Below are 113,898 nucleotides of genomic sequence, written 5' to 3'. Positions count from 1 at the left end.
TAGGCGAACTGATCTTCGGCGAACACCTCGGTGTATTCGAGCGATGGCACGCGATGCCAGAAATAGCCGATGCCGATCTGAATCCGCCCGTTGAGCAGCAACTCTTCCAGCTCGCCCGGCGAGCGCACCAGAATCGAGAAACGCACCGACTGATCGCGCGCGCGAAAGCGGCCGATCGCCTCGCTGATGCGCGCGCTGGCCGATACCGGCGTGTGCCCGATCATGCCGATGTCGAGCGTGCCGACCAGCTTGCGGCCCACGTTGCGCGCCTGCATGCCGAAGGTGTCCACCGCTGACAGCAGTCCGCGGGCGGCCTCGATGAACTGCTCGCCGCGCGCGGTCAGGCTGAAGCCGCCGCGGCCGCGCTCGCATAGCCGGTAGCCCAGCCGCGTTTCGAGCGTGGCGAGCTGGGTGCTGATGGTCGACTGGCCGACGTTGAGCGTCGCCTGGGCGGGCGAGACGCCGCCCGCGTCGACGATGGCGAGAAACACGCGGATCAGCCGCAGATCGAGGTCAGTGAGCTGGGAGAACATGCGTCAGCATACATCGATCACGATCGATGTGAAGTTCGGCGAGGCGCTATTTCAAGTTCCGGAAAATTGCTCAAGAATCGGGATTCATCCCGGCAAGAGGCGGTTTTTACGTTGTCCTCGGGCCGGTCCGCACGTTTCTCGTGCCGCCCTTTTTTCATTGCCGAGCCACGATGAATACCTCCTCCTTCATTTCCCCCGACGCCGGCGAACGGCCGCAGCCGCTGTCCGGCAACGCAATGCCACGCTGCGGCGGCATCGCGACGATGATGCGGCTGCCGAACGTCGGCTCGGCCGCCGGGTTTGACGCGTGCTTCGTCGGCGTGCCGTTCGATCTCGGCACGTCGAACCGCACCGGCGCGCGCTTCGGGCCGCGCCAGATCCGCAGCGAATCGGTGCTGCTGCGGCCGTACAACATGGCGACCCGCGCGGCGCCGTTCGATTCGCTGCGTGTGGCCGATCTCGGCGACGTCGCGATCAATCCGTACAACCTGCACGACTCGATCGCGCGCATCGAAACCGCGTATGACGAAATTCTCCAGCACGATTGCACGCCGATCACGCTCGGCGGCGATCACACCATCGCGTTGCCGATCCTGCGTGCGATTCATCGCAAGCACGGCAAGGTCGGCCTGATTCACGTCGACGCGCATGCCGATGTCAACGACACCATGATGGGCGAGAAGATCGCGCACGGCACGCCGTTTCGCCGTGCGGTCGAAGAGGGCCTGCTCGATTGCGAGCGGGTAGTGCAGATCGGTCTGCGCGGCACGGGCTACGCGGCGGAAGACTTCGACTGGTGCCGCGATCAGGGCTTCGAGGTCGTGCAGGCCGAGGCGTGCTGGAACCAGTCGCTCGCGCCGCTGATGGCGCGCGTGCGCGAGCGGATGGGCGACGGCCCGGTGTACATCACGTTCGACATTGACGGGATCGATCCGGCCTTCGCGCCGGGGACGGGCACGCCGGAGATCGCGGGGCTGACGGTGCCGCAGGCGCTGGAGATCATTCGCGGCGCGCGCGGGTTGAACATCGTCGGCTGCGATCTGGTCGAGGTGGCGCCGCCGTACGATCCGTTCGGCACGACCGCGCTGCTCGGCGCGAATCTCGCGTTCGAATTGCTGTGCGTGCTGCCGGGCGTCGAGTATCGGGCGGCCGCGCGGTAAAGTGATCCGCGTCGCATGGCGCGTGATCTTTGAAGCGCCACGCGCAAAAGAAAAAGCCTGCAAACGCAGGCTTTTTCTTCTTCAACCGACTAGCGCAGACAACGCATCGCGAAGCGTCAAGCGTAAGCAGTCTTGCGCGCCGACACGAACACGAAGTAGCACACCGCGCCGATCACCAGCGACGGCAACGTCGCGCCGAGATTCGGCAGCCATTGATTGATCACCTGATACGCGGCGATGCCGATCGCCCACGCGATGAACGCGCTCAGATGCCAGCCGCCCGAGAAGCCATAGCGGCCACGCACGTCGGCCAGTGCGGCGGCTTCGATGCGGCGCTTGCGCACGATGAAGTGATCCATCAGCACCACGCCGAACAACGGCGCGAACACCGAGCCGATCAGCAGCAGGAAGTTCTGATACTTCGCCATCGGCACGAGCAGCGCGATCAGCGTACACAGTGCGCCGAATGCCGCCGACAACAACGGCACGCTGCCGCGCGTCCAGAACGTGCCGGTCGAGACGGCGGCCGAGTGGATGTCGGCGAACGCGTTGTCGATTTCGTCGATCAGGATCAGCAGCAGCGCGAAGCCGCCGCCGGCTTGGGCTAGCGCGCCGGTCAGCAGCGCGTCGCCGCCGCCGGCCGCGAGGCCATACACCGCGCCGAGCGCATAGAACCAGATGTTCGCGATCCCATAGCCGAGCAGCGTGCCGCGGAACGTCTCGCCGGGACGCCGGCCGAAGCGGGTGTAGTCGGCGATCAGCGGCAGCCACGACAGCGGCATCGCCACCACCAGGTCGATCGCGCCGCCGAACGGCATCTCGCCCGTGCCCGGACGTTGCATCAGTTCCGCGAGGTTGTGCCGTGCGAGCAGATTCCACGTGAGCCACACCGCGCCCGCGAGCAGCAGCCAGATGCCCCAGGTGCGCAGAAAACGCCGTACGAACGACAGCGGGCCGCTGATCGCCAGCAGCGTCGCGAGCAGGCCGAACACCACGGTCCAGATCAGAGGCATCGAGAAGCCGAACGCCTGTTTGGCGAGGGCGTCGGCGGAGTCGCGCATCACGATCACCTCGAACGAACCCCAGCCGACCAGTTGCACCGCGTTCAACACCGCCGGCACCGACGCGCCGCGCACGCCGAGCGTCGTACGCAGCGACGACATCGCCGCGAGCCCCGTGTCCGTGCCGATCACGCCGGCCAGCGCCAGCAGCACCACGCCGATCACACTGCCGATCACGATCGCCAGCAGCGCGTGCGGCAGCGAGAGCCCCGGCACCAGTAGCGCGCCGGCCTGCGCGACCAGCAGACCGATGCCGAGCGAGAACCAGAGCGCGAACGCGTCGCCGGTGCGGAACGCGCGGCGCGCGTCGGGCACCGGCGTGAGCGGCGCGTAGGTGGAACCGGCGTCGCCGGCGAGTGGATCTTGTGCCATCTGGTCTTGTCCCTGTTGGTGTTGCTTGCCAGGCCGCTTGACGGTCTGTGTGCTAGGTTGCTGGCGCAGCCGCGCTGGCCGTTGTTATCGGCCTTTGCCTGCGCGGCTGCGTCGTTGATTGCCAAGTTTTTTCCGGGGCGACGCCGCCCGGGTCATTCAACCGTGAGGCGCGGCCATCGTCCGAACGCCGTCACTGTCATAATGCAGGACGTTGCCCGCACCTTCGCGGGCCGTCTTTGCGCTCATCCGGCAGCACGCCGCCTTCATACGGGCCAAACGGACCGAACGGACCATATGGACCATACGGGACCGCGTCCGGAAAGCCGAGATTATCCCCAAAACGTCATGTTTGAAGAAACCCGTGCCAATGTTCCGCTCGCCGAACGCCTGCGGCCCCGCAATATCGACGAAGTGATCGGCCAGACCCATCTGCTCGGCCCGAACAAGCCGCTGCGAGTCGCATTCGAATCCGGCGAAGCTCATTCGATGATCCTCTGGGGCCCGCCCGGCGTCGGCAAAACCACGCTCGCGCGGCTCATGGCCGATGCGTTTCACGCCGAGTTCATCGCGTTGTCGGCGGTGCTCTCGGGCGTGAAGGATATCCGCGAAGCCGTCGAGACCGCGCAGATTCATCGCGCGAACGGCCATCAGACGCTGGTGTTCGTCGACGAAGTGCATCGCTTCAACAAGAGCCAGCAGGACGCGTTCTTGCCGCACGTCGAGTCGGGGCTGTTCGTGTTCGTCGGCGCGACGACCGAGAATCCGTCGTTCGAGGTGAACAGCGCGCTGCTCTCGCGTGCCGCCGTCTACGTGCTGAAAAGCCTCACCGACGACGAGCAGCGCGAACTGCTCGAACGCGCGCAGCAGGAACTGGGCGGCCTCACGTTCACCGACGAAGCGCGCGACGCGCTGATCGGTTCCGCCGACGGCGACGGCCGCAAGCTGCTGAACAACCTCGAAATCGTCGCGCGCGCGGCCGCGCAGCAAAAGACCACGGAGATCGACGGCGCGTTGCTCGGCAGCGCGCTCGCGGAAAATCTGCGCCGCTTCGACAAAGGCGGCGACGCATTCTACGACCAGATCAGCGCGCTGCATAAATCGGTGCGCGGCAGCAGCCCGGACGGCGCGCTGTACTGGTTCTGCCGGATGCTCGACGGCGGCGCGGACCCGCGTTATCTGGCGCGCCGCATCGTGCGCATGGCGTGGGAGGACATCGGCCTCGCCGATCCGCGCGCCGCGCGCATCGCGCTCGACGCCGCCGAAACTTACGAGCGCCTCGGCACGCCCGAAGGCGAACTGGCGTTGGCGCAGGCCATCATTTACCTGGCAGTCGCGCCGAAGTCGAACGCCGGGTACAACGCGTATAACGAAGCGCGCCGCTTCGTCAGCAAGGATCAGTCGCGCGGCGTGCCGGTGCATCTGCGCAACGCGCCGACCAAGCTGATGAAAGAACTCGGCTACGGCCACGAGTACCGCTACGCGCACGACGAGCCCGATGCCTACGCGGCCGGCGAGACCTATCTGCCGGACAACATGCGCGATCCGCACTGGTACGAGCCGACGCCGCGCGGTCTCGAGGGCAAGATCGGCGACAAGATGGCGCGTCTGGCCGAGCTGGATGCGCAATGGCGCAGCGAGAACAAGCGCAAGAAGGGCTGAGCTTTTCCGGCGCTTGCGTCGTGTCGAGTCGCACTTGCGTTGCTTTGCTTTCGACGCCGGGCCGGCGATCCGCCGCGCGTCGACCATGTAACGCACCGGCCGCGCGCGCCGGTGCGCTAAAATCCTCCCTTCATACAACGAACACCCGTCCCATCCCATGCTCGACATTCAGCTGCTGCGCAAAGACCTCGACGGCGTCGCCAGGCGCCTCGCCGACCGCGGCTATACCTTCGACGCGGCGGCGTTCACCGCGCTCGAAGCGGAACGCCGCGACACCCAGACCCGTACCGAAGAAATGCAGGCGCGCCGCAACAGCCTGTCGAAGCAGATCGGCGCGATGAAAGGGCGGGGCGAGGACACCTCGGCGGTGATGGCCGAAGTCGGCGGCATCGGCGACGAGATGAAGGCGTCGGCGGCCAGGCTCGACGATATCCAGAAGCGTCTGTCCGACCTGCTGCAAGGCGTGCCGAACCTCGCGCATGAAAGCGTGCCGGTCGGCGACGACGAAGCCGGCAATGTCGAAGTGCGCCGCTGGGGCACGCCGCGCCAGTTCGACTTCGAGGTGAAGGATCACGTCGATGTCGGCACGCCGCTCGGACTCGACTTCGAAACCGGCGCGAAGCTGTCGGGCGCGCGTTTCACGCTGCTGCGCGGACAGATCGCGCGGCTGCATCGCGCGCTCGCGCAGTTCATGATCGACACGCATACGCAGCAGCACGGCTATACCGAGGTGTACACGCCGTACATCGTGAATCCTGAGATTCTGTACGGCACCGGCCAGTTGCCGAAATTCGCCGACGACATGTTCCGCGTCGAGAAGGGCGGTGACGAGAACACGGTCACGCAGTACCTGATCTCCACGTCGGAGATTTCGCTGACCAACACGGTGCGCGACAGCATCGTCGAAGCCGACGCGCTGCCGATCAAGCTGACCGCGCATTCGCCGTGCTTCCGCTCGGAAGCGGGCTCGTATGGGCGCGACACGCGTGGCCTGATCCGCCAGCATCAGTTCGACAAGGTCGAGATGGTGCAGATCGTCGCGCCGGAAGCGTCGTATGACGCGCTGGAGCAGATGGTCGGCCACGCCGAGGCGATTTTGCAGAAGCTGGAGCTGCCGTATCGCGTGATCACGTTGTGCACGGGCGATATGGGCTTCTCGGCTGCGAAGACCTATGACCTGGAAGTGTGGGTGCCGGCGCAGAACACCTATCGCGAGATTTCGAGCTGCTCGAACACGGAGTCGTTCCAGGCGCGCCGGATGCAGGCCCGTTATCGCAATGCGCAAGGCAAGCCGGAGCTGGTGCACACGCTGAACGGTTCGGGTCTGGCGGTGGGTCGCACGCTCGTGGCTGTGCTGGAGAACTTCCAGAACGCCGACGGTTCGGTGACGGTGCCGGCGGCGCTGCGGCCTTACCTCGGCGGCGTGGAGCGGCTGGAAGTGAAGGCGGGCTGAACGCTCGCCGGCTGCCAGGTCCCTCTGAAAATTTTTTGATGAGGGGCTTGGAAATCCGATTTAGCTGTTCTATAATCTTTCTCTCCCAAGCAACGACCCGCTTGGTTCTGACAGAGCAGCTTCATTGCTGCGAGTTGGAAAACACGGAAAGGTGGCAGAGTGGTCGAATGCGCTGGACTCGAAATCCAGTGTACCTTTAGGGGTACCGTGAGTTCGAATCTCACCCTTTCCGCCAAATTTAAAACCCCCGCAAAGCGAAAGTTTTGCGGGGGTTTTGCTTTTGCGGCGGCGAATCATCGCGTGGTTTTCGGCAAGGTCGCTGCGGTCGGTATAGCAGTTCGATTCACCGATGCGATTCGACTGTCATCACCCGGTGGCATGCAACGATGCGCGAGAAATTGCCAGCAGCATCGATATCGTCGACTCGATCAGGCATGCATGCATGTAAGCGTCATCCACGCCAATCCACCTCTGCATCCATTCCCGCCCCCGCTGCGTAAATCCCCTCAAGGACGCGCAACCCCGCCGCATCAGACCTCGCTAACCAGGTAAGAGCGCGCGCGTCCCTCGATCAGGACACGCGCCATGACCCCTCCCGCACCGACGACCTCATCGCTGCCCTGCGGCTCTCGGATCGCGGTCGTCGGCGCGGGCATCTCGGGTTTGGCGAGCGCGTATCTGCTGGCGCGTCAATGCCGCGTCACGCTGTTCGAATCGGCCGACTATGCGGGCCGGCCACACCCACACCGTCGACGTCACGTTCGACGGCCACACGCATCCGGTCGACACCGGCTTCCTCGTGTTCAACGACCGCACGTATCCGAACCTGATCGCGCTGTTCAGCGAACTCGGCATCCAGTCGCATCCGAGCGAAATGAGCTTCTCGGTCTCGCTCGACAATGGCTGTCTGGAATGGGCCGGCACCACAGTCTGAACACGGTCTTCGCGCAGCGTCGCAATCTGTTTTCGCCGACCTTCATCGGTATGCTGCGCGACATCAGGCGGTTCAATCGGGGCGCCGAGCAGAACCTCGAAATCGCGACGCGCACGCGCGCGTCGATGGGCGAACTGCTGACGGCCGGCGACTACGGCGGCGCGTTCCAGCGGCACTATCTGCTGCCGATGGCCGCCGCAATCTGGTCGAGCGCCACCGCCGACATCCTCGCATTCCAGGCCACCACCTTCCTGCGCTTCTGTCTGAATCACGCGTTGCTGCAGGTGAACCGCCGGCCGCAGTGGCGCACCGTGAGCGGCGGCGGACGGGAGTACGTGGCGCGCATCATGAGCACGCTCGATGACGTTCGCATCGGCATTCCCGTGCGAGGCGTGCGGCGCTCGGCCGATGGCATCGACGTCTATACCGGCGACGGCGTCGAGCGCTTCGACGCGCTGGTGCTCGCCACCCACGGGCCGACCACCTTGCGCCTGGTCGAAGACGCCGATCAGGACGAGCGCAGCGTGTTGGGCGCGGTGCGTTATCAGCCGAATCTCGCCGTGCTGCATACCGATACGACGCTGCTGCCGCGTCGTCAGCGTGTGTGGTCGGCGTGGAACTATCTCGGCACGCGCGGCCGCGACGGTTCGCATCCGGTCTGCGTCAGCTATCTGGTCAATCAGTTGCAGCCGCTGCCATTCAACACGCCGCTCGTCGTCACGTTCAATCCCGTGACATCGCCTGCGCCCGGCACTGAGTCGCGCCGCTTTCACTACGACCATCCGCAGTTCGATCTCGCCGCGATCGATGCACAGCATCGCTTGCCGTCATTGCAAGGCAAGCGCCGCACATGGTTCGCGGGCGCGTGGACGGGCTACGGCTTTCACGAGGACGGTCTGAAACCGACACTGCGTGTCGCTGCGGATTTCAACGCATTGCCGGATTGGGCCGGGCTATGAAGTCCATCACTCGCGCGAAGCCTGTGAGCAGCGTTGCAACGAGCATCACAGCAAACGTCACGGCAAACGTCACAGCGGACCTCGCCCCCTCGGCCTGGCTGCTGACAAGCCACGTGATGCACGAGCTTCTGCGGCCGAAGCCGCATCGCTTCACGTACCCAGTGTTCTATGTGCGATGCGATCTGGACCGGCTGGCGTCGCTGGATCGCGGCTGGTTCGGCATCGACCGTTGGCGGCCGCTCAGCCTGCATCGACGCGACCACGGTCCGCGCGACGGCAGCGATCTGGCCGCATGGATGCGCGCGCAACTCTCGGCGGCAGGCATCGAGGAAGCGGGCGGCCGCATCTGGCTACCGGCTTTTCCGCGCGTGTTCGGCTACGCGTTTAACCCGGTCAGCTTCTGGTTCTGTCACGACCGCGACGGCCAGTTGCGCGCGCTGCTCGCCGAAGTGCGCAACACCTTCGGCGAGCGCCACCGCTATCTGCTCAGCGCGCCACGCAACGTGCCGATCACCGCCGACACACAGCTCATGTGTCGGAAAGTGCTGCATGTATCGCCGTTTTGCCGCGTGGAAGGCGGCTATACGTTCCGCGTCAGGGAAGGCCTGGGCAGAGCGGCCGTGTCGATCGATGACCATGACGCCGACGGTCTGTTGATCCGCACAGCGTTGGGCGGCCGCCTTGAGCCGCTGACACGCGCGAGCGCATGCGCCGCGCTGATGCGTCAGCCGCTCCTGACAGCCGGTGTCATCGTGCGAATTCACTGGCAGGCGCTGCGCCTCGCTTTGAAGAATGCGCCGTTCTACGGCAAGCATCCCGCGCCGGCACGCACCGCCGACGCTTGCATCGACCAACCCGCAGCCGGGCAAACGTCTGCCGCCGCGCAGTCCGTCTGTTTCTGTCCTTGCTCGAACGGATTCAGGCCGGGCATCTGGTCCTCGTCACGCCCGACGGCCAGCAGCGCGTGTTCGGCGATCCGCACGCGGCGCCGGGTGCGCGTCTGGAGTTGCATGACTGGCGCGCGTGCGGCGCGATCCTGCGCAAAGGCGATATCGGTTTCGCGGACGCGTGGCGCGCGTTCTGGGTCGACACGCCCGATCTCGTCGCGCTGTTGCACGTCGCGATCCGCAATGAGCGCGGGTTGCAACGCACGGTGTCCGGCGGCTGGCTCGCGCGGCTCTGGTACGGCTTGCGTCACCGGTTGCGAGCCAACACGCGCTCGGGCAGCCGGCGCAATATTCACGCGCACTACGACATCGGCAATGCGTTCTACGCGCGCTGGCTGGACCCTGGCTTCACCTATTCGGGCGCGGTGTTCGACGGCGACTTCCAGCGATCGCTCGAAGATGCACAGCATGCGAAGTATCGACGCATCCTCGATACCCTCGGTTTGCGCGCGGGCATGCGCGTGCTGGAGATAGGCTGCGGATGGGGCGGCTTCGCGATGCACGCTGCGCGCCAGGGCATCCATGTGCATGGCGTGACGATCTCGCCGGCGCAGCTCGAATACGCTCGGGCGCGCGTGCGCTTTGGTGCAGACCATCACGGATCGACGACTCGCACTTCGCCGCTTATCGCGCGACGAGCGACTTCATTCGCGAGTGCATTTTTCCGGGCGGCATGCTGCCGAGTCCGCAGCGTTTTGCCGCTGCCGCGCAGGGCGGCAAGCTGGTGGCGCACAGGTCGCTTGTGTTCGGCCGCGACTACGCGGAGACCTTGCGTCGTTGGCGGTCCGCTTTCGAAATGCAGATCGAGCCGATCCGTGCGCAGGGCTTCGACGAGATTTTCGTGCGCACGTGGCGGCTGTATCTGGCGTACTGCGAAGCGGGCTTCGACGAAGGACGCACGGACGTGATGCAGTTCGTTCTGGCGAAGGCCGACTGAGATGCCAACCGAGAAGCGCGTCCTCGCGGCGCCGACGGATCAGCAGCCAGCGTTCGCGCACGCCTTTACGCAAATCGCGGACTTGAACGAGCTTCCGTTGTTATGAGAAAGGCCGCGTGTTCCGGGAAGAACAAGCGCGAGCGCAACGCCTTCACGAAGCCAACGAAGCAAATCCGTGAGCGGCGGCGAACCGGCTTGCAAGCCATCAAAAGTGGTTTCCTCGTGCGCCGGCAACACGCCCCGACATGCAGCGCGTCGCACTTTCCAACCCCGGCCCAGCGTCTAATAAAATCACGCTGCGACTCCGTTCAGCCCGTTTTGCCCGGGTCCCGTGGCGATCCTCTGTACAATTGGTCGGGTGATCGCCGGTGTGAGCGTGATTTGCCGGGCCGCTCGCGGCGGCTCGGCATGCGCTGAACATCGAACCCCATCCGACCCACATCGACTGAATTCATGGCCATTACCTACAAGTCCCCCGACGACATCGCCAAGCTGCGCATTTCCGGCCGCCTCGCGGCCGACGTGCTGGCAATGATCGGCGAGCACGTCAAGGCCGGCGTTTCCACCGAAGAGCTCGACGCGCTGTGCAACGACTACATCGTCAACACGCAAAAGTCGATTCCGGCCAATGTCGGCTACCTGGGGTTTCCCAAGACGGTCTGCACGTCGGTCAACCAGGTGGTGTGCCACGGCATTCCGAATCGCAACGAAGTCCTGAAGGACGGCGACATCATCAACATCGACGTCGCGATCATCAAGGACGGCTACTTCGGCGACACCAGCCGTATGTATTGCGTGGGCCAGCCGAGCACGGTGGCGCGCCAGCTGGTCGACACGACCTACGAGGCGATGCTCGCCGGCATCCGCGAAGTGAAGCCGGGCGCGACGCTCGGCGACGTCGGCTACGCGATCCAGAAAGTGGCGCAGCGCGATGGCTTCTCGATCGTGCGCGACTACTGCGGGCACGGCATCGGCAAGGTCTATCACGAAGACCCGCAGGTGCTGCATTACGGCCAACCGGGGCAGGGCGTGCGTCTGAAGCCGGGCATGGTCTTCACGATCGAGCCCATGATCAATGCGGGCCGCGCGGGCACCACGGTGCAGCGCGACGGCTGGACCGTGGTCACCAAGGACCGCTCGCTGTCGGCGCAATGGGAGCACATGATCGCCGTGACCGACGACGGCTATGAACTGCTGACGCCGTGGCCGGACGGCACCGGCGGCTACGAAGCACCGTGAGCACATCGAGCGGGCCGAGCGCGCGCCTTGCGATACTCGCGGCGCGGCGCAGACATGCCGCCCGGTTGTGCGCGTCGCATAGCCACACTTCGTGCAGCGGTGCAATCGTGTCAATAATGATTTGACTCGCGCGCCGGTTCGGTTAAAGCTACGTCTTAGGGTTTCAAGGGGTTTTCGTCTGCATGAGTCCGTCATTGACCGTTCGCCGTATCGCCGCTGACCAGGGCGCCGTTTTTCGCGAACTCCGTACTGCGTCGTTGCGGGAGGCGCCCTATGCCTTCGGCGCGACGCTCGAGGACGCGTTGTCGGCGGATGTCGCCAGTTTCGACGCCACCGCCGCGGATCGCGCGGTGTCGGTTTCCACCAGCACCTTCATCCTGTACACCGAAGGCCATCCGGCCGGCCTGATCGAAGCGCACTTCGACGACACCGCGGCGCGCCGCGCGTTCGTCTGCGAGTTGTGGGTGGCGCCGGCCGTGCGTCATCTGCGTGGCGGCGAACTGCTGGTCGACACGGCCGGGAGCTGGCTAGCCGCTGAAGGCGCCACGGAAATCTTCGCGTGGGTCGCCGACGCCAACCGCAATGCGATGCGCTTTTACGAGGCGCTCGGTTTCAATCAGACCGGCGAGCATCGCCGCGTCGCACGTGCGCCCGAGCAGATCGAAAGTCTGCTGGTGCGCCACGTGCCGGGCACGTCCCAGGTGTCCCAGCAGTGATCTCGCGAGCGGCGCAACAGCGTGCCGCTCGATTCCCCTGCGCGTCTGTTCCGCGATCTTGCTCGAGCGATCGAGCGCGGTCATCGGCGGCTGCGTGGTCTGAATGGCGCGGGCCTGGCCGCGCCGCAATCGAGGTGGCTCACTGTTCCGGCAAAAAAGCTCGCCGCGCGCGTGGACGCCTGTAAAATACGCAAAATTTTTTGCCGAACGCTATGTCGCCCAAGAAATCACCCTTTTTCGAACTGCGCAGCGGCGCTGTCGATACGCTGCTGTTCGTGGTCAAGACAACCGACCTCGACGCCATGCGTGCCGAGCTGACGCGGCGCTTCGAGGCGACCCCTGAATTCTTCGCTAACGACGTCGTCGCAATCGACGTGCGCCGCCTCGCCGCAAACGAGCGCGTGCCGCTTGGCGACATCGCGCAACTGCTCGACAGCGTGCGCATGCGGCCCGTCGGCGTGGTGGCCAACGCGCAGCAGACGTGGGCGGCTGAATCGGCATTGCCGCTGCTCGAAGCGCGCGATCGTCGCGGCGCTGCATCGAAGGCGGCCGATGAGGACAGCGCCAATGCGGACGCGCAAGCCGTCAACGGCCCGAGCGCGGACACGGCAGCCGCCGCACCACCTGCAGCCGCCGTCACGCCGGCCGCGGCCGCCGCAGTCGAGCCCACTCCCGCCGCTGAGCCCGTGCGCCTCGCCACCTCGTCGCAAACGATGGTGGTCGACAAGCCGCTGCGCTCCGGCCAGCGCATCTACGCGAAGGGCGATCTGGTCGTGCTCGGTCTCGTGAGCTACGGCGCGGAAGTGATCGCGGAAGGCAACATCCATATTTACGCGCCGTTGCGCGGCCGGGCATTGGCCGGCGTGCAGGGCAATCACGACGCGCGTATTTTCTGCACGTGTCTCGAACCGGAACTGATCTCGATCGCGGGCATCTATCGAACGACCGAGAACCCGCTGCCGTCCGACGTGCTCGGCAAGCCGGTGCAGATCTGGCTCGAAGAAGAAAAGCTGATGATCGAACCGCTGCGGCTCACCTGAGCGCCAGGAAACGGGCGCTGCGCTGAACGAATCTCGCGCGCGGCGTTTCACGGCAAATATGGCCGCACATAATTGATGAATTTGACGAACACAAGGTAAGGGTAATGGCAAAAATCATTGTGGTGACTTCGGGCAAGGGTGGCGTGGGTAAGACGACCACGAGCGCGAGTTTTGCATCGGCCCTCGCACTGCGTGGCAGCAAGACCGCCGTGATCGACTTCGACGTCGGCCTGCGTAACCTCGACCTCATCATGGGCTGCGAGCGCCGGGTGGTGTACGACCTGATCAACGTGATCCAGGGCGAAGCCAATCTGAACCAGGCGCTGATCAAGGACAAGAAGTGCGAGAACCTCTTTATCCTCCCGGCGTCGCAGACGCGCGATAAGGACGCGCTGACGATGGAAGGCGTCGAGAAGGTCATCAACGATCTGATCGCAATGGACTTCGAATACATCGTCTGCGATTCGCCGGCCGGCATCGAGTCGGGCGCGCTGCTCGCGATGCACTTCGCCGACGAAGCGCTGATCGTGACCAACCCGGAAGTGTCGTCGGTGCGCGACTCGGATCGCATTCTCGGCATCCTGTCGTCGAAGACCAAGCGCGCGATCGAAAGCAGGGAGCCGATCAAGGAACACCTGCTGATTACCCGCTACAACCCGAAGCGCGTCAGCGAAGGCGAAATGCTGTCGCTCACCGACATCCAGGAAATTCTGCGCATCGATCTGATCGGCGTGATTCCGGAATCGGAAGCGGTGCTGCACGCGTCGAACCAGGGTCTGCCCGCCGTGCATCTGGACGGCACCGACGTGGCCGAAGCCTATAAGGATGTCGTGTCGCGTTTCCTCGGCGAGCAGAAGTCGCTTCGCTTTACCGATTACCAGAAGCCCGGGCTGCTGCAGCGCCTCTTCGGCACCAAGTAAGGGGAGCGCACGTAATGTCGATTCTTTCGTTTTTGCTGGGCGAGAAGAAGAAGTCCGCGTCGGTAGCGAAGGAACGCCTGCAGTTGATCATCGCGCACGAGCGCGCCGGCGGCCACGCGCCCGCCGATTATCTGCCTGCGTTGCAACGCGAACTGGTAGCCGTGATTTCGAAGTACGTGAAAATTTCCGATGACGATATTCGCGTGAGTCTCGAGCGTCAGGACGATCTCGAAGTGCTCGAGGTCAAGATCGAAATACCGCAGGCTTGATCGTTCAGGATCTGATCGGTTCTGCGGTTGGTTTCAGTTGATGTCGATATTCATGTTGATGTTGATGCTGATGTGCAGTGCGCCGCGCGGCGTTGCGTTCGGATAATGCGACGCCGTGGGGTGCGCGAGCGCCGAGGCGATCGTCTTTGCCGCGTGGTCTCGGGCGTGGTGTCTTCGTCGTTTCATTCCCCGTTGTTTTCTCTGCACCGACTCGCGGCCTCGTTTCACCGCGTTGCTTTCGTGTGCGCTCTCACGCGGCTTCGCGCGCGTCCCGGCCTCAAGTCGAAATAATCCGTTGCACTTCAGCCTGCGCCGTAACACGCCCGCAGTCAGCCGCTAGCAGCCCTCGCGCATTAAACGGATAACGCCGGTTTCGGTGTTCAACCAGAGAGGGCATCATGAACAAGAACTTTCGCTTGCTGCTTGCCAACACCGTATTGATCGCAGCCGGCGTCGCCGCTGCGGCATCCGCGTCGGCCGCCGAAGTGGTCGTGATCGCACCGTCCGCGCCGCCGCCCGTGCGTTACGAAGCGGTGCCCGCGCCGCGCGTCGGCTATGTGTGGGACCACGGTCACTGGCGTTGGGATCACGGCCGCTACGTGTGGGCCGCGGGGCACTGGCAGGCCGAACGAATCGGCTATCACTGGGTTCCGGGTCACTGGGTCTCGCATGGGCCGAACTATCACTGGGTCCAGGGCCACTGGGCGTAACGCAACCGACGGCAGCGGCGCGTGACACGATGCGCTCGACGCCGCGCGTCGCCGTTGCCATCGCCGCTACCGGTCTCCAGCACAAGCTTCACGCGTGCGCCCGTTCGCGCGGCGTAGCGCCTGCCGATGTATTCCAGGAAACACGCCGATGAAAAAGAATCTGCTTCTGCTCGCCGCGCTCGCGGTCATGCTGGCCGGCTGCGTCGTCGTACCGGTGCGGCCGATGTATGTGCACGTGCCGCGCGTGGTCGTCTACTGACGCGGCGCTGCGGCGTCGTCATCAGCACGCGTTTCGCCGTCGACGCGTGGCGCCGCCGTTTCCGATGCCTCGACGTCGGACACCTCAGGCGCCTCGACTTCAGGCACTTCAGGCACCGGCGCGGGCGCCGGTTTCGGCAGCGGCGCCATATAGCGCTGCGCCAGCGACTCGTACAGCGGCGGCGCGAAGAAACGCGACACGCGGCTCGAGATCAACGCGGTGGCCATCAGCGAAATCACCAGCGCATGGCCGTCGATCATCTCCATCACGATCACGAACGACGTGATCGGCGACTGCGTGACAGCGGCCAGATAGCCGACCATCGCAAGCGCGATCAGCATCGGCAATTGCATCGAATCGAACACCATGTGCAGCAGATTGCCGAAGCCCGCGCCGATCGACAGCGACGGCGCGAAGATGCCGCCCGGAATGCCGGGCAGGTATGAGCCGACCATCGCGATCATCTTCAGGAACGGATAGAACATCGACAACTGCTCATGGCCGTCGAGCAGTCCGCGTGCTTCCGCATAGCCGCTGCCGAACGTCGTGCCGCCCGAAATCAGCCCGACCACCGCGATCGTGAAACCGCACAACGCGGCGAACACGACCGGCCGCTCGCCATGCAGTTGACGCAGCGGCGCAGGAATCCAGCGCGCGGTATTCAGCAGCAGCCAGGCGAACACGCCGCCCGCTATGCCGGTGACGACTGCCGTGAGCAGCACCGCGAGCGCGAGCAGGTCGGGAAAGTGCACGCCGATCTGGATCGTGCCGAAGTAGGTGTAGTTACCGTTCAGCCCGAGCGCGATCACGCCCGCGATGATGATCGCGGTGATCAGCACGCCGCTCGCGCGCGCCTCGAAACTGCGCGTCAGTTCTTCGATCGCGAACACGATTCCGGCGAGCGGCGTATTGAACGCGGCGGACAAGCCGGCGGCCGCGCCGGCCAGCACGAGCTGCCGTTCGATCAGTGCGTTCGAGCGTGGGTAGAGCCTGCGCAGATTGAACATCAGCGCCGCGCCGACCTGCACGGTCGGTCCTTCGCGGCCGATGGTGAAGCCGCCCAGTATCCCCAGAAACGACACCGCGATCTTGCCGAACAGAATCCGGAACGACAACAACCGCGCACCGTATTCGCCTGGTTTCGAATGGAGCGTGGCGATCACCTGCGGAATGCCGCTGCCCTCGGCGCCGCGAAAGAAGGTGCGCGTGAGCCACACGGCGAGCGCTGCGACCGCGGGCGTGACGAACAACGGCGCCCATACGAACCGGTGCTGCAGGGTGCGGAACTCGGCGTAGCCCCAGTCGATCAAGCGCGCATACAGCACCGCGCCCAGGCCGACCGCGATCGCGCCGAGCCAGAAGATGCCGTACTGCCGCCAAAGGCGTCTCGCGCGACGCGTGATTGCGGAAGAACCTAGGGAGAACGGCCGGGACATAGGCGTGTGTGCTGGCGCAAAGGGTGAAGTATAAAGCGCGCAGCACCGGCTAACCGGTGTGAAAGCTTTGTGAAATGTCGCATAATCGCAGGAGATCAGCGGCGGCATGTAATGCGCCGTATTGAGATTGCGCTGCCCGTGCCGGCACGGAATATTACAATTGTCGGCTAAAATTGCGTGTTCTTCGAACAACTCACAGGTCATTGATGAAGCGAGTCCTTATCGTCAAGGTCACTTCGCTCGGCGACATCGTGCAGGCGCTGCCGGTCGTCGCCGATATCAAGCGCGCGTTTCCGGGCGTGCAGGTGGATTGGGCGGCCGACGAAGCATTCGCCGAACTGGTGCATTGGAGCGAAAGCGTCGACCGCGTGCTGTGCGCGCCGCTGCGGCGCTTCAAGAAGGCACGCCGCTGGGGCGATCTGAAGGCGATCTGGGCGTCCATCGCCGATTTGCGGGCGTATCGCTACGACTTCATTATCGACATTCACGGCGTCTACAAGAGCGCGATCATCGCGTTCCTCGCGCGCTCGTCACGGCGCATCGGCTACCAGTCCCAGGATTTGGGGGAGCGGGGCGCCGCATTCGCGTACACCGGGCGGTTCGGCCCGCGTCCGCAAGGCAATGCGTGGCATGGCATGCGGATCAGCGCAGGCGAGGCGCTCGGCTACGAGGTCGAAGGGCCGCCCATTTACAACCTGCGTCTGCCCGAGCCGGTGCGCGAGCCGTTCGAGTCCGGGAGCGCGCCGGTCGCGGCATTCTTTCACGCCACCTCCAAAGACGACAAGAAGTGGCCGCTCACTCATTGGGTGGCGGTGGGTCGCGAGCTGGCCGAGCGGGGCTTTCGCGTGGTCTTGCCGTGGGGTTCCGCCGGCGAGCGCGCCGAAGCGGAGCAGATCGCCGCGCAGGTGCCGAACTCGACCGTGCTGCCGAAGATGAGCGTGACCGAGATCGCACAGATGATCGACGCATGCTCGCTGGTGGTCGGCACCGATACCGGCTTCGTCCATCTTGCCCACGCGTTGCAGAAGCGCACCGTGATGATCTTCATGGCGACGTCGCCGTCGCATTGCGGCGTCGAATCGCCGTACCGCTCGATCTCGGTCGGCGACGGCCAGTCGGTGCCGCCGATCAGCGCCACGCTTGCGGCGATCAACTACGTGCTCAGCGAGCCGCTGGAGTCGGCCGCGCGGCAACGCTCGACCGTCGGCTGAGCGTTGCTCTTCGCGCTGTCGCGCAATCGTTTGCTCAAAAAGAAAAGAGGCGTGACGCGTAGATCGCCCGGTCAAATGAGCGCTGCCACGTAACGCCTCCGAAAGCGCCCGTGTCGGGGAACAGCGGGCGGAGAGGAAATCGTTTGTTGCGAAGAACGGTGCTCGGCGAAGCGACCTGCCGCGGATGCCCGCTCCGTGTCAAAGCCAACGGCCATATATGGTCGCCGGATTCAACGATTCTTCATCCCACAGGCGAGACGCGCAAATGCGTGATCGCGCCGTTCGGGCCGCGCCGATAACCCCACTAAGCACCAGCGCGAGGTTCGCTGCGCGCATTACACGCCTGTTAAATCTGTCGCTTTTCGTTGAGCGCGCCGTTACATTCACGCGCCGTCTTCACACGAATCACGGCCTCGGCGCCGCTCGAATCCGCTACTCACGCGCAGCGCCCGAGCCGTGTACACCGCGCCAGCAAGGCATGCGCCGCATGGGCGCGTTGAAAGCAGTATAGGCGGTGTTTTCCGCCGATGTGAACGCATCGCCCAAAGCCTTTCGATTCGGTGGTTTTCATCCACCGTCGATGTAACACCTTGGTGATCTTCCCTTACAAATGGCAACGTTCGTGCGAGGGCTTGTCGTGTTCAATCGGGTCATTCGGGGTTTGGCTCGAATGAATCTGACTCGATGGAGAACAATATGAAACGCTTGATTCTGACTCTCGCCGCCGGCACGCTCCTCGCAACCGCACTCGGCGGCTGCATCGTCGCTCCGGCGCCTGGCTACTACGGCGGCGGCTACTATCATCACGGCGGCTATTACTACCGCTAAGACCCGCTGAAGCCGTTCAAGCCACCAGCATCTCGAACGCGACTACCGCGGCAATGGCAGCCGCGTTCGCAGCCAGCGCTTCCAGCACGATGCCCTTCCAGCTCGCCGGACGAAAGCGCAATGCCAGCAGCAAGGCGCCCAGCAGCGCCAGCGCGATGATCATCACGATGTCCGCGTTATGAAGATGAACGTTCATCCGAACCTCCCTGCTTGCCTTAGGGTTATTGGAATCGAGTATAGGCAAGTCAAAAAGGCGCGCAATACCAGGGGATTAACGTAGGCATGCTGGATAGGCAGCGAGCAAGGAGGCGTCCCGCCGATGCCGCCACGGCGCGCAATGGATGCGCCGGGGGCATCGGGTCGGGCGCAGGGGGCGACGATCAGCGCTGACGATCAGCGTCGACGATCACCGCCGCAAGTCACCGCATTCAATGCGTTGCCGCGCCGCCGCATCATCGCGCCGCCGCGGCTCGCATCGTCACATCAAGCGCGCGTCACGCGTTTCGCGCATGCACAGCACGCCGATCAGGCTCACCGCCGCGGCCACCGATACATACGCGCCCACCCACGGCAGCCCGCCGTGCGCGGCGAGCACCTGCGCGATATACGGCGCGACCGATGCGCCGAGGATCCCGCCGAGGTTATATGACACGCCCGCGCCGGTGTAACGCACGTTGGTCGGAAACAGCTCCGGCAACAGCGCGCCCATCGGCGCGAAGGTCACACCCATCAGGAACAGCTGGATCACGAGGAACAGCAGCACCCGCGGCGTTTCTCCGCTGCCGAGCAGTGGCGCCATCGTGAAGCCCGACAGGATCGCCGCGATGATGCCGACGATCAGCACCGGCTTGCGTCCGAAGCGGTCGCTCGCGCGTGCCGACAGCGGCGTGGCGAGCGCCATGAACACCACCGCGACGCACAGCAGGCCGAGGAACGTCTGCCGTGGAATGTGCAGCACGGACACGCCATACGACAGCGAGAACGTGGTCGCGTTGTAGAACAGCGTGTAGCAGACCACCATCGCGAGCGCGCCGAGCAGGGTGGGCAGCCAGTGTTGCGACAGCAGCGTGGCGATCGGCACCTTGACGCGTTCCTTACGCTCGATGGCGGCCTGGAACGCCGGCGTCTCGGCGATTTTCAGACGCACGTACAAGCCGAGCACGACCAGCACCGCGCTGACGATGAACGGCACGCGCCAGCCCCAGCTGCGGAATTGCTCGTCGCTCAACGACACGGCCAGCGCGAAGAACAATCCGTTGGACGCGAGAAAGCCGATCGACGGCCCGAGCTGCGGGAACATGCCGAACCAGCCACGCTTGCCGGCCGGCGCGTTTTCGGTGGCGAGCAGTGCCGCGCCGCCCCATTCGCCACCAAGGCCGATACCCTGGCCGAAGCGCAACACGCACAACAGGATCGGCGCGAGGCTGCCGATCGAGTCGTAGCCCGGCACGAAGCCGATCAGCGTGGTCGACAGGCCCATCACCAGCAGCGAAGCGACCAGCGTCGATTTACGGCCGATCCGATCGCCGAAGTGGCCGAACAGGAACGAGCCGATCGGCCGTGCGACGAACGCGATGCCGAACGTGACGAACGCCGACAAGGCCTGAGCCGTGGCCGAGCTATGCGGGAAAAACACCGGTCCGATGACGAGCGCCGCGGCGGTCGCGTAGACGTAGAAATCGTAGAACTCGATCGCGGTGCCGATGAAGCTCGCGAAGATGATCCGCGCGCTGCTGTTTTGCCCGCTCGTATTGGGCTGAGCCGAGGAAATCGGCGATGTGGACATGCAGGGTCTCCGTGTGTCGTAAGGCCGCCGGGCGCCGTGCGTTGAGGTCGGTCGCGCACGCCGTGGCGGCATCTTTGTTTACATTCCCACGCTCGATGCCGCTGGCGGGCTGATGTGCAGCCACGCGAGGCGCGGCGGTGCAACAGCTTGCAATGGCAGCCGGCGCGGCTCGCGCGCGAACGCGGCCATGCCGGCGGATTGTCGAACGCGGGTTGCCGGGCGAATCGCCAAGCGGGTTGGGTGACGCGTGCGGATAACAAGGTGGCGGGTCTGGCCCGCCGCGCTGGCCGTCGGGCGTGAGCCGTCAGGCGTGAGGCATCGCGCATCAAGCGGGCGGCGCTCGCGGATGGCGCGGCGGCGCTGAAATCGGCGTCGCGCCGCGCCGACGGGTATGCGGGCAGCGTGAGCCATGCCGGAAAGCTCCGGCGCGGGCAATCGAAAAATTATAGCGAGCGCGGCTATTGGGCAGCAATGGCGGCGTAACGATGGTGGCGGGCGGTGAGGCCGTTACGAGGCCTCAGTGACGCACGCGGTGCAGTCACCGGTAAGCGACGAGGCGTCTTTAGTCGATCGCTTGCGCTTGCGGCGACGCTAGTTCGCGCAACTGGAATTTGCCGTCGTCGTTGAACAGCCAGTCTTCGAACAGTTCGAGCTGGCCACGGCCATTGAGCAGCTTGCCGGGCGGCAACGGCAGCGGCGCTGCACGGCGCAGCGAGGCGAGTGCGGTGCTCTCGGCCTCGTCGTCGCCATTGGTGCGATAGACCGACGACTGCACCACGTGCCCATTACGATCCACCGTGAACGACACCACCACCAGCGAGCGCAGCATTGCCTGCGGTGTGCCGCGCAACACATAGGAAGGATTGCGTTCGACGATGCGCCTCGCGACCGCGTCGCGATACTGGTCGAGCGTCGCGCTGTTGACGGCGGCCGGCGGCGTGCTCACGACGGGCTCATGCGGCGGCAGCGTGATCGTGCAACCGGTCACCATGACGGCTAATGCCGCGGTTAGCAGCGCGCGATGCGTGCACAACGACTCTGCGCTCGCGCGCGCGGAGAAGCGTCCGGACAGGCGGAGAAGGTGGCGGTGAAGGGTGAGCATGGTCGGCGAAAAGCACGGAGGGGGCTTGCTTTGATGGTAGTAAAAAAACGCCAGGATGCAATTGGCGTTCGCCCTCAATGCGCAGCGCGAGCCGCTGTAATAGCCGGAAATATAAGCGGATTGGTCGGCGGCGCAAACACGCCTAAACTTTGATTGCCTCTTTCGAGAGGCATCGGTGGAAGTCTTTGTTTAGCCCGCTCCGTGCGGGCTTTCTTTTTTTGCGCGCTGCGTGCGCACGCTATCCAGGTCCGTCAATGAAAAAGGCGAACCCGCTGACGAGTCCGCCTTCCTTTGGCGTGTGCAATGCAAGCTTTGAGCGACGCTTACCACTTGCCGCGCCGCGTGCTGCTTTTACTGCGTTTGCCGCGCTTGCAACTTTGGTTACTTCAACGCCGCACGCGCCGCCTTCACCGCGGCGAGCACCTGCTCCGGCGCCGTGCCGCCTGGATGGTTGCGGCTCGCGACCGAACCTTCGAGCGTCAGATACGAGAACACGTCTTCGCCGATCAGATGCGCGACGTTCGGCAGCTCGCTGCGCATTTCTTCCAGCGTCAGGTCCGCCAGATCGCAGCCGCGATCCGCGCAGATGCGCACAGCGAGCGCGACCGCTTCATGCGCGTCGCGGAACGGCAGGCCGCGCTTGACCAGGTAGTCGGCCAGATCGGTGGCGGTCGAGAAGCCTTGCAGCGCGGCGTCGCGCATCGCCTGCGGCTTCACCGAAATGCCGGCGACCATCTCAGCGAAGATGCGCAGCGTATCGGCGACGGTGTCGACCGTATCGAACAGCGGTTCCTTGTCTTCCTGATTGTCCTTGTTGTACGCGAGCGGCTGGCCCTTCATCAGCGTCAGCAGCGCGATCAGATGGCCGTTCACACGACCGGTCTTGCCGCGTGCGAGTTCGGGCACGTCCGGGTTCTTCTTCTGCGGCATGATCGACGAACCGGTGCAGAAGCGGTCGGCCAGATCGATGAAGCCGACGCGCGGGCTCATCCACAGCACGAGCTCTTCGGAGAAGCGCGACACGTGCGTCATCACGAGCGCCGCCGCCGCCGTGAATTCGATCGCGAAGTCACGGTCGGACACCGCGTCGAGCGAGTTCGCGCAGATGCCGTCGAAGCCGAGCGTCTTCGCCACCGCGAGACGGTCGATCGGATAGCTGGTGCCGGCGAGCGCCGCAGCGCCCAGCGGCAGGCGATTCACGCGCTTGCGGCAATCGACCATGCGCTCGGCGTCGCGCGAAAACATTTCGACGTAGGCGAGCAGGTGATGGCCGAACGTGACCGGCTGCGCGACTTGCAGATGCGTGAAGCCGGGCATGATGGTCGACGCGTTCTGTTCCGCCATGTCGAGCAGCGCGGTGCGCAGATCCGTCAGCAGGCCGCCGATCCGGTCGATTTCGCCGCGCAGCCACAGACGGATGTCGGTCGCGACCTGGTCGTTGCGCGAGCGGCCGGTGTGCAGGCGCTTGCCGGCGTCGCCGATCAGCGCGGTCAGGCGCGCTTCGATGTTCAGATGGACGTCTTCCAGATCGAGTTGCCACTCGAACTCGCCTCGCTCGATTTCACCCTTGATCTGCGCCATGCCGCGTTCGATCGCGGCGAGGTCGTCGGCGGCGATGATCTTCTGCGCGGCCAGCATCGAGGCGTGCGCGAGCGACCCTTCGATATCGACGAGCGCCAGACGCTTGTCGAAGAAAACCGACGACGTGTAGCGTTTGACGAGCTCCGACATCGGCTCCGAGAAGCGAGCCGACCAGGCTTCGCCTTTTTTGTGCAGTTGGGACGTCATGGTGTTGGGCAGTTAAGCGGCAGTTGAGCGAGCGGTGAGGAGGCTGACGGCGCGTAATGCACGTCAAGTACCGTGCAAAGCTGCCGCCGAAGCGCAGAAAGACAGAGATTTTAACACCGGCGGCGTGCGTTCAAGACGGCGCGGGCGAGGCCCGCTATTCACGCACCAGCACGACCAGCTTCAGATCTTCGCGATGCGCGGGCTTGAAGGTGATCTGGTCGTAGACGATGTGGCCGTCGCGCGGATGATTGAACTCGCGCCGGCCGCCCTCGCGGCCGCCGACGTCCTGCGACGCCCAGAAGCGCGCGAACGCATCGCTCGCGGCCGTCAGCGAATCGATCAGCGCGCGGGTGGGCGCGTCGCTCAGATGGCGGATCGAGTCGGCGCGGAATTCGGCGGCGAGGCGCCGCGCCCGCGTTTCCCAGTCGACGATCAGCGCGCGCGCAGCCGGTTCGGTGAACGTGTAGCGCAGCAGATTGCGATCGTGCGCGCCGTCCAGCCAGCCGACGAACAGATCGGCCGCGCGCTCGTTCCACGCGAGCGCATTCCACTGCCGATCGAGCACGTAGGCCGGCGCGCTCACCAGCTGCACCGTTTCCAGCAGCGTGGCGGGCGCGTCGGCGGCGGCCGGATCCGGCTCGGCCGGGTCGCGCTGCGCGGCCAGCTCGAACAGATAGGCCCGCTCGGCGCGCGACAGTTGCAGCGCGACCGCGATCCGCGCCAGTGCGTCGGCAGACGCGGAGACCGGCCGGCCCTGCTCGATCCACGTGTACCAGGTCGGGCTCACGCCGCACAGCTGCGCGACTTCCTCGCGCCGCAAGCCGGGCGTGCGGCGGCGCGGCCCGGGCGGCAGGCCGACCGCTTGTGGCGAGAGCCGTTCGCGGTGAGCGCGGATGAAGTCGCCGAGTGCGCGGGCGGGGGTGGCGTCGAGCGGCGGCGGGTGGTCGGCGGAAGACGTCGTGGTCATTCTGATCGGGTCGCGGGTGGGGTGGTAATAGACATACCAGAATAATTGCTTAACTTGTACTGGTACACGACGGGCCCTATTGTAGCGGCAGTAGCGGCTGGAACAGCACGACGCGCTCCAGCGCTACCCACCAATCAATAACCGGAGCCACCCCATGAAGCATCACGATCAGGTCGCCGACGCCTTCGGCTCGACCGCTGCCGCGTATTTGACGAGTCAGACCCATGCAACCGGCGCCGATCTGCGGATGCTGGCCGAGGCGATCGCGGCGACGCCGGACGCGACGGTGCTCGACATGGGGTGCGGCGCGGGCCACGCCAGTTTCGCGGTCGCGCCGCATGCGCAAGAGGTGGTCGCCTATGACATCGCGCCGCAGATGCTGGCGACGGTCGACGGCGCGTCGCGCGAGCGCGGCCTCGCCAACATCCGCACGCAGCAGGGTGCGGCCGAAACGCTGCCGTTCGCCGACGATTCGTTCGACTGGGTGATCAGCCGGATGAGCGCGCACCACTGGCACGACGTGCCGCTCGCGCTCGCCGAAGTGCGGCGCGTGCTGAAGCCGGGCGGCAAGGTGCTGTTCGTCGATATCGCGGGCATCGATCATCCGTTGCTCGACACGCACATTCAGGCGGTCGAGTTGTTGCGCGACGGCTCGCATATCCGCGACTACCGCGCCGACGAGTGGATCGCGTTGTTCGCCGCGGCGGGTTTCAAAGCGTCGATTCGCGAACGTTGGCGCATCGACATCGAGTTCAGTGCGTGGGTGGCGCGCATGCGCACGCCGGAACCGCGCGTGGTCGCGATCCGCTCGCTGTGGGACCATGCGCCGGATGAAGTGCGGCAATACTTCGACGTGCAGGAAGACGGCTCGTTCAAGCTCGACGCGCTGATGATCGACGCGCATTGAGCAAGCCGCAAACAGAACGGCGGGATGCCGAAACCGACATCCCGCCGCAGTGAACCGCGTTGACTTTGACTCTGACTCTGACTCTGACTTTGACTTCGCGCGGCGCGGCGCGCGACCGGGCTGAGTTCACGCCGTAGCGCGCGAACTCAGCCCATCACTCAACCCGTATTGCGCAGCCCCGCCGCAATCCCGTTGATGCTCAAATGAATCCCGCGCCGCACACGCGCGTTGCTGTCGCCCGCGCGGTGACGCTTGAGCAGTTCCACCTGCAGGTGATTCAACGGATCGAGATACGGGAAGCGGTTCTTGATCGAGCGCGCGAGCAGCGGATTCTCCGCGAGCCGTTCGGTCTTGCCGGTGATCTCCGACAACACCTTCGACGTGCGCTCCCACTCCGCGACGATCCGCTCGAACACGTGCTTGCGCAGCTTCTTGTCCGACACCAGCGCCGCGTAGCGCGACGCGACCGCGAGATCGGTTTTCGCCAGCACCATGTCCATGTTCGACAGCAGGTTCGAGAAGAACGGCCAGGTCTTGTGCATTTTCTTCAGCAGCGCGAGACGGCGCGCGCGTTCGGCGTCGCTCGGCGCGCTGTCGAGATGCGCGGCCACCGCGGCGCCGAAGCCGTACCAGCCGGTCAGCAGCAACCGGCATTGGCCCCACGAGAAGCCCCATGGAATCGCGCGCAAATCTTCGATCTTGCGTTGCTTCGGGTCCTGCAGCTTGCGCGAGGCCGGCCGGCTGCCGATGTTCAGTTCGGCGATCTCCGAGATCGGCGTCGACTCGAAGAAATATTCCTTGAAGCCCGGCGTTTCGTAGACCAGCGCGCGATACGAGGCCATCGCCGCGTCCGACAACTGCTGCATCGTCTCTTCGAACACCGGCAGTTGATCGGGCGCATTGCCGTGCGGCAACAGCGACGCTTCGAGCGTCGCGGCCACCACCGTCTCCAGATTGCGCCGGCCGATGTCGGGATTGCCGAACTTGCTGGCGATTACTTCGCCTTGTTCGGTCAGGCGGATCTGGCCGTCGACGGTGCCCGGCGGCTGCGACAGAATCGCCTGATAGGTCGGGCCGCCGCCACGGCCGACGGTGCCGCCGCGTCCGTGGAACAGGCGCAGCGTCACGCCGCGCTCGTTGAACAGCGACACCAACGCGAGTTCGGCGCGATACAGCTCCCAGTTCGACGTGAGGAAACCGCCGTCCTTGTTGCTGTCCGAGTAGCCGAGCATCACTTCCTGCTCGTTGCCCTGGTGTTCGATCAGCGTGTCGACGCCCGGCAGCGCGATCAGATCGCGCATGATGTGCGGCGCGTTGCGCAAGTCGGGGATCGTCTCGAACAGCGGGATCACCATCAGGCCCGCGTAGGCCGGATCGTTCACATCGCCCAGACGCCCCCGCAGCAGGCCGGTTTCCTTTTGCAGCAGCATCACTTCGACCAGATCGCTGACGGTCTCCGTGTGCGAAATGATGTAGTTGCGCACCGCGCGCGCGCCGAACTTCTCGCGCGTGACGCGCGCCTCTTCGAGCACACCGAGTTCGCTCTTCACGAGCTCGGAGTACTCGGCATACGGCAGGCGCAACATGCGCGGCTGCGACAGTTCCGCGAGCAGCACGGCGAGCTTGTCCGCTTCGGGAAGTGCCGCGTAGTCTTCCTCGACGCCCGCGCGCTTGAGCAGTTCGGCGATCACCGCTTCGTGGATGTCGGAGCTTTGGCGCAGGTCGATGCTCGCCAGATGGAAGCCGAACACTTCGGCGGCCCGCGCGAGCGGCGACAGACGCGGTGCGGCGAGCGGCGCGCCGTGATGCTCGGCGAGCGAATCGATCAGCACGTGCAGATCGCGCACGAACTCGGAGGCGTCGCCGTAGGGCTTGGCGCGCACCGGCGCCGCGCCGCGACCCGCGCTGCGCACCGGCACGCTGCCTTCCCCCAGACGCACGCGCGCGCTCGCGGCGAGCCGCGTGTACATGCCGATCAGCGCGCGCCGGTACGGCTCGTCGGTGCGATGCGGCGACTGGTCGGGCGACGCGGCCGCGAGTTCCTTGAGCGCGTCGCTCGCGCCGGCCAGCAGGTTCGACACCGACAATTCCGCGCCGAGCTTGTGCACCTGCTCCATGTAATGCTCGAAGATCACTGCGGCCTGGCGCGTGATCGCGTTTTCGAGCGTCTCGGCGGTGACGTTCGGATTGCCGTCGCGGTCGCCGCCGATCCAGCTGCCCATCTGGAAGAACGGCGGCAGGCGCGCTTCGAGGCCGTGCTCCTTGAGCGCCTCTTCGATGTCGGCATAGAGCGCCGGGATTTCCTCGAGGAAGGTAGTGCGGTAGTACGACAGCGCGTTTTCGATTTCATCGGCGACGCTCAGGCGCGAGTCGCGCAGCATCCGCGTTTGCCACAGCGAGGTGACGCGCGCGCGCAGCATCGCTTCGTTGTGCGCGCGTTCGCGGTTGGTCAATTGCTGGTCGCGTTCGGCGAGCAGCCGCGCGACGTCATGCTGCGCGTCGAGAATGCTCTTGCGCTGCACTTCGGTCGGGTGCGCGGTCAGCACCGGCACGATCAGCGCGTCGTTGAAGAACTGCTGCAACACCGGCGTGGCAGCCGCGCCGGCTTCGACGAGCCGCTCCAGCGCATGGGCGATGGTGCCCGGTTGCGAAGTCGAGCCGGCCAGCGCGTGAATCCGGTGACGGCGATTGCGGTGACGGTCTTCGGCAATGTTCGCGAGGTGCGAGAAGTAGCTGAACGCGCGCACCACGCTGACCGTTTGCTCCGGGCTCAGCGAGCGCAGCTTCTTGTCGAGTGTCTGCGCGGCGGCGCTGTCGTCCTCGCGGCGAAAGCGCACGGCGGTCTGCCGGATCGTTTCGACGACGTCGAACACCGCGTCGCCTTCCTGCTCGCGCAGCACGTCGCCGAGCAGGCGGCCGAGGTAGCGGATGTCCTGGAACAGCGGATGGTCCTTGTTCTCTCGTGTGCGGCCGCTGTTTTTCGGCGAAGGGATGGGTGTGTCCGCCGACACGGCCTGTAGTTCCGGCACTGTGGCGGCCTGCGCAGCGGCGACGCTCGATGCAACCACCTTGATTTTCGTGGACCCGGCCTTGGCCGGCTTGTCCGCCTTTGCTGCCTTTACCGCTTTTTCCGTCTTGACGGGCGTGGAGGTCTTCGCGGCCTTGGAGGCTTTGGCAGCCAACGCGGTTTTGCCGGCGCGTTTGCCGGCTGTCGACGCGGCCTGGGCTGCGATGCCGGTATTGGCATCGGTAGTAGCGTCGGTAGCGGCGGAAGCCGAGGGCGCAGCGGCATGGGCCGCGCGAGCGTTGGGCGATGCAGTGTTGCGGCGGGCAGGGCGCGCCGATCCGGAAGACGTCACGATGGGTTTCCTCAGGGAAGCCAGGGTCTGTTAAGTGATGAACTGCTACTGCGGAACTGCACTATGAACTGCAACGTGAACTGCACGAAACGGTCTGGACCGATGGCGATACGCCGGAGAGGGGGCCGCATACACGCACGCAACGCACGCAGCGCACCGAGTGTGCGCGCACCATGCACGCAAGCAGGCGACGTACGGTGCGCCGCATTGCATCATCCCGCAAGCCGGCGCGCGGTGCGCGAACGACCGTGCATGAACAGGCCGGGATGGGGCAGGCGCGCGCCGCGCGAAGCCCGTCTCCTCCATCGATACCGCGCCGGCACGGCGCTCCGCTGTGCCTTGGGACACAAGGGCGCGTGCTAACATTGATTGTTATTACATCCCGTCATTCGATCAGCAAGCTAATGAACACCGAGACGTATTCCACGCCACCCCACACGCTTGTGATTGCGTCGCGAGAAAGCCGCCTGGCGATGTGGCAAGCGGAGCATGTGCAATGTGCGCTGCACAAATTATATCCATCTTGTGACGTAAAAATCCTTGGAATGACGACCCGCGGCGATCAAATTCTCGATCGCACGTTGTCGAAGGTCGGCGGCAAGGGCCTCTTCGTCAAAGAACTGGAAGCCGCGCTGGCCGATGGCCGCGCCGACCTCGCCGTGCACTCGCTGAAAGACGTGCCGATGGAATTGCCCGCGGGCTTTGTGCTTTCCACGGTGATGGAGCGCGAAGATCCGCGCGACGCGCTGGTGTCCAACCAGTACGACTCGCTCGCCGCACTGCCGGCCGGCGCGGTGGTGGGCACCTCCAGCCTGCGCCGCGAAGCAATGTTGCGCATGCGTTATCCGCATCTCGAAGTGCGGCCGTTGCGCGGCAACCTGGACACGCGTCTGTCGAAACTCGATCGCGGCGACTACGCGGCCATCATCCTTGCCGCCGCCGGGCTGAAGCGCCTGGGTCTGGGCGAGCGCATCCGCGCGCTGCTCGATCCGGAAGACAGCTTGCCCGCCGCCGGCCAGGGCGCGCTCGGCATCGAGATTCGCGCCGATCGCGCCGACCTCGCCGCATGGCTTGCGCCGCTGCATCACGAACACACGGCCGCCGCGGTCGAAGCGGAGCGCATGGTGTCGCGCGCGCTCGGCGGCAGTTGCGAAGTGCCGCTCGCCGCCTATGCAAGCTGGCATGACGGCGCGCTGCATCTGCGTGGCATCGTCGCCACGCCCGACGGTCAGCGCGTGCTGAGCGCGCAGGCGTCGGCGCCCGCGCCCACCGTCGAACGCGCGCTTGCGCTCGGCCAGGAAGTGGCGAGCGCGCTCGAACAGCAAGGCGCGCTGGAGATCGTGCGCGCGCTCAGCACCGCCAGTGGTCCCGCCGCCGGGTCGGACGCAGGCGGTGCAGCGGACAGCGCGGCGACCGGCGAGTGATGGCGGCCGACATCCCAGGCAACGCAGCTTTCTCCGCCGGCAAGGCGGCGTTCACGGTTGTGATTACACGACCGGCCGGTCAGTCGAGCGAACTGATCCGGCAACTCGACGCCGCCGGCGTCGCCACGCTCGACTTCCCGCTGATCGACATCGCGCCCGTCGCGGACGAAGCACCGTTGCGCGCGGCGCTCGCTGCGCTCGAACGCTACGCGCTGGTCGTATTCGTTTCGCCGAATGCCATCGATCAAGCGTTCGCGCGCCGCGACGGCATCTGGCCGCATGCGTTGCCGATCGGCGTGGTCGGGCCGGGCAGCGTGCAGGCGCTCGCGCGCCACGGCGTCGCCGCGCCGGCGCATCGCGTGATCAGCCCGGCGTCCGGCGCCGATGACGAAGCGGCGAGCTTCGACTCCGAAGGCCTGTTCGCGGCCATCGACGCGTCGCTCGGCGAGGCGAATCTCGAAGGCAAGCGCGTGCTGATCGTGCGCGGCGACGGCGGGCGCGAATGGCTCGCCGACCGTCTGCGCGAAGCCGGCGCCGAAGTCGAAACGGTCGCCGCGTATCGGCGCATCGTGCCGGAGCCGTCCATCGGCGGCTGGGCGCGCGTGCACGCGTTGCTCGCCGGCGCGCCGCATGCGTGGCTGCTGACCAGTTCCGAAGGCGTGCGCAATCTGCACGAACTCGCGCAGGAGCATCTGACCGCCGACGAGATCGCGCAACTCAAGCACGCGCAGCTCGTCGCGCCGCACCCCCGAATCGCGCAGACCGCTCGGGCATTGGGTTTTGATAGGATTACGGTGTCCGGCGCGGGCGACGAACGCATTGTCCGCGCGCTGCTTGCCGCCGTTCCGCCCGTAGTTCAACCGGTACCGTCCAACCCGGCTTCTTCACCGGCTAAATCACGCATGACAGAAACGAACGCATCCACGAACGCTTCCCCCCAGCCGGCCGCGACCACCGCGTTGCCGCCGAATCCCCCCTTCACGCCGTACGAAGCGCAAAAGCGCCACAGCGCGAGCGGACCGCTGCTGTGGTTTGTCGTCGTGATCATTGCTTGTGCGGCGGGCGTGGGCGGCTTTGCGCTCAATCGCAAGGTGGAGCGCAGCGAGCAGCAACTCGCGCAACGTCAGCAGGCCAACGACACCCAGACCAACGAACTGCGCATCAAGACCGAGCAGGCGCTGGCCACGGTGCATCAGTCGGATGCGCAGGTCGCGCAACTGGAAGGCAAGCTCGCCGATGCGCAAGCCGCGCAGCAGGCGCTGCAACAGCAATACACGGATCTCGCACGCAATCGTGACGACTGGACGCTCGCCGAAGTGGGGCAGATGCTGTCGGCGGCGAGCCAGCAGTTGCAGCTCACCGGCAACACGCAGCTCGCGCTGTTCGCGCTGCAAAGCGCGGACACGCGCCTCGCCGCGTCGGATAGCCCGCAGGCGGTCGCGGTGCGCAAGGCCATCGCGCTGGACATCGACAAGCTGAAGGCCGCGCCTTCCACCGACCTCACCGGCATGGCGATCAAGCTCGACAACGCGATCGATCACGTCGACAGCCTGCCGCTCTCCGGCGAAGCGCCGATCCCGCATGCCACGCCGCAAGCGGCTACGTGGGCCGACACCGCGAAGGTGGCCGCGGCCACCGGCAAGCCGCGCTGGGAAGTGTGGCTGCACGAGGTGACCGCCGGCGTCGGCGAGCAGTTGACGAGCCTCGTGCAGGTGCGCCGGATCGATAACGCCGACGCGATGCTGGTCACGCCGGATCAAGGCTACTTCGTGCGTCAGAACCTGAAGCTGCGCCTCCTGTCCGCGCGCCTTGCGCTGCTCTCGCGCAATCAGACCACGCTGAAGTCCGACCTGACGGCAGCGCAGTCCGCGCTCGCGCGCTATTTCGACGACTCGTCGAAGCAGACGCAGACCGTGATCGATCTGGTCAAGCAGGTGGACGCGGGTTCGGCCGCGGTCGCGCTGCCGAATCTGGACACCAGCCTGCAAGCCGTCAATCAATACCGGAGCCGAGGTTAATCATGGCGATCCGGGGACTTCTATGGCTTGCGTTGCTGTTCGCCATCGCGGTGATGCTGGCGGTGGTCGGGCGCTTCGACACGGGGCAGGTGCTGCTGATCTATCCGCCGTACCGCGTCGACGTGTCGCTGAATCTGTTCGTGGTCGCGATGGTGGTGTTGTTCATCGTGCTCTATGCGCTGTTGCGCATCATCCGCAATATCTGGCGCATGCCGCAGCGCGTGGCCGCTTACCGGGCGCGCGCGCGGGTCGCGAAGGCGCACGCCGCGCTGCGTGACGCGATCGGCAATCTATACGCGGGGCGTTTCTCGCGCGCGGAAAAAGCCGCCAAGGATGCGCTCTCGAACGGCGATAACAAGGGCGCGGCCGGCTTGATCGCCGCCACCGCCGCGCATCGCATGCATGAATATGCGCGGCGCGACGAATGGCTCGCGCAGATCGACCAAAACGACTGGCAGGACGCGCGTCTGATGGCGACCGCCGACATGCGCGCCGACGGCCGCGACGCCGACGGCGCATTGACCGCGCTGACCGAAATGCAATCGCAGGGCGCGCGGCGCATTCACGCGCAGCAGATCATGTTGCGCGCGCAGCAGCAATTGAAGAACTGGGGCGAAGTGCTCAAGCTCGTCAAGACGCTGGAAAAGCGCGAGGCGATTCATCCGGCGGTGGCGGTGCGTCTGCGTCAGTTGGCGGCGGAGAATCTGTTGCGCGACCGACGGCATAACGCCGATGCTTTGCTGGAACTGTGGGGTTCGCTGTCGACGACCGAGCGGCATTCGCCGCGTCTTGCGGATCTTGCCGCCGAATTGCTGGTCGCGCTGAATCGGCCGCAGGATGCGCGCAAGATCGTTGAGGAAGCGCTCGCGCAGAACTGGGATGCGCGGTTGTTGCGTCGTTATCCGGATACCACGGCGGGGGATGCGTTGCCGCTGATTCAGAAGGCCGAGGCATGGCAGAAGGATCGGCCGGAAGATGCGGATTTGCTGTTTGCGTTGGGCCGGTTGTGCCTGCATCAGCAGTTGTGGGGCAAGGCGCAGTCGTTCCTTGAACGTGCGCTGAAGCTGGCGGATAACGAGACGCTGAGGATTCGCTCGCATCGTGCGTTGGCGCGGCTGCATGAGCAGCTTGGCGATAGCGATAAGGCTAGCCAGCATTATCGGGAGAGTGCGTTGGCGATGAATATTGTTTGAGGTTTTGGTGGAGCGTGCGTGATTTCTGGCGCACTGCTTTAAGCCTCTGAAATCGCTATTCGATGGCCGCAGCCGGTGCTGCGGCCATTTCTATTTGTGCTGCCTGCTGTCTGATTTGATCGCCTGGTGTGGTGCAGTGACCGGTTGCTGTGCAGCGATCGGGATCAACGTCATCGCGCATTTCGCGGATGGTTTTTTGCGGGGCGAAGCGTTTGCTTCGTCGATGCGGGCTTTTGCTCTTTGCGATGCTTCAGCCAGCAACTTCGTCGCATGCTGCGCCGTGATGCGGCTGCGCGGGATGCTCTTCGCGTCGAGTGCAATCACCTGGAACAGCTCACGGTCGCATTCGAGTTCCTGCTGATACTGCTCGGCCGTGTCCACGAGCAATTCGAGAAGCGTCTGACGACGTTTTCTTTCGTGGCTCGTAATCGCAGGAATTCTAACTATCGATGACGCAAGGGTGATCAAGGTGTCCAGTTGACCTACCTGCCGGTCGCATAAATCGAACGCGGAAAGGGCAAGCTTTTCATACTGGAGTGCGTCGACTGGCCCTCGCTCAATGCCGACGCGCTTGCGTCGCTGCAGATGGATCTGCCGCTTGCGGTCACCGACAAGGCGGCGGCTGGAGTGCCAAGCGAAACGGGTACTCCAAAACGCTAATGAACAGGGCATCGCGACCGCCCTTGTTCAACTTTTACGGCACGGCACGACCGTCGGAATTTTAACTTTCTGCGTCACCCCACCAAAATGCTGCGGGGTGACGGTGCTTATTGGAAGCGTGTGTTGTGAAGCGAAGCGCGCCTAACGGCGCTAGTTTTTCGGCAAGCGCTCCGCAGTTGAGTGCTAATGCGAAGTTCGACGTCACCACAGTCGTCGCAGCATTTAACACGACCGCGACCTAACGCGAAGTCCCCTGTGGCAGAGCACCGCAAGGACTTCGCCTCACCCCCTCACTTATTAACCATCTTCGCGGGCACGCTGATCGCGAGCAAACTGCCCAGCACCATGAACGCGGCCAGCATGTACATGCCGGAATCGTTCGCCGCGGTTGCCTGCTTGAGCCAGCCCACCGCGTACGGGCTGAGAAAGCCCGCCAGATTGCCGATCGAATTGATCATCGCGATCCCGGCAGCCGCGCCCGTGCCGGCGAGAATCGCCGTAGGCAAACTCCAGAACAGCGGCAGGGTAGTGAGGATGCCCATCGTCGCGAGCGTAAGCGACGCCATCGCCAGCACCGTGTTGTGCGCCCACACGACCGAGAGCACGAGCCCTACCGCCCCCGCAAACGCCGGCAACGCAATATGCCACCGCCGCTCGCGCTGCCGGTCAGCACTACGCGCGACCAGCACCATCGCCACCACCGCCGCCGCAAACGGAATCGCGGACAATAGCCCGATCATGAACGCATCGGTCACGCCGGTCGCTTTGATGATCGTCGGCAGCCAGAAGCTCACCCCATACAAGCCCATCACGAACGAAAAGTACGTGAAGCTGAACATCAACACACGCCCATTCGTGAGCACCTGACGAATCGGCATGTCATGCTTGGTCGCTTCTTCCGCCGACACATGACGCTCGAGCAATTGCTGCTCTTCCTTCGTCAGCCATTTGGCCTTCGAGATGCGATCATCCAGCATCGCGAACACCATGACCCCGACGATCACCGACGGAACCCCTTCGAGCAGAAACAGCCACTGCCAGCCATGCCAGCCGTTCACCCCGTTGAAGCTTTTCAGGATATAACCCGACACCGGCCCGCCGATCACCCCCGACAGCGCGATCGCCGTCATGAACCAGGTGGTCATGCGCCCGCGCCGGTGCGCCGGATACCAGTAAGTGAGATAAAGGATGATGCCGGGGAAGAACCCCGCTTCGGCGAGGCCGAGCAGAAAGCGCATCACGTAGAACATGGTCGGCGTGGTGACGAACATGGTGAGCATCGAGATGATGCCCCACGACACCATGATCCGCGCGATCCAAACGCGCGCGCCCACCTTATGCAGGATCACGTTGCTCGGAATTTCGAAGATGAAATAGCCGACGAAGAAAATCCCCGCGCCGAAGCCGTAAACCGCATCGCTCAGGCCGAGGTCGCTGCTCATCTGCAACTTCGCGAAGCCGACGTTCACGCGGTCCAGATACGCGACCACGTAGCAGAGCATCAGGAGCGGCGCGAGCCGCCAGGTGACCTTGCGGTAGGTCGCCTCTTCGAAGGTGGAAGGCGGCGCACCCGCGCCGGGATGGTGGAGCGGATCTGCGGGACTAGCCATGGTGTCTCCTCTTTTCTTGTGGAATTGACGTAGCGCTGTCGAGCGATTCTAGCCGTGCCGGGTGGTTTGCATGACGAATGAATACCGGGGGAAAACACTGACTGTGGCGCGGGCCGCGCATTGACGGCCCGCGCATGCCGGTGCGCCGTTACACGCAGCGCCCGCCATCCACTTCCAGGCACACCCCGGTGATGAACTCCGCTTCATCGGAAGCCAGATAAAGCGCGGCGTTGGCGATGTCCTGCGGCGTCGAGAAGCGTCCGAGCGGAATGCCGGCAAGAAAACGCTGGCGGTTTTGCGGCGTATCCTCGACGCCCATGAACTCGGAGAGCAGCGCCGTTTCGCCGATCACCGGATTAACGCAGTTCACACGAATCCGGTCCGGGCCGAGTTCGACAGCAAGCGACTTGCTCGCGATAATCACCGCACCCTTGCTGCCGTTGTACCAAACGAGCCCCGGCCTCGGCCGCACACCCGCCGTCGACGCGATATTGACGAACGAGCCGCCGCCTTGCTCGCGGAAATATGGCACGAACTCCTGCACGCTCCAGTAGATGCTTTTGACGTTGACCGCGTAGACGCGGTCGAACTCGGCTTCGGTCACTTCGAGCACCGGCTTGTTGCGATGCGTGGTGCCCGCATTGTTGACGACGATCTGCACGCTGCCGAAGTCTTCGAGCGCCGCCTCGCGCAGTCGGCGCCAGTCCTCGCGCTGCGCGACGTTGCCGGGCACCGCGATGGCCTTGCCGCCGGCCAGCGCGATTTCGCTCGCGACGCGCTCGGCGGCCGCGCCGTTCAGATCGTTGACCACCACGTTTGCGCCTTCGCGCGCGTAAGTCTTCGCGATGCCTTCACCGAAACCCGAGCCTCCGCCCGTGACGATGGCCGTTTTACCTGTCAACCGCATGATGTCTCCGTTGCTTGTTGTGGAATGTATTGCGTGGCTGCATTGAACCTGGATGCCCGCTAGCCGTGCCGGATCGCGATGGTCTTCAGCACGGTGAAGCCGTACAGCGCCTCAAATCCCTTTTCGCGACCATGACCCGAATGCTTGACGCCGCCGAACGGCAATTCGACGCCGCCGCCCGCGCCATAGTTGTTGATGAACACCTGGCCGGAGCGCAGCCGCCGCGCGAGCCGCATCTGCCGCGCGCCGTCGCGTGTCCAGATGCCGGCCACGAGGCCGTACTGCGTGCCGTTGGCGAGCGCTAGCGCTTCGTCCTCGTCGAGGAAGGACATTGCGGCGAGCACCGGGCCGAACACTTCGTCGCGCGCGAGGCGGTGGCTCGCGGGCACGTCGCGCAGGAGGGTAGGTGCCTGATAGAAGCCGCTTTCCGGTGCCTCGGGAATCACTTCTCCGTGCGCCGCCATCGCGATGCCGTCGTGCTGAGCGTCGGAGAGGAAGTCCCACACGCGTTGCTGCTGCTTCGCGTTGATGAGCGGCCCGCAGTCGAGGTCGGCATGGGCAGGGCCGACGCGCAGCGCGTTGAACGCGCCGCTCAGCCGATCGAGCAGGGGTTCGTAAATGGCGTGGTCGATCAGCACGCGGCTGCCCGCCGAACAGGTTTGCCCGGCGTTCTGCACGATCGCCGAGACCAGCACCGGCAGCGCCGCGTCGAGGTCGGCGTCAGCGAAGACGATTTGCGGCGACTTGCCGCCTAGCTCCAGCGTGACCGGCACGTGGTTTTCGGCGGCCATCTGCGTGACCAGCTTGCCGGTTTCCGGTGACCCGGTGAACGAAATGTGGTCGATGCCGGGATGTCGTGCGAGCGCCGCGCCGGCTTCGTGTCCGTAGCCGGTGACGATGTTCAGCGCGCCGGCCGGCAAGCCCGCCTCGGCGGCCAGTTCGGCAACCCGCAGCACTGACAGACATGCATCCTCGGCGGGTTTGACGACACACGCGTTGCCGGTGGCGAGCGCCGCGCCCACGCTGCGGCCGAAGATCTGCATTGGATAGTTCCACGGCACGATGTGGCCGGTCACGCCGTGCGGCTCGCGAATCGTCAGCACCGTGTAGGCGCTTTGATAAGGCAGCGTCTCGCCGTGCAGCTTGTCGGCCGCGCCGGCATAGAACTCGAAATAGCGGGCAAGGGCGGCGGCATCGCCGCGCGCCTGCTTGAGCGGCTTGCCGGTGTCGCGCGCTTCGAGCTGCGCCAGTTCTTCCTGGCGGGCGGCGACCAGCATCGACAGCCGGTACAGCACGCGGCCGCGTTCGGCCGCGCTCGCCGCGCCCCATGTGCCTTCGAACGCGCGGCGCGCGGCGTGCACGGCGGCGTCGATATCGGCCTCGGTGCCGCGCGCCAGGCGGGTGAACGGCTGGCCGTCCGACGGATCGAGCACGGCGATCGTGTCGCCGCCGGATGCCGCGGACCACTCGCCGCCGATGAAGTGTCGTGCTTCTTCCATGCATGCTCCTTGATGTTGCGCGCCGCCGGTCTGACGACGCGGTGTTCACAAACGAGAGGCATAATCGAGAGACGTCCGACGATTATCGCGCCGATAGCGGCGCGGGTGCCATCGGCCGATTGGCTATAATGGCGCATTCCGCACTGTCCGGCCGCCAAGCCGCCCGAGCTTGCGCGCCGTACGCCGTGTCCAGACTTCCATCCTGATCAGAGAGCGCTCATGAGCTTCAATCACGTCCCCGCAGGCAAAGACCTTCCGCAAGATTTCAACGTCATCATCGAAATCCCGGCGCAAAGCGAACCGGTAAAGTACGAAGCCGACAAGGACCTGGGCCTGCTCGTCGTCGACCGTTTCATCGGTACCGGCATGCGCTATCCGGCCAACTACGGCTTCATCCCGCAAACCCTGTCGGGCGACGGCGACCCGGTCGACGTGCTGGTGATCACGCCGTTCCCGCTGCTGGCAGGCTCGGTGGTGCGCGCCCGCGCGCTCGGCATGCTGCAGATGACCGACGAATCGGGCGTGGATGCGAAGCTGATCGCCGTCGCGCACGACAAGATCTGCCCGATGACCGCCGACCTCAAGTCGATCGACGACGTCCCGGCTTACCTGAAAGACCAGATCAAGCACTTCTTCGAGCAATACAAGGCGCTGGAGAAGGGCAAGTGGGTGAAGGTCGACGGCTGGGCGGGCATCGAAGCCGCGCACAAGGAAATCAGCGAAGGCGTCGCGAACTACAAGAAGTAAGCGGGCGTCACGCCGCTGCTTGAAAAGCCGGCTGCCTCAACAGAACCGCGCGAGCCCGCAAGGGCCGCGCGGTTTTTTCATGGGGGTTGCAAGGCGTTCGCGTACTGTTGTGCTTGAGAGCCAGGCCGCGAGCCTGCGCAGTTCTGCGGCTATTCGCGCCGTGCATGACATGGATGAAGCGAAGGCATTTTTATATTTAGGTGTAAACCCTTATTATTTGCTGCCTGATGCTCGCAGCCGCCACGCGAGCCGAATCGAAGCGCGGACCTCGCGCCCCATGCGCGTTCAATGCGCGCGTTTCCAGGAGCACACCGTCCGGATGATGAATCGCAAGTCGCCCCCGTCGTCATCGCGCAGGTCGAGCCGCCTCTACGCGGTCGTCACCGCGATCTATCGCAAGCGGCCGGTCTGGATGGTGTCGTTCGCGGCGAGCGAGGCCAGCCTCTCGGAAGGCTTGCGGGCGGCGTGCGCATCCACGGCGATGCTGGCGGTGGGCAACCTGCTGCACGACCCGATATTCGCGTGGGCCGCGATCGGCGCCTTCTGGACCTGTCTCGCCGACGCCGCCGGTTCCAACCGGGCGCGCTTCGCGTCGATGATGGGCTTCACGTTGCTGTCGACGCTCTGCGGCGGCCTGACCTCGTTCGCATCCGGCGCCGGCACCGGCTTCGCGGCGCTGGCGCTGCTCGCGTTCACGACGCTCGGCGCGTTTGGCCGCGTCTGGGGCGCAGCCACCTCGCAAGTGACGATTCTCGCGGCCACCGCCTGCGTGGTGATGGTCGACCGGCCGATGCACGATGCGCGCGCCGGCTTCGCGTTTCTCGGCGTCTACCTGGTCGGCTGCCTGTTTGCGACCGCGCTGAGTCTGAGCGTGTGGCGCATTCATCCGTTCGGTGCGAGCCGCGCGACGTTGCGCGGCGTGTACTTGCGGCTCGCCGACATCGCGCTGGATAGCGCCCGTCTGCTCGAACATCGCGCTGGCTCGCGCGAGTGGGCCACGCATGCCGCGAAATTTCGCGCCGATGCGCGCGCCGCGCTGGAGCGCTCGCGCCAGGCGCTGGCCAGCGTGCCCGCGTCGCGAGCCGGCGGCAGGCAGACTTACGACACGCTGCTCGGCTTGCTGACCGACGGCGAGGCGTTGTTCGCGTATCTGATCGCCGTGTCCGGCGCGAGCGCAAAAGCCCCCGACGACGCATGGCGCGCGAAGCGCGCGGCCCGCTTGCTGGGCGCGATCGGCGAGGTGCTGCGCGGCATCGGCGCCGCGGCGGGCGACGCGCGGTGGGAGCGTCTCGCGGATTTGCAGTTGCGCTTGCAGCGTCTCGCGCGGCGGCTCGAAAGCGCGTTGATGGAACCCGTGAAGCTGAAGTCCGACTTCGAACTGGTCGATTTTGCGCCTCTCTCTACACAGCCCGAACGGTGGACCGACAGCGCGGCCCGTCTGGCGGCGCGCACCTGGGCGACGTTCAAGGCCAACCTGTCGAGCCAGTCGGTCGGCTTGCGCCACGCGGCGCGGGTCGGTGTGACGACCACGGCGGGCTTTCTGGTGATTCGCGCGCTGGGGTTGCCGTTCGGCTACTGGGCGACCATGGCGACGCTGCTGATCCTGCAGCCGTCGATTGCCGCGACGTGGCCGCGCAGCATCGAGCGCGCGGCGGGCAGCATTGTCGGCGGGGTGCTGGCGGTGGCGATCGGCTACGCGATTCATTCGCCGCTCGGCATTTCGCTCGCGGTCTTTCCGCTGGTGCTGGCGACGATGGCGCTGCGGCCCGTCAGCTACAGCCTCTTCGTGCTGTTCCTGACGCCGACCTTCGTGCTGGTCGCCGACTTCGCGACGCCGGGCGCCAACGAATTCGCGTTCGCGCTCACGCGGCTCGGCAACAACGTGCTCGGCTGCGTGCTGGCGCTGCTCGCCACGTTCTATCTATGGCCGACGCGCGAAAAGGTCGACCACCGCGCTTATCTGAGCGACGCGGTGCGCGCGAACATCGCGTATCTGAGCGCGGCGTTGGAGTCGCCCCGTCGCAGCGAAAAGGACATGGAGCGCTTGCGCCGCGCCGCGGGTCTCGGCAGCAATAACGCCGAGGAGGCCTTCGGCCGGATGCGCCTCGAAAAACTGGAGGACTCGATGGCCGACACTGTGACGCTCACGGTGCAGAGCCTGTTGCGCAGAATGGCAGGGACCGCGACACAGTTGCGCCTGAGTACGAACCGGCGCGAGAGGCACGACGAACTCGGCGCATGGGTCGAACTGGTGAGCGCCGATATCGACGCGGCGTTGGACCGGAAGTCGCGGCCGATCCGGCACGAGCTTCCGGCACGCGAGGGGCTCACGTCACTGGAGGCCGACGCGGTGGGCGAGTTGGCGCGGATGCATCGCTTGCTGAGCGAGAGGATGCGGGAGGCGAGGGGGTAGGGCGTACGTGGCGGTGAGTCCGTCACGAAGCCCCGGTCTCGTCGTGCGGCTCATCAACCGCAGGCGGCTCATCGACCGGCAACACCGACTCCAGCTCGCGCAACCCCGCCGCAAGCGCCCGTTTATCAACCGCTGGCAAGCGCTTGACCCAATACTCCGCACGCGACGCGCTCGACCGGTCCGCCAGCTCGAACGACGCCAGCACCCGCACCGGTTTGCGCGAACGCGTATAACGCGCGCCCGCACCGCTCACGTGTTTGTCGAAACGCGCCTGCACGTCGACGGCGATGCCGGTATAGACGCTGCCGTCCGAGCATTCGAGCAGATAGAGAAACCACGCCATGAACGCGCTTCAGCCTTTGAATGGATTGTGTTCGCGCAGCTCGTCCACGTATGCGTGGATGCTGTTCTTTTCGTTGTCGAGAAAATGGCCGACCGCGTCGGCGAAGGCCGGATGCGCGAGCCAATGCGCGGAACGCGTCACCGTGGGCAAAAAGCCGCGCGCCATCTTGTGCTCGCCTTGCGCGCCGCCTTCGAACGCGCCGAGCTTCTCCTCGATGCAGAATTCGAGCGGCTGGTAATACGCGGTTTCGAAATGCAGACATGGCACGTGTTCCAACGCGCCCCAGTAGCGGCCGTACAACGTGCCGCCGGTGTTCGCATCGCGCTGATACACCACCAGCGAACTCGCGATCGGCTTGCCTTCGTATTCGGCGATCACAAGCAGCAGATTCTCCGGCATCGACGCACCGATCATCCGAAAGAAATCGAGGTTCAGATACGGACTCGAAAAGTGCTCGCGATAGGTCTGCCGATAACACTTTGTGAAGAAACGCCAGTCGGCGTCCTGGATATCCTCGCCGCGAATTCTGCGCATCGTCACGCCGGCTTCGCGGACCTTGCGGCGCTCGGCGCGAATGTTCTTGCGCTTCTTCTGTTCGAGCGTGGAGAGGAAATCGTCGAAGTCGCGATAGCCGTCGTTCAGCCAGTGAAACTGCACGCCTTCACGCTGCATCATGCCCATGTCGGTGAGCGCGTCCGCTTCCGTTTCGGTCGGGAATAGCACGTGCAGCGAGGACACGTCGGCCTGCTCGGCGAACGCCATCAGCGTGGCCGCCAGATGCCGCAACGCATGCGTGTCCGCCGACAGCAGCCGGTTGCCCTGCACCGGCGTGAAGGGCACCGCGCACAACAGCTTCGGGTAATACGGCAAGCCGTTGCGCTTGTACGCATCGGCCCATGCCCAGTCGAACACGTACTCGCCGTACGAGTGCCCCTTCAGATACACCGGCGCGGCCGCCGCGAGCTTGCCCGTGCGCGGGTCGGCGAGCGTGACGAATTGCGGCGCCCAGCCGGTATCGGCGACCGCGCAGCGGGTCGCATGCAGTGCGCTCAGAAACTCGTGCCGTAGAAACGGCGTGGGTTGCGCCTGCTGCGCGAGTAGGGCATTCCATTCGGCGGCGTCCACCTCGGAGGGCGATGCCAGAATGCCCGTGCGATAATCAAAGCGTTCCTGGTTCAATCTGTGTGACTGTTTCCAATGAGCGGCGCGTCGCCGTGAGCGCCGCGTCGTTTGTTTATCCGATTTGTCCGTTCCGTCCAGCCAACCAGCCGCGGTACTCGCGAGCCACTCCGGCTTGCCTGTCGATCCTGCCATGAAGACCCGAATCGCTCTTGCTCAAATCAATGTCACTGTCGGCGACTTCGCCGGCAACGTCGCGAAAATCGTCGCTGCCGCGCGCGCGGCGCACAGCGATGGTGCGAAGCTGCTCATCGCACCCGAACTCGCGTTATCCGGCTATCCGCCCGAAGACCTGCTGCTGCGTCCCGCGTTCTATGCGGCGAGCGCGGCAGCGCTGGCCGACCTTGCCGCGCAACTCAAACCGTTCACCGGCTTGCATGTGATCGTCGGCCATCCGCTGCGCGACGTGGCGAACGGCCATGGTAATGCAAACGCGCCAATCGAGCGCGGCGTGCCGCCGGTCGATACGTTCAACGCGGCGTCGCTGCTCGTCGACGGCGCAGTGGCCGGCACCTATCGCAAGCAGGATCTGCCCAATACCGAAGTGTTCGACGAGAAGCGCTACTTCGCGTCCGACCCGCAGCCGTTCGTGTTCGAACTCGACGGCGTGAAGTACGGCGTGGTGATCTGCGAGGACGCGTGGCATGCGTCGGCTGCGCAGATGGCGAAGGCGGCAGGCGCGCAAGTGCTGCTGATCCCGAACGGCTCGCCGTATCACCTGAACAAGGAAGCGGTGCGCTTCGACATTCTGCGCGCGCGGATTCGCGAAACCGGTCTGCCGATGGTCTACGTGAACATGGTCGGCGCGCAGGACGAACTGGTGTTCGACGGCGGCTCGTTCGTGCTCGACGCGCAAGGCCAACTGATCGCGAAGATGGCGCAGTTCGAGGAAGCCACCGCGATCGTCGAATTCGACAACGGCAAGCCGCTGCCTGCCGCGATCGCGCCGGAGCTGTCGCTCGAAGCGCAGGTGTACGCGGCGCTCGTGATGGGCGTGCGCGACTACATCAACAAGAACGGTTTTCCAGGCGCGCTGATCGGCCTGTCGGGCGGCGTGGACTCGGCGCTCGTGCTCGCTGTCGCGTGCGACGCGCTCGGCGCGGACCGGGTGCGTGCCGTGATGATGCCGTCGCGCTACACCGCCGACATTTCGACCACCGATGCCGCCGAGATGGCGCGCCGCGTCGGCGTGCGCTACGACGAAATCGCGATCGCGCCGATGTTCGACGCGTTCCGGGGCTCGCTCGCGCAGGAGTTCGCAGGCCGCGCCGAAGACGCGACCGAAGAGAACATCCAGGCGCGCATTCGCGGCACGTTGCTGATGGCGCTATCGAACAAATTCGGCTCGATCGTGTTGACCACCGGCAACAAGAGCGAGATGGCGGTCGGCTATTGCACGCTGTATGGCGATATGGCCGGCGGCTTCGCGGTCATCAAGGACATCGCGAAGACGCTCGTGTATCGGCTGTGCCGCTACCGCAATCAGGCCGCCACGTTCAGCAAGCAGGACGTGATTCCCGAGCGCATTCTGACGCGCGCGCCGTCGGCGGAATTGCGCGAGAACCAGACCGACCAGGACAGCTTGCCGGAATACGAAGTGCTCGACGCGATCATGCGCATGTACATGGAAGAGGATCGTTCGCTCGCCGAAATCATTGCCGCGGGCTATGCGGTCGACGACGTCAAGCGCGTCACGCGCCTCATCAAGATCAACGAGTACAAACGCCGCCAGGCGCCGATCGGCATTCGCGTCACGCATCGCGCGTTCGGCCGCGACTGGCGCTATCCGATCACGTCGCGCTACACCGAGCCGGTGGAGTGAGACGCGGCGCAGTGCCGCCGCCCTCATTCGAAGCAGGCTCGAAGCCCGCGCCGGGATGCCGCAATGCATCCGGCGCGGCGTAGAATAAAAATCATCCATTTTCCTTTCACTCTTCCCATCACGAGACGAGGTTCGCCATGAAGCGCATCACCGCAGTCATCAAACCGTTCAAACTCGACGAAGTGCGCGAGGCGCTCGCTGAAGTCGGCCTGACGGGGCTGACCGTTACTGAGGTCAAGGGCTTCGGCCGGCAGAAAGGCCATACCGAGCTCTATCGTGGTGCAGAGTATGTGGTCGATTTTCTACCGAAGGTGAAGATCGAAGTGGTGATCGCGGACAACCAGTGTGATCAGGTGATCGACGCGATCATCGGCGCGGCGCGCACCGGCAAGATTGGCGACGGCAAGATTTTCGTCGCGGACGTGGAGCGTGTGATCCGTATTCGTACCGGCGAAGAAAACGAAGCAGCGGTGTAACGCGCGCCACTTCGCAACATCGGGCGCCGACGGTTGGCGCCGGTATCGTCCAATCCACCTGATCCGATCCTGAGCCACGTACGCACCGGCACAGTGCGCCGGGGTCACGGCAAAAACGCGCGCTCAAATAAAAAATGGTGCAATACCCTTGCGGGTATTGCACCGATACGCGCCTCTCGCAGCAGCGTGAAAAAGATTCTCTTGAAGAAACCTGTAACTACGCCCCGAAGGAAGTCCCCTTGGGGGACGCCCCGAAGGAAGCCCCTTCGGGGGGCACTCGCTTAGAACGAGTGCTGAATACCTGCGTACACGCCGGTTTGTGCCTTGCCTTGCAGCGGATTGTCCGTGCTTGTAGCGAAGCCCGGGTTGTTCGCATTCAGACCGAAGTTAGCCGTACGGCTGTTCGACACCCCTGCAACCTGGATGTCCAGCAGCGTGCGCTTGGACAGATTGTACGAACCGCCGACCGTATAGATCGTCGCATTGCCTGCGCCATTGTTGCCATTCACGTGGTAGACCGCTGCGATCAGCGCTGCAGCCGGCGTTGCTTGCCACGTCACGCCACCCCATTCGTGATCGAGCGTGGTCGGCTGGCCCGGCAGAACGTTTGTCGCACCTGCCGAACGGATAGCCTGGTAAGCGCCCTGGATCTTGAACTGGCCGAGGAACACGTTAAACATCGCCGAGTATTCACGCGATGCCGCGAACACGCCGCCAGACGCGTTGGCCGCGTTGATCACGTCGACATGCGGACCATACAGGCCGCCGTTAGCCGGGTTGCGGATTTCGTCGTACATGCCGCGGATCTGGAACAGCGAGTTCGTGTACGTGATCTGTGCGCCAGCTTCGCGACCTTGCGCGGTCGTGCCGTTGCCGTTCCAGCTCGTTGCGTTCGACAGCGCGTATTGACCGTAGAAGTCAAAGCCCGCGATCTTCGGCGACTGGTACGCGAAGTTGTTGCTCGACTGCGGCCAGTTGCGGCCACGGACCAGGGATGCCGACGACCAGTTCGACTGACCGAACGGATCGAAGTCCCACACGCCGTTCGAGATGAAGAGCATACGGCCCATCGTGAACGTACCGTACTGGTCGTTCGCGAGGCCAACCGTTGCCCAGCGATTGAAGAGACCGCCGCCGCCAGGACCCGCGCCCGTCATCGTGTTGAACGAGCCTTCCAACTGGAACAGGACCTTGTTGCCGCCACCGATGTCTTCAACGCCCTTCATGCCCCACAGGCTGGTACCCCAGTCGCCGCTTTCTGCCTTCCAGCGGCTCGCGTTACCAGTCGCCGCGCCGTTGGCGCCGACACCAGTCGGGACGCCCGACATGTATTCGATGCCCGCATCGAGGCGACCGTACAACGTGACGCTGCTTTGAGCGTGTGCAACAACACCGGCCGACATCAGCGCAGCGGCGAGCAAAGCTTTCTTCATTTTCTCCTCCATACCCTGTCAAAAAGTGAAACCCAGTACTGCGAATGGTGTTCGGACACGAGCCGTGCCGAACAGAAATCGGTACCAGGGAGATTAGCGGGTGGATTGGGCCTCCTGCCGTGACGCCGTAACCTACGGGCTATCGGCTCGTCATGCCGATCCCTCGCCGACCGGTTCTCCTCTGTGCTTTGAAGTGAAACTACTTTTAATCAACTTTGTTTTGCTACTTTGGTTACTAATTTATCAAAAATAACATTCACTGGGAGAAGAAATTAGTGCCTGCATAACGGGGTGTCTCCAAATTGCAATAAGAATGTGTGCAATGACCCGTTGCAACCCCCCGGGAAAACGCGCAAACCCTTATCCGACAAGGGAATCAAGGTTCGAAGCGTGCTCTCTTAAGGATTGCCACTATTGACGCTTTGGAAGTGGCGGAGTAGGGCGGTTGTAGAAGGCGGGAGCCCCGCCTGGAGCGGCTTTCGCGGACTCGAGGGCCGCAAAGCGCGAGCGACAAAACAAAAAAGGCGCTCGTAAGCGCCTTGTAATGTTATTTCGAATGCAGCCCAAATATTAGGTTTTGGGCGATTTTTATTATTTGAGACTTCCCGAAAGAAACTGTTTGAGACGTTCGCTTTTCGTGTTCCTGAATACCTCGTCGGGATGGCCTTCTTCTTCGACGCGTCCCTGATGCAGGAACATCACGTGATTCGAGACGTTGCGCGCGAACGCCATCTCGTGCGTGACGACGATCATGGTGCGGCCTTCCTCGGCGAGCGTCTGCATCACCTTGAGCACTTCGCCGACCAGCTCGGGATCGAGCGCGGAGGTGGGCTCGTCGAACAGCATCACGTCGGGATGCATCGCCAGCGCGCGCGCAATGGCCACACGCTGCTGCTGGCCGCCCGACAGATGCGACGGGTATTGCTTTTCCAGGCGCGGCGCGAGGCCGACCTTCTCCAGATACTCACGCGCGCGCTCTTCGGCTTCCTTGCGCTTCAGACCCAGCACGTTGACCGGCGCCTCGATGATGTTCTCGAGCACGGTCATGTGCGACCACAGATTGAAATGCTGGAACACCATCGACAGTCTGGTGCGCACGCGCTGCAACTGTTTCGGGTCCGACACGCCCAGCGCGCCGTTCTTGCCGGTCTGCGTGCGCACTTCCTCGCCGTCGACGAAGATGCGTCCGGCATTCGGCTGCTCGAGGAAGTTGATGCAGCGGAGCATGGTGCTCTTGCCCGAGCCGGACGAGCCGATCACGCTGATCACGTCGCCGGCGTTGGCTTTCAGCGATACGCCTTTGAGAACTTCGTTGTCGCCGTACTGTTTGTGAAGCTCGTCGACGAAGAGCTTCTGCTTCTTGGTGTTCATCAGGATCCTTGACGAGCTTGCTTGCCAGGGGCGCGATGGCGCCCGGAGTTACTTGCCTTGCGGCCGCAGGTAAGCGAGCCAGCGGCGCTCGGCGCGGCGGAACAGCCACACGAGCGCGAAAGAAATGCACAGATAGAGCAACGCAGCGATACCGAACGCATTGAACGACTGATACGTCGCGGAGTTCACGTCGCGGGCGATCTTGAGGATGTCCGGCACGGTCGCGGTGAAGGCGACCGTGGTGGCGTGCAGCATCAGGATCACTTCGTTGCTGTAGTAGGGCAACGCGCGGCGCAGCGCCGACGGCAGAATCACGCGCCGGTACAGCGTGAACGACGACATCCCGTATGCGCGTGCCGCTTCGATCTCACCGTATGCGGTCGCCTTGATCGCGCCGGCGAAAATCTCGGTGGTGTACGCGCAGGTGTTCAACGTGAATGCGAGCAGCGTGCAATGCATGCCGTCGCGGAAGAACGCATTGGTCAGCTCGTTATTGCGGATGATGTCGAGGCTGTAGAGGCCGGTGTAGCAGAGCAGCAGCTGCACATAGAGCGGCGTGCCGCGGAAGATGTACGTATACAGCCACACCGATCTGGCGAGCCACTTTTTCTTCGACACCCGCGCCACCGCGAGCGGAATCGACAGGCAGAAGCCGAGCCCGATCGACACGACCAGCAGCCACAGCGTGATCACGAGACCGGTGAAGCGGTAGCCGTCGGAGAACAGAAAGTTGCGCCAGTATTCCTGAATGATCGCGATCATAGGTCCGCCTTTCGTACGCCGGTCGAGTAACGCTTTTCGAGGTACATCAGCACGAAGTTGGACACTGTGGTGATGACGAGATAGATCGCCCCTGCGAACAGGGTGAAGAAGAAGAACCGCAACGTGCCCTTGCCGGCATCCTGCGAGGCCTTTACAACATCCGCGAGGCCGATGATCGACACCAGCGCGGTGGCCTTGACCATCACCTGCCAGTTGTTGCCGATGCCAGGCAGCGCGAAGCGCATCATCTGCGGGAACATCACGCGCGAGAACACCTGCCAGCCGGTCATGCCGTAGGCCGCGCCCGCTTCGAGCTGGCCGCGCGGCACCGCCAGAAACGCGCCGCGGAAAGTCTCGGTGAAGTACGCGCCGTAAATGAAGCCGAGCACCGCGACGCCGGCCACGAACGGATCGATGTCGATCTGTTCCCAGCCGAGCACGTCGGTGAGGTCGTTCAGCCAGATCTGGATGCTGTAGAACAGCAGCAGCATCAGCACCAGGTCGGGCACACCGCGCACGAGCGTCGTGTACACCGTACCGACGCCGTAGGAGATGCGGTTCTTCGACAGTTTCGCCGCCGCGCCGAGCAGACCCAGCACGAAAGCGAACACCAGCGACAACACCGCCAGTTTGACGGTTTGCCAGGTGCCGTTGAGAAGCAGCGGGCCGTAGCCTTGAAGGAACATATGGGGTCCTTGACGATGCGTTTGCGACGCACCGCGAAAGACGCGGCCAGCTCTGCACCGCGTTTGCCGCGAGCCGGGGCTCGCTGTGACCTGCGGCGCACAGCGCACCGCTGTGCAAATCAGACTGCATGGACGTTGCCGGCCTTGCAGCGCGCTTTTTGGGACTCTCGTCTCGAAACGGTGGTGAATCTACTGCGTTGAAGCTACTGCCGACTGTATTACGAAGCCCTGGGAAAGCCCATGCGGGCGAGCCCCGAGTCTCGTGGATCTTGCGTGTTGCGTGTTGCCGCCCGCTTGCGCGGCAACCGGGCCGGTGTCCGCCTCAGTGCGCGACCGGTCGTCCGGGATAAATGTCGAAGTCGAAGTACTGCTTCTCGAGCTTCCTGAACGTACCATCCGCGTGGACCTGCGCCAGTGCCTGGTTGAACATCGCCTTCAGGTCGGCGTCGCTTTTACGCAGGCCGATCGCGGTGCCTTCGCCGATCGTCTTCGGGTCTTTCACTTCCGGCCCGGCCCAGCCGAAGCCCTTGCCGCGCGGCGTCTTCAGGAAGCCGGCGTCGGCTTGCACTTCGTCCTGCAACGCGGCGTCGAGGCGGCCCGAAGCGAGGTCGGCGTACACCTGATCCTGGTTCTGGTAGGGCACCACGGTCACGCCCTTGGGCTCCCACCAGGTCTTTGCATAGGCTTCCTGAGTCGAACCCTGCTCGACGCCGACGCGTTTGCCCTTCAGCGATTCGACCGTGGGCAGGAGCGGCGAGCCTGCCTTGGCGATCATGCGGGCGGGAGCGTCGAACAGCTTGTCGGAGTAGTCGATCTGCGCGCGGCGCTGGTCGGTAATGGTCAGCGACGACACAATCGCGTCGAACTTCCTCGCCTTCAACGCCGGAATGATGCCGTCGAGATCCTGTTCGACCCACACGCACTTCACGTTTATCTTCGCGCACAGCGCGCGGGTCAGATCGGCGTCGAAGCCGACGATCTCGCCGCTGGGCGCCTTCGATTCGAACGGCGGGTAGCTGGCGTCCACCCCGATGCGCACGGTTTTCCACTCTTTCGCCAGCGCGCTGGTGGCCATGACTGCAAGGGCCACGCACAGTGCGAACTTCTTCATGTTTCTCCTGGATCAAACTGATCGTCGTGGTTCGACCCGACGACTATCGGCTCGTGGCCGACGGTCGCTATTCTAGGTGGTCAAAATTGTTGCGCCGCGCGCTCTGGTGTGTCGGACCGTCCGACGGCCCGGTTGATGCGTCGAGGAAGCCAGGCGCGAGCCTGAGGTTACGCGCGTTCAAAAAGCGCGGTATTTTACCCGAACACCGGCGAGGCGCCAGTCCGCCGCCTTGGCGACGGCGAACTGGGGGCCGCGGGCGTTGTGCGTGCGCGACGCTGCGGCCTGGTTTTCCCGGCTGCGTTTGAGCGCGCGGTCGCGCGATTGCCGATGCGCGAATTGCGTTTTCGTGGTTTTTTCTTTCGCCTTGCGCGGGCCGCAGGAGGACGGCGCGGCGCGCTCTCAAGTGGCTCGAGCGCCGGCCCGCCGCATCCGCACCCCATTGCGCGCATTTATGGAACGATCCGGTGCGCCCATGCGGATTGTTTCGGGCCCGCGCCGCCCATACATTTCGTGCATCGCTATTTATTCACCGGGAGTACCTTCATGATCGAGATTCGCCGTTCCGAAGAACGCGGCCACGCCAACCATGGCTGGCTCGACTCGTATCACAGCTTCTCGTTTGCCGATTACCGCGATCCGCAACACGTGCATTTCGGCCCGCTGCGAGTCATCAACGAGGACCGCATCGCCGGCGGCGAAGGCTTCGGCACGCACGGTCATCGCGACATGGAGATCGTCACGTACGTGCTCGAAGGCGCGCTGGCTCACCGCGACAGCATGGGCAACGGCTCGACCATCCGCCCCGGCGACGTGCAGCGCATGAGCGCGGGCACCGGCGTGCAGCATAGCGAGTTCAACGCGTCGCAGGACGAACCCGCGCACCTGCTGCAGATCTGGGTGATCCCAAAACGCGCCGGCGACCCGCCGGGCTACGAGGAAAAACGCTTCGACGCCGCCGACAAGCGTGGCCGTTTGCGCGTGGTCGCCTCGCCCGACGGCCGCGACGGCTCGGTGACGATCCACGCCGATGCATCCATCTACGCCGGGTTGATCGACGGTGCACAAGCGGTTACGTTCGCGTTGCCGAAAGGGCGTCTCGCGTATGTGCACGTGGCGCGCGGCGCGCTGAGCGTGAACGGCCAGGCGCTGAAGGCGGGTGATGCCGCCAAGCTCAGCGACATCGATACGGTGACGCTGGACCAGGGTGAGAACGCCGAAGTGCTGTTGTTTGATCTCGGGCAACTCAACGGCTGACTGCCGGATCGCTCGCAGGCGGTCATTTCAATGAAGGATGACGGGGCAACGAGCAGGCCACGCTGATCCGACGCGGCCCGCATGCCGCAACGTCAACTGCGCAGTCAATGCAAAAACGCGAAAACGCCACGGAAAACTCCGTGGCGTTTTCACATCCGCGAGGCGGCCGCACAGGCCCGCCCCGTCATCACAGCGCGCCGCTTACTGATTGGCGGCCGGCGCCGACGCCGCGCCCTTGTGGTGCTCCCAGTGCTCGCGCATCTTCTCGTGACGCGATTCCATCTTCGCGAAGCGCTGCTTCAGCGCCGTGCTGACAGTGGTCTTCTGCTGGTCGTTCAGGCCGTTGTAGAACTTCAGCCATGCGTCGGTGGTTTGCTGGCGCAACTGCGCGTCTTTCTGCTCGACTTGCTGATGCGCAGCGGCCATTGCGTTCAGATCCAGGATCGGCTGTTGCTGCGCGGCCTTGAACTGGTTTTTCATCTGCTCGTGATTCGCGCGCATGGCTTCGTGGCCCTGCTTCATCGTGTCGAGCGCGGCTTGCCACTGCTTTTCCTGATCCGCGTTCAGCTTCAACTGGTCGTGCAGTTGCGTCAGTTGCTTCATGAAGTGGCCGTGCCAGCCGCCGGGACCGCCTTGCGTGGCGGGTTGTGCGGCATAAGCGGCACCCGCGCCGATGGCGAGAGCGGTGGCGGCAACGGCGAGGACGCGCGACATTTTTTTGGTGGACATATAAGGCTCCTTGTAATGGAATAGCCGACGATGCAACCGGTCATGTGGACTGCCTGCATTCGGTAAGACACAGCGTAGAGAAGCCGGCCGGTTGCTGTGTTACGCGTCTTGATGCGGCTATTACCGAGCATTACGCGCGCCTTTCACCGTAACACCCGGTAACCCTTGAGGGGCATCGGTTAACGAAAACCCTTCCTGCTGCGCGTTAAACTTCATTCCATGGCTACTCAAATCCTTGTTGTCGACGACGACGTCGAATTGCGCGATCTTCTGCGCGACTATCTGGCCCGTCAGGGCATCGAAGTCTCGGTGCTGCATGACGCGGGTTCGCTCGAACGCAGGCTCGAACGCGAGCGCCCCGATCTCATCGTGCTCGATCTGATGATGCCGGGCGTCGACGGGCTCACGGCGCTGCGCAAGCTGCGCGCGTCGGGCGACGACATTCCCGTGATCATGCTCACGGCGCGTGCGGACGACGTCGACCGGATCGTCGGGCTGGAGCTCGGCGCGGACGACTACCTCGGCAAGCCGTTCAATCCGCGCGAATTGCTCGCGCGCGTGCAGGCGGTGCTGCGGCGCCGCCGCACGCTGCCGTCGGCGGCGGCGCCGGAGCAGCGCGAGCCGTTCAACTTCGGCCGCTTCACGCTCGATTTCCAGTCGCGTACGCTGCATCTGGAAGACAAGCCGCTCACGCTGTCCGGCAGCGAGTTCGCGTTGCTGAAGATCTTCGTCAATCACCCGATGCGCACGCTCACGCGCGAACGCCTGCTCGAACTGCTGCACGGTCCCGAATACGACGGCACCGACCGCGGCATCGACGTGCAGGTCTGGCGCCTGCGCCGTATTCTCGAAACCGACCCGTCCACGCCGCGCTTCATTCAGACCGTGCGCGGACGCGGTTACGTGTTCGTGCCGGACGGCGAGCAACATGCGCCGGCCCATTGATTCGCTGTTCGGGCGGCTGGCGCTGCTAGTCGTTGCGGTGCTGATGCTGTCGCATTTCGCGTGGTACGCGCTGATGCGGCTCGAACGCAGCCAGTTGCAAACGCGCTATGCGGTCGAGGAAGCCACCTTCCTCGTCGACGCGGTGCGCCAGCACGTCGCCCGTACACCGGATCAGCCGTTGCCGTCGCGCGTCAAGCTGGTCGACCCGGCGAGCCAGGACGTGCCGCCCGAGAGCACCGAGATCCCGCCGCCGCTCGAACGTTTCGTCGAGGACGTGCGCGACCGGATGCCGTCCGGCACGCAGGTACGGATCGGCATGCCGGGCCGTCCACCCACGTTGTGGGTGCGCGCCGCCACCGATCACAGCTGGATCGTCGTGCCGATGCAGCCTTTGCGCATGCCGCGCTCGCTCGACCGCACGGTGCTGTGGCTCGCGATCATCTTCTCGTTCGCGGTGATGGCGGCGCTGTTTGCCGCATGGGCGTTGCAGCAGCCGTTGCGCTCGCTCGCGCAGGCAGTGTCGCGCTTCGGCCGCGGCCTGCCGGTGCCGCCGGTGCCGGAGCGTGGTCCGCGCGAGTTGCGGCAGCTGACCCACGGCTTTAACCAGATGGTCCAGGAAGTGGCGCGCACCGAAAACGACCGCGCCGTGATGCTGGCCGGCGTCGCGCACGATCTGAAAACGCCGCTTGCGCGCTTGCGGCTGCGCGCCGAAATGATGGACGAGCCGAAGATGCGAGACGGCGTGGTGCGCGATGTCGACTCCATGACACATATCGTCGAGCAGTTTCTGGTGTTCGCGCACGACGGCGCCGATCGCAGCGAAGCGGTCGAAGTGGACGGGCAGTGCGAGCGGATCGTGCGCACGTATCGCGCGGTGGCCGCCAGTGCATCCACCGTGCAGACTGAGCTCAATGCGGGGCCGGCGTTCCTGCTGCCCGCGGCCACGCTCGACCGCATTCTGTCGAACCTGCTCGACAACGCGCACGCGTACGGCGCGCCGCCGATTACCGTCGCCACCGCGCGTACCGCGCAAGGCTTCACGCTGTCGGTGAGCGACAATGGCAACGGGATCGCCGCGCAGGATCTGATCAACGCGAGCCGGCCTTTCGTACGGCTCGATCCGGCGCGTGGCGGCAACGGCCATAGCGGGCTCGGGCTCGCGATCGTCGAGCGGCTGGTGCGGCGTGCGGGCGGGGAGTGGGAGATCGGCAACGACGGCGGCCGTGGCTTGCGCGTGTTGATGAGCTTTCCGTTCGAGGTCTTGCCGAAGCTTGCGGCGGCCTCGGAGAGCGCTTGGTAGGCGCTACGCGGTGCGGGCGCGCGCGACGCGTCTGCACCGTAATTGAGGGCCTGGCTTGGAGTCCGGACGCAACGTCCGGATGCGTGGCGGCAACGCGGCGCGCTAGTCCGAGAACAGCGTATTCAGCGCATTCGCCGCTTCGCTATCCACCGTATTCCAGGTCACCGTTTCGGCCTCGAAAATGTAATGCGTCGTGTATTTGCCCAGGCGCGCCAGGATCTCCTCCTGAATCAGTTCCGGCGCGACCGCCAGTTTCAGATACCACGCGGTAGACGACAGGCGCGTCTGGAACGCGCCATATTCAGCCAGCAGATGGTCGAATGCGTCAGCATCCTGATCGCGACACACGATGACCAGATTTCCCTTCATGCGAATCTCCCCGTTAGAGCGGTAGCGGCAACCTTGATATCAGGTTCGATCATACCTGCTTAGTTAAGGGAAGCCCGAGGCGCGCTTGCGTTGAGTGAGGTTGCGCGCGCATCGAACGCGGGCACCGTGGGCGTCGCGGTCGATGCGAGGCGGGAAGCGGCGGGAAGGGACGCGTATGCCGCGCCTTTACCCTTTACCAGGCATTCGCTACCGTGCGCGCGGGCGGCGCGGTATCGTCGGGGGGCAGGGCTTCGGTGCGATCGCGGCCGCCGCTCTTCGCCGCGTAGAGCGCGGTGTCGGCGCGGCTCATGATCCGCTCGGGCAGATCGTCGGGCGACAGCTGGGTGATCCCGATGCTTACGCTGAGGTTCACCGAAGGCGGCAACTTCGGCGAAGGCACCGCTTTCAACCGCAGGCGCAAGCGTTCGACCACTTCGCGGCCGCCGGCCAGATCGGTGGCGGGCAGCAGCAAGCCGAACTCTTCGCCGCCGAGCCGGCCGATCGCGTCGGCGCCGCGCAGTTCGGCGCGGCAGGTGTCGACGAAGTGTTCGAGCGCACGGTCACCCGCGGCGTGGCCGAAGCGGTCGTTGATCTGCTTGAAGTGGTCGAGGTCGGCGATCGCCATGCACAGCGGCTCGTGGTTTGCGCGCGCGCGTTCGATCTCGTGGCGCAGCAGATCGAGGAAGTAGCGTCGCGACAGCGCGCCGGTCAGCGCGTCGTGGCGCGCCTCGGCCGAGAGCAGCGTATTGGCCGCCTGCAGTTGCTCGGCAAGATCGCGCGTCGCGCGATGATGGCGCCGTTCGCGCACATACGACACGGTGATCACCCACGCCAGTGCGACCGTGCCGGCCAGCGTCAGAAACACCAGCAGATGATCGCGCTTGTGATTGCGCAGCAGTTCCGGCCAGGCCGCGAGCGGATCGACCAGATGCGCCGACAGCCCCGAATTCAGGCCGACGCGGTCCTGGTACAGCGACGGCGCCGGCTGCTCGGACATGCCGAACAGCTGGCCGGCGACGGCCGTGGGCACCCACGGCGCCCGCTCGCGCACTTCCGTGTTGACGCGAATCCGCATGTCAGGGAACGTGTCGCGGTGATAGACGGTCATGCGCTCGGCGGCGCTCATCTGCGTGACGCGCGAGTTCGGCAGCGCGTGGCCTTCGAGCCCGCTGTTGTGCGCCATGATGATGACGCCGTTGTCGTCGGCGACGAAGGTGCCCGCGTGCGCGACCCAGTGGCGCAGCCGCGCGATCCCGACTTTCGCGATCACCACGCCGACCAGCAGCCCGTCCGCGTACACCGGCGCGGCGATGAAGATGCCCGGCTCGCCACTCAGACGGCCCACGCCGTAGGCCTCCGAGAACGCGCCGAGCAGCGCGTTGGTCAGATAGGTGCGCGTGCGCATGTCGACGCCGATGAACGAATGTTCCGCGGCGTACGGATTGTTGGCCGAGTCGCTCGACGCCACGCAGACGCCATTCGTATTGACAAGCCAGATCTGGTCGAGCCCGGAGAAGCCTTGTGCGTCGTGCAGGAAGCTGCTCACCGACCTCATTTGCGCGTCTTTCAGCAACGCGGCGCGCAGGGCGGGTTCCGCCGCCTCGCTGTTCGCGGCATAATTCTGCGATTGCACCAGGGCGTGCTGGACCACGTCCATTTCGGCCATGGTTGCGGGGATGGCGCGGGACATCGCAAGGTCGCTGGCGATCACTTCCGCCATGTTGTCGACGATCGACGAGGACATTTGACGCTGGGCGCGCAGCGCCGCGTCCAGCTCTTGCTGTACCATCCGGTCCGCGACCATGCCCGCCACGAACCAGCAAACCAGTACGATCAGCAAGAAGCTGATCGGCAAGGTTGCCTGGCGCAAGGTTGTCCTGTTCATCGACCCTCTGATCCGTCTGGCTGTGACATGCAACTAGCTCATTCGTGGCAGCGCACCGGCGCTGTGCCGACCGTTTCGAAGCGGCTGACGATTTGCCGCCGCTGTTGCCCGGGATAAACCGCTAACAAACATGCACAAACATGCGCGTCGTTTCCTGATTTTAACCGGCATGGGGCCAGACGCCACCGTTATTGCGGGAATGCGAACTGCATGTGCCGCGCCCATCAGGTTCTTAACGGCAAGCTAGCAGGATTCTTGATAGCTATACGGGTTTTTCGGGCGGTTTTTCACGATCCCGGCGGCTGTCGCGATCATCGGCGATGTGGCTCACGCACCACGCTCCGCGGCTCGCGTAGTCTTGCGGCGACGCCGGTCCGGACCGGTTCGTCGCGCCCGCGCCGCTGATTATCGCGATTTGGCGCGAAAGGTTGTGCCTGAAACATAGGATGGTGTAGTGTCGTGCCGTCCAAAACGAGGAAAGCTCGCCAGCCTTCGGGCGGCGCCTGCGGCGACAGGAGTCCGGCGTGATGGTGGTGGTCCTGGACGGCTCGTCCGCGGACACCTCCGTTGCCGGTCCACGTGTCTCCAACGCTAACGATTTACCGCGCACATGCGTTTTTGCCATGCCTGATTTCCGCTTTCCGGACCGATTTTCCGACTGCCGCGCCGAAGCCGCGGCCTCCTTCGAGCAAACCCCCATCCGCGTCGAAGGGGAGGGTATCTAATGGATTTCAGTTTCGACCTGAAGCGCACCGCCAATGCGTCCGCATGGCGGGTGCTGCCCAACCGCTGGGACTTCGTGGCCTTCCCGCTGATCATCTGCATCATCGCGATGGCGGCGATCGGCTTTCACGAGACGCTCGCGCCGATGTCGACGCTCAAGACTCAGGCGATCTCGCTCGACCCGGCGAATCTGCCTGAATACGCGATGCGCACCACGTTGCGCATGCTCGCGGCGATGGTCGCCTCGCTGATCTTTACGCTGGTTTACGGCACGCTGGCGGCCAAGAGCCGGCGCGCCGGGCTCGTGCTGGTGCCGATCCTGGACATTCTGCAGTCGGTGCCGGTGCTCGGCTACATTTCGTTTACTGTCACGTTCTTCCTCGCGCTGTTTCCGGGCCGCGTGCTCGGCGCCGAGCTGGCGGCGATCTTCGCGATCTTCACGAGCCAGGCGTGGAACATGACGTTCAGCTTCTATCAGTCGCTGCGCACGGTGCCGCGCGATCTCGACGAAGTGTCGCGCGGTTTCCATCTGACTTCGTGGCAGCGTTTCTGGAAGCTCGAAGTGCCGTTCTCGATGCCGGGCCTCATCTGGAACATGATGATGTCGATGTCGGGCGGCTGGTTCTTCGTGGTCGCCTCCGAAGCGATCACGGTCGGCAACAACACGATCACGCTGCCGGGCATCGGCGCGTTTCTGGCGCAGGCGATCTCGGAGAAGAACCTGCACGCGATCGGCTGGGTGATCCTCGCGATGACGGTCGTGATCCTCGCGTACGACCAGTTCCTGTTCCGCCCGCTCGTCGCCTGGGCCGACAAGTTCCGCATGGAAACCACCAGTTCGGGCGACGCGCCCGAATCCTGGCTGCTCGATCTGATTCGCCGCACGCGTCTGATTCACCGTCTGCTGGTGCCGATCGGCTGGATGTTCGCAAAGGCGGCGCGGGTGCGCTTCCAGTTGCCGGCTTTCAGCGCGCCGCGCTTCCAGATTCCGCAGCGCGAGAAGAGCTCGAAGCTCGGCGACACGCTGTGGGCCGCGCTGGTGCTGGTCGCCACGGTCTACGTGGTGTACCGCGTGTTTCTGTATGTGCGCACCGGCGTGACGCTCGACGAGGTCGGCCACGTGCTGGTTCTCGGGCTCATCACGCTGCTGCGCGTAGTGGTGCTGATCGCGATCGCGTCGGTGATCTGGGTGCCGGTCGGCGTGCTGATCGGCCTGCGGCCGGCGCTGGCGGAAAAGATCCAGCCGCTCGCGCAGTTCCTCGCCGCGTTCCCGGCGAACCTGCTGTTCCCGGTGTTCGTGATCGTGATCGTGCGCTTCCACCTGAACCCGGATATCTGGCTGTCGCCGCTGATCGTGCTCGGCACGCAGTGGTATATCCTGTTCAACGTGATTGCCGGCGCGAGTTCCTATCCGAACGACTACCGCGAGGCGGCCAAGAATTTCCACATCCGCGGTTGGCAATGGTGGCGTCAGGCGATGCTGCCGGGCATCTTCCCGTATTACGTGACCGGCGCGATCACCGCGTCGGGCGGCGCGTGGAATGCGAGTATCGTGGCTGAGTTCGTCCAGTGGGGCGATACCAAGGTGGCGGCGCACGGGCTGGGCGCGTACATCGCGCAGACCACCGCGGCGGGCGACTACCCGAAGATCATCGTGGGCATCGCCGTGATGTCCCTGTTCGTCACCCTGTTCAACCGCCTGCTATGGCGTCCGATGTACGCCTACGCCGAAGCCAAGCTGCGGCTCGATTGAGAAATGAAGGCATAAGCGATGCAAAATCCGAAAGCTGCTATGACCGCCGCGCCGATCCAGACGCCGCCGAAGCCGCCGCGCCTCGGCGAAGAGATCCTGCTCGTCAAGGACGTGTGCCGCGGTTTCAACAAGTCGCAGGGCGAGCTGCTCGTCCTCGACGACGCGAATCTGTCGTTGCGCGAAGGCGAGATCGTCGGGTTGTTGGGCCGCTCGGGCTCGGGCAAGTCGACGCTGTTGCGCATCATCGCCGGTCTGATCGAGCCGACCGACGGCGAAGTCACGTATATGGGCAAGCCGCTCGACGGCCCCGCGAAGGGCGTCGCGATGGTGTTCCAGACCTTCGCGCTGTTCCCGTGGCTGACCGTGCTGCAAAACGTGGAAGCGGGACTCGAAGCGCAAGGTGTCGGCGCGAGCGAACGGCGCACGCGCGCGCTCGCGGCAATCGACCTGATTGGTCTGGACGGTTTCGAAAACGCCTACCCGCGCGAGCTGTCGGGCGGCATGCGTCAGCGTGTCGGCTTTGCGCGCGCACTGGTGGTCGACCCCACGCTGTTGCTGATGGACGAGCCGTTCTCCGCGCTCGACGTGCTGACCGCCGAAACCCTGCGTACTGACCTGCTCGATTTGTGGACGCAAGGCCGCATGCCGATCAAGGCGGTGCTGATCGTCACGCACAACATTGAGGAAGCGGTGTTCATGTGCGACCGGATCCTGGTGCTGTCGTCGAATCCGGGCCGCGTGATCGCGGAGATCAAGGTGCCGTTCAAGCATCCGCGCAACCGGCTGGACCCGGCGTTCCGGCGCCTCGTCGACGAGATCTACGCGAAGATGACCGCGCGTCAGACCGACGAAAAGACCAAGAAGGGGCTGGAGCTGCACAGCTGGTTGCCGCATGTGTCGACCAACCTGATGGCGGGTCTGATCGAGACGCTGGCCGCCGCGCCGTACCACGGCCGCGCGGACATGCCGGAAATCGCCCGCTCGCTGCATCTGGAGGTGGACGATCTGTTCCCGGTGGCCGAAGTGCTGCAGCATCTGGGTTTCGCCGACGTGCGCGAGGGCGATATTTTCCTGACGCCACCGGCGCGCGTGTTCTCCGAGTTCGGTACCCAGGAACGCAAGATGATGTTCGCCGAGCATCTGCTGCGGCACGTGCCGCTCGCTGCGCGGATCAAGAAGGTGCTGAACGAGCGGCCGGGACATCGCGCGCCGCGCGTGCGCTTCGAGCAGGAACTGGAAGATTTTCTGTCGGATAGCGCGGCGGAAGAGACGCTCGACGCGGTCATCAACTGGGGCCGCTATGGCGAGATTTTCTCGTATAACGACCAGACCGAAATCTTCAGCCTGGAAGACGTGGAGTCCTAAAGCGTAGCCGGGTGCGTTGGCTAGCCAGGACAGCCGGTTCAGGCAACAAGCGGCAGGGCAGACCCTGCCGCTTTTTTATTGCAGATTGCCCCAGCGTGCGACTGCCGGTTCGGCGGAAGCCCACTTCCAGCCTTTGTCCTGCTGGCACGCGCTCGCCGTGAACCAGGCCGTCGGTGCGTTCGGGCCGTCGCCGTCCTGCACCGAGAACACGAATTCCTTGCACAGCGTCAGCGTCGAACCGATTGCGCGCGTCACGCGCACCTGACCGTGGCCGTTCTCGATGGGCAGCGTGTGCTTGACCGACCACGGGCGCGTCTCGCCGACCGGCATTGCACCCGCCAACGCGGCGATCAGATCCTGCTGGTCCTTGTGCATGCCGCGCATGTAGCGGCCGACGGCTTCGTCGGTCGCGGCCTGCACGGCAATGCCGACGCCGATCGCGACAGCCGGGTTCGAGGTCACGAGTCCCGATGCTACGCCCGCCGCCGCACCACTCGCGGCGCCGACCGACGAACAGCCGCTCGTCAGCAGGCTCGCGCCGACGCATAGCGCGCCGGCCGCGAAGAGCCGCAGACGGTTGCCGGAAACTCGCGCGACACGTGTGCGAGCCGCCGCGCGCGAGACGCGAAGCGAAAGCGTCTTCATTGCAGTGCGCCCCAGCGTTCGGTGGCGGGTTCGGCCGACGCCCATTTCCAGTCGTTGCCGTCACGGCAGACCGACGCGACGAAGAACGCGCTGCTTGCAGGGACGTTCTTGGTGGCGGTCTGGTCGACGGAGAAAACGATTTCCTTGCAGTCGAGCGCGCCCGTGCTGATCGCGCGGCTGACGGTGACGCGGCCGTGCTCGTCGTCTTCGATCGGGAACGAGTGGGTCACGCTCCACGGCGCGACCGCGCCGACCTCGAGCGGGCCGGCCACTCTGGCGATGCTGTCCTGCGTATTTCTATGAACCACGCGCTCCGAGTACTGCACGCCGGCGCGGGCCGCGGCCACCGCGCCAAGGCCGATGCCGGTGGCGACCGCCGCATTGCTGGTGACTTTCGTCGCGACCGCCGCGCCCGCGATACCGGCGCCGGCCACGGCGCCTTCGGAGTAAAGCGAGCTGCAGCCGCTCAACGCCGACGACACGAGCAGCGCCAATGTGACGAGCGCCGTTGCCCCGTGACGTCCACATCTGGCCGATTGTTTTGTCCTGTCGGCCCACACCCTGTTTTTTTGCATTTCCCTGTCTCTGCTCTTACCGATACCGCTCGTTCACGCGTGCAGCGAGCTTGTGAACAAGCGCTACGTCTTTCCAACACGCTGCCGCATTTTGCAGCATGCGTTTTGTAATTGGCAGCGAAAAAATGCAAGAAATTGCAAAACATGATGCGTGGCAAACTCGTTTCTGTTTGACGGCAAACTGAATTTGCCTGGTAATGCCAGGTAATTCACGAAGCATCTCGCGCGAGCCGATTTCTCCCAGCAGGGCGCTCAATATCGTGATAGTGGAGTGGGGCGATGCGCTCACGCGAAGAACTCGCATGAGCGTAAAGTGAGACTGACCGTCCGGTTTCGAGTGTGTTGCGCCTACTGTTCCGTTTCTTCTTCCGCGCCTTCGTCGCCGTATGTACTCAAGCGGTTGTATAGCGTTTTCAGACTCACGCCGAGCGCCTTGGCCGCGCGCCGCTTGTCGCCGCCGCAATACTTGAGGGTACCCAGAATGATCTGCTTTTGCGCGTCGGCGAGCGGCGTGCCGATCCAGACGCTCATCGCATCACCTTGCGTGACCGCTTTCTTCACCCGCGACGCGAGATGCGGATGCGGCAGCTCGACGGTCTTCTCCGCGAGAATGAACGCGCGATACACCGCGTTCTTCAGCTCGCGCACATTGCCCGGCCACGACCACGTGCGCAGCGTTTCGAGCGACCGCTTGCTGAAGCTCTTGCTCGTGCCTTCCTGCTGGTTGAGCTGCGCGAGAAAGTGTTGCGCGAGCAGTTCGCGATCGTTCTCGCGCTCGCGCAGCGGCGGCGCGCGCAACGGAAAAACCGCAAGCCGGTACATCAGGTCTTCGCGCAAGCCGTTTTCCTTCACGGCCACCGCGGGATCGCGATTGGTCGCGGCGATCACGCGCACGTCGCCGCTAATCAGTTCGTTGCCGCCGACCCGATAGAACGTGCCGGTCTCGAGCGCGCGCAGCAGTTTGACCTGGCGCACCGGCGCCATTTCGGTGATCTCGTCGAGGAACAGCGTGCCGCCGTTTGCATGTTCGAAGTAGCCGACGCGGCCCTGGACCGCGCCGGTGAAGCTGCCTTTTTCGTGGCCGAACAGCTCGGCTTCGATCAGTTCGTCGGGAATCGCGCCGCAGTTCACGGCGACGAACGCGGCATTCTTGCGGCTGCTTTGATCGTGAATCGTGCGGGCGATCAGCTCCTTGCCGGTACCCGATTCTCCGATGATCAGCGCGGTCGCGTCAGTGCTGGCGACGCGCTCGATCTGCTCGTACAGATCCAGCATCACGGGCGACGAGCCGTACAGCAGCCCATACGAATTCAGCCCCGCGATGCCGTCTGCGACGCGCTGCTTCGCCTGAGCCGAAGCGGTGCCGCCGGCGGAGACGGTGGGCGAGTCCAGATCGATTGACGCCATATGCGGGGGTCCTGTGCAAATGAGTGTGTTGTTGCGGCGCGCAGGCCTTGGGAGTGATATTGGCCGGTGCGCCAATATCCCACAGATGTCGATTTAACCACTTCGGCGCTGTTTCCGGCAATCGAAGTGACAGGTGGCGACATGCGCGGTCACACGATCGGTCGAAAGTGCCGCGCGCGGGCGTCGTGTTGAGTGAATGCGGCGAATTTACCGGGCACGTCGTTTGCACTGCAAGGCCGACACGCGTGTGCTTTCGAGCGGTTCGCGTATGCGAGTGGTCTAGACTGGATCGAGAACCGCACCCAACGCTGCACCCGAACACATGCGAACGCCGAACCTGGATGAGGAGCGAATGATGACTGACACCACGCAACAAATTGCACTGGGCGGCCAGAAGATCGTCGAGGACCTGCGAGTGCTGCTGAGGGACTCGGAAGAAATGCTGCGGCTCGCCGCCAACGTGCCGGGCGAAGGCGTGGACGCCTTGCGCAACAAGCTGGGCACGCATGTCGAAAGCCTGCAATCCGCACTCGGCGACGCGCAGCAGAACGCGCAGCGGCGTTACCGTGCGGCCACCGTCAGCACCGAGCGCTACGTGCGGCACAACCCGTGGAGTTCGATCGCGATCGCCGCAGGTGTAGGCTTTCTGCTGGGCGTCCTGACTGCGCGCTGACACGTGGGCGCGCAATCCGGCATCCCATCCGCTTCACGACGATAAGGAGCTCACGATGGCACGACCAATTGGCATCTTCGGTGTCTTGATGGCACTCGGCGGCTTTCTGGCGGTCCGCTACGTGCAGAACAAGCGCGCGGCGCAGCTTCCGACGGCGCGCGAATTGAGCCGCTGGGAAGGCGAGGGCGGCGCCGTGGCAACGCCCGTCACTCCGGCCGGCACGCTCGGCGCGGGGGGCGCCAGCCCGGCCGCGCAGGGCGCCAACGGCTCCGCACATTCGAATGGCGATGGCCGCGCGTGGCCGTTTCCACGTAGCTGAAGCATGGCCGGGGGCGCGCCGCAGATAGATCGCTGTGGCGCGCGCCGTTTGGCCTCGATTGTTAATTTTGTGTCTGGATGACCGTATAATAGGTAAATGCACAACAATGACGTGGCAATTGCCGGTGATTGACCGGCCATTGTTGCATTATTGTATGAAGTGACCGGCGAATCGCGTTTGCGAGCAGTAAGATGCGCGCCCATAACGGGGCGCGCCGCAGCACAGCGCGATGCAGCCCGCTTCGCTTTTCAGGCATGCGCATTCGCATGTTTCCCCACCACGCTTGCAGGCTTTCGAGACGCGATGCCACATGTACTGATTGTCGATGACGATGCCGGTACCCGCGAGGCGCTTTCCGCCATCATCGGGGAAGACGGCCTGACCACCGCCACCGCGGGCGATTTGCGCGAAGCGCGCATTCAACTGGTCCGGCAGACGCCGGACGTCGTCTTCACCGACCTGAAGCTGCCCGATGGCAGCGGGGTCGACCTGTTCGAAGATCTCGACCCCCGCTCCGGCGTGGAAGTGATCGTGATTACCGGCCACGCGACGGTGGAATCGGCGGTCAATGCGCTGAAAATGGGCGCCACCGACTATCTCGTGAAGCCGATCAATATGCAGCGCGTGAAGGCGATCCTGTCGCGCCTGCCGCGCGCCGGCGACCTCAAGGCGGAAATCGGCACGCTGCGCGGCGAGTTGCGCCGCATGGGCCGTTTCGGCCTGATGCTCGGCAATTCGCCTGCCATGCAGGAGGTCTACGACCAGATCGGCCGGGTCGCGCCGACGGCGGCCTCGGTGATGCTGGTCGGCGAGTCGGGCACCGGCAAGGAAGTCGCCGCGCAGACGCTGCACGAACTGAGCTTGCGCCGCAAGCACGCGTTCCTTGCGGTGAACTGCGGCGCCATCTCGCCGAATCTGATCGAATCTGAAATGTTCGGCCACGAGCGCGGCTCGTTTACCGGCGCGGACCGTCAGCACAAGGGCTATTTCGAACGGGCGAACGGCGGCACGCTGTTTCTCGACGAAATCACCGAAATGCCGATCGAGTTGCAGGTGAAACTGCTGCGCGTGCTGGAAACCGGCATGTTCATGCGGGTCGGCACGACCAAGGAAATCGAAACGGACGTGCGCCTGATCGCGGCCACCAACCGCGACCCCGAGCAGGCGGTGCTGGAAGGCAAGCTGCGGCTCGACCTGTACCATCGGTTGAACGTGTTCCCGATCAGCCTGCCGCCGCTGCGCGACCGCGGCAAGGACGTGGAACTGCTCGCGCAGGCGTTCCTCGACGAGCTCAACGAGCGTCACAGCACGAAGAAGCATTTCCCGGGCGCCGTGAAGGAAATGCTGATGTCGTATCCGTGGCCGGGCAATGTGCGCGAGCTGAAGAACTACGTGCAGCGCGCGCATATCATGTCCGGTACGGATTCCGACAGCACCGCGACGGTGCCGTTGCAGATCACGTTGTCAAAGCCCGCCGCCGGCACGGCCATCACCATTCCGTTCGGCACGTCGCTCGCGGAAGCAGACCGTCAATTGATTCTGGCGACGCTCGAGCAATGCGGCGGCGTGAAGACGCGCGCCGCCGAGATTCTCGGCATCAGTCTGAAGACGTTGTACAACCGCCTGGTGGAGTACGGCAACGACGCGCGTGAAGAGAGCGACGCCGCCGACGAATCGCGCGTGCTGGGCGACGCGGGCGCTTGACGCGGGGCGCCGCGCGCCACGCGCCACGCGCCACGCGCCACGCGCCACTAAAGGGGGCGTGGTGTAAAGCGCAACGGCACAGGCCTTGCTGCGATCGAATGGAACGCATACGAGGATAATCGACATGCCGCAATACGCCGCCGCTCCCGATCTTCCGCTTCCGCGGCACGCTCACCGTCCCGAGCCGATCGAGCCGCCTTCGCCTCCGCCGAACCCTGCGGAGCCCGATACCATCCCCGGTCCGGCTCCGGAGCCGATCGAACCGGCCGAGCCGATGGCCCCGCCGATCGGCGATCCGCCGCCCCAGCCCACGCAAACGCCACAAGCGGGCGAGCGAGCGCCGCGGCGAATGCAACTCTGACATGCTCTGTGCGCTGCATCACGGGCCGGTGCAGCGAATTGATGTATTTGTTACAAAGCCGGCGCATCTTTTACCGGCAATTTACCTTCGCGACCCCTAGACTGTATTGATGCCGCTAGTTAGCGGCGGGCTTCCTCTGGAGGCATCGATCATGAGACATCCCGCATTGCGACGTTCCGCGCGCCATTCGAAGCGCGATGCCCGGCCGGGCAGCAGCAAAGCCGAGCCGGCGGCGTCGCCGGACCCGGCTGCGCAGAACCGCGTCGCCCCCGACGCGCCGCCCGACGGCGAGCACAACCAGGGCGGCGTACGTCAGGCAGGGTTGGAATACCAGCGCGATCTGGGTTCGGAACAGGATGCGTGAGTTGGTTCGAACCCCATTCGAGCAATTTGACGGCCCGTAGCGTCTATTCCGGTTTCGTCGTATGAGGCAGTAGAAACTCCTTCGCGATGCGGATTCATCGCGGGTTTTTACTCGCCCGTCACATTTGCATACATTTTTATTTCCAACATCTCAAAAAACGGCACGCGACTTGCGTGCACCGTCGTGGCACATATCCGGATGCAACGAAACAACTGAACTAGGTGGAGACCCAATGAGCAGACTGATCGTGGTATCGAATCGTGTCGCACCAATCCAGGAAGGGCGTCCCGCAGCGGGCGGCCTCGCGATCGGCGTGCTGGACGCGCTGAAGGAAACCGGCGGAGTCTGGTTCGGCTGGAACGGCGAAACGGTGAGCGAGCCGTCCTCGCCGGTCATCGAGAAGCAGGGCAACGTGACTTACGCGACGGTGGGCCTCACCAAGCGCGACTATGACCAGTACTACCGCGGCTTTTCCAACGCGACGCTATGGCCGACATTCCACTATCGCAACGATCTCTCGCGCTACGACCGCCAGGAATACGCGGGCTATCAGCGTGTCAATGCGACGCTCGCGAAGCAGCTGAAGGAACTGCTCAAACCCGACGACATCCTCTGGGTGCATGACTACCACCTGCTGCCGTTTGCGCGCTGCCTGCGCGAACTCGGCGTGAAAAATCCGATCGGCTTTTTCCTGCATATCCCGTTTCCGGTGCCAGAAGTGCTGCGCACGATTCCGCCACACGACGAACTGGTCAAGGCGATGTGCAGCTACGACGTGATCGGTTTTCAGACCGAGGCAGATCGCCAGTCGTTCGTCGACTATGTCGAGCGCGGCCAGCATGGCACGTCGAGCGAAGACGGTATGGTGCACGCGTTCAACCGCTTCCTCAAAGTGGGTGCTTATCCGATCGGCATCTATCCGGACGCGATCGCCAAAGCCGCCGAGCAGTTCACCGACCGCAAGCCGGTGCGCAGCCTGCGTGACGGCATGCGCGGGCGCAAGCTGATCATGAGCGTCGACCGGCTCGACTATTCGAAGGGGCTGGTGGAGCGCTTCCAGGCGTTCGAGCGCTTGCTGCTGAATGCGCCGGGATGGCACGGACGCGTCTCGCTTGTGCAGATCGCACCACCGACGCGAGCGGACGTGCAGACTTATCAACGGATTCGTCAGACGCTGGAGGGCGAGGCGGGCCGCATCAACGGCCGGTTCGCGCAGCTCGACTGGACGCCGATTCAGTACCTGAACCGCAAGTACGAACGTAATCTGCTGATGGCGCTGTTCCGTCAATCGCAGGTGGGCTATGTGACGCCGCTGCGCGACGGCATGAATCTCGTTGCGAAGGAGTACGTCGCGTCGCAGGATCCGGCCGATCCGGGTGTGCTGGTGCTGTCGCAATTCGCCGGCGCCGCCGAGCAATTGCCGGGCGCGCTGGTCGTCAATCCGTTCGATCTGTCGCAGATGGCCGAAGCACTGGAGCGTGCACTGTCGATGTCGCTCGCCGAGCGCCAGGCGCGTCATGCCGACATGATGGCGCCGATGCGCGAGAACAATTTGTCGGTGTGGCGCGATACCTTCCTCGCCGATCTGCGCAATGTGGCGACGGCATCTTCGGTGACGGCCAAAGCGGTAAAGCTCGCTGACGTGACGGCGTCATCGTCGTCCTAGCTGGATCAGCGCCTGTCGCCAGTTGGCGAGAGGCGCGCTTGCTGTCACGTCTGCGCAGGGTCGGGTAAATAATGAAGCAAGAAGGGCGCGGATCGCATGATGCGATCCGCGCCCTTCTTGTCTTTGCGTGGCGGGGTGCCTCAAGCCGCTTGCGGGGTTACTCGCTGCGTGACCCGCAGCGTGCTCACCACCGCCGCGACCGCGGAAAAACCCGCGGCGACATACAGCGCAACGGTCGGACCATTCTGCGGTGCAACGCCGAAGATCAGCGCGACCAGCGCCGCACCGAGCGTCTGCCCGGTCAGGCGCGCGGTGCCGAGCATACCGCTCGCACCGCCGCTGCGCTCGCGCGGCGCGGCTGACAGCATGGTGCGGTTGTTCGGCGACTGGAAGATCCCGAAGCCCACGCCGCACAAGGCCATGCGCCACACGATCTGCATGGGTTCCGGATGCGCGCCGAGCGTGGCGAGCAGCAGCAGGCCGACCGTCAGCGCGGCGAGTCCGACGCCGCCCAGCCACCCCGCCGACACCTTGTCCGACAGCACGCCCGAAACCGGCGCCGCGATGATGATGACCGCGGGCCACGGCGTCATCAGCAGACCGGTTTCGACTTGCGACATGCCCAAGGTTTCCTGTAGCAGAAACGGCAGCGACACGAAGGCCAGCATCTGCGCGCAGAACGAGCAGACCGACGTGCCGACCGACAGCGCGAACACCGGAATCCTCAGCAAATCGATCGGCAAGAGCGGTGCGGGCTGCGTCAACTGCCGGCGCACGAAGAAGTAGCCGATCACCAGCGCGCCGATCGCTTCGAGTGCGATATAGCCGAACCGCTCGCCGTGGCCGAGGCCGTCGACCGCGAAAATCAGCAGGCCGAACACGAACGCGTTCATCACCGCGCTCAGGTAGTCGTAGGGCGACTCGTGGCCGGGGTTCATCGGCAGCGCTTTGAAGCCGCCGATGATCGCCGCGATGCCGATCGGCACATTGATCGCGAACAGCCACGGCCATGACGCGACCGCGAGCACGCCGGAGGCCACCGTGGGCCCGACCGCCGACGACACCGCGACCACCATGGCATTGATCGCGACGCCGCGCCCGAGTTGGGTGGGCGGATAGATCATGCGCACCAGCGCGGTATTCACGCTCATGATGCCCGCCGCGCCGAAGCCCTGAATCACGCGAGCCAGCGCGAGAGTCGGCAGCGACGTGGCCAGCGCGCAGCCGAACGAGGCCACCGTGAACAGAATCAGCCCGCTCAGATAGATGCGCCGGTAGCCGATGCGGTCGCCGAGCGAGGCGAGCGGCAGCAGCGAAATGGTGACCGCGAGCTGATACGCGTTGACCACCCAGATCGAGCCGGCCGCGCTCGCGCGCAGGTTGCGCGCGATCGTCGGCAAGGCCACGTTGGCGATCGCGCTGTCGAGCACTGCGAGCGTGAGCGCGAGTGCGATGACCAGCATCGCCCAGTAGCGCTGCGGAATCGGCAGGCCTTGTTCGGCTTCGTGCGCGGGCGATGCGCCGGCGGCGGCGGGGGGAACTGGTCCGGCTGTTTCGGCCGGCTTGGGGTTGTCGTTGCGCGAGGGTTTGACGTGCATCGCTTGTTTGATTTGTAGTGGGACGGCGCGACGCTCGGATGATGAGATGGCTCACGTGCGCTGCAAGCCGTCGTCGAAAGACTGCGTTGGGCGCCATCGAACTGGGCAAGCGGCGAAGCTGCCGGCGCCGCGACCGCGCGCCGACAGCGCTGCCGATCGTCTATTTGAGTTCGTACAGTCCCGTGTGGGTCGTCGAGTCGATCTCGTTCAGATGCGTCATGAAGCGCGCGACCGCGTTGGTGGTATCCGCATTGATGGGTAGATGCGGCACCTTCAGCGCATGCAGCCGGAAGATGTAGCGGTGCGTGCGGTCGCCGCGCGGCGGCGCGGCGCCGCCGAAGCCGACCGTGCCGTAGTCGTTGCGCACCTGCAGCGCGCCTTGCGGCAGCAGCGAGCCGTCCGCCTTGCCGGCGTTGCGCGGCAGCGAGCGGGCGTCGGCCGGGATGTTCACCACGACCCAGTGCCAGAAGCCGCTGCCGGTCGGCGCGTCGGGGTCGTGCACGGTGAGCGCGAAGCTTTGGGTGTCGGACGGCGGCGCGTCCCACTGCAACGCGGGCGAGATGTTTTCGCCGTCCACGCCGAATGCCTTGTCGTTATATTCGTGAGCTTTCGGCATGAAGCCATTGGTGGGAAAGTCGTCGGACCAGAGACGGAAATCAGCCATGATGTGCCTCCCTTGTTGATTGGTTCTGGGATCGCCGCAGCGCGAGATTTCGCTGCGGACCATGCGGCCTGCGCGGGCATGGCCGCACGCAAAGAGACTCCGGGTTAGCTCGTCGAGTGTATCACCAGCGGCTGTCGGATTCGTTCGAGCCGGGCAATGCTACAAGCGCCTTTCAGCCGCGTTCCTCGAAGCTCGGCGCGTCGCTCTTCAACCACTCGACGAGCCGCTCCAACACGCCGCCGATGTCGCGATCGGCGCCTCGCAATGCGCATTCCCATACCACGGCCACGCGCCATCCGCCGGCGAGCAGCGCGTCGCGAACCTTGTCGTCATTGCTGCGATTGCGGCCGATCTTCTCGCGCCAGAACTCGGGCCGGGTTTGCGGCCATTTGAAGAGATGGCAGTCATGGCCGTGCCAGAAGCAGCCGTGCACCAGCACCACCGCGCGATAGCGCGGCAACACGATGTCGGGGCGGCCCGGCAGATCGCGCGCGTCCAGACGGAAGCGAAAGCCCCGCCGATGCAGCAGGCTGCGGATCAGGATCTCCGGCTTGGTATTGCGGCCGCGGATGCCGGACATCATCCGGCTGCGCGTCGCGCTATCGACGATATCGACCATGTGTCAGTGCTGGAATGCGCGGTGGTCGGGACGCCGGGCGGCTATCGCGCGGCGTCGCTTACGCGTATCACGCGTACAGCGAAAGGGCTTGCTTCGAACCATGGCGGTTGTCCCCGGCGAGCAAAGTCTGCACATGCGGCAGCATGATGCGCGCCACTTCGCGCATCACCGGCATGACGACGCTATTGCCGAATTGCCGGTAGGCCTGCGTATCGCTGACCGGAATCCTGAAGGTGTCGGGAAAGCCCATCAGCCGCGCGCATTCGCGCGGCGTCAGGCGGCGCGGGCGCAGCGCTTCGCCCTGATAGACCAGAATCTCGGAGCCGTCCTTGTGATAGCGCGCCGACAGCGTGCGCGTGACGCTATCCGGATACGCCATGCCAAAGCCGAAGCCGTTGCCCGCCGCGCGGTGTTTCGCCGCGTAGTTTTGCAGATAGGCCCACAGGTTCGGTGTGAGCGTGTACTTCGGCTGCACGCGTTGGGCGGTGTGGTCGAAGAAGCGGTCGTGGTCCCACGGCAGCACCGGTTCGCGGCCGTCCGTGCGATGCAGGATCGAGCCGAGCCGCGGGCCTTGTGCGGGCAGCCGCAGGTCGTCCCATGAGAACGCCGTCTTGCCGCGAAAGCCGACGATGATGATGCGCTCCCGATGCTGCGGCGTGAAATGCTGGCCGTCGACGACGCGGTAATGTACCTCGTAGCCGAGTTCGTCGCGCAAGGTTTGCAGGATCACGTCGAACGTGCGGCCCTTGTCGTGCGACAGCAGGTTCTTCACGTTCTCCAGCAGGAACGCGGCGGGGCGCTTGGCCGCGATGATCCGCGCGACGTCGAAAAAGAGCGTGCCTTGCGTAGTGCATTCGAATCCGTGCGGCCGGCCCAGCGCGTTTTTCTTGCTGACGCCGGCGATCGAAAACGGCTGGCACGGGAAGCCGCCGAGCAGCACGTCGTGACTGGGCACGTCTTCAGCGGGGAAGGCGACGATGTCGCCGATAAGCATGTGCTCGCCCCCGCCGGGATAGTTTTCGCGATACGTCTTGATGGAGAAATCGTTCCACTCGCTCGTGAACACGCAATCACCGCCGTGCGCTTCGAAGCCCATCCGGATTCCGCCGATGCCGGCGAACAGATCGATGAAGCGAAACTGCGCGTCGGCTGCGGCGCCGCTCGTCGCCCGCGCGCCTTGCTGCAGCAAATCGCGCAAGGCCGGCTCCAGCATCGCCGGGCATGGGGTTTCGCCTTTTTCCCAGCGGCGCACCGTCTTGATGTCCTTGCCGACATGCGCGGCGATTTCGCGTTGAGTGAAGCGGGCGCGCGCCTGCCGGAGCAGGTTGAGCGGTGCGGCGAGAGTCACGGGCGTCCTTGCTGGGAATTTTTGCGGACATTATGACCTAAGGTCGTCCCGTTTTTCCTGTTTTCACGGCGTATGGGCGGAAAATTTCCGACCGCGTCGGGGATGTCGGCGGGTAAATCTGTTTGTCACAGGGGAATGTGAGGCTGTCGGCGTGACGCGAATCCCCGCGTTGCGACGTGTGTTTGAGGCCGCGATGTAATTCGCGGCCTTTTTTTGACCGGTGCACTGGCAACCGCACAGCCGGGCGGCCCGGCGCGCAAACGCCCGGCGATGCGCGGCGAGCGTCAGACGCCGCGGCTGGAGCGGGAGGGGTAAGGCGGCGGAAACACGGCGGCGGCGCTCGGCGCCGGCTCGTCCAATGCGGGTTGCGCCGCGGTTTCGAACTGCTGGAGTTGCAGCAGGAGGCTGTCGACGGTGCAGAGCTGCGCGTGGGACAGATGGCCGCTGTCGAGCAACTGGTGCAGACGCTTGCGCCAATAGACGGGCGGCAAAATCGGCCCGGCAAGGTCGCCGCGTAAAGATATGCCCATCACGCGCGCAATATGCGCGATGTCCCGATCGTGCAGCGTGGCTTGGGATGATCCGGAAAGCATAGTGGGTGTGCGGTCCATGGCTCCTCCATGGCAGCGTTTACGGCACCTTTCCGTCGGACTTTAGGCATTTTGTTAATTTTTTTTCGATGGCTTTCGGCGACCAAACGGGCCGCCGACAACCTCGGGCATACCCGTTGCTGAATACGGATACTGGCGTAATGTCGCGCCGGCATTCCAAAAAGTGGAGCCGAACATGAACAAGGACCAGGTGAAAGGTGTGGGTGAACAGGTCAAGGGCAAGATCAACGAGGCCGTTGGCAAGGCTACCAATAACCCGGTGAGAGAAGCGAAGGGTGACCTGCAGCAAGGCGCGGGCAAGGTGCAGAAGGCCTATGGCGATGCCAAGGAAGACGCCAAGGACAATGCCAAGCGCAACATGCCGTAAGGCCGGTTGCGGTTGCTGCTGCCGGCCTGCTTGTTGCCCGGTGGCGGAAGGAGGCGCTTCGGCGCCTCTTTCTGTTTGGTATTGTCGGTTACCTGTTTTCTTTCGGCTTCCTGTAGGCGGTGGCGGATGCATCAGGAGATTGCGGTCGCATGCGGCGCGTAGGCATGGATGCCTGGCGGTTTTCGCCTGGGAGTAACCCGCGATCGGCGTTGTAAGGCATTCCGCGTGTGGGGTGTCGCCTTTAGACTTGGCGCATCCCACATGGAGGTAGCGCCAATGACACCCGAAAAAATACTTTCGATGTTCGAACGGCAGTACCTGGAAGGCAAAACGCCCGCCGACCTCGAGCCCACCTGCGCGAGTTTTGCCACCTGGCTCGCGACCGCGTGGGAATTGCTCGACGGCGAGCAGAAGACGTTGCTGTTGACGGTCGGCGCGGCGTTGTGGCGTGAAGGGTATAACTTGCGCGCGGGCACGGCGACCAAGGATCTGTGGTGAGCGGTTTGGTCGAGTGCGATTTGCGGCCGAGCGAGGCGGGTAATTTCGGCCGTGTTGGCGAGGGGGGTAGCTGGGTTGCCGGGGTTGAGTCGCCGGATCGAGTCGCCGGATTGAGTCGGTCAGTCGCTGAGTCGCCCAATCGCGTCAATGGGTTGCGTTTGTGAGGCACGTTCATCGGCCTCGACTGAGGACGGCGGCGACGCACAACCCGCTCACGTTCGCGCCTCGCGCGTGCTGAGGCGGCCTCGCACGCGCTAACGCGAGTCGGTTTATATTGGGCGGTCCCGCGTTCCGTTTTGCGAGTCCGGTCGTCCCACGACGCCGTTCGCCTCGCGCCCGCTCCGCGTTCCAATTCGCACGACTCACGCACTAAGGTGACACCGTTCCATGACCGATTTATCCGATTTTCCGATCACGAAGAAATGGCCCGCCGAGCATCCAGACCGGATCCAGCTCTATTCGCTGCCGACACCGAACGGCGTGAAAATTTCAATCATGCTCGAAGAGACCGGTCTGCCATATGAACCGCATCTCGTGCGCTTCGACACCGACGATCAGATGACGGCGGAGTTCCGGTCGCTCAATCCGAACAACAAGATCCCGGCGATCCTCGATCCGCACGGCCCGGACGGCAAACCGCTGCCGCTGTTCGAGTCCGGCGCGATTCTGATTTACCTCGCGGACAAGAGCGGCCAGTTCATTCCGCAGGACGCCACTGGCCGCTATGAAGCAATCCAGTGGGTGATGTTCCAGATGGGCGGCATCGGCCCGATGTTCGGCCAGGTGGGCTTCTTCCATAAGTTCGCCGGCAAGGAATATGAAGACAAGCGTCCGCGCGACCGCTACGTCGCCGAAGCGAGGCGGCTGCTCGGTGTGTTGGAGCGGCAGCTCGAAGGGCGTGAGTGGATCCTCGGCGACTCGTATTCGATTGCGGATATCGCCACTTTTCCGTGGGTGCGTAACCTGGCCGGCTTCTATGAAGCGGGTGAACTCGTCGGCATTCAGAACTTTCCGAACGTGAAGCGCGCGCTGGCTGCATTCGTCGCGCGTCCGGCGGTGGAGAGGGGACTGAATATTCCGAAGCGGCCGTCTTGATGATGTCCTGACAGGGTGGCGTGGCCGGTCGCGCCGCTTGCAAGCTGCTTGGCGAGGCTGAGGCGTCCATGCCCGACCTCAGATGACCTCTTGCGAGTCTCGCATTCGCGCCGCGGCTTACCTATGCGAACTTTTTTGGGGTGAGATTTTTGGGTTGCGCCAATCGCGAAAGGTATGGCGCGAGGCTTGGCTGCGGCGATGCGTCAGCGCAAGCTGAGAGATGGTGGGCTGGTCCCCCTGACAGGAATCGAACCTGTATCTAGCGCTTAGGAGGCACTTGTTCTATCCATTGAACTACAGGGAGAGGACCGAACCGGACTATTCGCAGCAACCCGGCAACCGGACGAGGTCAGCGCGGATTGGGCGAGTCGAAATTCGCCAGCGAGCGCAGAGTATATCAAACACGCCCGCGCGCGAGGAGGGCGGCGAGGCCGTTCTACAAAGCAAACGGCCCAGCGGCATTGCCTGCTGGGCCGTGTGGATCGCTGGGGACGCTAGCCGGAAACCGGCTTGGCCCGGAGGCGTCGCAACCGACAACGCGACTACCAGCCACTCCCATGCCAATCAACCCACCTCAAAACTCCACTACCGTGAACTCCGCCTTGCCGACATCGCACAGCGGGCAGCGCCAGTCTTCCGGAATCGCGGCGAAGCGCGTGCCCGGCGCGATGCCTTCTTCGGGCAGGCCTTCTTCCTCGTTGTAGATCCAGCCGCAAATCAGGCAGACCCAGCTCTTGTATTCTGTCACTTCAATTACTTCGCTCACGACGCACTCTTCTATAGTTCAATGCAATGTTCCGCTCAGTCTGCCCCTTTTTTGGGCAGCGCGGCGACCTGCAATATTACCGGAATTTGTCAATCCGACCGTGAACTAGCGATGCGCCGCCGCCGCAACGCGTCTGGGACACTCCGGCACCTACTGGACAGACCACGTCGCATACAGGATGTATGCTGTGATCCGCAGCTAACTGAATAGACAGGCGCGCAACGCAGCCGGCATGAAATGCGACGATCGGTCTCAGTGGACGGCGACAGGCGCGTCCCGCTCGCCGTCACCGGCAGATCCCATGTCTGGCTCCCGTTTCCTGAAAGGAGAACAACGATGTTCAACAATAAGTGGCTGGCTGGTGCCGCATTGGCCGGATTGCTCGCCGTATCGGGCGTGGCGCAGGCGGCGAGCGTGTCCTTCGTGCAGCCGGCGGATGGTGCGAGCGTCAGCAATCCGGTGCACGTCGTGTTCGGCGTAGAGGGTATGAAGATCGCGCCGGCTGGCACGATGACGGAAGGCACGGGCCATCATCATCTGCTGATCGACGGCCAGCCGCTGCCCAAGGGCGAGGTGATTCCCGTCAGCGACAAGTCGCTGCACTTCGGCAAGGGCCAGACCTCGACCGATCTGACCCTGCCGCCGGGCGACCATACGTTGACGCTGCAATTCGGCGACGGCGCGCATCGGTCGTACGGTCCGGAAATGAGCAAGACCATCACGGTGCACGTGAAGTAAGCCGCCTCGCCGCCCTGGATGACCGACCGGGGCGCGCGGCGACAGCCGGCCGTCCGATAGGCCAGCCGGCGTCCCAAGCGGCTCGCAGCGACGCCGCGCCGAGGTTCGCCCCCAGTCTGCCGCCGAGCCCGCCGCCGACGTTCACCACCACCGCGTGCGCGCCGCACATGCCGGCCATTCGGCCTATCTCTTCCGGCATACAGGCACCCGGCCGCGCGCCCGGTACAATGGGCAGTTCCGACTCATCGCTGTCTTCTCCAATTCTCCATGTCGCTCTACACCATTACCGGCGCCCAACTGGCGTTCGGTCACGTCGCGTTGCTCGATCACGCGGATTTCTCTCTCGAAGCGGGCGAACGCGTTGGGCTGATCGGACGCAATGGCGCGGGCAAGTCGTCGCTGCTGAAGATCGTCGCCGACCTCACGAAGCCCGACGACGGCCTCGTCTCGCGTCAGCAGAATCTGAGCACGGTCTACGTGCCGCAGGAGCCCGAGTTCGACACCGACGACACGGTGTTCGAAGCGGTCGCCGCCGGCCTCACGCACGCGCGCGCGTTGCTGGACGAATACGACGCGGTCGCCAACCAGCTCGCCGACGAGCCCGAAGGTGCGCAGCACGACGCGCTGATGGCGCGCATGAACACGCTGCAATCGTCGCTGGACACGTCGGACGCGTGGAACTGGAGCACCCGCGTGGCCACCACGCTGCAGCAGATCGGCCTGAACGGCGAGGCGCGGGTCGGCTCGCTGTCGGGCGGGATGCAAAAACGCGTCGCGCTGGCGCGTGCGCTGGTCGTGCAGCCGGACGTGCTGTTGCTCGACGAGCCGACCAACCACCTCGACTTCGACGGCATCCGCTGGCTCGAAGAACTGCTGGTCTCGCTGCGCGCGGGCCTGCTGTTCATCACCCACGACCGCGCGTTCCTCGACCGCGTCGCGACGCGCATCGTCGAACTGGATCGCGGGCGTCTGCTGTCGTATCCGGGCAATTTCTCCGCGTACCAGACGCGCAAGGCACAGCAACTGGAAATCGAACGCGTCGAAAACGACAAGGCCGACAAGCTGCTCGCGCAGGAAGAAGTGTGGATCCGCAAGGGCGTCGAAGCGCGCCGTACCCGCAGCGTCGGCCGGATCGCACGGCTCGTGCAGATGCGCAACGAGCGCGCCGAGCGCCGCAACGTGCAGGGCAACGTCAAGCTCGACGTCGGCCAAGGCGAGAAGTCCGGCAAGATCGTCGCGGAGCTGACCGACGTGACCAAGCGCTACGGTTCGCGCACGGTGGTCGACAGCTTCACGGCCACGGTGATGCGCGGCGACAAGATCGGCTTCGTCGGTCCCAACGGCGCCGGCAAGACCACGCTGCTCAAGATGATCCTCGGCGAACTCGCGCCGGACGAAGGCACGGTGCGCGTCGGCACCAATTTGCAGGTCGCGTACTTCGACCAGATGCGCGCGCAGCTCGATCTGGAAAAAAGCCTTGCCGACACCATCAGCCCGGGCAGCGAGTGGGTCGAAGTCAACGGCCAGAAGAAGCACGTGATGAGCTACCTCGGCGACTTCCTGTTCGCGCCGGAGCGTGCGCGTTCGCCGGTCAAGTCGCTGTCGGGCGGCGAGCGCAACCGTCTGCTGCTCGCGCGTCTGTTCGCGCGTCCGGCCAACGTGCTGGTGCTCGACGAACCGACCAACGACCTCGACATCCCCACGCTCGAACTGCTCGAAGAACTGCTTACCGAATACGACGGTACGGTGCTGCTGGTCAGTCACGACCGCGCGTTTCTCGACAACGTCGCGACCTCGGTGATCGCGTCGGAGGGCGAGGGCAAGTGGCGCGAGTATGTCGGCGGTTTTACGGACTGGCAGATCCAGCGCGACCGCTCGCAGCAGATGGCCCTGGACGCGCAGAAAGCGGCCGGCAAGGAAGCGGCCAAAGACGCGGCGCCGGCCAAAGACAATTCCGCAGGCCGCAACACGCAGCAGCGCGCGGCAAAGCTGTCGTTCAAGGAGCAGCGCGAACTGGAGGCGCTGCCGAAGGCGATTGCCGAGCTCGAAGCCGAACAGAAAGCCATCGGCGCACAACTCGAAGACGGTTCGGTATTCGCGAAAGACGCGCGCGAAGGCACGCGTCTAACCGAGCGCTACGCCGAGATCGAAGAAGAGCTGCTGATCGCGCTCGAGCGTTGGGACGAGCTGGAAAACCGGCGCAAGTGAAGCGCGGCGCGGGCTCGGCGCGCCGCGACAGCAAGCTGCACCAGGCGGTACAAAAGCTGCGCGAAGTATCGGATAGCACGGCGGCGCGGCAGGCTTCGATTCGTGCCGCGCCTCACGCCGCCAGTCCGTGCATAGCGCCCGCCGCACCTCATCCAGACGGCCAATCCCGCGAATGGTCAATTGCCGCCGTTATCGAAATCAGTAAAATACCCCGCGAACAGGCTTCCCCTGTGTTCGCACCGGCCTGGTCGCGCCAGTGAGCGCCGCCGGGCGCGCCAACGGGAAGCCGCGCGACAAAACAGCCTGCCCGCACTGCGGGCACCCCACCTAACCCCGTTGTTTCGTTTCGCTTTTTTTGAAAACTCAACGCATTGTCCACGGACCTTTCCACAGGACCTGTGGACAACGATGAACCGACGCACCCGAGTCAACCATGTCTACGAAAAAGCCAAACGCCGCGTATAGCGAAGCGTCGATCAAGGTGTTGAAGGGCCTGGAGCCGGTCAAGCAACGGCCCGGGATGTACACCCGCACCGAGAATCCGCTGCACATCATTCAGGAAGTTATCGACAACGCGTCGGACGAAGCCCTCGGCGGCTACGGCCGGCAAATCACGGTCACGCTGCACGCGGACCATTCGGTTTCGGTCGAAGACGACGGCCGCGGCATTCCGTTCGGCCTGCATCCGGAAGAGGGCGTGCCGGTCGTCGAGATCGTGTTCACGCGCCTGCACGCGGGCGGCAAGTTCGACAAGGCCGCCGGCGGCGCATACACGTTCTCGGGCGGCTTGCACGGCGTCGGCGTGTCGGTCACCAACGCGCTGTCCACGCGCCTCGACGTCACCGTCTGGCGCGACGGTAAGATCGCCGAACTGAGCTTCGCCCACGGCAACGTCGCGAAGCAGCTCGAAGTGCGGGCCGCCGCGAAGGGCGACAAGAAATCCGGCACGCGCGTCACCGCGTGGGCCGACCCGAAATACTTCGACTCGCCGAACCTGCCGCTCGGCGAACTGCAACGTCTGCTGCGCTCGAAAGCGGTGTTGCTGCCGGGCGTCGAAGTCACGCTGATCAACGAGAAAACCGGCGAGCAGCAAAGCTGGAAGTACGAGGACGGCCTGCGCGGCTATCTGCTCGAAGGGATGAACGGCAGCGACCTGCTGATTCCGCTCTTCGAGGGGGAGCGTTACGTCGAAAACTCGCGCGCGAGCGAAGAGACGTTTGCCGAAGGCGAGGGCGCCGCCTGGGTGGTCGCGTGGAGCGAGGAAGGCACGCTGATGCGCGAGTCGTACGTGAACCTGATTCCGACGCCCGCGGGCGGCACGCATGAGTCGGGTTTGCGCGACGGTCTGTATCAGGCGGTCAAGAGCTTCGTCGAGTTGCACAACCTGCAGCCGAAGGGCGTGAAGCTGCTCGCGGAAGACGTGTTCGCGCGCGTGTCGTTCGTGCTGTCGGCGAAGGTGCTCGATCCGCAATTCCAAGGGCAGATCAAGGAGCGGTTGAATAGCCGCGACGCGGTCAAGCTGGTGTCGTCGTTCGCGCGGCCGGCGCTCGAGCTGTGGCTCAATCAGCACGTCGAGCACGGCAAGAAACTCGCGGACCTGGTCATCAAGCAGGCGCAGGCGCGCACCCGCGCCGGGCAGAAGGTCGAGAAGCGCAAGAGCTCGGGCGTCGCCGTCCTGCCGGGCAAGCTGACCGATTGCGAGTCGACGGAAATCGGCCGCAACGAACTGTTCCTCGTCGAGGGCGACTCGGCGGGCGGCTCCGCGAAGATGGGCCGCGACAAGGAATACCAGGCGATCCTGCCGCTGCGCGGCAAGGTGCTGAACACGTGGGAAACCGAGCGCGACCGCCTGTTCGCGAATAACGAGGTGCACGACATCTCGGTGGCGATCGGCGTCGATCCGCACAGCCCGGACGACAAGGTCGACCTGTCGAATCTGCGTTACGGCAAGATCTGCATTCTGTCGGACGCGGACGTCGACGGCTCGCACATCCAGGTGTTGCTGCTCACGCTGTTCTTCAAACATTTCCCGCAACTGATCGAGCGCGGCCATGTGTGCGTGGCGCGTCCGCCGCTCTTTCGCGTCGACGCGCCCGCGCGTGGCAAGAAGCCGGCGCAGAAGCTGTACGCGCTCGACGAAGGCGAACTCGAAGCGATTCTCGACAAGCTGAGCAAGGACGGCGTGCGCGACACGCAATGGTCGATCAGCCGCTTCAAGGGCCTCGGCGAAATGAGCGCGGAGCAACTGTGGGACACCACGATGAACCCCGACACGCGGCGCTTGCAGCCGGTCGCGCTGGGCGAGCTCGACTACGACGCCACGGTCGCGCGCATGACGATGCTGATGGGCAAGGGTGAAGCGGCGTCGCGGCGCAGCTGGCTGGAAGAAAAGGGCAACGAGGTGGAAGCGGACATCTGAGCGCGCCATCGCGCTCTGCCTCTGCACACACTTCAAGCCAAACACGGATACGGAATCTAGATGGACGACGATAACACTCTCGACCTTTTCACCGAGCCGCCGCCCCCGGAAGGCGACTTTCTGACGCTCGGCAACTACGCGGAACGCGCGTACCTCGAATACGCGGTCAGCGTGGTCAAGGGCCGCGCGCTGCCCGACGTTTGCGACGGCCAGAAGCCGGTGCAGCGCCGCATCCTGTTCGCGATGAACGAGATGGGTCTCGCCGACAACGCGAAGCCGGTCAAGTCGGCGCGCGTGGTCGGCGACGTGCTGGGCAAGTATCACCCGCACGGCGATCAGTCGGCGTACGACGCGCTGGTGCGTCTCGCGCAGGACTTTTCGATGCGCTATCCGCTGATCGACGGCCAGGGCAACTTCGGCTCGCGCGACGGCGACGGCGCGGCGGCCATGCGGTACACGGAAGCGCGTCTTACGCCGATCGCGAAACTGCTGCTCAGTGAAATCGACCAGGGCACGGTCGATTTCATGGCGAACTACGACGGTTCGTTCCAGGAGCCGAAGGTGCTGCCGGCGCGCTTGCCGTTCGTGCTGCTGAACGGCGCGTCGGGCATCGCGGTCGGGCTGGCGACGGAAATCCCGTCGCACAATCTGCGCGAAGTCGCGGCTGCGGCGGTCGCGCTGATTCGCAATCCGAAGCTGCCGCATGCCGAGTTGATGCAGTACGTTCCGGGGCCGGACTTCCCCGGCGGCGGCCAGATCATTTCGAGCGAGGCGGAAATCTCCGCGGCGTACGAAACCGGCCGCGGCAGTCTGAAAGTGCGCGCGCGCTGGAAGATCGAAGACCTCGCGCGCGGCCAGTGGCAACTGGTGATCACCGAACTGCCGCCGAATACGGCCGCGCAGAAGGTGCTCGAGGAAATCGAAGAGCAGACCAATCCGAAGATCAAGCTCGGCAAGAAGACGCTGACGCCCGAGCAGTTGCAGACCAAGCAGACCATGCTGGGGCTGCTCGACGCGGTGCGCGACGAGTCCGGCAAGGACGCGCCGGTGCGTCTCGTGTTCGAGCCGAAGTCGAGCCGCATCGATCAGACCGAGTTCGTCAATTCGCTGCTCGCGCATACGAGCCTGGAGTCGAACGCGTCGCTGAACATGGTGATGGTCGGCGGCGACGGCCGGCCGCGTCAGAAGGGCTTGAGCGAAATCCTGCACGAGTGGATCGCGTTCCGCTTCGCCACGGTCACGCGCCGCACGCGTCATCGTCTGTCGAAGGTCGACGACCGGATTCACATCCTCGAAGGCCGGATGATCGTCTTTTTGAATATCGACGAAGTCATCCGCATCATTCGCGAGTCGGACGAGCCGAAGGTGGCGTTGATGGCCGCGTTCGGGCTGTCCGATCGCCAGGCCGAGGACATTCTTGAAATTCGTCTGCGTCAGTTGGCGCGGCTCGAAAAGATCAAGATCGAGAAGGAACTGGCCGAGCTGCGCGACGAGAAAGCCAAGCTCGAAGAACTGCTCGGCAGCGAATCGGCGATGAAGCGTCTGCTCATCAAGGAAATCGAGGGCGACGCGAAGCAATACGGCGACGAGCGCCGCACGCTGATCCAGCAGGAAAAGCGCGCGACGTTCGAGGCGCGCGTGGTCGACGAACCGGTCACGGTGGTGGTGTCGCAGAAGGGCTGGGTGCGCGCGTTGAAGGGCCATGGGCTCGATACGGCGGGCTTCACGTTCAAGGCCGGCGACGGCTTGTACGCGGCGTTTCAGTGCCGCACGCCGGACACGCTGGTCGCGTGGGGCAGCAATGGGCGCGTCTATTCGGTGGCGGTGGCCTTGCTGCCGGGCGGGCGTGGCGACGGAGTGCCGGTCACGTCGCTGATCGAACTGGAGTCGGGCAGCCACCTGATGCACTACTACGCGGCCTCGGCGGATCAGGCGTTGCTGCTCGCGTCGAGCAACGGTTTTGGCTTTATCGCGAAGGTCGGCGACATGGTGAGCCGCGTGAAGGCCGGCAAATCGTTCATGACAATCGACGCCGGCGCCGCGCCGCTCGCGCCGATGCCGATGCTGCCCGGCGCCGCGCAGATCGCGTGTCTGTCGTCGGGTGGGCGTTTGCTAGTGTTCGGCCTCGACGAGATGAAGACGCTCTCGGGCGGTGGACGCGGCGTCACGCTGATGGCGCTCGACGACAATGAAACCCTGCTGCAGGCGCTGGCGATCAACCACGCGGGCGTGATGCTGATCGGCACCCGCCGCGGCGGCCGCGTGGACGAAGAGAAGCTGAGCGGCGCCGCGCTCGCGCCGCATGTCGGCAAGCGCGCGCGCAAGGGCCGTGCGCCGGAGAGCAAGATGAAGCTCGACGGCATGCGTCCGGTGCTGGCGGCCTGACAAAATTGATGCTGGTGCGCGGCGAGCGTCTGATAGCATGCAAGGCGCTCGTCATGCGCGGTCGATCAAGAGCGTGGCGTGTAGTAACAGAGCGGGGGGCGGCGGCGTCGCGGCATCGGGCGCGCTGCAATAACAACTAAAAATCGACGGGAAAGTCGCGGGCGTCCGGAACTGCGTGCACAGTGCGCGGTCGAACGCGCTCAACAGCCGCTGCCAACCAATAGCAATCGCCCAGGCGGTGCGGCGTCGTCGGGAGAGGAAAACAACATGATCAAGGCTATCGAACTCGCGCTCTTTCTGCATCTGCTCGCGGTTGCGGTGTGGGTGGGCGGCATGGTGTTCGCGCATTTCTGCTTGCGCCCGGCCATTGCCGATCTTTCGCCCCAATTGCGCCTGCCGTTGTGGGAGTCGGTGTTCGGCCGTTTCTTCAATTGGGTCGCCGCGGCGGTGCTGGTGATTCTTTTGACCGGCGGCTTTCTGCTGATGCAGTTCGGCGGCGGTCACGCCACTTGGCCGTTGCACGCCATGGCTGGCCTCGGCATCGTGATGATGCTGATCTTCGGGCATATACGCTTTGCTGTTTTCCCGCGCATTCGCCGCGCAGTGCAGGCGCAGAAATGGCCCGACGGCGCGCGGGCGGTGGGCACGGTGCGGCGTCTGGTGCTGATCAATATCGTGCTCGGCGTCGTGACGGTCGGCGTCGCGGTGCTGTCGCGCGGGTTCTGAGGCTGGGTTTTTGCGGGGGCGGTGCCATTGCCGCATTGGCTTTGGCTACCGCTGTCTCTGCCATTGCCAATGCCACAATGCCGCTGCTATTCAAGGCAGCGCGTCGTAGGCCAGCCACAGCCCGCACACCACCGCCACCGTTCCATACACGATGTACACCGGCACCTTGAGTTTGCCGAAGCACGTCGCGGAGAACAGCGCGGTCAGCAGATAAACCGGTTGGAACGGCACATGCGCGGCAATGCGCAGCACCGCAACCACGAGGAATGCGGTCGTCATCGCACGCAGAACTCTCATGCCGTGCTCGAAGCGCGGATTCGCCTTCAACTGATGCAGATGCCGCTGCGCCAGCACGACGAGGCAGCCCGACGGCACGAACAGCGCAAGCGTCGCAAGCACCGCGCCGGCCCAGCCGTCCACCAGGTAGCCAAAGAACGGCACCACGTTCAACAGCGGTCCGGGCGAGAGCGGCGACAGAGAAAATGCCAGCGTGAAGTCGTTATCCGATATGCCGATCGCCGGCGTGACGAACAGCGTCTTGAGCACCGGCAACGCCGAGAATCCGCCGCCGAACAAGGTCATGCCGGCACCGGCGAGGCGCGGCCACAATAGCGCCAGTTCATAGCGATGCGGCAACGGCAGCGCGAACAGCAGCAACAACACACCTAGCGCGCTCAGCATCTGCCAGTCGCCGCGCCGCAGCGATACCACGAGGCGGCTGTTGCGCACCGGGCTCACGAACCATCCGGCGCCGAAGGCCGAGCCCAGCATCACGACATAAGCGGCGGCGCTGTGCGCATAAAAGAGCGCCACGCAACCCAGCACCGCTGCGATCCATTCGAGCCTGCCGCGCACCAGCGCGCGCGTCTGCTTGTACCAGGTGATCGCGATCAGCGTGGCCAGCACCACGCTGAAGTGATTGAGCAGCGTTTGCGAAGCGGCGACGTGTACGAGCGGTGAGCGGTAGAAGATCGCGAACAGCGTCATCAGCATGAAGAAGGGCAGCACGCTGGCGATGCCCGAGACCCATGCGCCGGAACGTCCGCGCAGCGCGTGCCCCAGTTGCACGGCGACGTTGCATCCCACCGGGCCGGGCACCATCCACGCCAGCGCGATCAGATCGGAGAACGCGACCCGCGAGAGCCGCCCCTCGCGTTCGACGTAGTGGTGTTCGAGTTGCGCCATCAGCGCGAGGCCGCCCCACGACAACGCCGACAGGCCGAACACGACCCGAAACAGCGTCCATAGCGGTTCCCGTTCCCCTCGTCTGACAGCATCCTGGCTCGTGATCGTCTGCATGGCGTCACGGGGGCCCGGCACGCGGGCGCCCGTCTTCTGGATCATTGGTGTCTGGGATCACACGGCTCGCGACCGGCATCACGCTGAGGCGTAGTACAGCGTGAATGTAGCCGGTTTTCCGGCGCAATGGCGAGCGGGGCCGCGCTAGTCGTTAGTGCTGGAGACGCTACTGGTGCGGTCGGTTTCGTGCGCAGCGCGGCGGCCCGTCATCCCGCATACGCCGAAGCGTTCGAGCAGCGCGGGGATCGCTTCCACCGGCACCGGGCGCGAGAACAGGAAACCCTGCGCCTCGATATGACCCAGCGCGGCGAGCCATGCGATCTGCTCTTCGGTTTCGGTGCCTTCGACCACCACCGTCAGTCCGAGCGAACGCGCCAGATTGACGATTGCGGTGACCATCACGCAGACGCTGCGGTCGCCGGGAATTGCCTGGATGAACGAACGATCCACCTTCAGCGTGTCCACTGAAAAGCGGTTCAGATAGGACAGCGACGAATAGCCGGTGCCGAAGTCGTCGAGCGCGATACGCACGCCGAGGCGCTTCAACGCGAAGATTTTCTCCGACACCAGTTCGGGATATTCCATCATTGCCGTCTCGGTGATTTCGAGTTCGAGGCGGCGCGCGGAGATGCCGGTTTCCTCGATCGCATGCGAGATGGTTTCGTACAGATCGCCGCGCCAGAACTGCACCGCCGAGATGTTCACGGCGAGCGACAACGTGTCGTAGCCCTGTTGTTGCCAGAGCGCCAGTTGGCGGCAGGCGGTGTCGATCACGAAGTCGCCGATCGGCACGATCAGGCCGGTCGATTCGGCAACCGGAATGAATTCGTTTGCCGGAATCAGCCCGTGCTGCGGATGATTCCAGCGCACCAGTGCCTCGAAGCCGGTGATGCAGCGCGCGGTCAGATCGATCTTCGGCTGATAGGCGAGAAACAGTTGTCCTTCGGCGAGCGCCACGCGCAGCTGTTGCTCCCACTTCATCAAATGATCCGCGCGATGCGACAGGTGCGGCGAATAGAACTGGTAGCAGTTCTTGCCCGCGTCCTTCGCGCTGTACATCGCGAGGTCGGCTTTCTTCAACAGGTCGATCTCGCTCTCGTTGGCCACCGAATACAGCGCGATGCCGATGCTCGCATGCAGTACGAACGAACTGCCGCGTACTTCGAAGGGTTTCGCGAAGGCTTCGGCGGCGGCCTCGGCCAGCGTGACCGCGCGCTTCTCGACGTCGTCTCCCTTGATCACGACGACGAACTCGTCGCCGCCGATGCGGCTTAACGCACCGCCGTCGCCGACCGCGGTGGCGAGCCGCGAGGCCGTCATTTGCAGCACGATGTCGCCGGCGTTGTGGCCGAGCGTGTCGTTGACGGTCTTGAAGTTGTCGAGGTCGATGAAGAGGATCGCGAGGTGGCCGAGGTTGCCCGGTTGCGCCACGTCGTGCCGCAGCGATTGCAGCGTCGCGTAGCGATTGCGCAGGCCGGTGAGCAGATCGTATTCGACCAGATGCGTCATCTCGCGCTCGCGTCCGAGCAGTTTGCCGATCAACCCGGTCGCGACCGCGAAGAAGCTCAGCATCGCCAGCGAGATGAAGCCTGCCATCAGCAGATAGACGTTGCGCGTGTGGTTGTAGTCGGCGAATTCTTCGGCTTGCGAAAGACCGACCAGCACGCCGAGCGGATAGCCATCGATGTGCCGGTACGAGACGATGCGCGTGACGTTGTCGATCGAATCGACATAGGTGCCCGATACGTGTTCCGAGTTCGGATACGAGCCGCTCGCCGAGAATGTGCCGTTGGCCTTTTCAGCGCTGCCGGTGCGCCGCGCGAGCACGGTGCCGTTGTCCGAGATCACCGCGATCACGCCTTCGCGGCCGATCGCCGCGTTGTTGTAGAAGTCGGAGGTGAAGTAGCTGGGGTCTTCGGAGACCACCACGACGCCCGCGAACGAGCCGTCCGGATGATTCAGACGCCGCGTCATCTGCAAGGTCCAGTGACGGGACACACGGCCGAGCACCGGCTTGCTGATAAACAGCTGGTCGTCGTTCTCGTGTTCGTGGACCTTGAAGTGTTCGCGGTCGGACAGGTCGATGTGTTTGGGATTGAGCTCGGCCGTGTTGGCGATCAGCTTGCCATGCTCATCGATCAACGAAACCTGCACGAGAGTCTCGCTTTGCACGACGCCTTTTTCGACCGTGCTGGACAGATCGAAATGATCCGGCGTTTTCTCGAACTCGTATTTGACAAAACGGGTGATCTGGTCGACCTGGTGAATTGCCTTGATCGTGTGCTGCTCCAGCGCTGCGGAGAGAATTGCAGCAGAGGCCATTGCTTCACGATAAGTCGCTTCTTTTTCAACCGACAGGCGCGCGAAGATCACGGTCCAAAGCAGGATCAGGACCAGCACGCCAAGTGCGGGAATGACGAGCAGAGCCCGCCGGCGCGTCACGACCGGATCGCGGCGAGGTTTGACCTCGCGCTGGTCGGCGAAGCGGGATGGGTTCATTGGGCGGCCCGTACCTGAGTGCCGGCAGGCTGCAAACACACGAGCTGCGACTGCGCTGATTTCATGGATGGCTGCATGGTGACCAAGGTGCCGGAACTGCTGCGCAAGGAGCAGGCGTGGTGCCATGCCTGGCCTGACCGTCCACAGGTCATCGGGTACGTTTCGATATTACTTAATGCCACTGGATTAAGGAAGGGTCCGGGCATCGGGTATACGCTGGCGCAGCAAAACGCCCGCTGCGATTGGATTTGCAGCCGGCGCGAACTGCCTTGCGGTCGCGACGTGGCACTCGTTTTGAATATTTCATCGGGTTCGGTGTTCAGGTGTGCCAGGTCTCGAAGGTCCGCTGCAATGCCGGTTGCATTAATTGTTAAAACGATGCGGCTTTTTGTGGTTAAGCGCGGCGAGATGCGGCGCGCAGTGTTTGAATCCGCATGCTCGAGATGCGGGCGCGTATGCATTCATTGCGCGCGCCGCGCTTATTGCATCTCAGCGTTGCTCTTTGCGTTTCTTCGCACTCACGGCAGCAAAAACGTACCGTCGATAATCGTCACCGACGAGCCGCCGATCCACGTCTTGCCGCGTGCGTCGTCGTAATGCACCGAGACCTGTCCGGCACGGCCCAGCACGGTGCCCTGACGCGCAGTGTAGCGCTTGCCCGGACGTCGCTGCTGCGCGCTCAGAAGGCCGGCGAGCGCGGCATTGGCACTGCCGGTCACAGGGTCTTCACCGATGCCGAAGCCGCCGCCCGCCATCAGACAGCGCACCTCGAAGGTCGCGGGGCCATCGGCGTCGTGCGGGCCGTATACCGCGAGCCCATGCGTGTCGACTGAATGCACGAGTTCGGCGAGCGCCGCGCTGTCGGGTTCGAGCGCAAGGCAATCGCGCGCCGAATTCAAACGGACCACGAGCCAGGGCGCACCATTGTCGACTGCGCAGGGCGCGGCGCTGAAGTCGACCGCGTCGCTACGCAAAGCCGTAGATAGTGCCGCGTAGCGATCCGCCGCGAGCGGCGTGATCCGCGCGGGCGGTGCGGCGAAGGCCCACGCGCCGTGCGCCTGATCGGCCGTGTTGGTCGTATTGGCCGCTTCGGTCAGCGCCTCGAGTTCGACGAGTCCCACGCCGCATTGCTGGACCAGCTTGCCGGACTGTTTCGGCTGATAACCGCTTTCGAGCAATGCATGCGCTGTGCCGAGCGTCGGATGACCCGCGAACGGCAATTCGCCATGCGTGGTGAAGATGCGTACGCGATAGTCGGCGGCCGGGTCGGTCGGCTTCAGCAGGAAAGTCGTTTCGGACAGATTGGTCCAGTGCGCGATGGCCTGCATCTGTTGCGCATCGAGCGCGTCGGCGTCGAATACGACGGCAAGCGGATTGCCTTTGAGCGGCACCGACGTGAACACGTCGACTTGTTTGAAACGAACAGTGCGGGCAGGCATGGGGCGCGGTCCAGCGAATCAAACGGTTGAACGGGATTCGCGGATTCTATCCGCTGGCGCGGCAACCATCCACCTTTGCACAAATGCAAAACGCGCCGCGAGTGGCTAACACTTCGCGACGCGTTCTGAACGGACTGCCAGGTTAAACCGCCAGCGATGCTGGTTGAATTGCCGGTGCAGATTTTTTTATGCGCTTTGCTGTTGCGAGTCCGTTACTCGACTTCAGCGATCATCTCGATCTCGACGCACGCGCCGAGCGGGATCTGCGCAACGCCGAACGCCGAGCGCGCGTGCCTGCCGCGTTCGCCGAACACGTCGGCGACCAGTTCGGACGCGCCGTTGGTGACCAGATGCTGTTCGGTGAACTCGGGCGTCGAGTTGACGAGGCTCATCAGCTTGACGATGCGGGTCACGCGATTCAGATCGCCCACGTGCGCGTGCAGGGTGGCGAGCAGGTCGATGGCGATCGCGCGCGCCGCGGCCTTGCCTTCGTCGGTGCCGAGGGTGGCGCCGAGCTTGCCCGTCCACACCTTGCCGTCTTTCTTCGCGATGTGACCGGACAGGTAGACCGTGTTGCCGCTTTGCGCGCTCATCACATAGGCGGCTGCGGGCGCGCCGGCGACGGGCAGTTCGATGCCCAGTTCCTTGAGCTTGTCGTACACATTCGTTTGAGCCATGTTGTGTCCTCGATTCAGTAGTGGAATTCGATCACGCGAGCCGCGTGAAGATCGCGCGACGAGCGCTCAGATCTTCGCGCGGATCAGCGCGCCCAGACGCGCGACGCCTTCATCGATCTTCGCCGGCGGCACCGTGACGAACGACAGACGCAGCGTGTTGTGTTGCGCTTTGTCCGCGAAGAACGGACCGCCCGGCACGAACGCGACGTTCTGCGCGACAGCCTCTTCCAGCAGCTTCATGCTGTCGATCTGCGCGGGCAGCTTCACCCAGATGAACATGCCGCCTTCCGGACGGTTCCAGCTTACGCCTTCGGGCATGTAGCGTTCGAGCGAAGCGAGCATTGCCGCGCATTGATTGCGGTACAGCTCGCGAATGGTCGGCACGTGCGTGTCGAGGAAGCCGTCCTTGATCACCTCGTGCACGATGCGCTGCGTAAAGCTCGGCGTGTGCAGGTCGGTGGCCTGCTTCGCCTGCACGAGTTTGAAGATCAGCTCCTCGGGCGCGATGATGAAGCCGACGCGCAGGCCCGGCGCGAGCACCTTCGAAAACGAACCGAGATAGACGATGTGGTCCGGCGCCATCGACAGCATGGTGGGCAGCGGCTCGCCCGCGTAGTCGAGCGCGCCGTATGGGTCGTCTTCGATCACCGGGAACGGCGCGGTCTTCGCGAATTCGGCGAGCGCGCGGCGGCGTTCGATCGGCAGACGGCGGCCGGTCGGATTCTGGAAGTTCGGCTGCGCGTACAGCAGGCGCGCGCCCTTCGTCAGTCCCGGCGTGAGCGCGGCGGGGATCAGGCCCTGGTCGTCGGTCGCGACCTGCACGTAGTGCGGCTCGTACATCGAGAAAGATTGCAGCGCGCCGAGGTAGGTCGGGGTTTCGACCAGCACCGCGCTGTCCGGGCACACCAGCACCTTGCCGAGCAGATCGAGCGCCTGCTGCGAGCCGGTGGTGATCAGCACCTGGCTTGCGCGAATCTGCGCGCCGTTCACCGAATAGCGCTGCGCGATCCATTCACGCAGCGGCAGGTAGCCTTCGGTCGCGCTGTATTGCAGCGCCGCGGCGGGGCTGTCGCGCAGAATCCGGTCGGCTGCTTCGCGCATGCGCTCGGCCGGGAAGGTGGCCGGCGAAGGCAGGCCGCCGGCGAACGAAATGACTTCGGGCCGCTCCGTGACCTTCAGAATCTCGCGGATCGCAGAGCTGGTGAGCTTGCGCGCGCGTTCGGACAATTGCCACGTAGGGGCTTTCAAGTCGCTTTGATCCATGGTCTCCTCGGCTGGTATCTGTGGAACTGGGCAAAATTACAATTATCGCGCGAGTTGGCGACCCGCGCGCGCTGGCTTATTTGAGGGTCCGTAGACCATCAGGTGTTTCAAACTCGGCGACGAGCGCCGGGGCGCCTTCGGTGGCCCGCAAATCGAGCAGATGCACCGCGCCGAGCCAGTGCAATTGCGCACTGATCCGCTCGGCTTGCGGATGCACGGCTTTCAACGCTTTCAGCGCGATGCCCGTGGCCGGCAGCGCGTCCGACGGATGGCGCGGCGAGTCCCACTGGATCAGCGAGGGCAGCACGCCGTCGCCCGCGCCTTCCCAGCTGGGGAAAGCGCCGTCGTCGGGCACCGACAGGCCCCAGGTGAAATCGCCGCGCGTCATCGGCACGATTGGCGCAATACGTTGCGGGTACTGGGCCTGCCACAGCGACAGCCGCTTCGGCCGCTCGACGCGCGCGACCCAATGCGACAGGTACGGGCCGTTTTCGAGCCGCGCGTGCGTCGCCGGGTCATCGAGGGCGAACAGGCGCGGGCGCGGCGTGTCGCCGCCGGCGGCGGCATCCGGCATGGCCGCGGCTTGCGGATCGACGGCGATCACCTCCAGATACACGTCGTCCCACAGGTTCAGCAGGCGGTTGTGGGTGCGCATCAGTGGATGCGCGCCGCCGCCGGCCGGTGCGACGCCAAGCGTATCGGCGACGTACTGCGTGCCCTCGTCAAGGGTGCGCGCGGAAATCACGAGATGATCGAGACGGAGCGGATGGGCTGTCATGGCGGATCGAGGAGAAACGGTTTTCTACGCAGACCGGTACACGCGTTGGGGTGCTGGCGGCGCTGCCGGGGCAGTAAGCATAACCGTTTGCCGGATCGGCGGGCCATGCGGATGGGTTAGGCGCCGATGTCGCCGGAAACGCGTGCGAGCGGCTGGGCCGTTGTCCGGCTGCGCCCGCGCCGCGTCGCCACCCTGTGCTGCTTCTCGAATGTAGCGGCGACGACCGGCACAGTAACGGTACAATCGACTCGATACTGTTCTGTACAGTTGGAGCCCGCCATGTCCGTCCCGCTCGCCCAGATTCCCGCCCCGCACGACACGTCCGCGCTGACGCTCGTCGAACAACTCGTGCAGTGGGCGCGCCGCCGTATCGAGGAACGCGTGTTCCGCCCCGGCATGCGCATGCCGTCGATCCGCAAGCTCGCGCTCGACAAGCGGGTGTCGCGTTTCACGGTGGTCGAAGCGTACGAGCGGCTGGTGGCGCAAGGCTATCTGGAGTCGCGGCGCGGCTCCGGGTTCTATGTGCGCGAGCGGCTGGGCGGCGCGACGGTGATGGAGATTCGCCCGCACGCGGAAGGGGCGCCTGCGCCGACCAAGATCGACGTCGTATGGCTGCTGCGCAACATGCTGTACACCGGCGCGCGCCCCGAGCGCAGCCCGGGCCTGGGCTATCTGCCGGCGCGCTGGCTCGACGGCGACCTGATCACCAACGCGCTGCGCACGCTCGGCCGGCAAAGCGGTGCGCAGATGCTCGGCATCGGCACGCCGCAGGGTTTTCTGCCGCTGCGCCAGCAATTGCAGACGCGGCTCGAGGAACTGGAGATCGGTGCGTCGCCGGATCAGATCGTGATGGTGTCCGGCGTCACGCAGGCAATCGACCTGATCTCGCGCATCTACGTGAAGCCGGGCGACGCGGTGATCGTCGGCGATCCGGCCTGGTTTCAGATGTTCGGGTGTTTCGCGTCGCAAGGCGCGCGGCTGGTCGGCGTGCCGTACACGCCGGACGGCCCCGACCTCGACGCACTCGAATCGCTGGTGCAGACGTGGCGGCCGAAAATGCTGGTAATCAACTCAGTGTTGCAAAACCCGACCGGCACGTCGCTGACGGCGGCCCAGGCGTTCCGCATCCTGCGCCTCGCGGAAGCGTATGACTTCATCGTCGTCGAAGACGATATCTACGGCGACCTGTGCCCGCCGAGCAATCCGGGCACGCGGCTCGCCAGCCTCGATCAGTTAAAGCGCGTGATCTACCTCGGCAGTTTTTCGAAGACGCTTGCGCCGAATCTGCGCGTGGGTTTCATCGCGTGCGCGCCGGACGTGGCGACGGCGGTCAGCAACCAGAAGATGCTGGTCGGCATGACGAGCCCGGAGCTGAACGAGCGCGTGCTGTACAAGATTCTGACGGAAGGCCACTATCGGCGGCACGTCGAGCGGCTGCGCGCGCGCCTCGACGGGGTGCGCGAAAAGTCCGCGCGGATGCTGGAAAAGACCGGCATGAAGCTGTTTCTGACGCCCTCGGCCGGCATGTTTCTGTGGGCCGACACCGGCGTCGACGCCGGTGCGCTGGCGGCCGCGGGTCACGAAGCCGGCTTCCTGCTGACGCCCGGCAGTCTGTTTTCGCCGCAGCAGTCGCCGACCACGTGGATGCGCTTCAATATCGCCAACTGCGGCGATCCTGAACTGGCAGCGTTTCTGTGCCGCTATCTCGACGGCGTCGCGCGGCGCGCCTCTTGAAACCGCGCCGGTTCGCCCCCAGTTACGCGGACGATCCGGCGCTGCATTGGCCGGCGGCCGCTAGCTGGCCGACCGGCAACCCGTCGGTCCCGGCGGCCCGGCGCGGCTGTCCGGCGCGCAAGGGCGCGCCGAACGCCGCCGTTGCCGGAGCGCCAGACCCAGCCTGAACCCCATTCGCAACAGAGAGGAAGTCCGACCATGGCACAAGAAACCATGAGCTTTCAGGCAGAAGTGAAGCAGCTTCTGCAACTGATGATCCATTCGCTGTACAGCAACAAGGAAATCTTTCTGCGCGAGCTGATCTCGAACGCATCCGACGCAGCCGACAAGCTGCGCTTTGAAGCGATCGAAAACAGCGCGCTGTACGAGAACGATCCGAACCTGCGGATTCGCGTGTCGTACGACAAGGCCGCGCGCACCATCACGCTCGACGACAACGGCATCGGCATGAGCCGCGACGAAACGATCGCGCACCTCGGCACGATCGCCCGCTCGGGCACCAAGGAGTTCTTCGGCAAGCTCTCCGGCGACCAGCAGAAAGACGCAGCGCTGATCGGCCAGTTCGGCGTGGGCTTCTATTCGGGTTTCATCGTCGCCGACAAGATCACGGTCGAAACGCGCCGCGCCGGCTTGCCGGCTTCGGAAGGCGTGCGCTGGGTCAGCGCGGGCGAGGGCGATTTCGCGGTGGAGCAGATTGAGCGCGCCGCGCGCGGCACCACCATCACGCTGCATCTGCGTGCGGATGAGGACGACCTGCTGTCGTCGCATCGTCTGAAGTCGATCATCCACAAGTACTCGGACCACGTCGCGCTGCCGATCCTGATGCAGAAGGAAGAGTGGGACGCGGAAAAGAGCGAGATGGTCACGAAGGACGAGGACGAGACCGTCAACCAGGCGAGCGCGCTATGGAGCCGCGCGAAGAACGACATCAGCGAAGAGCAGTACAAGCAGTTCTATCAGCACATCTCGCACGATCATCAGGACCCGCTCACGTGGACCCACAACCGTGTGGAAGGCCGTAGCGAGTACACGCAACTGCTGTACGTGCCGAGCCACGCGCCGTTCGACCTGTGGAACCGCGAGCAGCGCGGCGGCCTGAAGCTGTACGTGAAGCGCGTCTTCATCATGGACGACGCCGAGCAACTGCTGCCGGCGTATCTGCGTTTCGTGAAGGGCGTGGTCGATTCGAGCGATCTGCCGCTGAACGTGTCGCGCGAAATCCTGCAGGAAAGCCGCGACGTGAAGGCGATCCGCGAGGGCGTGACCAAGCGCGCGCTGTCGATGCTCGAAGAGTTGGCCAACTCGGAGAACGACGCCGACAAGGAAAAGTACGCCGGCTTCTGGAAGGAGTTCGGCCAGGTGTTGAAGGAAGGCATCGGCGAAGATTTCGCCAATCGCGAGCGCGTCGCGAAGCTGGTGCGATTTGCGTCCACGCATACGGAAACGCCCGAGCAGACCATGTCGCTGGCCGACTACGTCGCGCGCATGAAGCCCGAGCAAACCAGGATCTACTACGTCACCGCCGACACCTGGCAGGCCGCGACCCACAGCCCGCATCTCGAAGTGTTCCGCAAGAAGGGCGTGGAAGTGCTGCTGCTGACCGATCGCGTCGATGAGTGGATCCTGTCATTCCTCAACGAATTCGACGGCAAGCCGCTCCAAAGCGTGGCGCGCGGCGACCTCGATCTGGGCGCGCTGAACGACGAGGAAAAACAGGCGCAGGAAAAGGTCGGCGAAGAGTTCAAGCCACTCGTCGAGAAGATGAAGGAAGCGCTGAAGGACAAGGCGAAGGACGTGCGTCTGACATTCCGTCTGACCGACTCGCCGTCGTGCCTCGTCGCCGACGATGGCGAAATGAGCGGCTATCTGCAGCGTATGCTGAAGGCTGCCGGCCAGCAGGCGCCGTCGTTCCACCCGATTCTCGAAGTGAATCCGGAGCACGCGCTGGTCAAGGGCTTGCACGCGGACAGCGCGAACTTCGATGACTGGTGCCATCTGTTGTTCGATCAGGCCTTGCTCGCCGAAGGCGGCGCGCTGGAAGATCCGGCGAGCTTCGTGAAGCGGACCAATGCGCTGCTGCTGGCGCGTGCAGGTTGAGCGCGCGGTGAGCATGACGTCGGCATGAGCCGGCAGCGTCGCGCGGACGCTTGTGGTTGAAAAATGCGCTGCTTCGGCAGCGCATTTTTTTTGCCTGTCGCGGCGGCGCCGATCACGCTGCCGGTTCCGCGCCGGTTCCGACGTGTCAGGTCAAGGCGTTCAGCCGCGATTCATCAAGCAGCGGAACCCGGCTCCTGCAAGCGACGTACTTGCGTGAGCACGCAGCCAGCCAGTTCTTTCGTCTCGTAACTGGCCGTATGGTCGCCGAGCAGCCTGGCCGCGAGACTGCCGATGGCCCGGCTGGTCTGCTTCGCCGTGTGGTGCTGCGCCAGCGCCGAGCCTGCCAGTTCTTTTTCCTGATGCGTGGCCTCGGTGCGTTGCAAAACGAGCGTCGCAAGGCGGGCGATACGATCAGAAGTTTCTTTGAGATTTTCAGTGTTCAAGTTGGACTCCGAAGTGTTTTCTGTCGAATAGATCGACTGCCGTGGTTTAAGCTTGCGTCGGTCTGAATTTATTATGGTTAACTAAATAAGTTAGATCAACGACTATAAATTGAGATGAAGCGGTGTGATCTAAAAACGCGAGCCGGCTGACGCCGGCGACGCATGCGGCGGAATGTTGAACCGGTGCGCGTTGATGCGCGCGGGTAGCGCGGCGGTGGATGGCGTGATTCGAAGAGGGCGCGCGTCTGGCGCGCTCGGGCTTGTGCCGTGCAGACGCAAGCCGAAGTCGCCCGAATGCTCCGGAGTGCGCCGATGCTTACTTTTTGCCCATTAGCGTATCAATCGATTCACCGCGCACGATGATCTCCGTGCGCCGGTTCAATGCGCGTCCTTCGGGCGTATCGTTGCTGGCCACCGGGTTGTTGAACGCGTTGCCCTTCGTGCGAATGCGATCCTGCGCTACGCCGCGTGCGACCAGTGCGTAACCCACTGAAGTCGCGCGCGCTTCGGACAATTGCTGGTTGTATTCGAGGGTGCCGACGTTGTCGGTATAACCCTCGACGACGATCGGTTGCTTGCTGCGCTTGAGCAGAATCGCCGAACGGTCGACCACCGCCCCCGAATCGGCGCGCACTTCGGACTTGTTGAAGTCGAACAGCGCAGTTTCCGGCAGCTTGACCGCGACGCCGTCCGCGACTGACGCCACGTCGATGCCGACCGCCTTGTTCAGCGCGACTTCCGCATCGCGATTGAGCGGTGCAGCGCAGCCCGCCACCAGCAACACCGAGAACGCGCACGACATTGCGCGCAGGACTTTTTTCATTTTCTTCTCCCTTGTTGATTGTGCAATTGGACGGCGCGGCCTGCGAATGCGGACGAACCGCCGGCTTGTCTAAAGCACGAAGGTTTTATCGCGCGTCGCTGGGCGGGGGAAATCAGACGTTTCCGAAAACGAGCAAGCTGGTTGCGGCGCATCGGTATCCGTGGCGAGGTGATTGGCATTGGCATTGGCGCTGCTGTTGCCGTTGTCGCTCGACCGCCGCGCAGCGAAGCATGTGCGCGCGGAAAACCCCGCCTGGCCGCGCCGTTATAATCCGACACCATGCCTATCCGTTTCGATGCCGCCGACGCCCACTGGCGCGTCGCGCCCTTGCCCGGCTTTAGCGCCGCCCAGAAAGACTGGTTGACCCGTGGTGGTTCGCTGACTGCGCATCTGCGCGCGCTCGGTGCGGTCGCGGTGCGCGTCACGCGCGAATGCGTCGCGCTGCCGTGGCCCGACGAATGCGCCGCGCTCGGCCTCGCGCCGCGCGCGCCGGTGTGGGTGCGGGAAGTGGTGTTGTCGGTGGACGGTGTGCCGTTTGTCGCGGCGCATAGCGTGACGCCGCGCGCGGCAAGCGTCGGCGTGTGGCAGGCCACGCGGCGCTTGCGCACGCGGCCGCTCGCCGAACTGCTGTATAGCGACAGCAGCGTCGCGCGTTCGTCGCTGGTGAGCCGCAGGGTGGGCGCGCGTCATCCTTTGTACCGGCTGGCTGCGCGTGAAGTCGACGGTGTGCCGCCGCATGCACTGGTCGCGCGCCGCTCGGTGTTCGAGCGTCATGGCGCACCGTTGATGGTGACTGAGTGCATGTTGCCGGCGCTGTGGGCGCATCTGGCGTCTGCGTCGGGGGCGGGCGATGCGAGCGAGGGCGGCGCCGCTGCGCAAGCGCATACACCGCACGCCGCGCCGCCGCGCGTGCGCGAACACGGACGTGCGCTGGAGCACACCGCGTCGCGCGCCCATCCTGCGCCGCGCGCGTCGGGTGAGCGGAGCCGCTGATGCTGCGCGGCTTTCCCCCAGTCGTCGCCGCGGATACGCATACGCTGATTCTGGGTAGCTTTCCCGGCGAGGCATCGCTCGCCGCGACCCAGTATTATGCGCATCCGCGCAACCAGTTCTGGCGCCTGCTCGGCGCGGTGTTCGACGAGCCTGCGCTCCACGAGTTGCCGTACGAAGAGCGCTTGACGCGCGTGCTCGCTCATCGCATCGGCATTTGGGACGTGCTCGACGCCTGCCATCGCCAGGGAAGCCTCGATTCGGCGATTCGCAACGCTCAACCGAACGACTTCGCGTCGTTGCACGCGCATGCGCCGCTACTCCGTAAAGTCTGCTTCAACGGCAAGACGGCGGGCCGCTTCGCGCCGGTGATCGGCGCGGCGGGCTACGCCACCCTCGTATTGCCTTCGTCGAGTCCGGCGAATGCTATGCTCTCGTTCGACCAAAAATTGCGCCTCTGGCGCGACATCCTCACATGACGAAATTGATCAAGCGCGCTTCGGCCGAGGCGCGTGCCTTCCGTAACCGGGACGCTGAAAGCACCGGCGGCAAACAGAAAATCGCGCGGAAGACCACGCGCAACAACAAGCGCGCCGCGCACGACGAAGACCTGCACGACGCGCCGCAAATCGAAGCGCCGCGCAAGCCGCGTTTCGCGCCGGTGACGTTCTCGGAAGAGGGCGGAGTGCGCTTCCTGCACTTCGGCACGGAATGGGTGCAAGGCGCGATGCGTCTGCGCAAGCCGGATCAAATCGAACTCGAATACGCGCAGCAGATGATGGCCTGGCTGCTGTTCATCGAAACCCCGAAGCGCATCGTTCAACTCGGTCTGGGCGCGGCGTCGCTGACCAAGTTCGCGCACCGCTTCCTGAAGCGCGCGAAGGTCGAGGCGGTCGAAGTGAACCCGGCGGTCGTGGTGGCCGCGCGCACGATGTTCGACCTGCCGCACGACGATGCGCGCCTGACCGTGCACGAAACTGATGCATGGGACTTCGTCAACGACAGCGCCAACCACGGCACGATCGGTGCGTTGCAGATCGACGTCTACGACGCGACCGCGCGCGGTCCGGTGCTCGACAGCGTCGGCTTCTATCGCGCGGCGCGCGCGTGTCTGACCGGCGCGGGCATGGTGACGGTGAATCTGTTCGGCGATCATCCGAGCTTCGTGCGCAACATGAAGCGTCTGAACGAAGCATTCGACGGCCGCGTGATCGCGCTGCCGGAAGTGCACGACGGCAACCGCATCGCGATTGCGTTTTCGGGCCCGGCGCTCGACGTGCCGTTCACCGCGCTGCAGGCACGCGCGAAGCTGATCGAAGCGGAACTTGGCTTGCCGGCGCGCAAGTGGATCAAGGGGCTGCAGGAATCGACCGGTCAGAAGGGCGCGTCGTTCTCGATCTGAGCGTCGTTGCGGCTGGGCCGGCATGCATGCCGGTTCGCGGCCGCGGGCGATGCGTCACGGGTCGTCCGGCGTGCGCCGGGCAGCCCGAGTGTCTCGGCCACGCCACGCACACCAACCACGAAAGTGCGGCAGGCCCCCTCAGCGTCTGCTGTTCCAGGCGCCCCGTCGTGGTGCCAACCCGACTCAAACCGCAGCAGCGCATCCGCCGTTGCAACCACGCCCACGAGCATTCAGCGCTGCCAATCATCGGCTTTGCCCGGACCGACGCTCGACTCTAATCAATCCGGTTGCGCATAACGCGCGTCGCCGACGCAGGCAGTGCAAGCCCCGCGCGCGCCGGCCCAGCATGCATCGTTCCCGCCTCTTCCGCCGTCAAAGCGTCGTTTCGCCTCGGGTCGTCCCTGCTTGACCGCGAGTTCGCGGCTCCTATACTCTTTCGGAGCTTTCGGGGTGCCCGTAGCCACCCGCCGCGGGAACCACCTCCCGTCGACCACGGGCCCAACAATTCAAAAATAGGAAAGAGGAGACGTCATGGCTCACGACGCCGACGTGAACAAGGCCAGCAAGCACTGGCTCTGGTTGCTGCTGTTGCCCTGGATCGCGATGATCTGGGTGCCGTCGTACAACAGGATCGAACCGCAGCTGTTCGACTTCCCGTTCTTCTACTGGTACCAGCTTCTGTGGGTGCTGATCAGCGCGGTCATCACGGCGCTCGTGTACTTCAAGACCAAATCGCGCTATACGGGCCGTTCGCAAGGGGGCGCGCAATAATGAACGCCACTGCGACTTTCGTCTTCGTTCTGTTTTTCATCGGCGTCACGATTCTCGGCTTCGTCGCGGCCCATTGGCGGCGCGGCGACCTCGCCCATCTGGAAGAGTGGGGTCTCGGCGGCCGGCGCTTCGGCACCATCGTCACGTGGTTCCTGCTGGGCGGCGACCTGTACACCGCGTACACCTTCATCGCCGTGCCGGCGCTGGTGTTCGGTGCAGGCGCAACCGGTTTCTTCGCGCTGCCGTACACGATCCTGATCTATCCGTTCGCGTTCGTCGTGTTCCCCAAACTGTGGAGCATCGCCAAGCGTCACGGCTACGTGACGTCGGCGGACTTCGTGTCGGCCCGCTATGGCAGCCGCATGCTCGCACTGGCGATCGCCGTGACCGGCATCGTCGCGACCATGCCGTACATCGCGCTGCAACTGGTCGGCATCGAAGTGGTGATCGGCGCGCTCGGCTTCGACACCACGGGCTTCGTCGGCGATCTGCCGCTGATCATCGCGTTCGCGATTCTGGCCGCGTACACCTACACGTCGGGCCTGCGCGCGCCGGCGATGATCGCGGTGGTCAAGGACATCCTGATCTACGTGACGATCTTCGCCGCGATCATCGTGATTCCGCCGCAACTGGGCGGCTTCGGCCATATCTTCGGCGTGGTGCCGCCGGCCAAGCTGCTGCTGAAGTCGCCTGACGTGTCGAGCCTGAACGGCTACAGCGCCTACGCGACGCTCGCGGTCGGCTCGGCGCTCGCGCTGTTCCTGTATCCGCATTCGATCACCGCGGTGCTGTCGTCGAAGTCGGGCAACACGATCCGCCGCAACATGGCGCTGCTGCCGGCCTATTCGCTGGTGCTCGGCCTGCTCGCGCTGCTCGGCTTCATGGCGCTCGCGGCCGGCGTGAAGGACATGCCGGAATTCGTGCCGTACTTCAAGGCATTCGGGCCGAACTTCGCGGTGCCGGCGCTGTTCCTGCACTTTTTCCCGTCGTGGTTCGTCGGCGTGGCGTTCGCGGCGATCGGTATCGGCGCGCTGGTGCCGGCGGCGATCATGTCGATCGCGGCAGCGAACCTGTACACGCGCAACGTGCACAAGGAGTTCGTCAACCGCAACATGACGCACGAGCAGGAGACCAACGTCGCGAAGCTGGTCTCGCTGATCGTCAAGGTTGGCGCGGTCGCGTTCATTCTCGGTCTGCCGCTCACGTATGCGATCCAGTTGCAGTTGCTCGGCGGCATCTGGATCATCCAGACGCTGCCGGCCATCGTGCTGGGTCTGTACACGCGGATGCTCGACTATCGCGGCCTGCTGGCGGGTTGGGCGGTCGGTATCGCCACCGGCACGTGGATGGCGATTTCGCTGAAGCTGGCCAGCTCGATCTTCACGATCCACCTGTTCGGCATCGCGATTCCGGGCTATGCGGCGGTGTGGTCGCTGATCGTGAACCTGGTGGTGGCGGTAGTGGTGAGCGTGCTGGTGCGCGTGTTCGGCATGCAGCGCGCCGAAGACCGCACCCGCCCGGAAGATTATCTGGATGTGGTCGAAGGCTGATCGCCCGGCTTCGCGCCGTCCGGTTTCATCCGGTTCGGCGCGTTGAACGACGCAGCGCCCGCAGACGAAAGTTTGCGGGCGTTTGTCTTTGGCGGGCATTCAGGGCAGGATAGCGGAACCGTCCTTCAACGCTTCCTTCGTGGGTCCTTCATGGGGTCTTCCTGGGGCCTTTATGAGGCCGACAAGCCGCCATGGCTTCTGCCGATTCCCGTACCGTGATTCCACGCCGCTCAGCGCTCAGTCGGATGGTGCGTGCGGTGACCTCGCCTTACTATCGCTATCGCCACGCAAGGGCGTTGCACAGCGTGCGTGTCGGCCTCGCGATGCTGTTCTCGATTCTCGCAACCACCGGTATCGACATTCCGCACGGCATCTGGTCGTCGGTGACGCTGCTGGTGGTGATCGGCGGTTTGCAGCATCACGGCAATATCCGCAAGAAGGCGGCCGAGCGCGCGGCGGGGACGCTGCTCGGGGCGTCGATCGGGCTGTTGCTGATCTTGCAGCAGAACCTGATCGGCTCGCTGCCGCTCACCTATGTGCTGATGGCGATCGTTGCGTCGATCTGCGCGTGGTTCGCGCTTGGCTCGTCCGGCTATGTCGGGCTGCTGACGGCGATCACAATGTGCATCGTCGCGGGTCATGGCGACAACCTGATCGATGTCGGACTCTGGCGCACGCTGAACGTACTGATCGGCATCGTGATCGCGCTGGCGTTTTCGTTCGCGTTGCCGTTGCACGCGACATATTCGTGGCGTTACGGGCTCGCCGCCAATCTGCGCGAATGCGCGTCGGTCTACGCGCGCCTGCTGGATGGCGAGACCATCAGCGAAGAGGAGCAGGTCAGGCGCTTTCTGGAAATCAACAAGCGGCTGGTGCAATTGCGCTCGCTGATGCCGTCGGTGGCGAAGGAAATCGGCGTGCCGCAGGCGAAGCTGGAAGAGATCCAGCGGCTGCATCGCTCGGTGCTCAGCGCGCTCGAGTTGCTCGCGACCGGTCCGCTGATGCAGGCGGATGCCGGAGCCCGCACCGCGTACGCGCGGCAATGCGGCGTGGAAGTGCGTTCAGTGCGGGCGATTCTGCTCGCGATCGCGCGTGCACTGCGCTTCGGGCACGCGACGCGCTTCGGCATCCCGGCGGCGTCGCCGCTCGTGCAGACGTGCGGCGATGCGGCGCCGGGGCTGCCGCCCGATTTGCAAGGGCCATACTGGCTCGGGCAGCGGCTCGCGGAGCAGGTGGAGCGGTTGCGCGCGCTGTTGCTGGAGACCGAGTCGAACTGGAATATCGAGCGGCATGGGAGGGGGTTGCGGAAGGGGTAGGTTGGGGCGCGTGGGGGGCGACGTTTTTGATCGCAGCCCGCGCGCCGCAGCGCTTCGGTCCGCCGTCGCCGACATTCGCCGGTGCGGCGACCGCCGTCCTCGCTATGGCCGGCCGGGCGTTCCCGTTCCGGCTACTTCACGGACACTTTGCCGAAGTGCTGCTTCAAGCCTCCGGCGGCAGCGTCACCATCCACATCAGACCGAAGCGATCCACCACCATCCCGAATCCCTTGCTCCAGAAGGTCGCCTGGAACGGCAGCGTCACCTGGCCGCCGTCGGCAAGCGCGTTGAAGTATTTCTCGGCGGACGCGCTGTCGTCGGCCGTCAGCGACAGGCTGAAGCCGTTCATCGGACTGGCGGTAGGATCGCAATTGCCGTCGGAGGCCATCCAGTCGGTCGAACCCATCCGCACATTGGCATGCATGATTTTCTCTTCGAGACCGGGGCGTGGCCGGTTTTCCGAATCCGGCGGCGCTTCCTTGTAGCGCATCTTGAACGTCACTTCGGCGCCGAGCTTCTCGCAGTAATACTCGAGCGCCTCCTCGCAACGGCCGTTGAAAAACACGTAGGGCTGAACGTACATGATCGTCTCCGGGAATAAAGTCGGCGGCACCGTCATGTCCCCGGCTAACAGCGGTGGGGAAGGTGCACGAAGTCGATTGTAGTCGCCTGTTGCGGCGTCGATTGTGACGTTATTGCGTAGGAGACGACAGCGGTTCGGGCGGCTGCGCATGTGGTCGGAATTGGGCTCCGAAGTGTGGGACGAAGCGTACCCATAAACGCCAAGCGGCCCTGAACCGTGAGGTCCAAGGCCGCTTGCCTGACCGGCCGCGTGAATCAAGCGGCGCCAGAAGCCATGCTTAACGCAGCGCTTCGATCAGCTTTTCCAGCTTGATGGCGTCCGCAGCAAACGCGCGGATGCCTTCGGCGAGCTTTTCGGTCGCCATTGCTTCGTCGTTGACGAGGAAACGGAACGACGCTTCGTCGACCGGCACGCGCTCGATGTTCGCGCCATCGGCCAGCTCCGGCGAGAGCTTGCGCTCGACCTTGTCGGTGCTGTCCTGCAGCTTCTGCAGCAGATCCGGGCTGATGGTCAGGAGGTCGCAGCCGGCCAGTTCCAGAATCTGACCGGGCGTGCGGAAGCTCGCGCCCATCACCTCGGTCTTGTAGCCGAACTTCTTGTAGTACGTATAAATGCGGCGCACCGATTTGACGCCCGGATCGTTGGCGCCGCCGTCTTTCGCTTCGTCCCACGCGCTGCCGGCGTTCTTCTTGTACCAGTCGTAGATGCGGCCGACGAACGGCGAGATCAGTTGCGCGCCCGCTTCGGCGCAGGCCGCGGCCTGCGCGAGCGAGAACAGCAGCGTCATGTTGCAGTGGATGCCTTCCTTCTGCAGCACTTCGGCCGCGCGCACGCCCTCCCAAGTGGAGGCCAGCTTGATCAGCACGCGTTCGCGGCCGATGCCGTGCTCCTTGTACAGCGCGATCAGCTCGCGGCCCTTGGCGATCGACGCTTCGACATTGAACGACAGGCGCGCGTCGACTTCGGTCGATACGCGGCCCGGGATGATTTTGAGGATTTCGGTGCCGAAGGCGATCAGCAACTGGTCGATGATCGCGCCGACCGGCTTGGACGCATGCGCTTTCACGGTCTTTTCGAGCAGCGGCCGGTAGTCGTCTTTCTGCACCGCTTTCAGAATCAGCGACGGATTGGTGGTCGCGTCCCGCGGCTTGTACTGGGCAAGCTGCTGGAAGTCGCCGGTATCGGCGACGACGGTGGTGTATTGCTTGAGTTGATCGAGTGCGGTTGTCATGTTCGGGCCTTCAGGGCGCGTGCGCGCCGTGGTTCAGGAGAAATGAGGTCGCCGCCGGACTGACGGGACGAAATCAGCGCCGGCGGCCGCGGGTCACGCTGCAGCGCCGCCCGCGATGTGGCCGGACAACGCTGCCGGATGCTTCTATTCTATGGCGGATCGCCTGATCCGGTAATGACAGTTGGCCCCGCCGATCCTTTCACGGGGATTTCGGGCGGTGACGACGCGCGGTGCGGATCGCCGCGGGCGGGCCGGCCGGGCCGTCCGCACGAGGCCGGTCGCGTTGCCGCGTCGACCGCCCGCCATCAGCCCATCACGCGCGCCGCGCGTTCAGCACCAGTTGCGTCAGCACGCCCGCCATCAGCCCCCAGAATGCCGAGCCGATGGACAGCAGCGTCAGGCCGGAGGCCGTCACCATGAAGGTCACCAGCGCCGCCTCGCGCTGCTTCACGTCCTGCATCGCGTTGGCGAGGCCGCTCATGATCGAGGCGAACAGCGCCAGCGCCGCGACGGAGACCACCAGCGCCTTCGGCAGGGCCGCGAACAAGGCCGCGATGGTCGCGCCGAAAACGCCCGCCAGCAGATAGAAAATGCCGCCCCAGACCGCAGCGGTGTAGCGCCTGTCGCGGTTTTCGTGCGCTTCGGGGCCGGTGCAGATGGCCGCCGTGATCGCCGCAAGATTGATGCCGTGCGAGCCGAACGGCGCGAGCAGCAGCGACGCGATGCCGGTCGTCGAAATCAGCGGCGCGGACGGCGTGGTGTAACCGTCCGCGCGCAACACGGCGATGCCCGGGACGTTCTGCGACGCCATCGCGACGACGAACAGCGGAATTCCGATGCTCACGCTGGCTGCCACCGAGAACGCCGGCATCGTGAACACCGGCTGCGCGAGCGCGACGCGAAAGTGGCTGAAATCAAGCAGCCCGAGCCCGGCAGCGGCGGCCGTGCCGACGATCAGCGTCGTCACGATCGCGTAGCGCGGCGCGAGCCGTTTGACGATCAGATAGGTGAAGAACATCGTCAGCACGAGCGCGGGCTGGAACTGCGCGGCGCGGAAAATCTCGATGCCGATCTCGAACAGGATGCCCGCCAGCAAGGCCGACGCGATACCGGCCGGGATCTTCTTCATCAGCGTGTCGAACCACCCGGTCAGACCGACCACGGTCAACAGCGCCGCGCAGACGATAAACGCGCCGATCGCCTCCGCATAAGCCACGTGCGGCAGCGACGACACCAGCAGCGCCGCGCCGGGCGTCGACCACGCGATCACGATCGGCGCGCGAAAGCGCAGCGACAGACCGATCGTGCATACGGCCATGCCGATCGACAGCGCCCAGATCCACGACGAAATCTGCGCGCTGCTCAGATGCGCGGCCTGGCCCGCCTGGAACATCAGCACGAGCGAACTGGTGTAGCCCGTCATCATCGCGACGAAGCCGGCGACGATGGTGGACAGCGACGTGTCGGCGATCGGATTGAGGCGCCTGGGTGGCATGGCGGCCGGGGACAACTCGGGCGATGAAGAAGGACTCATGCAGATGCTTTCTTATAGTTGAGGGTAGTGCTCGACAGCGGCGTCACGGCAATCCGGCGACGGTACGACAGTGTCATTTGCTCAGCATGCGCATCGCGGTCTCCAGCCCGGCGAGCGTGAGCGGATACATGCGGTGTCCGAGCACTTCGCGGATCGCGCTGACCGATTGCCGGTACGCCCACAAACCTTCCGGTTCGGGATTGAGCCATGCGTGATGCGGGAAGTGATCCGCGAGACGGCGCAGCCACACCGCGCCGGCTTCGGCGTTGTTGTATTCGACCGAGCCGCCCGGCTGCAGCACTTCGTAGGGGCTCATGGTCGCGTCGCCGACGAAGATCAGCTTGTAGTCGGACGCGAATTTGTGCAGCACGTCCCACGTCGGCATGCGCTCGGCGTGACGGCGGCGATTGTTCTTCCACAGGAAGTCGTATACGCAGTTGTGGAAGTAATAAAACTCGAGATGTTTGAACTCGGCCTTCGCGGCGGAGAACAGCTCTTCGGTGCGTTTGATATGGTCGTCCATCGAGCCGCCCACGTCGAGCAGCATCAGCACTTTCACCTTGTTGTGCCGCTCGGGCACCATCTTCAGGTCGAGCCAGCCAGCGTTCGCGGCGGTGCTGCGGATCGTGTCGGGCAGATCCAGTTCTTCGGCGGCGCCTTCGCGCGCAAAGCGGCGCAGGCGGCGCAGCGCGACCTTGATGTTGCGCGTGCCGATTTCCACCTGGTCGTCGTAGTCGCGATATGCGCGCGCTTCCCAGACCTTCACGGCCGTGCGGTTGCCCGCGGCATCGCCGCCGATGCGCACGCCTTCCGGGTTGTAGCCGCCATTGCCGAACGGCGACGTGCCGCCCGTGCCGATCCATTTGCTACCGCCTTCGTGGCGCCCCTTCTGTTCGTCGAACAGTTCCTTGAGGCGCTCCATCAGCTTGTCGAGGCCGCCCATCGCTTCGATCTGCGCTTTTTCTTCCGGCGACAGGTCGCGCTGCAGCTTCTTCTTCAGCCAGTCGAGCGGGACGTCGAAGGCCAGCTCCGAGGCTACCGCGACGCCGTTGAAATACGCGCCGAACGCCTTGTCGAACTTGTCGAAATACTGTTCGTCCTTGACCAGCGTGATGCGCGCGAGATAGTAGAACTCGTCGAGCGACGGCGCGATCACATTGGCCTTGAGCGCTTCGAGCAGCGTCAGGTATTCCTTCACCGACACCGGCAGTTTGGCGGCGCGCAGCGAGTAGAAGAAGTCGATCAGCATGCTGTGTCCTATCCAGGAGACTTGCTGCAGCGGCGAATGGTCGGTGCGGCGTGCGAGGCCGCGGGGGAGCCGAGCTGTGACTCGGGCTGCGACTCGACCGCCGCTCAGCAGTCGCTCAACGGTTGTTGCGGTTCATGAAGATCAGCCGCTCGAACAGGCTCACGTCCTGCTCGTTCTTCAGCAGCGCGCCGTGCAGCGGCGGAATGATCTGCTTCTGATCCGACGAGCGCAGCGCATCGGGCGGAATGTCTTCGGCGAGCAGCAGCTTGAGCCAGTCGAGCAGCTCCGAGGTGGACGGCTTCTTCTTCAACCCCGCGACGTTGCGCAGTTCGAAGAAGCTCTGCATCGCCGCGGCGAGCAGTTCCTTCTTGATGCCGGGGTAGTGCACCTCGACGATCTGCTGCATCGTGACCGGGTCGGGAAACTTGATGTAGTGGAAAAAGCAGCGGCGCAGGAACGCGTCGGGCAGCTCCTTCTCGTTATTCGACGTGATGATCACGAGCGGGCGTTGTTTGGCGCGCACCAGCTCGTGGGTCTCATACACGTAGAACTCCATGCGGTCGAGTTCGCGCAGCAGGTCGTTCGGGAATTCGATGTCGGCCTTGTCGATCTCGTCGATCAGCAGCACGGTTTGCTGGTCCGACTCGAAGGCCTGCCACAGCACGCCCTTGACGATGTAGTTGCGGATTTCCTTGACGCGCTCGTCGCCGAGCTGCGAATCGCGCAGCCGCGAGACGGCGTCGTATTCGTACAGACCCTGCTGGGCCTTGGTGGTGGACTTGATATGCCACTGCAGGAGCGGCATGTCGAGCGCCGCGGCGACCTCTTCGGCGAGCATGGTCTTGCCCGTGCCCGGTTCGCCCTTGATCAGCAAGGGACGCTTGAGCGTCATCGCGGCGTTGACCGCGAGTTTGAGGTCGTCGGTGGCGACGTACTGCGATGAGCCTTCGAAACGCATGGCGAGGTGCTCGTGTTCGGGAAAAAACCCAGTATAAGTCAGAAGGCCTGTTGGCCTGAAACCGGCTGGCGTATGGTGTGAGCCGCGATGTCGCCCGGGTTGACGCACGGCGAGCGCGTGTGTCGCATTGGGTTGCAGGTGGTGCGCACGAGCGGGTGGTGTGCCCGTCGGGTGTTCGCATGGTGCGCCCGGCGCTTGCTCGCGCCGTGCTTGCCGCGTCGTGTCGGAGCCGGAGTCGGGCTTTGCGGCCCGGGCGCCCGGGCCTCGGCCAGGCCTTGCGCGGCGGCCGTGCAGCAGTAGAGCGGCGCGGGCCGTGGCTTTGCAGTCGGCGGGTTGGCCCCCGGCCCCGCGCTGTGGACGTTCGGCGCGGCGTCGCGGTACAATTAGCCCGATTTTTTTGGCCTGCGTGGCTACCCTATAAGAAGAACGGCGCGGGCCGTTGCCTTTTTGGGCGCCCGTTCCCCTCAAGCCAGGTTACCTGCTATGAATAAATTCGTCGGCAAACATGTCGTGATCGCAGCGCTGTCGGTGCTCGCGGGCTTTGCGGCCAGCGCGCAGGCAGCGGATGTCGTCGGCAACGCCAAGGCGGGCCAGGACAAGGTCGCGATGTGTATTGGCTGCCACGGCATCCCTGAGTACCGCACGGCTTACCCCGAGGTCTATCGCGTGCCGATGCTTGGCGGCCAGAATCAGACGTACCTGGAAAATGCCCTGCGCGGCTACAAGAAGGGCGACCGCCATTTCGATACGATGCATGCCATCGCCGTCTCGCTGTCGGACCAGGACATCGCCGACATCGCTGCCTACTACGCGGCGCAAAATTCCTCTTCGAAAAGCAATCCCGACAAGTGATCGGCGTCGGTCACCCGGCTATCAATATTCGCGGGATAGGAGAATTCATGATTAAGCCCCAACAGACACTCCACACGGTGTTCAAGGCTGCATGCGCGTCGGCGGCAGTGATCGGTCTGGTCGCAGCGAATGTCGCGCACGCCGCCGACGCCGGCAACGGCAAGGTGCTGGCCGACAGCCACAACTGCGCGGCCTGTCACGGCGTGAACCTGAACAAGCCGGTGGTCCCGGAGTATCCGAAGCTCGCCGGTCAGCACGCCGACTACATCTACTGGGCGCTGCGCCAGTACCAGATGGGCGTCGGCAACCCGCACCTCGGCCGCAACAACCCGATCATGCAGGCGCAGGTGCAGAGCCTGTCACAAAGTGATATGAAAGACATCGCGGCTTATGTCGAATCGCTGAGCGGCGACCTGGTGCAGAAGAAGTAAACACGCCGCACCCGGATTGAATTGAATGACACCCTGCCTCGGCGGGGTGTTTTGTTTTGGGCGGGCCGCTTTGGGTTCAGCCGATTAGGGGTAATCCGCTATGGGCGACGCGCTTGCGGGCGGGCCGCGGCCCAACCCTCAATCGCGCGTGGCGCGCCGCTCGATCCGCTGCAAATACGCATCTGTGTCCGGCGGCGTGCCGGTGCGCTGCGCTTCCCAGATGGTTTCGCCGAGGCAGTCCATGATCGCGTGCTGCGCTTCGTGCGTCGAGCCGAGTCGGGCGGCAAGTCGCTCGTGTGCTGCGCGAATGCCGGGCGGCTGGTCGATCGACAACTGTTCGCTGATCGCCAGATGCATCGACAGATGCAGGAACGGATTAGTCTGCCCGCGCTCGGGCGAGTAGTCCTGTGCCTTGGCGGCGTCGGTATCGCTCAGGTCGGCATGATATTCGGGATGCTCGACGATCCAGTCGGCGGCGATCGCCTCTAGCGGCGTGAGAATCTCGCCTTGACGCTGCTTGCGCCAGGTGTCGGTGAAAAAAAGACGGACTTCGTCGCGGCTGGGATTGAACATCGTGGAACCGGTGCGTTGGAAAGGGACGTGCGAGGCAAGCGCGCAGGCCAGCATTTTACGCCGGGGCCGCGCGGCCTGCTGGCGGCCCGCGCGCTCAGAGATCCGGCGGCGGCGTCTTCGGCCGGAATTCGCACAGCGGTTCGATTACGCAATGCCAGCACTCGGGCCGGCGCGCCTTGCAGACATAGCGGCCGTGCAGAATCAGCCAGTGGTGCGCATCCTGCCTGAACTCGGGCGGTGTGAATTTCTCCAGCGCCGCTTCGACCGCGCGAACGTCCTTGCCGGGCGCGAGCCCGGTTCGATTGGCAACCCGAAAGATGTGCGTGTCCACCGCGATGGTCGGATGACCGAACGCCGTGTTCAGGATCACGTTGGCCGTCTTGCGGCCGACCCCCGGCAGGCTTTCGAGCGCTTCACGGTCCTCGGGCACGTCTCCGCCGTACTGGTCGAGCAGAATGCGGCAGGTCGCGATGACGTTCTTCGCCTTGGTCCGGTAAAGGCCGATCGTCTTGATGTAGCCGGCCACACCTTCTTCGCCGAGATCGAACACCTGCTGCGGCGTGTTTGCGACCGGGAACATCTTGCGCATTGCCTTGTTGACCGACACGTCCGTGGCTTGCGCGGACAACAGCACGGCGATCAGCAGTTCGAACGGTGTCGTGTACTCGAGCTCGGTCGTCGGATGCGGATTCAGACTCTGGAGCGTTTCGTAGATGGCGCGGCGTTTGTTCGCGTTCATGCGGAGCGTGCGGTTGCGTGCGGTTGCGCTTAGCGAGGTGTGGACGAACTGTCGTTGTCGTCGCCGGTCAGTCCGAGACGGCGGCGGCGTGCTTCGGCGGCGTCGATCTGCGCCTGCACGTCGGCGCTGACACGCTCGGTGTTCAACGGGCCCTCGCCTTTGGCGGCCAACTCTTCTTTCTTCTTGCGAGCGCGTTCGAGCGCGGCCTGGATAATCGCGCGCTTCTTCGCTTCGGCATCTTCGGTAGCCGGCGCGGCATCCGTTTGCGCCGCTTGGCTCGCCGCAGCGACAGTGCCACCAACCGATCGCCGCGCCGCGGCGCGCGCTTCGGCCGCTTCGCGTTCACGCGCGAGGCGCGCTTCGCGCCGGTCATGGCGCGCGCGCGCGGCGTCGGCCTGGCTCTGGCTCCATGCGTCCCAGCCGGTTGCGTCGCCCGTGACCGGCGGCATCGAAATGCAGTCGACCGGACAGGGCGGCACGCACAAATCGCAGCCGGTGCAGAGTTCGGCGATCACGGTGTGCATCTGTTTCGGTGCGCCAACTATTGCATCGACCGGACACGCTTGCATGCACAACGTGCAGCCGATGCAAATCTGTTCGTCGATAACCGCCAAAGGACGCGGCCGTTCGACGCCGTTGGCGGAATTCAGCGGAATGACCGGTTTGCCGAGCAGCGCGGCGAGCCGTGCGATACCTTCGGCACCACCCGGCGGGCATTGGTTGTAATTGGCTTCGCCGTTCGCGACGGCTTCGGCATAAGGACGGCATGCGGGGTAACCGCATTTGGTGCATTGCGTTTGGGGCAGCAGATCTTCGATGCGATCTGCCAGTATTTTGATGTCTGTCACGGTCACGACGGGGGGCTTGCCTTGCGGCCGCACAGCTTGAACTAAATGCCACATTATCGCCGATTTCCCCAATTGCCATCCGCAATCCATGTGCCATAATCGAAGCGCTTTTTCGAAGGACCGCAGAAAAGGGTGTCCCCCAACCATGGCGCGCCCGTTCAGCGCTGTCGGTGCAAGGCCCGAGGAGAGGCCGGCGGCGCGATCCGGATAACGCGGCTCACGAAGACGATGCCACCATGAATCAGCCGAAAATCAAAAGAGATCCTGAAGGCACGAGGCGCCGCATTCTGCTTGCGGCGGCGGAAGAGTTTGCAAATGGTGGGCTATTCGGCGCACGTGTCGATCAGATTGCCCGCCGCGCGGAAACCAATGAACGCATGCTCTACTACTACTTCGGTAGCAAGGAGCAGCTATTCACTGCGGTACTCGAGCACGCATTCAGCGCGCTCAACGAAGCGGAACGCACGCTCGAACTGAATGGCATCGCGCCGGTCGAGGCCGTTACGCGTCTCGCGCATTTTGTTTGGGATTACTACCGCGATCATCCCGAACTGCTGCGTCTGATCAACAACGAGAACCTGCATGAAGCACGCTACATGCAGAAGTCGACGCGTATCCGCGAAATGATCTCGCCGATCGTCGCCACGCTCGGCGGGATTCTCGAACGCGGACAGCGCGCGGGGCTGTTTCGCACCAACATCGATCCGTTGCGCTTTTACGTGACGCTCTCGGGAATGGGGTACTACATCGTGTCGAACCGTTTCACGCTCGAAGCGACGCTCGGCCGCGATTTCAGCAGCGCCGGCGAACGCAGTGAACTGATTCAGATGAACACCGAACTGCTGCTCGCGTATCTGTTGCGCAAGTAGGCGGGCGGCGTGGGCGCGTTGCAAACTGGCGCCGTTCACCAACACGCATGCAGAGCACGCATCAAAACCAGACCTGATCCGCAAACGACAACGGCCTCCAGAGAGGCCGTTGTGGTCATGCGCGCGCGGTGATCAGATCAGGCTTCAGCCTTTTCCTTCACCACCTTCGGCGCCTTGTTGTGCTCGAGGATGAAGTCGCGCAACTGCGGATAGATGATGGTGCGCCAGCGCCGTCCCGAGAAGATGCCATAGTGGCCGCATTTTTCCGCGGTGAAGTGGCGCTTGTTGTCCTCCGGAATGCCGATGCACAACTCGTGCGCCGCAAAGGTCTGACCGTCGCCGGAGATATCGTCCAGTTCGCCTTCAATCGTGAACAGCGCGGTGTGCGTGATGTCCTGCGGCTTCACCCGCTCGCCGGCGACGTCCCACGTGCCTTCGGCGAGACGGAACTCCTGGAACACCACGCGGATCGTGTCGAGGTAATACTCCGCGTCCATGTCGAGCACCGCGTTGTACTCGTCGTAGAAGCTGCGATGCGCTTCCGCATCTTCTTCGTCGCCGCGCAGCAGGCTCTGGTAGAAGTCCCAGTGCGAGGCCGCATGACGTTCCGGATTCATCGCGACAAAACCGGTGTGCTGCAAAAAGCCCGGGTACACCTTGCGGCC

At 64.4% G+C, this 113,898-nt stretch carries 102 protein-coding genes, 2 tRNA genes and 4 pseudogenes (1 of these 108 only partly in view); 56 read left to right on the top strand and 52 right to left on the bottom strand.

The window, feature by feature from the left end; translation table 11 throughout:
- Positions 1-533: the 5' portion of a LysR family transcriptional regulator gene (locus FVF58_RS19545; protein WP_149671520.1), read on the bottom strand. The gene continues 388 nt to the left of window position 1, outside the view; 533 of the gene's 921 nt are visible here — the first part of the coding sequence; it begins with the start codon at positions 531-533; its stop codon lies beyond the left edge, outside the window.
- 170 nt (positions 534-703) lie between these two features.
- Here FVF58_RS19545 and speB point away from each other — a divergent pair, with 170 nt between their 5' ends.
- On the top strand, positions 704-1,693 hold the full coding sequence (speB, locus tag FVF58_RS19540; protein WP_149671519.1) for an agmatinase: 990 nt from the start codon (positions 704-706) through the stop codon (positions 1,691-1,693).
- Between the two features lie 116 nt (positions 1,694-1,809).
- Here speB and cytX read toward each other — a convergent pair whose 3' ends face one another.
- The gene (gene cytX, locus FVF58_RS19535; RefSeq protein WP_149671518.1) at positions 1,810-3,126 is read right to left on the bottom strand and encodes a putative hydroxymethylpyrimidine transporter CytX; all 1,317 of its coding nucleotides are present in this window, start codon (positions 3,124-3,126) and stop codon (positions 1,810-1,812) included.
- A gap of 345 nt (positions 3,127-3,471) precedes the next feature.
- Here cytX and FVF58_RS19530 point away from each other — a divergent pair, with 345 nt between their 5' ends.
- The 13 genes and pseudogenes from FVF58_RS19530 to minE all read left to right on the top strand — a co-directional run bounded on the left by FVF58_RS19530 (position 3,472) and on the right by minE (position 14,199).
- Positions 3,472-4,785, top strand: coding sequence for a replication-associated recombination protein A (locus tag FVF58_RS19530; RefSeq protein WP_149671517.1), 1,314 nt, complete (start codon positions 3,472-3,474; stop codon positions 4,783-4,785).
- A gap of 157 nt (positions 4,786-4,942) precedes the next feature.
- On the top strand, positions 4,943-6,238 hold the full coding sequence (serS, locus tag FVF58_RS19525; RefSeq protein WP_149671516.1) for a serine--tRNA ligase: 1,296 nt from the start codon (positions 4,943-4,945) through the stop codon (positions 6,236-6,238).
- A 145-nt stretch (positions 6,239-6,383) separates the two neighbouring features.
- A tRNA-Ser gene (locus FVF58_RS19520) sits at positions 6,384-6,473 on the top strand.
- A gap of 350 nt (positions 6,474-6,823) precedes the next feature.
- Positions 6,824-7,150, top strand: a pseudogene (locus tag FVF58_RS54765) (FAD-dependent oxidoreductase); the annotation flags it as partial.
- Positions 7,151-8,131, top strand: a complete 981-nt coding sequence (locus FVF58_RS19515) for an NAD(P)/FAD-dependent oxidoreductase (protein ID WP_425468956.1) — start codon at positions 7,151-7,153, stop codon at positions 8,129-8,131. It abuts the pseudogene before it with no gap.
- Between the two features lie 116 nt (positions 8,132-8,247).
- A pseudogene (locus FVF58_RS19510) lies at positions 8,248-8,988 on the top strand (DUF1365 domain-containing protein); the annotation flags it as partial.
- 107 nt (positions 8,989-9,095) lie between these two features.
- Positions 9,096-9,743: pseudogene (locus FVF58_RS54760) on the top strand (SAM-dependent methyltransferase); the annotation flags it as partial.
- An 8-nt stretch (positions 9,744-9,751) separates the two neighbouring features.
- Complete coding sequence (locus FVF58_RS54755; protein WP_425468954.1) at positions 9,752-10,015, top strand: class I SAM-dependent methyltransferase; 264 nt, start codon at positions 9,752-9,754, stop codon at positions 10,013-10,015.
- Between the two features lie 453 nt (positions 10,016-10,468).
- Entirely contained in the window at positions 10,469-11,254 is a 786-nt protein-coding gene (gene map / locus FVF58_RS19500; protein ID WP_149671515.1) for a type I methionyl aminopeptidase, read from the top strand.
- A gap of 182 nt (positions 11,255-11,436) precedes the next feature.
- Positions 11,437-11,970: a GNAT family N-acetyltransferase gene (locus tag FVF58_RS19495; RefSeq protein WP_149671514.1), complete on the top strand. Its 534-nt coding sequence runs from the start codon at positions 11,437-11,439 to the stop codon at positions 11,968-11,970.
- Between the two features lie 212 nt (positions 11,971-12,182).
- Positions 12,183-13,010: a septum site-determining protein MinC gene (gene minC, locus FVF58_RS19490; protein WP_149671513.1), complete on the top strand. Its 828-nt coding sequence runs from the start codon at positions 12,183-12,185 to the stop codon at positions 13,008-13,010.
- Positions 13,011-13,114: 104 nt separating this feature from the next.
- On the top strand, positions 13,115-13,930 hold the full coding sequence (gene minD / locus FVF58_RS19485; protein WP_149671512.1) for a septum site-determining protein MinD: 816 nt from the start codon (positions 13,115-13,117) through the stop codon (positions 13,928-13,930).
- 14 nt (positions 13,931-13,944) lie between these two features.
- Positions 13,945-14,199 carry a cell division topological specificity factor MinE gene (minE, locus tag FVF58_RS19480; protein WP_008922443.1) on the top strand — a complete coding sequence of 85 codons (255 nt, stop codon included), beginning with the start codon at positions 13,945-13,947 and terminating at the stop codon, positions 14,197-14,199.
- A 33-nt stretch (positions 14,200-14,232) separates the two neighbouring features.
- On the opposite strand, the gene FVF58_RS51490 is transcribed toward minE, so the two are convergent.
- Complete coding sequence (locus FVF58_RS51490; protein WP_188130861.1) at positions 14,233-14,385, bottom strand: hypothetical protein; 153 nt, start codon at positions 14,383-14,385, stop codon at positions 14,233-14,235.
- Positions 14,386-14,597: 212 nt separating this feature from the next.
- On the opposite strand from FVF58_RS51490, the gene FVF58_RS19475 reads away from it, so the two are divergent.
- Complete coding sequence (locus tag FVF58_RS19475; protein ID WP_149671511.1) at positions 14,598-14,909, top strand: YXWGXW repeat-containing protein; 312 nt, start codon at positions 14,598-14,600, stop codon at positions 14,907-14,909.
- A gap of 252 nt (positions 14,910-15,161) precedes the next feature.
- On the opposite strand, the gene FVF58_RS19470 is transcribed toward FVF58_RS19475, so the two are convergent.
- Positions 15,162-16,604: a chloride channel protein gene (locus FVF58_RS19470; protein ID WP_149671510.1), complete on the bottom strand. Its 1,443-nt coding sequence runs from the start codon at positions 16,602-16,604 to the stop codon at positions 15,162-15,164.
- 206 nt (positions 16,605-16,810) lie between these two features.
- Between FVF58_RS19470 and waaC the strand changes: the two genes are divergently transcribed.
- The gene (waaC, locus tag FVF58_RS19465; protein WP_149671509.1) at positions 16,811-17,815 is read left to right on the top strand and encodes a lipopolysaccharide heptosyltransferase I; all 1,005 of its coding nucleotides are present in this window, start codon (positions 16,811-16,813) and stop codon (positions 17,813-17,815) included.
- Between the two features lie 696 nt (positions 17,816-18,511).
- Entirely contained in the window at positions 18,512-18,643 is a 132-nt protein-coding gene (locus FVF58_RS54205; protein ID WP_277873534.1) for a hypothetical protein, read from the top strand.
- Positions 18,644-18,659: 16 nt separating this feature from the next.
- On the opposite strand, the gene FVF58_RS19460 is transcribed toward FVF58_RS54205, so the two are convergent.
- The 5 genes from FVF58_RS19460 to FVF58_RS19440 all read right to left on the bottom strand — a co-directional run bounded on the left by FVF58_RS19460 (position 18,660) and on the right by FVF58_RS19440 (position 24,286).
- Entirely contained in the window at positions 18,660-18,839 is a 180-nt protein-coding gene (locus tag FVF58_RS19460; protein ID WP_149671508.1) for a hypothetical protein, read from the bottom strand.
- Positions 18,840-19,121: 282 nt separating this feature from the next.
- A complete protein-coding gene (locus FVF58_RS19455; RefSeq protein WP_149671507.1) occupies positions 19,122-20,429 on the bottom strand; it encodes an MFS transporter in 1,308 nt (435 codons plus the stop codon).
- A 562-nt stretch (positions 20,430-20,991) separates the two neighbouring features.
- Positions 20,992-21,420, bottom strand: coding sequence for an energy transducer TonB family protein (locus FVF58_RS19450; protein ID WP_246217122.1), 429 nt, complete (start codon positions 21,418-21,420; stop codon positions 20,992-20,994).
- Positions 21,421-21,912: 492 nt separating this feature from the next.
- Positions 21,913-23,319, bottom strand: a complete 1,407-nt coding sequence (gene argH, locus FVF58_RS19445; RefSeq protein ID WP_149671505.1) for an argininosuccinate lyase — start codon at positions 23,317-23,319, stop codon at positions 21,913-21,915.
- Between the two features lie 154 nt (positions 23,320-23,473).
- Entirely contained in the window at positions 23,474-24,286 is an 813-nt protein-coding gene (locus tag FVF58_RS19440) for a helix-turn-helix transcriptional regulator (RefSeq protein ID WP_149671504.1), read from the bottom strand.
- A 154-nt stretch (positions 24,287-24,440) separates the two neighbouring features.
- Here FVF58_RS19440 and FVF58_RS19435 point away from each other — a divergent pair, with 154 nt between their 5' ends.
- The gene (locus FVF58_RS19435) at positions 24,441-25,193 is read left to right on the top strand and encodes a class I SAM-dependent methyltransferase (RefSeq protein ID WP_149671503.1); all 753 of its coding nucleotides are present in this window, start codon (positions 24,441-24,443) and stop codon (positions 25,191-25,193) included.
- 158 nt (positions 25,194-25,351) lie between these two features.
- On the opposite strand, the gene ppc is transcribed toward FVF58_RS19435, so the two are convergent.
- Complete coding sequence (gene ppc / locus FVF58_RS19430) at positions 25,352-28,552, bottom strand: phosphoenolpyruvate carboxylase (protein WP_149671502.1); 3,201 nt, start codon at positions 28,550-28,552, stop codon at positions 25,352-25,354.
- A 404-nt stretch (positions 28,553-28,956) separates the two neighbouring features.
- Between ppc and hemC the strand changes: the two genes are divergently transcribed.
- From hemC to FVF58_RS19415, 3 genes are read left to right on the top strand one after another with little or no spacing between them, the layout of a single operon-like run.
- Positions 28,957-29,976 carry a hydroxymethylbilane synthase gene (hemC, locus tag FVF58_RS19425; protein WP_149671501.1) on the top strand — a complete coding sequence of 340 codons (1,020 nt, stop codon included), beginning with the start codon at positions 28,957-28,959 and terminating at the stop codon, positions 29,974-29,976.
- On the top strand, positions 29,976-31,994 hold the full coding sequence (hemDX, locus tag FVF58_RS19420; RefSeq protein ID WP_149671500.1) for a fused uroporphyrinogen-III synthase HemD/membrane protein HemX: 2,019 nt from the start codon (positions 29,976-29,978) through the stop codon (positions 31,992-31,994). Before hemC ends, hemDX begins: the two co-directional genes overlap by 1 nt.
- A gap of 2 nt (positions 31,995-31,996) precedes the next feature.
- Positions 31,997-33,187, top strand: coding sequence for a heme biosynthesis protein HemY (locus tag FVF58_RS19415; protein ID WP_149671499.1), 1,191 nt, complete (start codon positions 31,997-31,999; stop codon positions 33,185-33,187).
- Positions 33,188-33,277: 90 nt separating this feature from the next.
- Here the strand turns inward: FVF58_RS19415 and FVF58_RS19410 are convergent, their stop codons facing one another.
- The 4 genes from FVF58_RS19410 to FVF58_RS19395 form a co-directional block, all read right to left on the bottom strand.
- Complete coding sequence (locus FVF58_RS19410; RefSeq protein WP_246217118.1) at positions 33,278-33,859, bottom strand: hypothetical protein; 582 nt, start codon at positions 33,857-33,859, stop codon at positions 33,278-33,280.
- Positions 33,860-34,137: 278 nt separating this feature from the next.
- Positions 34,138-35,457: an MFS transporter gene (locus FVF58_RS19405; protein ID WP_149671498.1), complete on the bottom strand. Its 1,320-nt coding sequence runs from the start codon at positions 35,455-35,457 to the stop codon at positions 34,138-34,140.
- A gap of 148 nt (positions 35,458-35,605) precedes the next feature.
- The gene (locus FVF58_RS19400) at positions 35,606-36,364 is read right to left on the bottom strand and encodes an SDR family oxidoreductase (RefSeq protein WP_149671497.1); all 759 of its coding nucleotides are present in this window, start codon (positions 36,362-36,364) and stop codon (positions 35,606-35,608) included.
- A 59-nt stretch (positions 36,365-36,423) separates the two neighbouring features.
- Complete coding sequence (locus tag FVF58_RS19395) at positions 36,424-37,863, bottom strand: aldehyde dehydrogenase family protein (protein WP_149671496.1); 1,440 nt, start codon at positions 37,861-37,863, stop codon at positions 36,424-36,426.
- A gap of 219 nt (positions 37,864-38,082) precedes the next feature.
- Between FVF58_RS19395 and ppa the strand changes: the two genes are divergently transcribed.
- Together ppa and FVF58_RS19385 are read left to right on the top strand one after the other, a co-directional pair.
- Positions 38,083-38,610: an inorganic diphosphatase gene (gene ppa, locus FVF58_RS19390; protein WP_149671495.1), complete on the top strand. Its 528-nt coding sequence runs from the start codon at positions 38,083-38,085 to the stop codon at positions 38,608-38,610.
- A gap of 319 nt (positions 38,611-38,929) precedes the next feature.
- Entirely contained in the window at positions 38,930-41,023 is a 2,094-nt protein-coding gene (locus FVF58_RS19385) for an FUSC family protein (RefSeq protein WP_149671494.1), read from the top strand.
- A gap of 22 nt (positions 41,024-41,045) precedes the next feature.
- On the opposite strand, the gene FVF58_RS19380 is transcribed toward FVF58_RS19385, so the two are convergent.
- Together FVF58_RS19380 and FVF58_RS19375 are read right to left on the bottom strand one after the other, a co-directional pair.
- Positions 41,046-41,366, bottom strand: a complete 321-nt coding sequence (locus FVF58_RS19380; protein ID WP_149671493.1) for a GIY-YIG nuclease family protein — start codon at positions 41,364-41,366, stop codon at positions 41,046-41,048.
- A 9-nt stretch (positions 41,367-41,375) separates the two neighbouring features.
- Entirely contained in the window at positions 41,376-42,545 is a 1,170-nt protein-coding gene (locus FVF58_RS19375) for a GNAT family N-acetyltransferase (RefSeq protein ID WP_149671492.1), read from the bottom strand.
- Positions 42,546-42,678: 133 nt separating this feature from the next.
- Between FVF58_RS19375 and FVF58_RS19370 the strand changes: the two genes are divergently transcribed.
- Positions 42,679-44,367, top strand: coding sequence for an NAD+ synthase (locus tag FVF58_RS19370; protein ID WP_149671491.1), 1,689 nt, complete (start codon positions 42,679-42,681; stop codon positions 44,365-44,367).
- Between the two features lie 137 nt (positions 44,368-44,504).
- Positions 44,505-44,843, top strand: a complete 339-nt coding sequence (gene glnK / locus FVF58_RS19365; RefSeq protein WP_149671490.1) for a P-II family nitrogen regulator — start codon at positions 44,505-44,507, stop codon at positions 44,841-44,843.
- 281 nt (positions 44,844-45,124) lie between these two features.
- Here glnK and FVF58_RS19360 read toward each other — a convergent pair whose 3' ends face one another.
- The 5 genes from FVF58_RS19360 to FVF58_RS19340 form a co-directional block, all read right to left on the bottom strand.
- On the bottom strand, positions 45,125-46,276 hold the full coding sequence (locus tag FVF58_RS19360; protein WP_149671489.1) for a porin: 1,152 nt from the start codon (positions 46,274-46,276) through the stop codon (positions 45,125-45,127).
- Positions 46,277-46,867: 591 nt separating this feature from the next.
- Positions 46,868-47,647 carry an ABC transporter ATP-binding protein gene (locus FVF58_RS19355; protein WP_149671488.1) on the bottom strand — a complete coding sequence of 260 codons (780 nt, stop codon included), beginning with the start codon at positions 47,645-47,647 and terminating at the stop codon, positions 46,868-46,870.
- A gap of 48 nt (positions 47,648-47,695) precedes the next feature.
- Positions 47,696-48,409: an ABC transporter permease gene (locus FVF58_RS19350; protein ID WP_149671487.1), complete on the bottom strand. Its 714-nt coding sequence runs from the start codon at positions 48,407-48,409 to the stop codon at positions 47,696-47,698.
- Positions 48,406-49,095, bottom strand: coding sequence for an ABC transporter permease (locus FVF58_RS19345; protein ID WP_149671486.1), 690 nt, complete (start codon positions 49,093-49,095; stop codon positions 48,406-48,408). The genes FVF58_RS19350 and FVF58_RS19345 overlap by 4 nt, the downstream gene beginning before the upstream one ends.
- A 322-nt stretch (positions 49,096-49,417) precedes the next feature.
- Positions 49,418-50,206: an ABC transporter substrate-binding protein gene (locus FVF58_RS19340; protein WP_149671485.1), complete on the bottom strand. Its 789-nt coding sequence runs from the start codon at positions 50,204-50,206 to the stop codon at positions 49,418-49,420.
- Between the two features lie 543 nt (positions 50,207-50,749).
- Here FVF58_RS19340 and FVF58_RS19335 point away from each other — a divergent pair.
- A complete protein-coding gene (locus FVF58_RS19335; RefSeq protein WP_149671484.1) occupies positions 50,750-51,460 on the top strand; it encodes a pirin family protein in 711 nt (236 codons plus the stop codon).
- Positions 51,461-51,661: 201 nt separating this feature from the next.
- Here the strand turns inward: FVF58_RS19335 and FVF58_RS19330 are convergent, their stop codons facing one another.
- A complete protein-coding gene (locus FVF58_RS19330; RefSeq protein WP_149671483.1) occupies positions 51,662-52,189 on the bottom strand; it encodes a Spy/CpxP family protein refolding chaperone in 528 nt (175 codons plus the stop codon).
- Positions 52,190-52,408: 219 nt separating this feature from the next.
- Between FVF58_RS19330 and FVF58_RS19325 the strand changes: the two genes are divergently transcribed.
- Together FVF58_RS19325 and FVF58_RS19320 are read left to right on the top strand one after the other, a co-directional pair.
- A complete protein-coding gene (locus tag FVF58_RS19325; RefSeq protein ID WP_012432166.1) occupies positions 52,409-53,134 on the top strand; it encodes a response regulator in 726 nt (241 codons plus the stop codon).
- Positions 53,118-54,434, top strand: coding sequence for an ATP-binding protein (locus tag FVF58_RS19320; RefSeq protein WP_149671482.1), 1,317 nt, complete (start codon positions 53,118-53,120; stop codon positions 54,432-54,434). Before FVF58_RS19325 ends, FVF58_RS19320 begins: the two co-directional genes overlap by 17 nt.
- 102 nt (positions 54,435-54,536) lie before the next feature.
- Here the strand turns inward: FVF58_RS19320 and FVF58_RS19315 are convergent, their stop codons facing one another.
- On the bottom strand, positions 54,537-54,803 hold the full coding sequence (locus tag FVF58_RS19315; protein ID WP_149671481.1) for a double-stranded DNA-specific endonuclease: 267 nt from the start codon (positions 54,801-54,803) through the stop codon (positions 54,537-54,539).
- 193 nt (positions 54,804-54,996) lie between these two features.
- Complete coding sequence (locus FVF58_RS19310) at positions 54,997-56,688, bottom strand: sensor domain-containing diguanylate cyclase (protein WP_149671480.1); 1,692 nt, start codon at positions 56,686-56,688, stop codon at positions 54,997-54,999.
- A 524-nt stretch (positions 56,689-57,212) separates the two neighbouring features.
- Here FVF58_RS19310 and FVF58_RS19305 point away from each other — a divergent pair.
- From FVF58_RS19305 to FVF58_RS19295, 3 genes are read left to right on the top strand one after another with little or no spacing between them, the layout of a single operon-like run.
- Positions 57,213-57,413: a hypothetical protein gene (locus FVF58_RS19305; protein WP_149671479.1), complete on the top strand. Its 201-nt coding sequence runs from the start codon at positions 57,213-57,215 to the stop codon at positions 57,411-57,413.
- Positions 57,413-59,164, top strand: a complete 1,752-nt coding sequence (locus FVF58_RS19300) for an ABC transporter permease (protein WP_149671478.1) — start codon at positions 57,413-57,415, stop codon at positions 59,162-59,164. The genes FVF58_RS19305 and FVF58_RS19300 overlap by 1 nt, the downstream gene beginning before the upstream one ends.
- Before the next feature lie 18 nt (positions 59,165-59,182).
- The gene (locus tag FVF58_RS19295; protein ID WP_149671477.1) at positions 59,183-60,529 is read left to right on the top strand and encodes an ABC transporter ATP-binding protein; all 1,347 of its coding nucleotides are present in this window, start codon (positions 59,183-59,185) and stop codon (positions 60,527-60,529) included.
- 75 nt (positions 60,530-60,604) lie between these two features.
- Here the strand turns inward: FVF58_RS19295 and FVF58_RS19290 are convergent, their stop codons facing one another.
- Genes FVF58_RS19290 through FVF58_RS19275 form a run of 4 tightly spaced genes read right to left on the bottom strand, consistent with a single transcriptional unit; the run spans position 60,605 to position 63,156 of the window.
- Positions 60,605-61,174, bottom strand: a complete 570-nt coding sequence (locus FVF58_RS19290) for a hypothetical protein (protein WP_246217117.1) — start codon at positions 61,172-61,174, stop codon at positions 60,605-60,607.
- Positions 61,171-61,749 (bottom strand): hypothetical protein, encoded by a 579-nt coding sequence (locus FVF58_RS19285; RefSeq protein ID WP_149671476.1) that lies wholly within the window; start codon positions 61,747-61,749, stop codon positions 61,171-61,173. Before FVF58_RS19285 ends, FVF58_RS19290 begins: the two co-directional genes overlap by 4 nt.
- 16 nt (positions 61,750-61,765) lie before the next feature.
- Positions 61,766-62,038, bottom strand: coding sequence for a hypothetical protein (locus tag FVF58_RS19280; protein WP_149671475.1), 273 nt, complete (start codon positions 62,036-62,038; stop codon positions 61,766-61,768).
- 59 nt (positions 62,039-62,097) lie between these two features.
- Positions 62,098-63,156, bottom strand: coding sequence for a sigma-54 interaction domain-containing protein (locus FVF58_RS19275; RefSeq protein WP_149671474.1), 1,059 nt, complete (start codon positions 63,154-63,156; stop codon positions 62,098-62,100).
- Positions 63,157-63,511: 355 nt separating this feature from the next.
- Between FVF58_RS19275 and FVF58_RS19270 the strand changes: the two genes are divergently transcribed.
- The 6 genes from FVF58_RS19270 (at position 63,512) to otsA (ending at position 68,243) form a co-directional block, all read left to right on the top strand.
- Complete coding sequence (locus FVF58_RS19270; protein WP_149671473.1) at positions 63,512-63,829, top strand: ElaB/YgaM/YqjD family protein; 318 nt, start codon at positions 63,512-63,514, stop codon at positions 63,827-63,829.
- Between the two features lie 55 nt (positions 63,830-63,884).
- Positions 63,885-64,148, top strand: a complete 264-nt coding sequence (locus FVF58_RS19265; protein ID WP_149671472.1) for a hypothetical protein — start codon at positions 63,885-63,887, stop codon at positions 64,146-64,148.
- A 303-nt stretch (positions 64,149-64,451) separates the two neighbouring features.
- A complete protein-coding gene (locus tag FVF58_RS19260; protein ID WP_149671471.1) occupies positions 64,452-65,852 on the top strand; it encodes a sigma-54-dependent transcriptional regulator in 1,401 nt (466 codons plus the stop codon).
- A gap of 124 nt (positions 65,853-65,976) precedes the next feature.
- Positions 65,977-66,213 (top strand): hypothetical protein, encoded by a 237-nt coding sequence (locus tag FVF58_RS52805; protein ID WP_149671470.1) that lies wholly within the window; start codon positions 65,977-65,979, stop codon positions 66,211-66,213.
- Positions 66,214-66,364: 151 nt separating this feature from the next.
- Positions 66,365-66,577, top strand: coding sequence for a hypothetical protein (locus FVF58_RS19250; RefSeq protein WP_149671469.1), 213 nt, complete (start codon positions 66,365-66,367; stop codon positions 66,575-66,577).
- Positions 66,578-66,809: 232 nt separating this feature from the next.
- Positions 66,810-68,243 carry an alpha,alpha-trehalose-phosphate synthase (UDP-forming) gene (otsA, locus tag FVF58_RS19245; RefSeq protein WP_149671468.1) on the top strand — a complete coding sequence of 478 codons (1,434 nt, stop codon included), beginning with the start codon at positions 66,810-66,812 and terminating at the stop codon, positions 68,241-68,243.
- Between the two features lie 140 nt (positions 68,244-68,383).
- Here otsA and FVF58_RS19240 read toward each other — a convergent pair whose 3' ends face one another.
- From FVF58_RS19240 to FVF58_RS19220, 5 genes are all read right to left on the bottom strand, one after another.
- The gene (locus FVF58_RS19240; protein WP_149671467.1) at positions 68,384-69,841 is read right to left on the bottom strand and encodes an MFS transporter; all 1,458 of its coding nucleotides are present in this window, start codon (positions 69,839-69,841) and stop codon (positions 68,384-68,386) included.
- Positions 69,842-70,001: 160 nt separating this feature from the next.
- Complete coding sequence (locus tag FVF58_RS19235; RefSeq protein WP_149671466.1) at positions 70,002-70,505, bottom strand: YbhB/YbcL family Raf kinase inhibitor-like protein; 504 nt, start codon at positions 70,503-70,505, stop codon at positions 70,002-70,004.
- A 172-nt stretch (positions 70,506-70,677) separates the two neighbouring features.
- Positions 70,678-71,124 (bottom strand): very short patch repair endonuclease, encoded by a 447-nt coding sequence (locus FVF58_RS19230; protein ID WP_149671465.1) that lies wholly within the window; start codon positions 71,122-71,124, stop codon positions 70,678-70,680.
- 67 nt (positions 71,125-71,191) lie between these two features.
- On the bottom strand, positions 71,192-72,472 hold the full coding sequence (gene dcm / locus FVF58_RS19225) for a DNA (cytosine-5-)-methyltransferase (RefSeq protein WP_149671464.1): 1,281 nt from the start codon (positions 72,470-72,472) through the stop codon (positions 71,192-71,194).
- Between the two features lie 284 nt (positions 72,473-72,756).
- Positions 72,757-73,083: a hypothetical protein gene (locus FVF58_RS19220; protein ID WP_149671463.1), complete on the bottom strand. Its 327-nt coding sequence runs from the start codon at positions 73,081-73,083 to the stop codon at positions 72,757-72,759.
- Between the two features lie 175 nt (positions 73,084-73,258).
- On the opposite strand from FVF58_RS19220, the gene FVF58_RS19215 reads away from it, so the two are divergent.
- The 3 genes from FVF58_RS19215 (at position 73,259) to FVF58_RS19205 (ending at position 75,043) form a co-directional block, all read left to right on the top strand.
- On the top strand, positions 73,259-73,450 hold the full coding sequence (locus FVF58_RS19215; protein ID WP_149671462.1) for a CsbD family protein: 192 nt from the start codon (positions 73,259-73,261) through the stop codon (positions 73,448-73,450).
- Between the two features lie 276 nt (positions 73,451-73,726).
- Positions 73,727-73,948 carry a hypothetical protein gene (locus tag FVF58_RS19210; protein ID WP_149671461.1) on the top strand — a complete coding sequence of 74 codons (222 nt, stop codon included), beginning with the start codon at positions 73,727-73,729 and terminating at the stop codon, positions 73,946-73,948.
- A gap of 387 nt (positions 73,949-74,335) precedes the next feature.
- On the top strand, positions 74,336-75,043 hold the full coding sequence (locus tag FVF58_RS19205) for a glutathione S-transferase C-terminal domain-containing protein (protein WP_149671460.1): 708 nt from the start codon (positions 74,336-74,338) through the stop codon (positions 75,041-75,043).
- Positions 75,044-75,272: 229 nt separating this feature from the next.
- Here FVF58_RS19205 and FVF58_RS19200 read toward each other — a convergent pair.
- Positions 75,273-75,347 (bottom strand) — tRNA-Arg (locus tag FVF58_RS19200).
- 270 nt (positions 75,348-75,617) lie between these two features.
- Positions 75,618-75,809, bottom strand: a complete 192-nt coding sequence (locus tag FVF58_RS19195) for a rubredoxin (protein ID WP_149671459.1) — start codon at positions 75,807-75,809, stop codon at positions 75,618-75,620.
- Positions 75,810-76,145: 336 nt separating this feature from the next.
- On the opposite strand from FVF58_RS19195, the gene FVF58_RS19190 reads away from it, so the two are divergent.
- The 5 genes from FVF58_RS19190 to FVF58_RS19170 all read left to right on the top strand — a co-directional run bounded on the left by FVF58_RS19190 (position 76,146) and on the right by FVF58_RS19170 (position 84,285).
- Positions 76,146-76,547: a DUF4399 domain-containing protein gene (locus tag FVF58_RS19190; RefSeq protein WP_149671458.1), complete on the top strand. Its 402-nt coding sequence runs from the start codon at positions 76,146-76,148 to the stop codon at positions 76,545-76,547.
- A gap of 267 nt (positions 76,548-76,814) precedes the next feature.
- Positions 76,815-78,755 (top strand): ATP-binding cassette domain-containing protein, encoded by a 1,941-nt coding sequence (locus FVF58_RS19185; protein ID WP_149671457.1) that lies wholly within the window; start codon positions 76,815-76,817, stop codon positions 78,753-78,755.
- Between the two features lie 433 nt (positions 78,756-79,188).
- The gene (locus tag FVF58_RS19180) at positions 79,189-81,174 is read left to right on the top strand and encodes a DNA topoisomerase IV subunit B (protein ID WP_149671456.1); all 1,986 of its coding nucleotides are present in this window, start codon (positions 79,189-79,191) and stop codon (positions 81,172-81,174) included.
- A gap of 60 nt (positions 81,175-81,234) precedes the next feature.
- On the top strand, positions 81,235-83,559 hold the full coding sequence (gene parC, locus FVF58_RS19175) for a DNA topoisomerase IV subunit A (RefSeq protein WP_149671455.1): 2,325 nt from the start codon (positions 81,235-81,237) through the stop codon (positions 83,557-83,559).
- A 267-nt stretch (positions 83,560-83,826) separates the two neighbouring features.
- Positions 83,827-84,285 carry a CopD family protein gene (locus tag FVF58_RS19170; RefSeq protein ID WP_149671454.1) on the top strand — a complete coding sequence of 153 codons (459 nt, stop codon included), beginning with the start codon at positions 83,827-83,829 and terminating at the stop codon, positions 84,283-84,285.
- Positions 84,286-84,375: 90 nt separating this feature from the next.
- On the opposite strand, the gene FVF58_RS19165 is transcribed toward FVF58_RS19170, so the two are convergent.
- The 6 genes from FVF58_RS19165 to FVF58_RS19140 form a co-directional block, all read right to left on the bottom strand.
- Entirely contained in the window at positions 84,376-85,584 is a 1,209-nt protein-coding gene (locus tag FVF58_RS19165) for a chromate transporter (protein ID WP_149671638.1), read from the bottom strand.
- Between the two features lie 144 nt (positions 85,585-85,728).
- Positions 85,729-88,083, bottom strand: a complete 2,355-nt coding sequence (locus tag FVF58_RS19160; RefSeq protein ID WP_149671453.1) for a bifunctional diguanylate cyclase/phosphodiesterase — start codon at positions 88,081-88,083, stop codon at positions 85,729-85,731.
- 518 nt (positions 88,084-88,601) lie between these two features.
- Positions 88,602-89,522 carry a PhzF family phenazine biosynthesis protein gene (locus tag FVF58_RS19155; protein WP_149671452.1) on the bottom strand — a complete coding sequence of 307 codons (921 nt, stop codon included), beginning with the start codon at positions 89,520-89,522 and terminating at the stop codon, positions 88,602-88,604.
- Positions 89,523-89,734: 212 nt separating this feature from the next.
- Positions 89,735-90,199, bottom strand: a complete 465-nt coding sequence (locus FVF58_RS19150) for a RidA family protein (RefSeq protein WP_149671451.1) — start codon at positions 90,197-90,199, stop codon at positions 89,735-89,737.
- A gap of 66 nt (positions 90,200-90,265) precedes the next feature.
- Complete coding sequence (locus tag FVF58_RS19145) at positions 90,266-91,462, bottom strand: aminotransferase-like domain-containing protein (protein ID WP_149671450.1); 1,197 nt, start codon at positions 91,460-91,462, stop codon at positions 90,266-90,268.
- Between the two features lie 76 nt (positions 91,463-91,538).
- Entirely contained in the window at positions 91,539-92,240 is a 702-nt protein-coding gene (locus tag FVF58_RS19140) for a VOC family protein (RefSeq protein ID WP_149671449.1), read from the bottom strand.
- Between the two features lie 279 nt (positions 92,241-92,519).
- Here FVF58_RS19140 and FVF58_RS19130 point away from each other — a divergent pair, with 279 nt between their 5' ends.
- Positions 92,520-93,974, top strand: a complete 1,455-nt coding sequence (locus tag FVF58_RS19130; protein WP_149671447.1) for an aminotransferase-like domain-containing protein — start codon at positions 92,520-92,522, stop codon at positions 93,972-93,974.
- Between the two features lie 198 nt (positions 93,975-94,172).
- Entirely contained in the window at positions 94,173-96,071 is a 1,899-nt protein-coding gene (gene htpG / locus FVF58_RS19125) for a molecular chaperone HtpG (protein ID WP_149671446.1), read from the top strand.
- A 173-nt stretch (positions 96,072-96,244) separates the two neighbouring features.
- Here the strand turns inward: htpG and FVF58_RS19120 are convergent, their stop codons facing one another.
- Together FVF58_RS19120 and FVF58_RS19115 are read right to left on the bottom strand one after the other, a co-directional pair.
- A complete protein-coding gene (locus tag FVF58_RS19120) occupies positions 96,245-96,514 on the bottom strand; it encodes a hypothetical protein (protein ID WP_149671445.1) in 270 nt (89 codons plus the stop codon).
- A gap of 316 nt (positions 96,515-96,830) precedes the next feature.
- Positions 96,831-97,337 (bottom strand): OmpA family protein, encoded by a 507-nt coding sequence (locus FVF58_RS19115; RefSeq protein ID WP_149671444.1) that lies wholly within the window; start codon positions 97,335-97,337, stop codon positions 96,831-96,833.
- 279 nt (positions 97,338-97,616) lie between these two features.
- Between FVF58_RS19115 and FVF58_RS19110 the strand changes: the two genes are divergently transcribed.
- The 6 genes from FVF58_RS19110 (at position 97,617) to FVF58_RS19085 (ending at position 103,366) form a co-directional block, all read left to right on the top strand.
- Entirely contained in the window at positions 97,617-98,330 is a 714-nt protein-coding gene (locus FVF58_RS19110; protein WP_149671443.1) for a chorismate--pyruvate lyase family protein, read from the top strand.
- A complete protein-coding gene (locus tag FVF58_RS19105) occupies positions 98,330-98,806 on the top strand; it encodes a DNA-deoxyinosine glycosylase (RefSeq protein WP_149671442.1) in 477 nt (158 codons plus the stop codon). Before FVF58_RS19110 ends, FVF58_RS19105 begins: the two co-directional genes overlap by 1 nt.
- Entirely contained in the window at positions 98,803-99,729 is a 927-nt protein-coding gene (locus FVF58_RS19100) for a class I SAM-dependent methyltransferase (RefSeq protein ID WP_149671441.1), read from the top strand. Before FVF58_RS19105 ends, FVF58_RS19100 begins: the two co-directional genes overlap by 4 nt.
- 531 nt (positions 99,730-100,260) lie before the next feature.
- Positions 100,261-100,500, top strand: a complete 240-nt coding sequence (locus FVF58_RS19095; RefSeq protein ID WP_149671440.1) for a DUF3311 domain-containing protein — start codon at positions 100,261-100,263, stop codon at positions 100,498-100,500.
- Positions 100,500-102,050 carry a monocarboxylate uptake permease MctP gene (mctP, locus tag FVF58_RS19090; RefSeq protein ID WP_149671439.1) on the top strand — a complete coding sequence of 517 codons (1,551 nt, stop codon included), beginning with the start codon at positions 100,500-100,502 and terminating at the stop codon, positions 102,048-102,050. The genes FVF58_RS19095 and mctP overlap by 1 nt, the downstream gene beginning before the upstream one ends.
- 191 nt (positions 102,051-102,241) lie before the next feature.
- Entirely contained in the window at positions 102,242-103,366 is a 1,125-nt protein-coding gene (locus tag FVF58_RS19085) for an FUSC family protein (RefSeq protein ID WP_188130860.1), read from the top strand.
- A 163-nt stretch (positions 103,367-103,529) separates the two neighbouring features.
- Here the strand turns inward: FVF58_RS19085 and FVF58_RS19080 are convergent, their stop codons facing one another.
- The 5 genes from FVF58_RS19080 to FVF58_RS19060 form a co-directional block, all read right to left on the bottom strand.
- Complete coding sequence (locus FVF58_RS19080; RefSeq protein ID WP_149671438.1) at positions 103,530-103,949, bottom strand: VOC family protein; 420 nt, start codon at positions 103,947-103,949, stop codon at positions 103,530-103,532.
- A gap of 277 nt (positions 103,950-104,226) precedes the next feature.
- Positions 104,227-105,180 (bottom strand): transaldolase, encoded by a 954-nt coding sequence (gene tal, locus FVF58_RS19075; protein ID WP_149671437.1) that lies wholly within the window; start codon positions 105,178-105,180, stop codon positions 104,227-104,229.
- A gap of 313 nt (positions 105,181-105,493) precedes the next feature.
- Positions 105,494-106,714, bottom strand: a complete 1,221-nt coding sequence (locus FVF58_RS19070; RefSeq protein ID WP_149671436.1) for a benzoate/H(+) symporter BenE family transporter — start codon at positions 106,712-106,714, stop codon at positions 105,494-105,496.
- A 73-nt stretch (positions 106,715-106,787) separates the two neighbouring features.
- A complete protein-coding gene (locus tag FVF58_RS19065) occupies positions 106,788-107,963 on the bottom strand; it encodes a vWA domain-containing protein (RefSeq protein WP_149671435.1) in 1,176 nt (391 codons plus the stop codon).
- A gap of 115 nt (positions 107,964-108,078) precedes the next feature.
- Positions 108,079-108,921, bottom strand: a complete 843-nt coding sequence (locus FVF58_RS19060) for an AAA family ATPase (RefSeq protein ID WP_149671434.1) — start codon at positions 108,919-108,921, stop codon at positions 108,079-108,081.
- Positions 108,922-109,404: 483 nt separating this feature from the next.
- Between FVF58_RS19060 and FVF58_RS19055 the strand changes: the two genes are divergently transcribed.
- Positions 109,405-109,773 carry a c-type cytochrome gene (locus tag FVF58_RS19055; protein ID WP_149671433.1) on the top strand — a complete coding sequence of 123 codons (369 nt, stop codon included), beginning with the start codon at positions 109,405-109,407 and terminating at the stop codon, positions 109,771-109,773.
- A 47-nt stretch (positions 109,774-109,820) separates the two neighbouring features.
- Positions 109,821-110,204 carry a c-type cytochrome gene (locus FVF58_RS19050; protein ID WP_149671432.1) on the top strand — a complete coding sequence of 128 codons (384 nt, stop codon included), beginning with the start codon at positions 109,821-109,823 and terminating at the stop codon, positions 110,202-110,204.
- A gap of 138 nt (positions 110,205-110,342) precedes the next feature.
- On the opposite strand, the gene FVF58_RS19045 is transcribed toward FVF58_RS19050, so the two are convergent.
- From FVF58_RS19045 to rsxB, 3 genes are all read right to left on the bottom strand, one after another.
- Complete coding sequence (locus FVF58_RS19045; RefSeq protein WP_149671431.1) at positions 110,343-110,777, bottom strand: DUF1841 family protein; 435 nt, start codon at positions 110,775-110,777, stop codon at positions 110,343-110,345.
- 94 nt (positions 110,778-110,871) lie between these two features.
- Positions 110,872-111,516: an endonuclease III gene (nth, locus tag FVF58_RS19040; protein ID WP_149671430.1), complete on the bottom strand. Its 645-nt coding sequence runs from the start codon at positions 111,514-111,516 to the stop codon at positions 110,872-110,874.
- Between the two features lie 29 nt (positions 111,517-111,545).
- Complete coding sequence (rsxB, locus tag FVF58_RS19035) at positions 111,546-112,364, bottom strand: electron transport complex subunit RsxB (protein ID WP_188130870.1); 819 nt, start codon at positions 112,362-112,364, stop codon at positions 111,546-111,548.
- 236 nt (positions 112,365-112,600) lie between these two features.
- Between rsxB and FVF58_RS19030 the strand changes: the two genes are divergently transcribed.
- On the top strand, positions 112,601-113,233 hold the full coding sequence (locus FVF58_RS19030; protein ID WP_149671428.1) for a TetR/AcrR family transcriptional regulator: 633 nt from the start codon (positions 112,601-112,603) through the stop codon (positions 113,231-113,233).
- Positions 113,234-113,370: 137 nt separating this feature from the next.
- On the opposite strand, the pseudogene FVF58_RS19025 reads toward FVF58_RS19030, so the two are convergent.
- Positions 113,371-113,898 (bottom strand): annotated as a pseudogene (locus tag FVF58_RS19025) (polyhydroxyalkanoate depolymerase); the annotation flags it as partial.

It is taken from the genome of Paraburkholderia panacisoli (assembly GCF_008369935.1).
Classification (GTDB): domain Bacteria; phylum Pseudomonadota; class Gammaproteobacteria; order Burkholderiales; family Burkholderiaceae; genus Paraburkholderia; species Paraburkholderia panacisoli.
This window is presented reverse-complemented; position numbering and strand designations above follow the sequence as displayed.

Coding starts and splice junctions, on each gene's coding strand:
- speB (WP_149671519.1), top strand. CDS start 704: ATGAATACCTCCTCCTTCATTTCCCCCGACGCCGGCGAACGGCCGCAG.
- cytX (WP_149671518.1), bottom strand. CDS start 3,126: ATGGCACAAGATCCACTCGCCGGCGACGCCGGTTCCACCTACGCGCCG.
- FVF58_RS19530 (WP_149671517.1), top strand. CDS start 3,472: ATGTTTGAAGAAACCCGTGCCAATGTTCCGCTCGCCGAACGCCTGCGG.
- serS (WP_149671516.1), top strand. CDS start 4,943: ATGCTCGACATTCAGCTGCTGCGCAAAGACCTCGACGGCGTCGCCAGG.
- FVF58_RS19515 (WP_425468956.1), top strand. CDS start 7,151: ATGGGCCGGCACCACAGTCTGAACACGGTCTTCGCGCAGCGTCGCAAT.
- FVF58_RS54755 (WP_425468954.1), top strand. CDS start 9,752: ATGCTGCCGAGTCCGCAGCGTTTTGCCGCTGCCGCGCAGGGCGGCAAG.
- map (WP_149671515.1), top strand. CDS start 10,469: ATGGCCATTACCTACAAGTCCCCCGACGACATCGCCAAGCTGCGCATT.
- FVF58_RS19495 (WP_149671514.1), top strand. CDS start 11,437: ATGAGTCCGTCATTGACCGTTCGCCGTATCGCCGCTGACCAGGGCGCC.
- minC (WP_149671513.1), top strand. CDS start 12,183: ATGTCGCCCAAGAAATCACCCTTTTTCGAACTGCGCAGCGGCGCTGTC.
- minD (WP_149671512.1), top strand. CDS start 13,115: ATGGCAAAAATCATTGTGGTGACTTCGGGCAAGGGTGGCGTGGGTAAG.
- minE (WP_008922443.1), top strand. CDS start 13,945: ATGTCGATTCTTTCGTTTTTGCTGGGCGAGAAGAAGAAGTCCGCGTCG.
- FVF58_RS51490 (WP_188130861.1), bottom strand. CDS start 14,385: ATGAAACGACGAAGACACCACGCCCGAGACCACGCGGCAAAGACGATC.
- FVF58_RS19475 (WP_149671511.1), top strand. CDS start 14,598: ATGAACAAGAACTTTCGCTTGCTGCTTGCCAACACCGTATTGATCGCA.
- FVF58_RS19470 (WP_149671510.1), bottom strand. CDS start 16,604: ATGTCCCGGCCGTTCTCCCTAGGTTCTTCCGCAATCACGCGTCGCGCG.
- waaC (WP_149671509.1), top strand. CDS start 16,811: ATGAAGCGAGTCCTTATCGTCAAGGTCACTTCGCTCGGCGACATCGTG.
- FVF58_RS54205 (WP_277873534.1), top strand. CDS start 18,512: ATGAAACGCTTGATTCTGACTCTCGCCGCCGGCACGCTCCTCGCAACC.
- FVF58_RS19460 (WP_149671508.1), bottom strand. CDS start 18,839: ATGAACGTTCATCTTCATAACGCGGACATCGTGATGATCATCGCGCTG.
- FVF58_RS19455 (WP_149671507.1), bottom strand. CDS start 20,429: ATGTCCACATCGCCGATTTCCTCGGCTCAGCCCAATACGAGCGGGCAA.
- FVF58_RS19450 (WP_246217122.1), bottom strand. CDS start 21,420: ATGGTGACCGGTTGCACGATCACGCTGCCGCCGCATGAGCCCGTCGTG.
- argH (WP_149671505.1), bottom strand. CDS start 23,319: ATGACGTCCCAACTGCACAAAAAAGGCGAAGCCTGGTCGGCTCGCTTC.
- FVF58_RS19440 (WP_149671504.1), bottom strand. CDS start 24,286: ATGACCACGACGTCTTCCGCCGACCACCCGCCGCCGCTCGACGCCACC.
- FVF58_RS19435 (WP_149671503.1), top strand. CDS start 24,441: ATGAAGCATCACGATCAGGTCGCCGACGCCTTCGGCTCGACCGCTGCC.
- hemC (WP_149671501.1), top strand. CDS start 28,957: ATGAACACCGAGACGTATTCCACGCCACCCCACACGCTTGTGATTGCG.
- hemDX (WP_149671500.1), top strand. CDS start 29,976: ATGGCGGCCGACATCCCAGGCAACGCAGCTTTCTCCGCCGGCAAGGCG.
- FVF58_RS19415 (WP_149671499.1), top strand. CDS start 31,997: ATGGCGATCCGGGGACTTCTATGGCTTGCGTTGCTGTTCGCCATCGCG.
- FVF58_RS19410 (WP_246217118.1), bottom strand. CDS start 33,859: ATGCCCTGTTCATTAGCGTTTTGGAGTACCCGTTTCGCTTGGCACTCC.
- FVF58_RS19405 (WP_149671498.1), bottom strand. CDS start 35,457: ATGGCTAGTCCCGCAGATCCGCTCCACCATCCCGGCGCGGGTGCGCCG.
- FVF58_RS19400 (WP_149671497.1), bottom strand. CDS start 36,364: ATGCGGTTGACAGGTAAAACGGCCATCGTCACGGGCGGAGGCTCGGGT.
- FVF58_RS19395 (WP_149671496.1), bottom strand. CDS start 37,863: ATGGAAGAAGCACGACACTTCATCGGCGGCGAGTGGTCCGCGGCATCC.
- ppa (WP_149671495.1), top strand. CDS start 38,083: ATGAGCTTCAATCACGTCCCCGCAGGCAAAGACCTTCCGCAAGATTTC.
- FVF58_RS19385 (WP_149671494.1), top strand. CDS start 38,930: ATGATGAATCGCAAGTCGCCCCCGTCGTCATCGCGCAGGTCGAGCCGC.
- FVF58_RS19380 (WP_149671493.1), bottom strand. CDS start 41,366: ATGGCGTGGTTTCTCTATCTGCTCGAATGCTCGGACGGCAGCGTCTAT.
- FVF58_RS19370 (WP_149671491.1), top strand. CDS start 42,679: ATGAAGACCCGAATCGCTCTTGCTCAAATCAATGTCACTGTCGGCGAC.
- glnK (WP_149671490.1), top strand. CDS start 44,505: ATGAAGCGCATCACCGCAGTCATCAAACCGTTCAAACTCGACGAAGTG.
- FVF58_RS19360 (WP_149671489.1), bottom strand. CDS start 46,276: ATGAAGAAAGCTTTGCTCGCCGCTGCGCTGATGTCGGCCGGTGTTGTT.
- FVF58_RS19355 (WP_149671488.1), bottom strand. CDS start 47,647: ATGAACACCAAGAAGCAGAAGCTCTTCGTCGACGAGCTTCACAAACAG.
- FVF58_RS19350 (WP_149671487.1), bottom strand. CDS start 48,409: ATGATCGCGATCATTCAGGAATACTGGCGCAACTTTCTGTTCTCCGAC.
- FVF58_RS19345 (WP_149671486.1), bottom strand. CDS start 49,095: ATGTTCCTTCAAGGCTACGGCCCGCTGCTTCTCAACGGCACCTGGCAA.
- FVF58_RS19340 (WP_149671485.1), bottom strand. CDS start 50,206: ATGAAGAAGTTCGCACTGTGCGTGGCCCTTGCAGTCATGGCCACCAGC.
- FVF58_RS19335 (WP_149671484.1), top strand. CDS start 50,750: ATGATCGAGATTCGCCGTTCCGAAGAACGCGGCCACGCCAACCATGGC.
- FVF58_RS19330 (WP_149671483.1), bottom strand. CDS start 52,189: ATGTCCACCAAAAAAATGTCGCGCGTCCTCGCCGTTGCCGCCACCGCT.
- FVF58_RS19325 (WP_012432166.1), top strand. CDS start 52,409: ATGGCTACTCAAATCCTTGTTGTCGACGACGACGTCGAATTGCGCGAT.
- FVF58_RS19320 (WP_149671482.1), top strand. CDS start 53,118: ATGCGCCGGCCCATTGATTCGCTGTTCGGGCGGCTGGCGCTGCTAGTC.
- FVF58_RS19315 (WP_149671481.1), bottom strand. CDS start 54,803: ATGAAGGGAAATCTGGTCATCGTGTGTCGCGATCAGGATGCTGACGCA.
- FVF58_RS19310 (WP_149671480.1), bottom strand. CDS start 56,688: ATGAACAGGACAACCTTGCGCCAGGCAACCTTGCCGATCAGCTTCTTG.
- FVF58_RS19300 (WP_149671478.1), top strand. CDS start 57,413: ATGGATTTCAGTTTCGACCTGAAGCGCACCGCCAATGCGTCCGCATGG.
- FVF58_RS19295 (WP_149671477.1), top strand. CDS start 59,183: ATGCAAAATCCGAAAGCTGCTATGACCGCCGCGCCGATCCAGACGCCG.
- FVF58_RS19290 (WP_246217117.1), bottom strand. CDS start 61,174: ATGAAGACGCTTTCGCTTCGCGTCTCGCGCGCGGCGGCTCGCACACGT.
- FVF58_RS19285 (WP_149671476.1), bottom strand. CDS start 61,749: ATGCAAAAAAACAGGGTGTGGGCCGACAGGACAAAACAATCGGCCAGA.
- FVF58_RS19275 (WP_149671474.1), bottom strand. CDS start 63,156: ATGGCGTCAATCGATCTGGACTCGCCCACCGTCTCCGCCGGCGGCACC.
- FVF58_RS19270 (WP_149671473.1), top strand. CDS start 63,512: ATGACTGACACCACGCAACAAATTGCACTGGGCGGCCAGAAGATCGTC.
- FVF58_RS19265 (WP_149671472.1), top strand. CDS start 63,885: ATGGCACGACCAATTGGCATCTTCGGTGTCTTGATGGCACTCGGCGGC.
- FVF58_RS19260 (WP_149671471.1), top strand. CDS start 64,452: ATGCCACATGTACTGATTGTCGATGACGATGCCGGTACCCGCGAGGCG.
- FVF58_RS52805 (WP_149671470.1), top strand. CDS start 65,977: ATGCCGCAATACGCCGCCGCTCCCGATCTTCCGCTTCCGCGGCACGCT.
- FVF58_RS19250 (WP_149671469.1), top strand. CDS start 66,365: ATGAGACATCCCGCATTGCGACGTTCCGCGCGCCATTCGAAGCGCGAT.
- otsA (WP_149671468.1), top strand. CDS start 66,810: ATGAGCAGACTGATCGTGGTATCGAATCGTGTCGCACCAATCCAGGAA.
- FVF58_RS19240 (WP_149671467.1), bottom strand. CDS start 69,841: ATGCACGTCAAACCCTCGCGCAACGACAACCCCAAGCCGGCCGAAACA.
- FVF58_RS19235 (WP_149671466.1), bottom strand. CDS start 70,505: ATGGCTGATTTCCGTCTCTGGTCCGACGACTTTCCCACCAATGGCTTC.
- FVF58_RS19230 (WP_149671465.1), bottom strand. CDS start 71,124: ATGGTCGATATCGTCGATAGCGCGACGCGCAGCCGGATGATGTCCGGC.
- FVF58_RS19220 (WP_149671463.1), bottom strand. CDS start 73,083: ATGGACCGCACACCCACTATGCTTTCCGGATCATCCCAAGCCACGCTG.
- FVF58_RS19215 (WP_149671462.1), top strand. CDS start 73,259: ATGAACAAGGACCAGGTGAAAGGTGTGGGTGAACAGGTCAAGGGCAAG.
- FVF58_RS19210 (WP_149671461.1), top strand. CDS start 73,727: ATGACACCCGAAAAAATACTTTCGATGTTCGAACGGCAGTACCTGGAA.
- FVF58_RS19205 (WP_149671460.1), top strand. CDS start 74,336: ATGACCGATTTATCCGATTTTCCGATCACGAAGAAATGGCCCGCCGAG.
- FVF58_RS19190 (WP_149671458.1), top strand. CDS start 76,146: ATGTTCAACAATAAGTGGCTGGCTGGTGCCGCATTGGCCGGATTGCTC.
- FVF58_RS19185 (WP_149671457.1), top strand. CDS start 76,815: ATGTCGCTCTACACCATTACCGGCGCCCAACTGGCGTTCGGTCACGTC.
- FVF58_RS19180 (WP_149671456.1), top strand. CDS start 79,189: ATGTCTACGAAAAAGCCAAACGCCGCGTATAGCGAAGCGTCGATCAAG.
- parC (WP_149671455.1), top strand. CDS start 81,235: ATGGACGACGATAACACTCTCGACCTTTTCACCGAGCCGCCGCCCCCG.
- FVF58_RS19170 (WP_149671454.1), top strand. CDS start 83,827: ATGATCAAGGCTATCGAACTCGCGCTCTTTCTGCATCTGCTCGCGGTT.
- FVF58_RS19165 (WP_149671638.1), bottom strand. CDS start 85,584: ATGCAGACGATCACGAGCCAGGATGCTGTCAGACGAGGGGAACGGGAA.
- FVF58_RS19160 (WP_149671453.1), bottom strand. CDS start 88,083: ATGAACCCATCCCGCTTCGCCGACCAGCGCGAGGTCAAACCTCGCCGC.
- FVF58_RS19155 (WP_149671452.1), bottom strand. CDS start 89,522: ATGCCTGCCCGCACTGTTCGTTTCAAACAAGTCGACGTGTTCACGTCG.
- FVF58_RS19150 (WP_149671451.1), bottom strand. CDS start 90,199: ATGGCTCAAACGAATGTGTACGACAAGCTCAAGGAACTGGGCATCGAA.
- FVF58_RS19145 (WP_149671450.1), bottom strand. CDS start 91,462: ATGGATCAAAGCGACTTGAAAGCCCCTACGTGGCAATTGTCCGAACGC.
- FVF58_RS19140 (WP_149671449.1), bottom strand. CDS start 92,240: ATGACAGCCCATCCGCTCCGTCTCGATCATCTCGTGATTTCCGCGCGC.
- FVF58_RS19130 (WP_149671447.1), top strand. CDS start 92,520: ATGTCCGTCCCGCTCGCCCAGATTCCCGCCCCGCACGACACGTCCGCG.
- htpG (WP_149671446.1), top strand. CDS start 94,173: ATGGCACAAGAAACCATGAGCTTTCAGGCAGAAGTGAAGCAGCTTCTG.
- FVF58_RS19115 (WP_149671444.1), bottom strand. CDS start 97,337: ATGAAAAAAGTCCTGCGCGCAATGTCGTGCGCGTTCTCGGTGTTGCTG.
- FVF58_RS19110 (WP_149671443.1), top strand. CDS start 97,617: ATGCCTATCCGTTTCGATGCCGCCGACGCCCACTGGCGCGTCGCGCCC.
- FVF58_RS19105 (WP_149671442.1), top strand. CDS start 98,330: ATGCTGCGCGGCTTTCCCCCAGTCGTCGCCGCGGATACGCATACGCTG.
- FVF58_RS19100 (WP_149671441.1), top strand. CDS start 98,803: ATGACGAAATTGATCAAGCGCGCTTCGGCCGAGGCGCGTGCCTTCCGT.
- FVF58_RS19095 (WP_149671440.1), top strand. CDS start 100,261: ATGGCTCACGACGCCGACGTGAACAAGGCCAGCAAGCACTGGCTCTGG.
- mctP (WP_149671439.1), top strand. CDS start 100,500: ATGAACGCCACTGCGACTTTCGTCTTCGTTCTGTTTTTCATCGGCGTC.
- FVF58_RS19085 (WP_188130860.1), top strand. CDS start 102,242: ATGGCTTCTGCCGATTCCCGTACCGTGATTCCACGCCGCTCAGCGCTC.
- FVF58_RS19080 (WP_149671438.1), bottom strand. CDS start 103,949: ATGTACGTTCAGCCCTACGTGTTTTTCAACGGCCGTTGCGAGGAGGCG.
- tal (WP_149671437.1), bottom strand. CDS start 105,180: ATGACAACCGCACTCGATCAACTCAAGCAATACACCACCGTCGTCGCC.
- FVF58_RS19070 (WP_149671436.1), bottom strand. CDS start 106,714: ATGAGTCCTTCTTCATCGCCCGAGTTGTCCCCGGCCGCCATGCCACCC.
- FVF58_RS19065 (WP_149671435.1), bottom strand. CDS start 107,963: ATGCTGATCGACTTCTTCTACTCGCTGCGCGCCGCCAAACTGCCGGTG.
- FVF58_RS19060 (WP_149671434.1), bottom strand. CDS start 108,921: ATGCGTTTCGAAGGCTCATCGCAGTACGTCGCCACCGACGACCTCAAA.
- FVF58_RS19055 (WP_149671433.1), top strand. CDS start 109,405: ATGAATAAATTCGTCGGCAAACATGTCGTGATCGCAGCGCTGTCGGTG.
- FVF58_RS19050 (WP_149671432.1), top strand. CDS start 109,821: ATGATTAAGCCCCAACAGACACTCCACACGGTGTTCAAGGCTGCATGC.
- FVF58_RS19045 (WP_149671431.1), bottom strand. CDS start 110,777: ATGTTCAATCCCAGCCGCGACGAAGTCCGTCTTTTTTTCACCGACACC.
- nth (WP_149671430.1), bottom strand. CDS start 111,516: ATGAACGCGAACAAACGCCGCGCCATCTACGAAACGCTCCAGAGTCTG.
- FVF58_RS19030 (WP_149671428.1), top strand. CDS start 112,601: ATGAATCAGCCGAAAATCAAAAGAGATCCTGAAGGCACGAGGCGCCGC.